General features: G+C 45.4%; 109 protein-coding genes and 1 pseudogene (1 of these 110 running past the window's edge). 34 read left to right on the forward strand and 76 right to left on the reverse strand.

The features are described 5' to 3' along the window. Positions 1-30 precede the first annotated feature (30 nt). From ACKLNH_RS02980 to ACKLNH_RS02990, 3 genes are all read left to right on the forward strand, one after another. The gene (locus tag ACKLNH_RS02980) at positions 31-1,035 is read left to right on the forward strand and encodes a DUF4917 family protein (RefSeq protein ID WP_413110769.1); all 1,005 of its coding nucleotides are present in this window, start codon (positions 31-33) and stop codon (positions 1,033-1,035) included. 205 nt (positions 1,036-1,240) lie between these two features. Further along, positions 1,241-1,597, forward strand: coding sequence for a 4-fold beta flower protein (locus ACKLNH_RS02985; RefSeq protein ID WP_413110770.1), 357 nt, complete (start codon positions 1,241-1,243; stop codon positions 1,595-1,597). Positions 1,598-1,720: 123 nt separating this feature from the next. Next, complete coding sequence (locus ACKLNH_RS02990; protein WP_413110771.1) at positions 1,721-2,386, forward strand: hypothetical protein; 666 nt, start codon at positions 1,721-1,723, stop codon at positions 2,384-2,386. Positions 2,387-2,808: 422 nt separating this feature from the next. Here ACKLNH_RS02990 and ACKLNH_RS02995 read toward each other — a convergent pair whose 3' ends face one another. The 5 genes and pseudogenes from ACKLNH_RS02995 to ACKLNH_RS03015 all read right to left on the reverse strand — a co-directional run. Further along, positions 2,809-3,417, reverse strand: coding sequence for an imm11 family protein (locus tag ACKLNH_RS02995; RefSeq protein WP_413110772.1), 609 nt, complete (start codon positions 3,415-3,417; stop codon positions 2,809-2,811). Further along, positions 3,401-4,015: an AHH domain-containing protein gene (locus ACKLNH_RS03000; protein ID WP_413110773.1), complete on the reverse strand. Its 615-nt coding sequence runs from the start codon at positions 4,013-4,015 to the stop codon at positions 3,401-3,403. The genes ACKLNH_RS02995 and ACKLNH_RS03000 overlap by 17 nt, the downstream gene beginning before the upstream one ends. Before the next feature lie 320 nt (positions 4,016-4,335). After that, positions 4,336-5,133 (reverse strand): carbohydrate deacetylase, encoded by a 798-nt coding sequence (locus ACKLNH_RS03005; protein WP_413110774.1) that lies wholly within the window; start codon positions 5,131-5,133, stop codon positions 4,336-4,338. Positions 5,134-5,320: 187 nt separating this feature from the next. After that, entirely contained in the window at positions 5,321-5,869 is a 549-nt protein-coding gene (locus tag ACKLNH_RS03010; protein ID WP_413110775.1) for a GNAT family N-acetyltransferase, read from the reverse strand. Positions 5,870-6,015: 146 nt separating this feature from the next. Further along, positions 6,016-6,252, reverse strand: a pseudogene (locus ACKLNH_RS03015) (IS110 family transposase); the annotation flags it as partial. A 63-nt stretch (positions 6,253-6,315) separates the two neighbouring features. Between ACKLNH_RS03015 and ACKLNH_RS03020 the strand changes: the two are divergent. Together ACKLNH_RS03020 and ACKLNH_RS03025 are read left to right on the forward strand one after the other, a co-directional pair. Next, complete coding sequence (locus tag ACKLNH_RS03020; protein WP_413110776.1) at positions 6,316-6,744, forward strand: DUF5071 domain-containing protein; 429 nt, start codon at positions 6,316-6,318, stop codon at positions 6,742-6,744. Positions 6,745-7,017: 273 nt separating this feature from the next. Then, positions 7,018-7,563: a lipocalin family protein gene (locus ACKLNH_RS03025; RefSeq protein WP_413110777.1), complete on the forward strand. Its 546-nt coding sequence runs from the start codon at positions 7,018-7,020 to the stop codon at positions 7,561-7,563. A gap of 9 nt (positions 7,564-7,572) precedes the next feature. Here the strand turns inward: ACKLNH_RS03025 and ACKLNH_RS03030 are convergent, their stop codons facing one another. From ACKLNH_RS03030 to ACKLNH_RS03085, 12 genes are all read right to left on the reverse strand, one after another. After that, complete coding sequence (locus ACKLNH_RS03030) at positions 7,573-8,235, reverse strand: helix-turn-helix domain-containing protein (RefSeq protein WP_413110778.1); 663 nt, start codon at positions 8,233-8,235, stop codon at positions 7,573-7,575. Positions 8,236-8,563: 328 nt separating this feature from the next. Continuing rightward, on the reverse strand, positions 8,564-9,910 hold the full coding sequence (locus ACKLNH_RS03035; protein ID WP_413110779.1) for a serine hydrolase domain-containing protein: 1,347 nt from the start codon (positions 9,908-9,910) through the stop codon (positions 8,564-8,566). A 314-nt stretch (positions 9,911-10,224) separates the two neighbouring features. Then, positions 10,225-11,319, reverse strand: a complete 1,095-nt coding sequence (locus ACKLNH_RS03040; protein WP_413110780.1) for a choice-of-anchor Q domain-containing protein — start codon at positions 11,317-11,319, stop codon at positions 10,225-10,227. A gap of 45 nt (positions 11,320-11,364) precedes the next feature. Next, positions 11,365-14,286, reverse strand: coding sequence for a DUF7507 domain-containing protein (locus ACKLNH_RS03045; protein WP_413110781.1), 2,922 nt, complete (start codon positions 14,284-14,286; stop codon positions 11,365-11,367). Positions 14,287-14,671: 385 nt separating this feature from the next. After that, positions 14,672-15,169, reverse strand: coding sequence for a 4Fe-4S binding protein (locus ACKLNH_RS03050; RefSeq protein WP_413110782.1), 498 nt, complete (start codon positions 15,167-15,169; stop codon positions 14,672-14,674). Next, a complete protein-coding gene (locus ACKLNH_RS03055) occupies positions 15,169-15,759 on the reverse strand; it encodes a molecular chaperone TorD family protein (RefSeq protein WP_413110783.1) in 591 nt (196 codons plus the stop codon). The genes ACKLNH_RS03050 and ACKLNH_RS03055 overlap by 1 nt, the downstream gene beginning before the upstream one ends. Before the next feature lie 46 nt (positions 15,760-15,805). Further along, complete coding sequence (locus ACKLNH_RS03060) at positions 15,806-16,573, reverse strand: dimethyl sulfoxide reductase anchor subunit family protein (protein WP_413110784.1); 768 nt, start codon at positions 16,571-16,573, stop codon at positions 15,806-15,808. Beyond that, the gene (locus tag ACKLNH_RS03065) at positions 16,573-17,196 is read right to left on the reverse strand and encodes a DMSO/selenate family reductase complex B subunit (protein ID WP_413110785.1); all 624 of its coding nucleotides are present in this window, start codon (positions 17,194-17,196) and stop codon (positions 16,573-16,575) included. The genes ACKLNH_RS03060 and ACKLNH_RS03065 overlap by 1 nt, the downstream gene beginning before the upstream one ends. Before the next feature lie 4 nt (positions 17,197-17,200). Then, the gene (locus tag ACKLNH_RS03070) at positions 17,201-19,624 is read right to left on the reverse strand and encodes a DMSO/selenate family reductase complex A subunit (protein WP_413110786.1); all 2,424 of its coding nucleotides are present in this window, start codon (positions 19,622-19,624) and stop codon (positions 17,201-17,203) included. Between the two features lie 410 nt (positions 19,625-20,034). Then, positions 20,035-20,802: a dimethyl sulfoxide reductase anchor subunit family protein gene (locus tag ACKLNH_RS03075; protein WP_413110784.1), complete on the reverse strand. Its 768-nt coding sequence runs from the start codon at positions 20,800-20,802 to the stop codon at positions 20,035-20,037. Next, positions 20,802-21,425 (reverse strand): DMSO/selenate family reductase complex B subunit, encoded by a 624-nt coding sequence (locus ACKLNH_RS03080; RefSeq protein WP_413110785.1) that lies wholly within the window; start codon positions 21,423-21,425, stop codon positions 20,802-20,804. The genes ACKLNH_RS03075 and ACKLNH_RS03080 overlap by 1 nt, the downstream gene beginning before the upstream one ends. Positions 21,426-21,429: 4 nt before the next feature. Next, the gene (locus ACKLNH_RS03085) at positions 21,430-23,844 is read right to left on the reverse strand and encodes a DMSO/selenate family reductase complex A subunit (protein WP_413110787.1); all 2,415 of its coding nucleotides are present in this window, start codon (positions 23,842-23,844) and stop codon (positions 21,430-21,432) included. Positions 23,845-24,238: 394 nt separating this feature from the next. Here ACKLNH_RS03085 and ACKLNH_RS03090 point away from each other — a divergent pair, with 394 nt between their 5' ends. Further along, a complete protein-coding gene (locus ACKLNH_RS03090) occupies positions 24,239-24,454 on the forward strand; it encodes a hypothetical protein (protein ID WP_413110788.1) in 216 nt (71 codons plus the stop codon). Between the two features lie 31 nt (positions 24,455-24,485). Here the strand turns inward: ACKLNH_RS03090 and ACKLNH_RS03095 are convergent, their stop codons facing one another. After that, positions 24,486-24,761: a nitrogenase-stabilizing/protective protein NifW gene (locus ACKLNH_RS03095; RefSeq protein ID WP_413110789.1), complete on the reverse strand. Its 276-nt coding sequence runs from the start codon at positions 24,759-24,761 to the stop codon at positions 24,486-24,488. A gap of 196 nt (positions 24,762-24,957) precedes the next feature. On the opposite strand from ACKLNH_RS03095, the gene ACKLNH_RS03100 reads away from it, so the two are divergent. Beyond that, on the forward strand, positions 24,958-26,145 hold the full coding sequence (locus ACKLNH_RS03100) for an MFS transporter (RefSeq protein ID WP_413110790.1): 1,188 nt from the start codon (positions 24,958-24,960) through the stop codon (positions 26,143-26,145). An 88-nt stretch (positions 26,146-26,233) separates the two neighbouring features. Here ACKLNH_RS03100 and gltX read toward each other — a convergent pair whose 3' ends face one another. Beyond that, complete coding sequence (gene gltX, locus ACKLNH_RS03105) at positions 26,234-27,658, reverse strand: glutamate--tRNA ligase (protein ID WP_413110791.1); 1,425 nt, start codon at positions 27,656-27,658, stop codon at positions 26,234-26,236. Between the two features lie 636 nt (positions 27,659-28,294). Between gltX and ACKLNH_RS03110 the strand changes: the two genes are divergently transcribed. Then, on the forward strand, positions 28,295-28,489 hold the full coding sequence (locus ACKLNH_RS03110; RefSeq protein WP_413110792.1) for a hypothetical protein: 195 nt from the start codon (positions 28,295-28,297) through the stop codon (positions 28,487-28,489). 87 nt (positions 28,490-28,576) lie between these two features. Here ACKLNH_RS03110 and ACKLNH_RS03115 read toward each other — a convergent pair whose 3' ends face one another. From ACKLNH_RS03115 to zipA, 4 genes are all read right to left on the reverse strand, one after another. Then, positions 28,577-29,263 (reverse strand): YccT family protein, encoded by a 687-nt coding sequence (locus ACKLNH_RS03115; protein ID WP_413110793.1) that lies wholly within the window; start codon positions 29,261-29,263, stop codon positions 28,577-28,579. A gap of 77 nt (positions 29,264-29,340) precedes the next feature. After that, the gene (locus tag ACKLNH_RS03120) at positions 29,341-30,333 is read right to left on the reverse strand and encodes a porin (protein ID WP_413110794.1); all 993 of its coding nucleotides are present in this window, start codon (positions 30,331-30,333) and stop codon (positions 29,341-29,343) included. Positions 30,334-30,898: 565 nt separating this feature from the next. Next, a complete protein-coding gene (locus tag ACKLNH_RS03125; RefSeq protein ID WP_413110795.1) occupies positions 30,899-32,845 on the reverse strand; it encodes a BRCT domain-containing protein in 1,947 nt (648 codons plus the stop codon). 100 nt (positions 32,846-32,945) lie between these two features. After that, positions 32,946-33,836: a cell division protein ZipA gene (gene zipA, locus ACKLNH_RS03130; protein WP_413110796.1), complete on the reverse strand. Its 891-nt coding sequence runs from the start codon at positions 33,834-33,836 to the stop codon at positions 32,946-32,948. 307 nt (positions 33,837-34,143) lie between these two features. Between zipA and cysZ the strand changes: the two genes are divergently transcribed. From cysZ to crr, 5 genes are all read left to right on the forward strand, one after another. Continuing rightward, positions 34,144-34,875 (forward strand): sulfate transporter CysZ, encoded by a 732-nt coding sequence (gene cysZ, locus ACKLNH_RS03135; RefSeq protein ID WP_413110797.1) that lies wholly within the window; start codon positions 34,144-34,146, stop codon positions 34,873-34,875. Positions 34,876-34,995: 120 nt separating this feature from the next. Beyond that, positions 34,996-35,964, forward strand: a complete 969-nt coding sequence (gene cysK / locus ACKLNH_RS03140; protein WP_413110798.1) for a cysteine synthase A — start codon at positions 34,996-34,998, stop codon at positions 35,962-35,964. A gap of 314 nt (positions 35,965-36,278) precedes the next feature. Next, on the forward strand, positions 36,279-36,536 hold the full coding sequence (locus tag ACKLNH_RS03145) for an HPr family phosphocarrier protein (protein WP_413110799.1): 258 nt from the start codon (positions 36,279-36,281) through the stop codon (positions 36,534-36,536). 111 nt (positions 36,537-36,647) lie between these two features. Further along, positions 36,648-38,369: a phosphoenolpyruvate-protein phosphotransferase PtsI gene (ptsI, locus tag ACKLNH_RS03150; RefSeq protein ID WP_413110800.1), complete on the forward strand. Its 1,722-nt coding sequence runs from the start codon at positions 36,648-36,650 to the stop codon at positions 38,367-38,369. Positions 38,370-38,406: 37 nt separating this feature from the next. Then, positions 38,407-38,916: a PTS glucose transporter subunit IIA gene (crr, locus tag ACKLNH_RS03155; RefSeq protein ID WP_413110801.1), complete on the forward strand. Its 510-nt coding sequence runs from the start codon at positions 38,407-38,409 to the stop codon at positions 38,914-38,916. Between the two features lie 114 nt (positions 38,917-39,030). Here the strand turns inward: crr and ACKLNH_RS03160 are convergent, their stop codons facing one another. From ACKLNH_RS03160 to ACKLNH_RS03170, 3 genes are all read right to left on the reverse strand, one after another. After that, entirely contained in the window at positions 39,031-39,924 is an 894-nt protein-coding gene (locus ACKLNH_RS03160; protein WP_413110802.1) for a Dyp-type peroxidase, read from the reverse strand. A gap of 103 nt (positions 39,925-40,027) precedes the next feature. Then, positions 40,028-40,420: a hypothetical protein gene (locus ACKLNH_RS03165; RefSeq protein WP_413110803.1), complete on the reverse strand. Its 393-nt coding sequence runs from the start codon at positions 40,418-40,420 to the stop codon at positions 40,028-40,030. Between the two features lie 21 nt (positions 40,421-40,441). Then, complete coding sequence (locus tag ACKLNH_RS03170) at positions 40,442-40,891, reverse strand: DUF2919 domain-containing protein (protein ID WP_413110804.1); 450 nt, start codon at positions 40,889-40,891, stop codon at positions 40,442-40,444. A gap of 329 nt (positions 40,892-41,220) precedes the next feature. Here ACKLNH_RS03170 and ACKLNH_RS03175 point away from each other — a divergent pair, with 329 nt between their 5' ends. Beyond that, positions 41,221-41,562, forward strand: a complete 342-nt coding sequence (locus ACKLNH_RS03175; protein ID WP_413110805.1) for a DUF2956 domain-containing protein — start codon at positions 41,221-41,223, stop codon at positions 41,560-41,562. A gap of 22 nt (positions 41,563-41,584) precedes the next feature. After that, the gene (locus ACKLNH_RS03180) at positions 41,585-41,956 is read left to right on the forward strand and encodes an MmcQ/YjbR family DNA-binding protein (protein WP_413110806.1); all 372 of its coding nucleotides are present in this window, start codon (positions 41,585-41,587) and stop codon (positions 41,954-41,956) included. A 39-nt stretch (positions 41,957-41,995) separates the two neighbouring features. On the opposite strand, the gene napC is transcribed toward ACKLNH_RS03180, so the two are convergent. The 8 genes from napC to ACKLNH_RS03220 form a co-directional block, all read right to left on the reverse strand. Further along, positions 41,996-42,595: a cytochrome c-type protein NapC gene (napC, locus tag ACKLNH_RS03185; protein ID WP_413110807.1), complete on the reverse strand. Its 600-nt coding sequence runs from the start codon at positions 42,593-42,595 to the stop codon at positions 41,996-41,998. An 8-nt stretch (positions 42,596-42,603) separates the two neighbouring features. Beyond that, entirely contained in the window at positions 42,604-43,041 is a 438-nt protein-coding gene (locus ACKLNH_RS03190; protein WP_413110808.1) for a nitrate reductase cytochrome c-type subunit, read from the reverse strand. Further along, positions 43,034-43,891 carry a quinol dehydrogenase ferredoxin subunit NapH gene (napH, locus tag ACKLNH_RS03195; protein ID WP_413111249.1) on the reverse strand — a complete coding sequence of 286 codons (858 nt, stop codon included), beginning with the start codon at positions 43,889-43,891 and terminating at the stop codon, positions 43,034-43,036. The genes ACKLNH_RS03190 and napH overlap by 8 nt, the downstream gene beginning before the upstream one ends. 17 nt (positions 43,892-43,908) lie before the next feature. Next, complete coding sequence (gene napG / locus ACKLNH_RS03200) at positions 43,909-44,652, reverse strand: ferredoxin-type protein NapG (protein ID WP_413110809.1); 744 nt, start codon at positions 44,650-44,652, stop codon at positions 43,909-43,911. A 35-nt stretch (positions 44,653-44,687) separates the two neighbouring features. Further along, on the reverse strand, positions 44,688-47,174 hold the full coding sequence (gene napA, locus ACKLNH_RS03205) for a nitrate reductase catalytic subunit NapA (protein WP_413110810.1): 2,487 nt from the start codon (positions 47,172-47,174) through the stop codon (positions 44,688-44,690). After that, complete coding sequence (locus ACKLNH_RS03210; protein WP_413110811.1) at positions 47,171-47,443, reverse strand: chaperone NapD; 273 nt, start codon at positions 47,441-47,443, stop codon at positions 47,171-47,173. Before ACKLNH_RS03210 ends, napA begins: the two co-directional genes overlap by 4 nt. After that, positions 47,440-47,934 (reverse strand): ferredoxin-type protein NapF, encoded by a 495-nt coding sequence (gene napF / locus ACKLNH_RS03215; protein WP_413111250.1) that lies wholly within the window; start codon positions 47,932-47,934, stop codon positions 47,440-47,442. Before napF ends, ACKLNH_RS03210 begins: the two co-directional genes overlap by 4 nt. A gap of 425 nt (positions 47,935-48,359) precedes the next feature. Further along, positions 48,360-48,641, reverse strand: coding sequence for a winged helix-turn-helix domain-containing protein (locus tag ACKLNH_RS03220; RefSeq protein ID WP_413110812.1), 282 nt, complete (start codon positions 48,639-48,641; stop codon positions 48,360-48,362). A 264-nt stretch (positions 48,642-48,905) separates the two neighbouring features. Between ACKLNH_RS03220 and ACKLNH_RS03225 the strand changes: the two genes are divergently transcribed. From ACKLNH_RS03225 to ACKLNH_RS03240, 4 genes are all read left to right on the forward strand, one after another. After that, positions 48,906-49,259: an ArsC family reductase gene (locus ACKLNH_RS03225; protein ID WP_413110813.1), complete on the forward strand. Its 354-nt coding sequence runs from the start codon at positions 48,906-48,908 to the stop codon at positions 49,257-49,259. A gap of 3 nt (positions 49,260-49,262) precedes the next feature. Further along, entirely contained in the window at positions 49,263-50,393 is a 1,131-nt protein-coding gene (dapE, locus tag ACKLNH_RS03230; RefSeq protein ID WP_413110814.1) for a succinyl-diaminopimelate desuccinylase, read from the forward strand. Between the two features lie 20 nt (positions 50,394-50,413). Next, entirely contained in the window at positions 50,414-51,076 is a 663-nt protein-coding gene (locus ACKLNH_RS03235; protein ID WP_413110815.1) for a M15 family metallopeptidase, read from the forward strand. Between the two features lie 200 nt (positions 51,077-51,276). Further along, on the forward strand, positions 51,277-51,450 hold the full coding sequence (locus tag ACKLNH_RS03240) for a DUF2897 family protein (RefSeq protein WP_413110816.1): 174 nt from the start codon (positions 51,277-51,279) through the stop codon (positions 51,448-51,450). A gap of 80 nt (positions 51,451-51,530) precedes the next feature. Here ACKLNH_RS03240 and ACKLNH_RS03245 read toward each other — a convergent pair whose 3' ends face one another. The 6 genes from ACKLNH_RS03245 to ACKLNH_RS03270 all read right to left on the reverse strand — a co-directional run bounded on the left by ACKLNH_RS03245 (position 51,531) and on the right by ACKLNH_RS03270 (position 57,852). After that, complete coding sequence (locus tag ACKLNH_RS03245) at positions 51,531-52,787, reverse strand: glutamate-5-semialdehyde dehydrogenase (protein WP_413110817.1); 1,257 nt, start codon at positions 52,785-52,787, stop codon at positions 51,531-51,533. A 26-nt stretch (positions 52,788-52,813) separates the two neighbouring features. Beyond that, on the reverse strand, positions 52,814-53,920 hold the full coding sequence (gene proB, locus ACKLNH_RS03250; protein ID WP_413110818.1) for a glutamate 5-kinase: 1,107 nt from the start codon (positions 53,918-53,920) through the stop codon (positions 52,814-52,816). 192 nt (positions 53,921-54,112) lie between these two features. Next, a complete protein-coding gene (gene crl, locus ACKLNH_RS03255; protein ID WP_413110819.1) occupies positions 54,113-54,520 on the reverse strand; it encodes a sigma factor-binding protein Crl in 408 nt (135 codons plus the stop codon). Between the two features lie 111 nt (positions 54,521-54,631). Further along, complete coding sequence (gene frsA, locus ACKLNH_RS03260) at positions 54,632-55,888, reverse strand: esterase FrsA (protein ID WP_413110820.1); 1,257 nt, start codon at positions 55,886-55,888, stop codon at positions 54,632-54,634. Positions 55,889-56,017: 129 nt separating this feature from the next. Next, entirely contained in the window at positions 56,018-56,479 is a 462-nt protein-coding gene (gpt, locus tag ACKLNH_RS03265) for a xanthine phosphoribosyltransferase (RefSeq protein ID WP_413110821.1), read from the reverse strand. Positions 56,480-56,562: 83 nt separating this feature from the next. Further along, positions 56,563-57,852, reverse strand: coding sequence for an NCS2 family permease (locus tag ACKLNH_RS03270; RefSeq protein WP_413110822.1), 1,290 nt, complete (start codon positions 57,850-57,852; stop codon positions 56,563-56,565). A gap of 864 nt (positions 57,853-58,716) precedes the next feature. On the opposite strand from ACKLNH_RS03270, the gene ACKLNH_RS03275 reads away from it, so the two are divergent. Next, complete coding sequence (locus ACKLNH_RS03275) at positions 58,717-60,174, forward strand: aminoacyl-histidine dipeptidase (RefSeq protein WP_413110823.1); 1,458 nt, start codon at positions 58,717-58,719, stop codon at positions 60,172-60,174. 100 nt (positions 60,175-60,274) lie between these two features. On the opposite strand, the gene dinB is transcribed toward ACKLNH_RS03275, so the two are convergent. From dinB to bolA, 11 genes are all read right to left on the reverse strand, one after another. Then, positions 60,275-61,330 (reverse strand): DNA polymerase IV, encoded by a 1,056-nt coding sequence (gene dinB / locus ACKLNH_RS03280; protein ID WP_413110824.1) that lies wholly within the window; start codon positions 61,328-61,330, stop codon positions 60,275-60,277. A gap of 128 nt (positions 61,331-61,458) precedes the next feature. Further along, positions 61,459-61,680: a (Na+)-NQR maturation NqrM gene (nqrM, locus tag ACKLNH_RS03285; protein WP_413110825.1), complete on the reverse strand. Its 222-nt coding sequence runs from the start codon at positions 61,678-61,680 to the stop codon at positions 61,459-61,461. 11 nt (positions 61,681-61,691) lie between these two features. Continuing rightward, positions 61,692-62,708 (reverse strand): FAD:protein FMN transferase, encoded by a 1,017-nt coding sequence (locus ACKLNH_RS03290; protein WP_413110826.1) that lies wholly within the window; start codon positions 62,706-62,708, stop codon positions 61,692-61,694. Between the two features lie 76 nt (positions 62,709-62,784). Then, positions 62,785-64,008, reverse strand: a complete 1,224-nt coding sequence (gene nqrF / locus ACKLNH_RS03295; protein ID WP_413110827.1) for an NADH:ubiquinone reductase (Na(+)-transporting) subunit F — start codon at positions 64,006-64,008, stop codon at positions 62,785-62,787. A 21-nt stretch (positions 64,009-64,029) separates the two neighbouring features. Continuing rightward, positions 64,030-64,626, reverse strand: a complete 597-nt coding sequence (gene nqrE, locus ACKLNH_RS03300; protein WP_413110828.1) for an NADH:ubiquinone reductase (Na(+)-transporting) subunit E — start codon at positions 64,624-64,626, stop codon at positions 64,030-64,032. Positions 64,627-64,633: 7 nt separating this feature from the next. Next, positions 64,634-65,266 carry an NADH:ubiquinone reductase (Na(+)-transporting) subunit D gene (locus ACKLNH_RS03305; RefSeq protein ID WP_413110829.1) on the reverse strand — a complete coding sequence of 211 codons (633 nt, stop codon included), beginning with the start codon at positions 65,264-65,266 and terminating at the stop codon, positions 64,634-64,636. Beyond that, the gene (locus ACKLNH_RS03310) at positions 65,259-66,035 is read right to left on the reverse strand and encodes a Na(+)-translocating NADH-quinone reductase subunit C (RefSeq protein WP_413110830.1); all 777 of its coding nucleotides are present in this window, start codon (positions 66,033-66,035) and stop codon (positions 65,259-65,261) included. Before ACKLNH_RS03310 ends, ACKLNH_RS03305 begins: the two co-directional genes overlap by 8 nt. Continuing rightward, positions 66,025-67,266: an NADH:ubiquinone reductase (Na(+)-transporting) subunit B gene (locus ACKLNH_RS03315; RefSeq protein ID WP_413110831.1), complete on the reverse strand. Its 1,242-nt coding sequence runs from the start codon at positions 67,264-67,266 to the stop codon at positions 66,025-66,027. Before ACKLNH_RS03315 ends, ACKLNH_RS03310 begins: the two co-directional genes overlap by 11 nt. A 2-nt stretch (positions 67,267-67,268) precedes the next feature. Beyond that, positions 67,269-68,609, reverse strand: coding sequence for a Na(+)-translocating NADH-quinone reductase subunit A (locus tag ACKLNH_RS03320; protein ID WP_413110832.1), 1,341 nt, complete (start codon positions 68,607-68,609; stop codon positions 67,269-67,271). A gap of 388 nt (positions 68,610-68,997) precedes the next feature. Next, positions 68,998-70,044 carry a TRAP transporter substrate-binding protein gene (locus ACKLNH_RS03325; protein WP_413110833.1) on the reverse strand — a complete coding sequence of 349 codons (1,047 nt, stop codon included), beginning with the start codon at positions 70,042-70,044 and terminating at the stop codon, positions 68,998-69,000. A gap of 197 nt (positions 70,045-70,241) precedes the next feature. Then, positions 70,242-70,559, reverse strand: a complete 318-nt coding sequence (gene bolA, locus ACKLNH_RS03330; protein WP_413110834.1) for a transcriptional regulator BolA — start codon at positions 70,557-70,559, stop codon at positions 70,242-70,244. Positions 70,560-70,694: 135 nt separating this feature from the next. Between bolA and ACKLNH_RS03335 the strand changes: the two genes are divergently transcribed. From ACKLNH_RS03335 to ACKLNH_RS03365, 7 genes are all read left to right on the forward strand, one after another. Then, positions 70,695-71,843, forward strand: a complete 1,149-nt coding sequence (locus ACKLNH_RS03335) for a methyltransferase (protein ID WP_413110835.1) — start codon at positions 70,695-70,697, stop codon at positions 71,841-71,843. Further along, positions 71,836-72,408 (forward strand): YajG family lipoprotein, encoded by a 573-nt coding sequence (locus tag ACKLNH_RS03340; protein ID WP_413110836.1) that lies wholly within the window; start codon positions 71,836-71,838, stop codon positions 72,406-72,408. Before ACKLNH_RS03335 ends, ACKLNH_RS03340 begins: the two co-directional genes overlap by 8 nt. Continuing rightward, the gene (locus ACKLNH_RS03345) at positions 72,405-72,956 is read left to right on the forward strand and encodes a peptidylprolyl isomerase (protein ID WP_413110837.1); all 552 of its coding nucleotides are present in this window, start codon (positions 72,405-72,407) and stop codon (positions 72,954-72,956) included. Before ACKLNH_RS03340 ends, ACKLNH_RS03345 begins: the two co-directional genes overlap by 4 nt. 128 nt (positions 72,957-73,084) lie before the next feature. Further along, positions 73,085-74,446, forward strand: coding sequence for an AmpG family muropeptide MFS transporter (locus tag ACKLNH_RS03350; RefSeq protein WP_413110838.1), 1,362 nt, complete (start codon positions 73,085-73,087; stop codon positions 74,444-74,446). A gap of 331 nt (positions 74,447-74,777) precedes the next feature. After that, complete coding sequence (locus ACKLNH_RS03355; RefSeq protein ID WP_413110839.1) at positions 74,778-75,608, forward strand: nucleoside-specific channel-forming Tsx family protein; 831 nt, start codon at positions 74,778-74,780, stop codon at positions 75,606-75,608. Between the two features lie 89 nt (positions 75,609-75,697). Beyond that, positions 75,698-76,591: a ketopantoate reductase family protein gene (locus tag ACKLNH_RS03360; protein WP_413110840.1), complete on the forward strand. Its 894-nt coding sequence runs from the start codon at positions 75,698-75,700 to the stop codon at positions 76,589-76,591. Next, entirely contained in the window at positions 76,578-77,189 is a 612-nt protein-coding gene (locus ACKLNH_RS03365) for a DJ-1 family glyoxalase III (RefSeq protein WP_413110841.1), read from the forward strand. Before ACKLNH_RS03360 ends, ACKLNH_RS03365 begins: the two co-directional genes overlap by 14 nt. A 67-nt stretch (positions 77,190-77,256) precedes the next feature. On the opposite strand, the gene ACKLNH_RS03370 is transcribed toward ACKLNH_RS03365, so the two are convergent. The 4 genes from ACKLNH_RS03370 to pomA form a co-directional block, all read right to left on the reverse strand. Beyond that, positions 77,257-78,726: a 4Fe-4S binding protein gene (locus ACKLNH_RS03370; protein WP_413110842.1), complete on the reverse strand. Its 1,470-nt coding sequence runs from the start codon at positions 78,724-78,726 to the stop codon at positions 77,257-77,259. A gap of 166 nt (positions 78,727-78,892) precedes the next feature. Continuing rightward, positions 78,893-80,341 (reverse strand): tRNA uracil 4-sulfurtransferase ThiI, encoded by a 1,449-nt coding sequence (gene thiI, locus ACKLNH_RS03375; protein ID WP_413110843.1) that lies wholly within the window; start codon positions 80,339-80,341, stop codon positions 78,893-78,895. A gap of 115 nt (positions 80,342-80,456) precedes the next feature. Continuing rightward, the gene (locus ACKLNH_RS03380; protein ID WP_413110844.1) at positions 80,457-81,386 is read right to left on the reverse strand and encodes a flagellar motor protein MotB; all 930 of its coding nucleotides are present in this window, start codon (positions 81,384-81,386) and stop codon (positions 80,457-80,459) included. Between the two features lie 10 nt (positions 81,387-81,396). Next, the gene (gene pomA / locus ACKLNH_RS03385) at positions 81,397-82,161 is read right to left on the reverse strand and encodes a flagellar motor protein PomA (RefSeq protein WP_413110845.1); all 765 of its coding nucleotides are present in this window, start codon (positions 82,159-82,161) and stop codon (positions 81,397-81,399) included. 216 nt (positions 82,162-82,377) lie between these two features. Between pomA and xseB the strand changes: the two genes are divergently transcribed. The 3 genes from xseB to dxs are packed head-to-tail and all read left to right on the forward strand — an operon-like array spanning position 82,378 to position 85,394. Continuing rightward, complete coding sequence (gene xseB / locus ACKLNH_RS03390; protein ID WP_413110846.1) at positions 82,378-82,614, forward strand: exodeoxyribonuclease VII small subunit; 237 nt, start codon at positions 82,378-82,380, stop codon at positions 82,612-82,614. After that, the gene (gene ispA / locus ACKLNH_RS03395) at positions 82,607-83,503 is read left to right on the forward strand and encodes a (2E,6E)-farnesyl diphosphate synthase (RefSeq protein WP_413110847.1); all 897 of its coding nucleotides are present in this window, start codon (positions 82,607-82,609) and stop codon (positions 83,501-83,503) included. Before xseB ends, ispA begins: the two co-directional genes overlap by 8 nt. Before the next feature lie 25 nt (positions 83,504-83,528). Beyond that, positions 83,529-85,394, forward strand: a complete 1,866-nt coding sequence (gene dxs / locus ACKLNH_RS03400) for a 1-deoxy-D-xylulose-5-phosphate synthase (RefSeq protein WP_413110848.1) — start codon at positions 83,529-83,531, stop codon at positions 85,392-85,394. 107 nt (positions 85,395-85,501) lie between these two features. Here the strand turns inward: dxs and pgpA are convergent, their stop codons facing one another. The 9 genes from pgpA to glyA all read right to left on the reverse strand — a co-directional run bounded on the left by pgpA (position 85,502) and on the right by glyA (position 92,887). Continuing rightward, a complete protein-coding gene (gene pgpA, locus ACKLNH_RS03405) occupies positions 85,502-86,002 on the reverse strand; it encodes a phosphatidylglycerophosphatase A (protein WP_413111251.1) in 501 nt (166 codons plus the stop codon). Beyond that, positions 85,983-86,933: a thiamine-phosphate kinase gene (gene thiL, locus ACKLNH_RS03410; RefSeq protein ID WP_413110849.1), complete on the reverse strand. Its 951-nt coding sequence runs from the start codon at positions 86,931-86,933 to the stop codon at positions 85,983-85,985. Before thiL ends, pgpA begins: the two co-directional genes overlap by 20 nt. A gap of 63 nt (positions 86,934-86,996) precedes the next feature. Then, on the reverse strand, positions 86,997-87,461 hold the full coding sequence (nusB, locus tag ACKLNH_RS03415; RefSeq protein ID WP_413110850.1) for a transcription antitermination factor NusB: 465 nt from the start codon (positions 87,459-87,461) through the stop codon (positions 86,997-86,999). Then, positions 87,462-87,932 carry a 6,7-dimethyl-8-ribityllumazine synthase gene (gene ribH, locus ACKLNH_RS03420; protein ID WP_413110851.1) on the reverse strand — a complete coding sequence of 157 codons (471 nt, stop codon included), beginning with the start codon at positions 87,930-87,932 and terminating at the stop codon, positions 87,462-87,464. Between the two features lie 154 nt (positions 87,933-88,086). Further along, the gene (gene ribBA, locus ACKLNH_RS03425) at positions 88,087-89,199 is read right to left on the reverse strand and encodes a bifunctional 3,4-dihydroxy-2-butanone-4-phosphate synthase/GTP cyclohydrolase II (protein ID WP_413110852.1); all 1,113 of its coding nucleotides are present in this window, start codon (positions 89,197-89,199) and stop codon (positions 88,087-88,089) included. A 28-nt stretch (positions 89,200-89,227) separates the two neighbouring features. Then, positions 89,228-89,884 (reverse strand): riboflavin synthase, encoded by a 657-nt coding sequence (locus ACKLNH_RS03430; RefSeq protein ID WP_413110853.1) that lies wholly within the window; start codon positions 89,882-89,884, stop codon positions 89,228-89,230. A gap of 9 nt (positions 89,885-89,893) precedes the next feature. After that, positions 89,894-91,018 (reverse strand): bifunctional diaminohydroxyphosphoribosylaminopyrimidine deaminase/5-amino-6-(5-phosphoribosylamino)uracil reductase RibD, encoded by a 1,125-nt coding sequence (gene ribD / locus ACKLNH_RS03435; RefSeq protein WP_413110854.1) that lies wholly within the window; start codon positions 91,016-91,018, stop codon positions 89,894-89,896. Positions 91,019-91,020: 2 nt separating this feature from the next. After that, positions 91,021-91,470, reverse strand: coding sequence for a transcriptional regulator NrdR (gene nrdR, locus ACKLNH_RS03440; protein WP_413110855.1), 450 nt, complete (start codon positions 91,468-91,470; stop codon positions 91,021-91,023). A 166-nt stretch (positions 91,471-91,636) separates the two neighbouring features. Next, complete coding sequence (gene glyA / locus ACKLNH_RS03445; protein ID WP_413110856.1) at positions 91,637-92,887, reverse strand: serine hydroxymethyltransferase; 1,251 nt, start codon at positions 92,885-92,887, stop codon at positions 91,637-91,639. 369 nt (positions 92,888-93,256) lie between these two features. On the opposite strand from glyA, the gene ACKLNH_RS03450 reads away from it, so the two are divergent. Both ACKLNH_RS03450 and ACKLNH_RS03455 read left to right on the forward strand, forming a co-directional pair. After that, complete coding sequence (locus ACKLNH_RS03450) at positions 93,257-93,868, forward strand: DUF6198 family protein (RefSeq protein WP_413110857.1); 612 nt, start codon at positions 93,257-93,259, stop codon at positions 93,866-93,868. 369 nt (positions 93,869-94,237) lie between these two features. Then, on the forward strand, positions 94,238-95,146 hold the full coding sequence (locus ACKLNH_RS03455) for a sulfurtransferase (protein WP_413110858.1): 909 nt from the start codon (positions 94,238-94,240) through the stop codon (positions 95,144-95,146). Positions 95,147-95,236: 90 nt separating this feature from the next. Here ACKLNH_RS03455 and glnB read toward each other — a convergent pair whose 3' ends face one another. Both glnB and purL read right to left on the reverse strand, forming a co-directional pair. After that, positions 95,237-95,575, reverse strand: a complete 339-nt coding sequence (gene glnB / locus ACKLNH_RS03460) for a nitrogen regulatory protein P-II (protein WP_413110859.1) — start codon at positions 95,573-95,575, stop codon at positions 95,237-95,239. Positions 95,576-95,763: 188 nt separating this feature from the next. Next, positions 95,764-99,657 (reverse strand): phosphoribosylformylglycinamidine synthase, encoded by a 3,894-nt coding sequence (gene purL, locus ACKLNH_RS03465; protein WP_413110860.1) that lies wholly within the window; start codon positions 99,655-99,657, stop codon positions 95,764-95,766. A gap of 330 nt (positions 99,658-99,987) precedes the next feature. Between purL and mltF the strand changes: the two genes are divergently transcribed. Continuing rightward, a complete protein-coding gene (gene mltF, locus ACKLNH_RS03470; RefSeq protein WP_413111252.1) occupies positions 99,988-101,487 on the forward strand; it encodes a membrane-bound lytic murein transglycosylase MltF in 1,500 nt (499 codons plus the stop codon). 116 nt (positions 101,488-101,603) lie between these two features. Here the strand turns inward: mltF and tadA are convergent, their stop codons facing one another. The 5 genes from tadA to guaB form a co-directional block, all read right to left on the reverse strand. Further along, positions 101,604-102,095 (reverse strand): tRNA adenosine(34) deaminase TadA, encoded by a 492-nt coding sequence (gene tadA / locus ACKLNH_RS03475; RefSeq protein WP_413111253.1) that lies wholly within the window; start codon positions 102,093-102,095, stop codon positions 101,604-101,606. Between the two features lie 140 nt (positions 102,096-102,235). Beyond that, positions 102,236-103,798 (reverse strand): AbgT family transporter, encoded by a 1,563-nt coding sequence (locus ACKLNH_RS03480; RefSeq protein WP_413110861.1) that lies wholly within the window; start codon positions 103,796-103,798, stop codon positions 102,236-102,238. 336 nt (positions 103,799-104,134) lie between these two features. Beyond that, positions 104,135-105,694 carry an AbgT family transporter gene (locus tag ACKLNH_RS03485; protein ID WP_413110862.1) on the reverse strand — a complete coding sequence of 520 codons (1,560 nt, stop codon included), beginning with the start codon at positions 105,692-105,694 and terminating at the stop codon, positions 104,135-104,137. Positions 105,695-106,035: 341 nt separating this feature from the next. Beyond that, on the reverse strand, positions 106,036-107,613 hold the full coding sequence (gene guaA, locus ACKLNH_RS03490) for a glutamine-hydrolyzing GMP synthase (RefSeq protein ID WP_413110863.1): 1,578 nt from the start codon (positions 107,611-107,613) through the stop codon (positions 106,036-106,038). 137 nt (positions 107,614-107,750) lie between these two features. Further along, positions 107,751-109,214: an IMP dehydrogenase gene (gene guaB / locus ACKLNH_RS03495; protein WP_413110864.1), complete on the reverse strand. Its 1,464-nt coding sequence runs from the start codon at positions 109,212-109,214 to the stop codon at positions 107,751-107,753. A 234-nt stretch (positions 109,215-109,448) separates the two neighbouring features. Between guaB and xseA the strand changes: the two genes are divergently transcribed. Continuing rightward, positions 109,449-110,834, forward strand: coding sequence for an exodeoxyribonuclease VII large subunit (gene xseA / locus ACKLNH_RS03500; protein ID WP_413110865.1), 1,386 nt, complete (start codon positions 109,449-109,451; stop codon positions 110,832-110,834). Here xseA and ACKLNH_RS03505 read toward each other — a convergent pair. The 5 genes from ACKLNH_RS03505 to ACKLNH_RS03525 all read right to left on the reverse strand — a co-directional run. Beyond that, entirely contained in the window at positions 110,810-111,040 is a 231-nt protein-coding gene (locus tag ACKLNH_RS03505; RefSeq protein ID WP_413110866.1) for a zinc ribbon domain-containing protein, read from the reverse strand. The two genes, xseA and ACKLNH_RS03505, sit on opposite strands and share 25 nt — an antisense overlap. Positions 111,041-111,344: 304 nt before the next feature. After that, positions 111,345-112,217, reverse strand: a complete 873-nt coding sequence (locus ACKLNH_RS03510; RefSeq protein WP_413110867.1) for an alanyl-tRNA editing protein — start codon at positions 112,215-112,217, stop codon at positions 111,345-111,347. Positions 112,218-112,286: 69 nt separating this feature from the next. Then, entirely contained in the window at positions 112,287-113,783 is a 1,497-nt protein-coding gene (gene der / locus ACKLNH_RS03515) for a ribosome biogenesis GTPase Der (protein WP_413110868.1), read from the reverse strand. Between the two features lie 122 nt (positions 113,784-113,905). Next, positions 113,906-115,063 carry an outer membrane protein assembly factor BamB gene (gene bamB / locus ACKLNH_RS03520; RefSeq protein ID WP_413111254.1) on the reverse strand — a complete coding sequence of 386 codons (1,158 nt, stop codon included), beginning with the start codon at positions 115,061-115,063 and terminating at the stop codon, positions 113,906-113,908. A 13-nt stretch (positions 115,064-115,076) separates the two neighbouring features. Next, on the reverse strand, positions 115,077-115,343 hold the 3' portion of the coding sequence (locus tag ACKLNH_RS03525; RefSeq protein WP_413110869.1) for a YfgM family protein. The gene runs 336 nt beyond the window's last position; only the last 267 of its 603 coding nucleotides appear in the window; its start codon lies beyond the right edge, outside the window; its stop codon occupies positions 115,077-115,079.

A 115,343-nucleotide genomic window follows, 5' to 3' on the forward strand; every position in this document is an offset into this window, starting at 1 on the left:
GCGTTAAGCGGGTAAGGAGAAATAATTAACATGCCATATGTAATTAATAATTGGGATGATATATCAGATTTTTTTTCAGATTCAATATTGTTGGGTAATGGTGCTTCAATAGGTGTGAATAGAAGTTTTTCTTATTCTTCTTTACGAGAGCATGCCATTGAAAATGGGTTGCTTACGGTACATGTTCAACGGTTGTTTGATTATTTTGAAACTGATGATTTTGAACTGATCTTACGATTAGTTTGGCAAGCGAATCGCGTAAATCTAGCTCTAGAAATCCCCGATCCAACAACTAGACATGCTTATGAACATGTTCGGACATGCCTAATCCATGCTGTAAGAAGTATTCATCCTGAATATTATGAGGTTGAAGATCAGTTTACCAACATTGCGGGTTTCTTAAGCTCCTTTAAAACGGTTTTATCGCTTAATTACGATTTGACTCTTTATTGGGTTATTATGCATGCAAATAGAGAATACAATAATCACTCCTTCAAAGATTGTATTTTGCATGGAGAGTTTGATGAAGATTGGCAACGTTTCCGTGAGTCGATTAGTCCATGGGATAGACGCAATACACTAGTGTTTTACCCTCATGGCAGTTTAGTTTTAGCTCGTAATGTACTTGAAGAAGAAGTAAAGCTTGAAGCCGGTGCTGGCCGAGATTTATTGCGCTCGATTTTGCGTCAATGGGAAACAGGTAACTATATTCCATTGTTTGTTAGCGAAGGAACATCAACCCAGAAGGTAAAAGCTATACACAATAGTCATTACTTGAATACTGTCTATCGTGAGGTTTTGCCTAGAGTCGGACAAAGCTTAGTTATTTATGGTTGGGGCTTTGGTGAGCATGATGTTCATATACTAAATCGAATTGCTGAAGCAAATGTGTCAAGAGTAGCAATTTCAGTATTTGGAGGTGACCAAGCGTACTGCACCCGCGTTCATCAAATGATTGTTGATCACTTAGGTCATGGTATCGATGTTGTATTCTTTGACTGCTTAAGCCCGGGATCGTGGAATCAACCCGCTTAACAAGGCCATCAAGGTGATGCATTACACTCGGCAATTTTGGTATGGAGTTCGATGCGCTTTGCTGGCTTAGTGGGGCACACCTTATGGCAGGCGTTAGGCTCACTTTGAGCGTCATCACACAACTAAGATATAGACAATAGATTGCATTGATATATTTACAGTACCCCTCATATCCATAACGGAATAGTAATTTAAAGGAAGTATTATGAAACCAATTTACAATAATAGCGGTACTACAACAGCTTGGGTTGATGGCGAAAACATCTACAACTTAAATGGTGCTCATCTCGCAGTAATAGATGGTGGCGATGTATATAATCATAATGGTGAACATCTAGGCATTTTAGATAATGGCTTGTTTCGTGATCATAATGGTGGAGTTGTCGCATTTTTGGATGGTGCTACAGGGGGACCTATCTTACCTATTACCGCAATAGCTCCAATTCCTCCAATTCCTCCAATTCCATCAATTCCACCTATTCCGGCGATCCCTTCAATTCCTCCGATCCCCGCTATTCCATCCCTAGGTTGGGGTAAGAACTGGGATCAATTTATCAGATAAGTTGTGGGTTAGCCTAACAAAGCGCTCAACAGTGACCCGTAAAGCGTGGCATTTTTGCTTCGCAAAAGCCTATGCCACGGTTTCGGGCACGTTAGCTTGGCGTTATACATCTAAGGAAGCAATGTGGGCTGTTGGAATATAAAAGCACTTAAAGATCACTCAATTGCACTCAATGGTGAAGATAAATCAACCATAGAGAGAATTAACTCTACGAGTAGAGCCATAGACATATTTTGCTACCACCTTGAACAAGCCAAAACTCAAAATGATTTAACCATAGGTTCAACTCCACGAGAACAAATGGAGTTAGTCATGCCACCAGAAGAAAAAATGCTTGAGGTGTGGAAAAGGAAGCTAGCAATACAAGCTAATACTCAGGCTTGCATACACACCGCAAGATCAATACATGATTTATTTGCGCAACTTGTAAATGGTTTACTGTTTCAAAATCCGATAGCTGTCCACGATTGTGATGTATATAAAGTAACTCAAAAACTTGAAGATGGTGAGTTAAAGACAGCCTTGTCAAACTTGTTGGGTTCATTTGAGTTCAAGTATGTAAACGCATTTGTAAATACCATTAAACATCGTAATTTAGTCGATTTTGGGGCTTTAGTTTCATTCGAGGAAAATAGGAGTGGAGTACAGTTCAATGGCTTTAAATTTAAAGGTGAACCATATGATAAATTATGGGCTGAAGATGTATTGAAACTCACATTAACCGTTAAAAATACGGTTATAACAGCAGGTTGTTTATTGAACCAAGAATTCGGTGTAATCGATGAATAACAAGCTGTTAAAGCAGGACAAAATACAGTTGGCTGTTTTCGTTCCTCAACATTTTAGCCAACTAAATTTTGCCTCTTAACAGGGCGTTACTTTGCCATATCAGACCTAATCCAAAACATTCTAAAATTGTATTATAACTGACTCAGTTTTCCCAAAGACGTGCTGTGTTGTAAAAAGCGCTTACTTTTACACAATTCAAGTTAAGGCAACTTCCGCGCCACAATACTTTTCGCCTGATTTATTCTAATCTGAAAAGTTTGCTCATTGGCGGGATATGCGCGGGACGACTAACCCGACAACCTAGTAAGCTACTGTTTTTACTAAAAACCTTCCAAAAGTCGGCATTCCTGTAGGGGACGCCAATTAAAACAAAGCCCTAGCTTGTTTCTTCAGCTAAGGCTCTCCGCAGTTAAAAAGACCGTTTATGCGTTTGAGCTCTCTACCTCATAGAAACTCACTCCGGTGACTTCATGCTTAACCACCAAGTTTAAAAAGCTGTCTGCTGCATTTGAAGTGTAGAGATTTATTGGGGCGTCGTTCAATTTAAACAGTCTTGGTGTTGAAACTTTAGCGCAATCGACAACAAAACGTTTATATGGTCTCGCTCGGTGTCGTCGGCCATTAGGCTTGTAATTAATCTCTGTAAGCTCACTATCTAAAGCATCCAGTTTAGAAATCACATTGAGTACAAACCAAGTCGAACCTTCGACATTCACAGGCAGAAGTTCACAAGACTCCCCTATAGCTTCTTTAAATAAAGAAGCTATATCATTACTAACCACATAGGTGCTACTCCCCCAAGCCGCAATCATGGGTTTTAGGAGGCTCGCTGAATCATCGTGCCTTAACCAGTCAAGAGTAACGGGTTTCCACACTGATGCCTTTGGAGAGCCATCAAACACTAGTAAAGTGTTTCCATGTGTTTCATCTAATTCAGATATACCCGCTAACTCTAGGTACAAGTATTTATCTATATCTGCCTGAATACCATATACCTTGGTGAAAACTTCTTTTTTAGCCTGCAATTTCATTTACCCTTATTTTCCGAGTAATCGGGAACAACCCCATTTTGATATCATCTCCAATATCTCCTAAAACCTCTACAATGTCTTCTCTATCGGCATCCTGAGCTATCGTGTTTTCAAGTAAGTGTTCAACATTTAAGTAATAAAATGAAGTATGAATACCGGAATGAGAGTATGCCTCAAGCATCTTTGGATGTGGCACATGCTTATTCCATCGTGGCAAAAATACGCCATTTTCGGCACTATCGATGTCTATTCTAAACGCAGACAACCTCAATCTGGATTTAGCAGCCCTGATATCTTTCCATGATACGATATGATGAGCAGCTACGTTTTCAGGGCGGCATTGCCCCGTCTTTTTCATGATGTTCTTTGCCAACCGGTAGCTATGGCCTTTATTGTGCTCCCACCTAATATGCTGATTGAGTCTAAGATCGTCTTTAGAGATTAAGCCTCGTTTATACCTTATCGAGTCTATTACTGACCCTGCATAAAATATCTCAAACTGCTTTGCTTGTTTTGCAGAAAATTGCTTGTCACCTGTAACATTAAACAGATCTCTTTCTAGTTCAGAACAGGTAACTGTAACAACATTTGTCCCCATAATTGCCTCTCAAGTAGCCAAAAAAAACCCAAGCAACTCTAATACAGGTAGTAGTGCACAATAAAGAATCGCACATACTTTACTCGATGAATATCAATAGTTTATGCAATTGACTTGTTTGAATGTTAGAAAAGCAACAATCACCAAATTCATATTTCTTAACACATTTGTAGTTAATTACAAAAGAAACACCATATTAAAAACCCAGAGTCTGGTCGTTCATACTCTGGGTTTCTTTTCTTTACGATAATCACATTTGTTCTGATGGCACTGCGTTCGGTACTAATACGTGTTCTAACTGATAAGTGCATTAAAGACGGCTAGCCTAAACGGTGCAACTCAAGCAGATCCGCAATAGAGATAAGCTCGAAGTTATTCGCTTCGAGATAGGCTTTAAAACGTTCAGACGTTAGGATATCTAAATCATTTTGGCGACACTGGCTGCCCCATCGATAGACAGATTCAGTTGGCAAAGCCAGTGCTCGTTGCTCTTCATTATCAAGCGCACAGTGGCTAATTATGTGGTAAATGCCATTATCGTATCCTGAGAGTTTCTCTACAATCTCATTGAACCCCAAGTGAGTCATGGTGAAACTGTCATCAAAGTACTTTAAACGCCCATCTTTCACCGCATAGGTATAGATTAAACCAAACTCCTGAGCCACCTCTTCCACTGCTGCCGCAAGGGGCTGATACACTTCCGCACCATCAAACAATAGCTCTGGCAACATATGCGTTTCGACATGGGTCGGTGTAACACCACTTTTAATCACTCGTTGAATCTGAGCACGGTATTCGTTTTTCGCGTCTTCAATGTCTAATGTTTCAAGTAACTCCGCGTAGCTAGTGTAAAAATACCCGAGATCGTTGCTGAGCGATTGAGCGCCAGTAATTGGCCCACAACTCATGTTTGTCCATTCACAAGTAAGCGTTAAATGCACACCAATCGGTAGTTGATGTTGCTTAGTTAAGCGTATCGCTTCCGGTAACCAAGGTGCGGCAGCCATAAAGTTACTACTTTTCAGCAAACCTTGTTGAAACCCCTGCACTATGCCTTGATTTACACTGTGGCTAATTGCAAAGTCGTCACTGGTAATAAGAAGGTATTTTTTATCCACTACATCGCCTTAACATTAGGAACGGAATTAGTAGGCGCACTATAGCGATAAACATGTGTTCAAAGAAGTTGATAACACTTTATTTTACAGGGAAATTTGTCAAAGTTTCGGTTAAAGCACATTCAGTTTCAAACGCGGTACAGTCAGGTATTTAGGGGGGTTATCAGCCGATAAATATACGTAGCCATTAAGTATGCAATCGCCATTTTTCTTTGGTTATTTTGTATAAACAATGGCGTTCCAATTCATGCCCTTTGGGGAGTTTAGGGTGATCAAAGTCTTGGTGGAGATTCTCCATGCCAATTTTTAGCATCACTCGCTGTGATGGCGCATTAGACAAGGTTGTAAAGGCGTATACAGACTGTTCACCTAAGGTATCAAAAGCATACTCTAAAGCCTTATGGGCCGCTTCTGGCGCAAAACCTTGCCCCCAATGTTTTGAAGATAAGCGCCAACCGATTTCGACAAAAGGGGCGTTGGGAATCCCACTCTCTGCATCTTGACGGTGTAGACCGACAAAGCCAATGAATTCGCCACTCGATTTCAGCTCTACCGCCCAGAATCCCCAACCATTAATATCAATGAGATCACAAATTCGTTTCGCGAGATCAGCACTCTCTGCCTTCGTTAGCGTCGATGGAAAGTACCTCATCACCAAGGGATCTGCGACTATGTTTTCAAATGCGTCTCGATCGGCTTCTCTCCATCGCCTTAAAATGAGCCTCTTTGTTTCCATACTATCCCCTAGCAATATCTTTGAACTAGATTCATTAATACCACGTATGCTATGCATTCAACCACACTAACGAACACAAAATCTATGATGGCAACTAGTTACCATGACGATTAAGTCCTGTCGCAATCTTATTTCGCTTCAGTACATTCAAGAGCCATGATGCGAGTGTCATGACCAAGCTTATTGAATTCTCTTACCCAATAATGTGCGCCACTACAAGCTTCTATCCCTATACGCATGGGTGGCATATTTGCTATTGTTGTTAGTAACTTAGCACGCGAAACGGACTTGTGAAGGAGAACAGTGCCTCGTTCGTTGGTGGCGTGTAAACTGAAGTGGTGTTTAGCAAGGTCAACACCGCAATAACAGATGGAATGTGACATGGTTACCTCCAGCATTCTCACAGCTACCACCTAAGTGTGGCAGATCTTCATGAGGGGGAATCCATGTCATTCGTTATGCATCAAATCGGACGTCAAATGAGTAAAATTGTTCCTAAGCACAAGTCAGATCTAGAAACTTGCGAGCAACTGCAGTTTTTGTCAAACGAAGAAATAACACCTTATGTTTATGAGTTGTTGGAATGGTTGCAGGACTTGAATTGGCCAGTTGCAGACCCTGTATCACAAAGGTTATTGCAGTTAGATTTGGAGCTTGTAGAACCTTTGTTGCTGATTTTAAGTAGTGATGACGACGTGTGGAAATACTGGATAGTTTCGTTCTTCTTACATTACGTAGATATTTCTGTTTACGATAGGCTGATTTTTAAACTAAATAAGATGAAAATTAGTCCAACTAAACAAGAAATCGAAGATGAGGTTTATGAAGCTGTTTGTGAGCTTATAGAAAGTCGAAGCATAACAAACAAGGATTAAACGCTGCGAAGCCAGCGCTAAATCCCGATTGTTGAACAAGCCCGATGTTCCCCACCACCAACGCAGCGACAGCCGACCACCCATTGGCTTGGTATCTGCGTTGGTAGCCATAACTGTGGATGCTGATGGATAGCAATCAATTCTCCATATCCCAAGTATTCGGTAATACTTATAAATAAAGTAAGTCTGCCGTTGCACTAATCTCTCTTGATTGGACGTGAAATATGCAATTGAAAGAGATCTCTTTTATTCATTCCGTACTAGGAGGCCCGTTTGAAGTACTTACTACTTATTATCAGTAGCTTTGCGCTTAGCGGTTGTTTAGGGATGCCTAAAACGGTCACACCTGTCGAAGATTTTAATATCAATAATTACTTGGGTCAGTGGTATGAAATTGCGCGATTAGACCACTCATTCGAACGCGGCCTACGTGATGTGACCGCCGAATACCGTCTTCGCGATGATGGCGGAGTGGCGGTAATCAATCGCGGCTATTCAAGTAGCGAGAATGAGTGGAAGGAGGCTGAAGGTAAGGCGTACTTTGTTAATGACGAGGATGAGGGCTACCTCAAGGTCTCGTTTTTTGGCCCGTTTTATGGCTCATATGTGGTTTTTGAATTAGACCACAAAAACTATGCCTATGCCTTTGTGTCTGGGCCAAACACAGATTACTTATGGCTACTGGCAAGAACCCCTACTGTCGAACCTGAGGTTATTGCCCGATTTGTTAGCATGTCTTCGGAACGTGGCTTTGATACATCGAACTTAATTTATGTCACGCACTCACGGGTAACGTCGGGCATGGCCGCGTATCACTAAAGCCTCTCTTCAGCTATATTGCTTTGAATCCAATATACGTCTGCTTCTTTGTTCTGTGAGTAATGACGCCTCTAAACGCATCACTTTGTAGTCTGTATTTAGCGTTACCTTCGTTGGAATTCCATTTTGTAAAACTTCTACTTTCCATAAACCATTCAGAAACTTAAGCTCACCGATAGCAACAATACGGCCATTTGAATCAAAAACACCAACCTCATCCAACTCACGAATACTACCCACCGGGGTAAAAAATACGACTGTGCCGACTTTATAACGAGTATCTTCCGTGTCAATTTCCACCGAAACATAACCTCGTACAGTGGTTACTCGCGGCACGATAACATACGGCACACTGACTTTTGATTGAGAAAGCGTTTGATGAACTTCTGTTGTGAATATCGTCGCATCTTGGCTATACCACTCTTCCCCCCCCTGCTCCAAGCGATGATGAAAGTAAGCGGGTGGCAAGTTTATCATTTGAGCAAAGCGAGATATAAAGTCGGTATTAAGACCTATCGTTCCTTGTAAATAGCGCGAAAAAGCCGATTGCTTCATGCCCATCTCTTGCGCTGCTTGCGCCTGGGTGATTCTATGTTCTTTTTTATATTGATACCAACTCGCTTTGATTTTACTTAATACCTCATCATCATACGCATTAATTTTCTTTGCCATTGTGTTTCTCGTTTACTTCATCACCACGGAACGATATCTCACATCAACGATTTAAAATCAGCGATGTGAACATAGAATAAAACGATTATAACACCGCGACAATAGTACCTGAAGGCAATGCCATTACAGGCCAGCCTATCTGGTTAAATAACTTGAAAGGCACTATGTATATAATTGATTTAAAAAATTAATGATGTAGAAAAGGGAACAAGGGGAAGAGATCTCTTGGAAAAGTAACGAATACACTGTTTACCCATCGGTATGTCAGTCTAATTTCTTACTCTTATATTAAATGGGGTAAGGCAATAGCACCTTACCCCACCGTTTTTTAACGGAAGTTCTGCTCTACAATTGCACGAGCGTATGGTGCCATTGATAGAGAGTTACGGTAGGTTGCCGAGAACCAAACAACAACGGTGTCTGTTTCCGGAGAGACATAAATCCCTTGGCCACCTAGGCCTGCTTTATACATATCGCCATCTGCAAACACTGAATCCCACTTATAAGAAGAGCCAAGAGGGTTGCTATCTTCACCGAAGTTACCAATCATGCGCTGACCTTGACCGCCCGCTTTAAACACGTCGATGTCACTCGCTTGATAAACACTCGTTAAGTAGTTCTCAGGAACAACTGGCTCTTGAGCAACCGCGTTCCAGCTTGGTGTAAATGCCGTCGCAAAACGCGCAAAATCACGTAATGTTGAAGCGAAGACACCACCGTTCAGTACGTCACCAGCGGCAGAAAGACCGACTACACCATCATTCTCCATGCCGATTTTAGTCCAGATGCGTTCTGATGCGACGTCATTCCAGTTTTTGCCTGTAACTTCTTCAATAATAAGACCTAACACTTGAGTATTAAGTGTTGAGTAGTCGAAGATTAAACCTTGATCTTCACGAAGATATTCTACATCCATTAACACAGAATCAATGGTCTCACCTGAAGTGGTTGCTCCACGGTGAGATACCGCAACAGCCAGACTGCGGCCAAGTGGATGTTGCATGCTCTCAATATTTTCTTGAGTTTCTACAATATCTAAACCAGAACGGTGATGTAGTAGGTTTGCAATCGTGATCTCGCCAACAGGCTTACCTTTGAACTGTGGCAAATAATCAGACGCTGTTTTCTCAAGATCAATCATTCCCTCGTTGCTAAGCATATTGATCAGCAAACCCGTTAACGTTTTTGATGTAGAAGCCCAGCCATGTTTCTGATGGGGTTGCATACCAGGGTACTGTTCAAACACTAGCTCACCCTTGTGCACAACCGCAATACCCTGCATACGACTACGTACATCATCAATTGCTTGCTGCAGTGGTAGCTCACCTAGCTTGGTGGTTGCTACGGTATTACCGATTTGTGGCATCGGTGATTGGTCAAACTCTGCGACCGGACCCTGACGGTATAAAGTAGTAGTGGTGATCACTTCTGGAAGGTTCAAATAAGCAAACGCGCTGATATCGTTACCTGACGCATAGTGAAGCGCACTATAGTCTTGACGAAGTTGCTTCATTTTCTCAGCAGATACCCCTTCAGCCCACACACTAACTGGCGTTAATGTATCTGGAATTGTATAGACTTCTTGCTCGTTCGCTACAGCTGATCCCATAGCAGCAGTCACCAATGCAACGACTAGCTTCATTTGAAAACCAGTACCTTTTGCTTTTAGCTTCATAAAAACCTCTAACTTTATGATTGGATTTAACTCTTCCTCATGAAAATAGGAGTCTGTGACTGAATCAAAGCTGAACAGGGTAATACTATTAGGAATATAACGGAAAAATAAGGATAAATATTCTCATTGGTAATAATAACAGGATGACCACACCAACACAAAAACACCTATCCTGTTGATAATAAAGAGCTTAAACCCAAGACATGTCGCGTACAATGTAATACTGCTACGCATATTTCGCTGACGTTTATAGTGTGAAGTTTGAGTGCTAAATTAAGTAATACCAAATAACAACTCAGCCTTTCCAACTAACCCTAATTGCCACTTTTCAGCTTAATCGCGCCTAACAATGAGCAATCAGCGGGTAACTTCGAACATGTCCGCGTATCACCAAAACCTGCTTTATCAATAATATAATCGAGCTGATATTGCCGCTCAAAAGCGCCGAGATCGGCAAGCCCCCCGACGGCTCTAGGATCGCCATTTCCGCGTTGATCCCAACGAAGAACCTGTCCGTTTTGATCTCTGCTTAACTGATTGTCGGCCATGTTAATGGCAGGGCTATTGCCATTTAACGGTAACGTGAGTGTTGGGCCGTTATAACGGCCAATCTGGCCAAGTTGTGGATCTGCGCTAAGGTATGGTCGGCCACAGTTGAGTGCACGTTCAATCAAATTATTCGCGATATCACTCTTAGGGTTATCGCGCCCCATGCAGGCAAGCCCGGCCTGCTCATCGGCGAGTATCGAGTTGTAGATGCGGGTCGATGCGCTAAAGGCGACACTGGCACCGAACACGTTGAAATTAGACGCACTGGTGATATGCGTTATTGTTGCGCCGGGATTTTCGATAAAAATGGCTGCGCCTGATATGGCCCTATTTTGGTAGAGCGTGGTGTTAATCATTGCGAACGATTGGCCTTGATGAAATACCGCGCCTCCATATAACCACGCTTGATTATCTATCAAGGTCACCGAATTTAAGGTCAGTTGCCCCTGATTGAGTATCCCGCCACCGAGGGTAGCGCGACCATCACGAATATTGAGGTGTGCTAGGGTTAATGAACCGTGTTCGCCAACATGAAAGACCCTGCCAGCCCCTTGCTGTTGAATCGTAACACCATAGGCATGCCACAGGTGGTCATCCAGATACCCATTAATGGTAAGCGTGTCGTGAATGGTGGGTAATGGCTCGATAATCGTTATCCGTTGTGGCTGTTCAAACTGACGACTTTGAGGGTCGAGTCGAATAACATCTGCACCAGCCTGACGCTCGCTTTGCAAAATAGCGTCACGCAGAGAACCTGCGCCATGGTCATTGAGATTACTAACGTAAAAGGTGGCTGCATGAACAGATAACGCAGCCATTGCACTGATGGCAATGGCTGCGGCGGTGAGTCGGCGAGTCATCCTGAGCGCCTTTGAGTTAACGGCTATAACTGGCCATTAAACAGCCTAATTACATGCATTGTCGACAACACTAAAGTCAGCCAAATGTTTGGCACCATTCGGGTCTGCGGGCGCGATAAACGTACCATCGTTATCGATAATCGTAACGTTATCACCAGACTCATTGTAGGCTCCTAATAGCCCTTTAAGACGAATAATCTCACTTCTATCCATATTGCCACCCAGCTCATCAATGAGTGCTGTGGTAATCGGTTTATTCGTCACGCTATCGACGGGTACAGATGAACCATTATCTAAACCAGAGTTAAGCAGTGCCGCCAGAAGTTGCCACGATGCCTGCAGTTTTTCTCGGCATGCTTTCGGACGTTTACTGCTATCTGCCTCTTTGCCAGGATTTGACCAGAACAATCCGAAGACATCTTCACAGTCAGTTAGATTTACCCAGCCTAGGTTTAAACTACCGCCAAGGTGGTCTTCAAACACATGACAGGTATAACCGGATGGCTCACCATACCCATCTTTCCCACCGTGTGTACGCCAGAAGCCAAGCGTTCTGGTTGCTCCCTCTTGTTCCACCTCACATCGTGCTTCTTTGGTCTGTGATAGTTGATTAGGTAGCCCAAAACGTACTGGCAGCGTCGCTAAGGTGTGTACCGTATTAACCACCTCACTTCCCGTTGCAATAATGCCTTGTTCGATACGCCAGCAACCGTTGCTGCCATCACCCCAGTCATTATCGTTACAGGTTGCCGCCCCGCGCTTGCCAAGTAATTGGTCTAGATAACTAATACTTAGTAACGGGTCATCGACATCCACCAACAGACCCACGTCGCCTGTATTAACGATATCAATGCGGAAGTTCGCAGCCGCGCCTGCAGGAACAGGATCGGTGAGGCACGTTTTCGTGACGGTATAACTTGGCGCTAATAGATCAACGATATGTCTACTTTTTGCTCTTGCCGTCGTACCTAATTCGTCAACAAACTGTGCATTTACAACATTGATATAAGGGTCGGAATCTCCTGCTTGGGTTGTTCGAGTTGCTGCGATATCACAAGATTGATTCGGCGCAAGCTCTAGGTTCACACTACAGCTACTGCTGGTCACGTATGTATTTGATGGATCCAGCAGGTTACCCAGTTTGTTATCTAACAACTGTGTCAATTTAAGTGCGATAGCCGATAGATTGGTGACTTTGAAGGTGTAATCAACACTATCGCCGACTTTAGAGAATCTATCGCCCTTTTTAACTACCGACACCTTCGCAGGAACAATATTTACTGTCGCCTGATCTCGTTTATAGACTTTATTTGAGAAACCTTTCGGTGAGCAGCTCACTGAGGCAGTATTAACAAATGTACCCAGTTCACTGAATGTCCTACTCGCATCAATCGTCTCTGTGGCACCATTTGCCAACATGAAGCCAATTGTGTGAGGATTGTTATCGCCATCACTATTGTGTGGATCGATAATAAGCATGGTATCCGTTAAGACACATTGCAGCGTCGGCGTCAGTGCTTCACTCTTATTCATCACCTCCAAACTATAATCAACTTTCGCCCCTTTAAGCGCGGTAACTGGGCCATCGCCACCATTTACGGTTTTGTCAAAGCTGATCTGTGGTTTAAATAAGTCCGTGGTTTTACTATCCGTTTCAGAGAAAGTGTCTTGACCACGTGAATAGATTGCCGTGACATAATTTTTCACGCTTCCTGACGATGATGCCGGGGTGTAGGTGTAGTTAATTGTGCAATGGGTGTTCGGGTCTAGCGTCGCGCCACAATCACCATCGCTGGAGAGGTCACCCGCTAGCGTATCTTTAATGCTGACTTTTGTTAACGGAAGGGCGCCAACATTATGCACCTCAACGGTGTAGTCAATCGCATCGCCGACTTTAGACAGGCTATCGGCTGTCTTCACCACTTTAATGCCACAAAGATCAAAGTCGAGTAGCGCCAAATCTTCTATTTCAGCCGTTTCTGAATTCGACTGACGCGTTTCAACCAACATACTTTGCACACAAGGTAGCTCACTAAAGAAAGCAGAAAGGTTTATCCCGCCTTCAAAATAGACACCTTTCGGTAATTGTGCAGGGTCATTTGGGGCGCCATCACCTTTGAACTCATGGGTCCAAGGGGCCCACTCGGTATCTGAATTGATGATACCGCAGCCAAGATCATTGGCGTTTGCAGTATCGCAATCAGCACTGCTAACTTCAAATTGACGGTGTAAATGCCCTTGCGATGGCTGAACAGGGTCATTGGCGCAGGTTGGACAGATCGTTGGATCAACGGGCTCCCATGTATATAGCGCAGCACGGCCTATCGTGCGGTCTGTACTATTACCAGCAGCAGAATCTAAGTCAACCTGAACCAAAATGTCATTTTTATTGTGACTAGAGGAGAGTGAGCCATCACTGTTTTTGGTTAATTCAGACTGTAAGAACCAAAAACCATATGCGGCATCACCGGCATTGGAATACCCATCGACACCAAAGTAGAGGTAGTAATCGCCGTCCGCTGCTTGATATAGGGCAGCAAAGACGTTTTGAATATCATTCTTGTCGTTTGATGAACCTAGCTTCCAACCCCAATCATTACAAGCACTTGGATCACTAGCGGTACAAATAAAGTTAATGGTATCTTTTGCACCATCTGCGATGTCATCACTGTCGCCCGTTGCCCCCCCGTTTACTGGGTCGGTAGCAAACACCGAGACTATCGCATTCGAAGGATTCACCGGGCTAGGCCCTTCTAGTGGGTTAACACAATCAGGATCTGCCCCATTTTCATCACAATAGATCATTGATGCGTCGTCTATTGCGGGTGCCGATGTGGCATCTTGCACCGTATTGGCGTCAAGTTCAAATAGCCCTACATCATGAGCGGCATACAGCACACCGGACAACAAAGTCGACAACAGCACTACCGCAGATAAACGCTGTTTACCTTTATTTAAAGTAGTCATAAGTTAATCTCATATAATATTCAATTTGTTTGACAAGCAACTTATTTCATTGAAACTAATCTCCTTTAATCTGTTCTTGCCATATATATCAACTCAATTTTAGACGTTAATAATTAATTGCACTTCTCAAAAATAAGAATATTTTTTTACGTTCAAAACGCCCCAAAGAAGCATCAGAAACAAAGCATTATGGCCAAATCAATTAATACTTAATTAGTACATAAATAGCACAGTAGTATAAAAGGATTAACACTGGGTGATTTATAGCATCAAATACGCACTCTTATTTAACCACGTCACAAATAACGATTATAAATAACTGTGCAAATAAGACCTTAGACAGCGTTTCATATAAAAACGCTGTCTAAACAAAATAAAGCGAACCTCAGCACTCGGTGTTATTTACTGCGTTATTCTCCACCAGCGAAATGGCAAAAAAATCACAACTTGAAACGCATTGTCCACAACCATTGCACACGTCGTTGTCGATACAAGGCTGTTGGCGTGGGGTTAACGTAATGGCTGCCTGAGGGCAGGCATCGACACACCCCTGGCAATGAAACGCCACTGCGGGATTACAGCGATAATCAATGGTGGCCTTGAGCTTACCACTCGACAGTGCCCCTAAGCGGCAGGCACGAACACACGGATAACTGCCATGACAGCGGTCGCATTGTTCGCCCACTACCGGATAGTCATGCAAAAAGGCAATGGCGTTATTGGGGCACGCCTTAATGCAGTCGCCACATTGACTGCATTTGCTAAGGAACGTCACCTCGTCCGCCGCATTTGGCGGACGAGCAAACAAGGAGGCCTCGTCTGCCTGACTAAGCTCGGTTATACGCCGAAACAATGCCCTTTTTGATGGGTCAAACGTTGCCATTATTTAAACAAGGGGACGGGATCGACCACCAAGCTCATTTCAGATTGTATTTGCGCAATAAATAACGATGTTAGCTGCGCCAATGTCGCATAAAACGGGCTTTCCTCATTTTGACCAAGAAGTGCCAAGTAACGTTGGCACCAAGGTAGTAGATGAATAGAAAGGTGCTCTACCGTCCCTGCCGTATCGCCCTCTTCCATTAAATGTGCCAAAACAAACAACATAAGCCCAAATTGATCGAGTGGTTGATTATGTATTTGAAAATCAATCCCCATGCGGTCTAAGAAACAATAGTATGCTGCAGTACTGTCCCCCATCACAATATTGTCTTTATTGAGATAGACCGAGCCCCACGGTGGCGCAACCATTTCTCCCTGCCCTTCGAACAACCGTGAATGGGTGTATTTATTCAAACTTGCTAATTGGGCTTCCATCTCTGAAATCAGCACCTCTGCGCGCTCACTCTCTGCCCATTGGTATGACTCCATCAGAAGACGCCATTCAGGCAATAGTGCCTGCACCCGCTCATCATCCGGTGAATAATAAAATAGAGTCCCTAAACTACGAGGTAACAACGCCATATCTCTCATTAACGACACCTTAAAAATGCATGGGGGACAAAGCCCCCATTAATAACTACATGCCCATATTCCAGAGCTCAAAGAATCCCACGCGACCCGCAAATTCAGACGCGAGTACTAACACAGCAGCAAAAGAAGCCGGTACAACACCCCTTGTTTTTACTTGCGATAAGCTCAAAATAGCTAGCCCTGCTAAGCCGACTTTTAGTCCCCAAAACTGCATGCTCTGTTCAAGCAAAGCTGGAGACGATGCCGCCAAGTAAGTGAGATAACCTGGCATCATGGTCATGCCTGCTAGCAAGATAAGCATGGTCACATAACTGACCTTGTGGTTATTGCCAAGCATAACGATCATCACCGACCCGACCGCTAATGCTGTCAATACCATCTGGATGACGGTGTAGGGCGTATTCCATTGAGCGACAGATTCAATGGTATAGATAGATGGGATCACAAACAGCAGCGCGATACCTGCTAGGGACGCCGCCAAGCTCAGTGCTTTGGTTGCACCTTCCGCTTGCTGCCGAAAGGCAAAAACCGTCGTCGCAAATAACAGGCCACCAAACAGGACCGTGGTCATAATCTCATTGCTCATCGGCGAGCGGCCCACACCAGCAAGAACATTAAAGGCCCTTAATGGCTGCCCTAAGTGGAACATCGATGCCCCACCACCAATGATCAGCAACACTAACGCTACCACCAATGCTTTAACATATGTTGAGTTGTCCAACTGACCAACTAGCATCATTAGCGTGGCGAAAAGAACAACACCGACGGCTGATTGTGCCAGTACGGTAAATATCACTAAAGGTAATTCGTGCATCACTTCACCTCCTGAGGGTTCTGTAACGTACCGCTCGATGTCTGGTTAGACACCGCATGACGATGAGTACGCACAATTAAGTTTGGACTGGTTAGCCTTGAGTCTGGCAGCGGCGCCACATCACGCTCGTTACCATATTTTTCTCGTAGTTTGTCGATTTCACCAAACTCAATCGCACGTTGCGGACATGAATCAACACAGACGGGGTTTAACCCTTGCTCTAAGCGGTCTAGGCAACCATCACACTTCGACATCACTTTCTTGTCTGCATCATACTGTGGTGCGCCATAAGGGCAACGCATCGCGCAGTATTTACAACCGATGCACTTATCTTGATCCACTAACACCAAGCCATTGTCGTCGCGTTTGTGCATCGCACCGGTTGGGCAACCGGCAACACAGGTTGGTTCATCGCAGTGGTTACATGCAACAGACAAGTAATAACCAAAGGTTTGATGTGTCCATGCCCCATCCGTATCAGATGTCCACGCGCCACCACCATATTCATACACACGGCGGTATTTACGTCCTACATCGATATTATTCTTATCTTTACAACTCACCTGACAAGTCTTACAACCTGAGCAGCGAGAAGAGTCAATATAAAAACCTAATTGCTTCATTTATCTACGCCTTCTTAATGTCTACTAGGTTGGTGTGTTGAGGGTTCCCTTTTGCTATCGGTGAACAGCTATGACTGGTAAGGCTATTTATACAACCACCAATATCGACACCATTTTTAATCACTGACCATGCCCCTTGCGGCATCGCTGTTACATCTGGCATCACACGGTTGGTAACCTTAGCGGGTATCAATACCTCACCAATATCATTAAACACACTAACTAAATCACCGGATTTAATGCCCCGCTGCTCAGCATTGATAGGGTTAATCCAGATCTCATCAGGCACCGCTTCTTGGTTGACACCCACGCTAGCATACGTTGAATGGGTATGGCCTTTGGTATGAAAACCCGTTAGTTGCAGTGGATATTTAGCAAACCTGTCTTTGTCCATATGAGATCGTGGAACCGCAATAAATTCTGGAATTGGGGTAATGCGATCCCCCTCTGGAAGAGTGGTATTTTCAGCCATATCTTGCAGCTGTGTTGAGTAAATCTCTATCTTGCCTGATGGGGTTTTCAGTGGATTAGCAATCGGATCGGCATAAAAATCTCTAAATGCCACCCGCTTTTCTTTTGGCACAACCTGTGGATCAAGTAGTCCCTTACCTTTGACGTCGTCATAGTTAGCGGGCAAATAGGGCCGCTTCTTGCGCACCATCTGATAATGCTGTTCGACCCACTGCGCTTGAGTTTTTCCTTCGGTAAAAGTGCGGTATACATCTTCACCCAAGTGCTTAGCCACATCAGCAAAAATGTCATACGTACTGCGCGCTTCCCACATCGGCTCTACTGTATTCTCAATCGATACCATGTAGTGATGAATGCCAGAGGCATAAGAGCTATCCACCAAATCATTGGCTTCGAGATAAGTGTTTTCTGGCAATAAAATATCCGCAAACTTCGCCGATGCCGTCATATGATTATCAATCACTACGATAAATTCACATTTAGACTCATCTTTAAGGATTTTAGCGGTGGTATTGAGATCAGAGTGCTGATTAGCTAATGCATTGCCTGCTTGGTTTATCAGCGCTTTAATACCGTATTTAAGGTGGGTCGCGCCCTTTAAGCCATGTGTCTTGTCGGTGAATTTTTCGGGAGCGTTGATCGCCTCAGTCCATAGAAATACAGGAATAGAGGTTTTTACTGGGTTGTCCAACATGTTCATCTTTGGAACACCATAGAACCCACCCAAAGCCCAACTTCCTGAGTTAGTACCAGCACGGCCAAATTGGCCAGAAATAATCGGCAAAATCTGAATTGCACGTGCTGATTGCTCACCATTGTGATGGCGCTGTACACCCCAACCAGGGCAAATAAACGCTGCCTTCGCAGCAGTAATTTCACGCGCTAACTGCGCAATTCGCTTCGCCGGAATACCGGTTATCTTTGCTGCCCACTGCGGTGTTTTTGCAATAGCGTCAGGACCTGTACCCAAGACATAATCTTTATAGCTTGCGTCCTCTGCTGCCCCTTGCGGTAACGATTCGCGATTAAACCCTTGTGCATACCGATTAATCTCGTCCTCATTAATGAGGTTTTCTTCGATCATGGTATGAACGAGACCTGCAATCAACGCTGCATCTGTTGTCGGACGAATCGGCAACCACTCAGCATCACTGACAATGGCAGAGTCTGTTTGTCTTGGGTCAATAATGATGACTTTAGCACCAGACTTTTCCAAGGCTCGACGCATCTCTTCTACCTGTCCGCCGCCAGACATACGGGTTTCTGACAGGTTTAAACCAAACAATACGACCAGATCTGAATCTTCTATTTCACTAAAATACGTGCCTGCCCGCGTTCCATAAGTGAAAGGGGTAACATAGCCCACCTGTGCATCTGAATAGGTATTATGAAAGCGAAGATAGCCGCCAGCAGATGCGAGAAAACGATTAATACACTCCCGCCCCTGAGTGTGATAATACGCCCCTGTGCCCAAGCCGTTGTAAACCGCTTCTGGCCCATAGGTTTCATGTACGCGCTTAAGCTCTGTTGCAATGGTTTGTGTGGCTTCTTCCCAGCTAATACGCTCGAATTTACCTTCACCGCGTTTACCCACGCGCTTCATCGGGTACTTTAAGCGATCTGGATTATAAACACGGAATTTACTTGAGCGGCCGCGCATACAAGGACGGATCTGATGCTGGCCCATTACTGCATCGTCTTGAGCATCCACAGGCTCAATCTGAATGATCCGTCCCTTCTCAACCCTTACTTTCAAAGGGCATCTAGAGCCACAGTTGACCAAACAAGCACTGTACTTAAACTCAACAGGCGATGGTGCCGTCTGAGCTGCAGCCTTTTTACTAAACGGTAACGTAGCTAATGAAGAGGTCGTAGCCGCCAACGCGCCCAGCGTTGCGGTGCCTCCCAGCAGCTTTCTTCGGGTGGTTTCTATATCAAGAAACGGTAGTTTGACCATAATGGTTCCCCATAAATTAAAATCAAAACAACAAATAGGAGTAATTATCATTCCATGCTGTTTTGTCAGATTATTTGGACTTTATGGATAACTTTAACAATAGCGGGGGGTTGCATGTAACCACACAGTAATGAATATGTGAACTAAGCACAAGCAAAGCAAAGTAACCATCCATATTTCGTGACACTTGCTCACACAAATCAAAACAAGGGCGCAGCATCAATACATACACCGTCATTCACTTAACATGTTATCAGCGCATACTACAGAAGAACTAACATAAGGTTGTTGCAAAAAACTCACACCTCGATATTCAGTGAATAATAAAATAGCGTCCCTAAGTTAACTGGTAGCTGGTAGCTGGTAGCAACACCTTAAAAAGATAAGGGGGCAAAGCCCCCCATTAATAACTACATGCCCATATTCCAGAGCTCAAAGAATCCCACGCGACCCGCAAATTCAGACGCGAGTACTAACACAGCAGCAAAAGAAGCCGGTACAACACCCCTTGTTTTTACTTGCGATAAGCTCAAAATAGCTAGCCCTGCTAAGCCGACTTTTAGTCCCCAAAACTGCATGCTCTGTTCAAGCAAAGCTGGAGACGATGCCGCCAAGTAAGTGAGATAACCTGGCATCATGGTCATGCCTGCTAGCAAGATAAGCATGGTCACATAACTGACCTTGTGGTTATTGCCAAGCATAACGATCATCACCGACCCGACCGCTAATGCTGTCAATACCATCTGGATGACGGTGTAGGGCGTATTCCATTGAGCGACAGATTCAATGGTATAGATAGATGGGATCACAAACAGCAGCGCGATACCTGCTAGGGACGCCGCCAAGCTCAGTGCTTTGGTTGCACCTTCCGCTTGCTGCCGAAAGGCAAAAACCGTCGTCGCAAATAACAGGCCACCAAACAGGACCGTGGTCATAATCTCATTGCTCATCGGCGAGCGGCCCACACCAGCAAGAACATTAAAGGCCCTTAATGGCTGCCCTAAGTGGAACATCGATGCCCCACCACCAATGATCAGCAACACTAACGCTACCACCAATGCTTTAACATATGTTGAGTTGTCCAACTGACCAACTAGCATCATTAGCGTGGCGAAAAGAACAACACCGACGGCTGATTGTGCCAGTACGGTAAATATCACTAAAGGTAATTCGTGCATCACTTCACCTCCTGAGGGTTCTGTAACGTACCGCTCGATGTCTGGTTAGACACCGCATGACGATGAGTACGCACAATTAAGTTTGGACTGGTTAGCCTTGAGTCTGGCAGCGGCGCCACATCACGCTCGTTACCATATTTTTCTCGTAGTTTGTCGATTTCACCAAACTCAATCGCACGTTGCGGACATGAGTCAACACAGACGGGGTTTAACCCTTGCTCTAAGCGGTCTAGGCAACCATCACACTTCGACATCACTTTCTTGTCTGCATCATATTGCGGCGCACCATAAGGGCAACGCATCGCGCAGTATTTACAACCGATGCACTTATCTTGATCCACTAACACCAAGCCATTGTCGTCGCGTTTGTGCATCGCACCGGTTGGGCAACCGGCAACACAGGTTGGTTCATCGCAGTGGTTACATGCAACAGACAAGTAATAACCAAAGGTTTGATGTGTCCATGCCCCATCCGTATCAGACGTCCACGCGCCACCACCATATTCATACACACGGCGGTATTTACGTCCTACATCGATATTATTCTTATCTTTACAACTCACCTGACAAGTCTTACAACCTGAGCAGCGAGAAGAGTCAATATAAAAACCTAATTGCTTCATTTATCTACGCCTTCTTAATGTCTACTAGGTTGGTGTGTTGAGGGTTCCCTTTTGTAATCGGAGAAAAATACTGACTGGTTAAACTGTTAATACAGCCGCCAATATCGACACCATTTTTTACCACCGACCATGCCCCTTGCGGCATCGCTGTCACATCCGGTAGTACTCGGTTTGTCACTTTTGCGGGGATCAGTACTTTGCCGTACTGATTAAACACATGCACCATATCGCCATTCTCAATACCACGCGCTTGGGCATCGATGGGGTTAATCCAAATCTCATCAGGTACCGCTTCTGCCAAAATGCCGACACTGGCGTAGCTAGAGTGAGTATGCCCTTTGGTATGGAACCCAGTCATTTGCAACGGGTAATCCTTCTTGGTAGCCAGATCCATGTGAGAGTTGCGTACTGCAATGTACTCTGGGATGGCCGACATTCTATCGCCTTCAGGTAAGGTCCAAGTGTCGACTCTTTCCTGCACCTTGGTAGCAAAAATTTCAAACTTGCCAGATGCGGTCTTCAATGGGTGAGCAATTGGATCGTTGTAGAAATCAGCAAATGCAATACTGTCTTCTTTCTTGGCACGTTGCTGGTCAATTACGCCAATACTTTTTACCTCTTTAAACTCGGGTAAATAAGGGCGCTTCTTGCGGATATCCGCATAATGCTTTTCAATCCATTGTGCTTGCGTTCTTCCTTCCGTGAAGTCTTGTTCGATACCAAGGTGACGAGCAATATCGGCACAAATATCATACGTTGAGCGCACCTCCCACATCGGCTCGATCACGTTCTCCATCGAGATCATAAAATGGTTAGAGCCCGACGCATATGAATTATCGACTAAATCGTTTGCTTCTAAATAAGTCGTTTCGGGTAATAAAATATCGGCATACTTCGCGGTTGGCGTCATGTGGTTATCAATCACCACAATAAATTCACACTTGTTTTCGTCTGCCAATATCTCGCGAGTACGGTTTAGGTCTCCATGCTGATTACCCAGTACATTGCCCGCTTGGTTTATCATAAACTTGATGCCATGTTGCAACGTTTCCGCCCCTTTCAAACCATGGGTTTCAGGGGTGAATACTTCCGGGTTGGCAATCGCATCTGTCCATGAGAACACCGGAATTGCGGTTTTTACTGGGTTCGTACCTTTGGGTATCAATGGCACGCCATATCTGGTTGAATAAGGCCAGTTTCCAGTGTTAGTACCCGCTCGACCGAAGTGACCAGATATTACCGTTAATGACTGAATAGCATGAACCGTATGCTCTCCATTGTGGTGACGCTGCGGCCCCCATCCTTGCGAGATAAAACACGCTTTAGCTCGACCAATCTCTCGGCCTAACTGTAAAATACGTTCTGCCGGTATCCCGGTGATCTTCGCCGCCCATTGTGGTGTTTTTTCGACGCCATCTGGGCCTGTACCCATAACATAGTCTTTATAACTGCCGTTCTGTTTTGCGCTATTGGGTAGCGTATCGCGCGTAAAGCCTATTGCATACTTATCAATCTGCGCTTCATTTAACAGATCTTCTTTTACCATAGTATGGATGAGGCCAGCCACCAGCGCGGCATCTGTCGTCGGTCTAATCGCTAACCACTCAGCGCCTTGTACGATAGAGGAGTCGGTATAGCGTGGGTCTATCACGATAACGCGCGCACCCGATTTTTCTAACGCGCGGCGCATCTCTTCTACCTGACCACCTCCGGACATACGGGTTTCTGACAGGTTTAAGCCAAATAACACCACCAGATCAGAGTCTTCAATTTCAGTAAAGTGCGAGCCGGCATATTTACCCCAAGTAAACGGGGTCATGCCATTAATTTGAGCCGTTGAATAAGAATTAAAGTAATTTAGGTATCCACCGGATTTGCCCAGTAATCGAAGCCAAACTTCACGCCCCTGGGTGTGATAGTAAGCCCCTGTTCCGTACTGGTTATAGACCGATTCTGGACCATAGGTTTCATGTACCCGCTTAAGCTCTGCTGCAATGGTTTTTGTCGCTTCTTCCCAGCTAATACGCTCGAATTTACCTTCACCGCGTTTACCCACGCGTTTCATCGGGTATTTTAAGCGATCAGGATTATAGACACGGAATTTATTCGAGCGTCCACGCAAGCAAGGCCGGATCTGATGCTGACCAAACACAGCATCATTATCGGTATCGGCAGGTTCAACCTGCAAAATTCTATCGTCTTGCACTTTTACCTTTAAAGCACAGCGTGAACCACAGTTAACTAAGCAAGCACTGTACTTAAACTCAACAGGTGATGGTGCAGTCTGAGCGGCGGCCTTTTTACTAAACGGTAACGTAGCTAATGAAGAGGTCGTGGCCGCCAACGCGCCCAGCGTTGCGGTGCCTCCCAGAAGTTTTCTTCGTGTGGTTTCTATATCAAGAAACGGTAGTTTTACCATAATGGTTCCCCATAAATAAAAATCAAAACAGCAAAATGGAAACGATTCTCATTAACATGTTACTGCTTTGTCGGTTTTTTTAGACTTTATGGATAACCTTAACAATAGTAAGGGATTTATTGTAGCGGTAAGGTAATGAATATGTGAAGTAAAGCCAGTATAAAATAGAATAAGTATTCTATCGCGAAATAATAAGCCACAACGTGCATAACTGCCGCTATGGGACTAAAAAGCCACAAACCATGATTGAGAGGCAGGTCTAAATACGCTCCGAAGAGAGCTGGGTGAGTTCACGCTTCAGCACAATGCTGACAACGTAAAGTGAAAATGGCTTAAAATACCCCTTTTATTTTCATACTCGAAAAAAGTTAAGGCTTATAAAAAGGACGCTACTATGTTTTCACTTCTAACAACAACAGAATGGATGGGACTAACTATCGCCATCGTGATAACCAGCCTTTGCTGGACTGGAATTTATATTCGCTACATTAAAAATGGACACGCACACCAACGCTTCATGATGCAACTCTGGTCGGCTATCAAGAATACCTCGCAAGGAGAAAATCTCCGCACGCTGGGCATTGATGGCGACAATATCGGTAAGGATTAAGTGGCAAAGTAGCCGACGTGATGGCTTTAGATCAACGTCGCTGGCATGAAGTGCAGCCACGACAAGCGGAACGAGAGTGAGGGTCTAAACGGCCACGCTGAACTTTGCAATAGGCATTCTTTAACGCTCGTCGAGCAGAAAACCAATCATCGGGCTTGGTGATCAATAGATAACCGTTAAAGCGCTTCATTAATGGTGTGCGATATTCATCAATAAAGCGCTGATCAAAGTCGATATCAAAATACTCTAATGCTTGTTCTATTGACGTAAAACTGGCGATCTTCTGCTGTATCTCTTTTTGGCTCATGTATAACGTACAAAACTCCACACTTTTACGGATGGTATCACCGTAACATACCCCCCTTTTTTAACGAACGACTATTTCGTTACTGCCTAATATTCAGGAGGAGAGTCATTGCAAAGGTAACTGGATTCATTGATTATTCTTGTGCTGTATGTCAAGCTGGCGCCTTTCTTGCTACCTCTAATACAGCACGCCTTCCATGACAAAGAAATCGCTCGGATACTCACTGGCACTGGCCGGTATACTGACACTCGCACTGAATTTACGTGGCCCATTTACCAGTGTTGCACCACTGCTTGAACAAATTATCACCTCACTAAGCCTATCTACGGCATCGGCGGGTATTGTTACAGGCTTACCGCTGTTGGCATTCGCGCTAATATCACCGTTTGGTGCAAACGCCATTAAGCATTTAGGTACTGAACGTAGCTTGGTTCTTGCCTTACTGTTCATTGCGGGGGGGATTGGTTTACGCTCGGCTGGCGCGATTCCTACGCTCTACCTCGGTACTTTATTGTTGGGCGCTGGCATTGCACTGGGCAATGTACTGTTACCTGTTGTGGTCAAAACGCATTTCCCAGCAAAGATAAGCCAGTTAACGGCCTTATATACGTTTACGATGGGCATCGGGTCGACGTTGGGAGCAGGGCTAATGGTGCCGCTGTCTACTATCCAAAGCGATATAATGGACGGGTGGCAAATTGCGCTACTGTTTAATCTGCTGTTTCCTGTTATTGCACTTTCTATCTGGATACCGTTGCTCAAAAAGAGTCGCTCTGCCAGTATTAATCGTCAATCGAGTCATCGTTCAACTCGCTATTTACTAACAAACCCTATCGCGTGGCAAGTCACCTTTGCTCTCGGGTTGAATTCGTTCACCTTCTATTCATTTGCTGGTTGGTTGCCCAAAATACTTAACGATGCGGGCTACAGTGAAGTAGAAGCCGGTATGCTCTATGCCGCGTTACAGTTTGCTACCATGCTACCAGGGTTAGTACTTGTCCCCTTCCTCGCGCGTTGTAATAAACGGATACTCGTAACCGTGATTGCCAGTATGAACGTCGTGGCAATTACAGGGCTGCTCTACTTTCCGTCTCTGGCGATGGTGTGGTGCGTTATGTTTGGTTTTTGTAACTGTGCCACCTTTATTATGGCGCTTAGCTTCGTCGGTTTACGAACGCAAACGACCGCGCAAGCCGCGGCTTTATCCGGTATGGCGCAAAGCTTTGGTTATGCATTTGCTGCCATCGGACCGAGTCTACTCGGGTTACTATATAGCTTAACCAATAGTTGGACTGCGCCGCTGTTAACCGTGGCGACTATCGCTGCTTGCTGTGCGTTCTTCTCCAACTTGAGCGCAAGAGAGCAAACAATCTGCGATCAATAAAGTCACCAACCTAACAAAACCAACCAAGTAACAACAAAAAAGGGAGCCGAGGCTCCCTTTTTGTCAATGATACGTTATAACGTCAGCATTAAGCTTGTGCTTCTCGCGCCGCGATAAAGTCGAGCGCTTTACCAATGCGGGCAACAACACGATCTTTACCCACCAGCTTCATAACCGCATCAACCGAAGGTGATTGACCCAAACCAGTTACCGCCACGCGTAAAGGCATACCAACTTTACCCATACCAAGCTCAAGCTCTTCACAGGTCTCTTTAATGACGTTGTGCAGTGATTCTGTTTCCCAGCTAGCCAGTGCTGAGACTTTCGCTTGCGCTAGCTCTAGAGCGGCTTTAGCCACTGGGCGTAAGTGCTTCTTCGCCGCGCCAGCATCAAATTCATCATACTCTTGATAGAAGTAGCGTGACTGCTCTGCGAGCTCAATCAGGGTGTTACAACGCTCACCCACCAGTGCAATCACCTCTTTAATATCCGGGCCTTGAGTAATATCAATGCCTTTTTGATCAAGGTGCCACTGCAGGTATTGTGCAACATACGCCGGATCTGCTGTCTTAATATAATGGTTGTTCAACCACAACAACTTATCGGTATTAAATGCAGACGCTGATTTGCTAATAGAAGTCAGGCTAAACAGGTTGATCATCTCTTCTGCAGAGAAGACTTCCTGATCACCATGTGACCAGCCAAGACGAACCAAGTAGTTCAACAAGGCTTGTGGCAGGTAGCCTTCGTCGCGATACTGCATAACACTGACCGCGCCATGGCGTTTCGATAGCTTCGCACCATCATCGCCAAGGATCATTGCACAGTGAGCAAATGTTGGTACTGGGGCACCTAACGCTTCATAGATGTTGATCTGACGAGGCGTGTTGTTGATATGATCTTCACCACGTACCACATGGGTGATCCCCATATCCCAATCATCAACCACCACACAGAAATTGTAAGTTGGGCTACCATCTGTACGGCGAATGATCAGGTCATCAAGCTCGCCGTTCGAGATTTCGATACGTCCACGCACCTGATCGTCAAAAACAACAGTGCCTTCTTTCGGGTTACGGAAGCGAATAACGCTTGGGCTATCTTCTGTGGCAGCATCATTTGCCGCTTTAATTTTCGGGTGATTTGCGTCATAGCGCGGCTTCACGCCCGCTGCCATCTGCTCTTCACGAACTTCGTCTAAGATCTCTTTCGGGCAATAGCACTTATAAGCTTTATCCTGCGCCAACAGCCCATCAATCAACTGATTGTAACGATCAAAACGCTTGGTCTGATAGTACGGTCCTTCATCCCAGTTAAGCCCTAGCCATTCCATGCCTTCCAAAATGGCATCAATCGCTTCTTGGGTTGAACGCTCTAAATCCGTATCTTCGATACGCAGAACAAATTCACCACCTTGGTTCTTTGCATATAACCATGAGTACAGCGCAGTACGTGCGCCACCAACGTGTAGGAAGCCAGTAGGGCTTGGTGCAAAACGCGTTTTAACCGTCATTCTTTTCGCCTATAACAAACCGGTTTAAGTCTAGGGCGCTAGTTTAGCATCCTTGATGTTAAGTACAAAGCTGCCAACGACAAATCAACGCCATCACCAAATCCCCATTTTCATCACCAGTAAACAAACTTCTCAGTGCCAAAGACCTCATTACAGCCCTCATTTCATCCGAGCCAATCTTAAACTTGACATATTTTATCTATTTCAATGCACTGCATTGCAACAAAACGCACCTTTTTTTGGCTCTTTTTAATAGCGCTTATTTTACTTACAAAAATAACACGGCAAAACCCGCACTAAGGGAAACTAAACTATCTATCTCAATGAGATTTAAGAAATTAACCTACTATCTTTCTAAAAATAAGTAATCAATTTAACGCGAATAACGAGTATAAATAAAAGAATAGCGATACAAGCCAACAATAAATACCTCGCAATAACAACATCTTGCAAAGTTAAAATATACACTCACCATAGAAAATTAAATTAAAAAAATATGATTTATATGAAATATTTTGATCTATCTTTGTGTCTAGGTGTATACCTGAATATGCAAAGCAAACAATATTGCATCTTGGGATAACACTAACGGATATTGTTGCAATGGATTGTGTGGATAACTATTTAGAGGTTGTTATGAAAAGTCTAATTGCACTATTTGCTACACTGATTATCAGCTTGTCTACCACAGCATTGGCGAGTTCCGACAATAGTAGCGGCGCGCGCGCAGCATCTGAAGCGGGACCATGGGTGAACTGTACCCTGCCTGATGGTCGCGTCGATTACACCCCTTCTATGGTATGTAAACAAAAAAATGGCACCATCAAATAATAATAACGGTCTTGCCGCGCAATGCAGCACCGCTTCAGTAAAAAGCGGTATGCTGCATTGTTAAAGAATGATTAGGCTCAGGCAGAGCTAGTTAACGTTCTGTACAGCCCAAGACAGGAAGGCTTTTCTTTCTTCTGCTGTCATCTGCAAGTACATTGCCTGCATTGGCGCAGTAAAATCAGTTACGGAAGTTGAAGGGTTACTCTTAGGTATATTCGTGAAATCCGGCTGAACACTCTTCGACTGTGCTGTTATAGCAATGGCCGGTTTTATGGCGATAGATGGCTTTGGCTCATTAGCTATAAAGCCTTGTTTTATATTATAATTCTCTAGCTCTTTGGCAATATCTCTAATCATACTGGTTCCTCGAGGAAGAACACCTTGATGAAAGTCCGTATACACTGACTCACCCTCTTTAATCAGTACACTCGGCGCTTTATCGAAATCTTGCAAATGCGCATTACGGGTAATAACTCGAGTCGGCTCGACCTGTAATACCTTATCTGCAGTATCAAAGGTCACAACGACGGGATCTGTACGTAATTTGGTGTACTCACCACCGGAAGAGATCAACTTTGAAACTCTAACAACCAGTTGATTTGTACCATTATCAAGCGATACTGAGCGCTTTGAGACCAACGTTACGCCAACCTCTTCGCCGTTGACCGCTAACAATTCTAAATCCTGATGCAACGTTACATCCACCGCCGCATTTACTGTGAACGCCGATAATACTGCTAGCGCTGCCAGTGTCGTTTTCAGCTTACTTTTCATGTTAAAGTCCTTACGAAAAAACGAGCACCACATAGTGATGCTCGCCATAGAAATTAAAGCAGTGGTTTACTTCTCAATTAGAAGTAGTACTCAGCACCAAGTAGTACGTTAGTACCGTCATCAGACTCGTCACTACCCAACATGTCGTATGAACGAACATCGACAAACAGGTAAGTACTTGGTAACAAGTAACCGAAACGAGCAGTCAATGCTTGAGAGTCATCGCCAGAACCTAGCTTAGAGTCAGAAGTTGCCGCGTAGCCCGCTTTCAATACGTATTTACCATCAATAACGTATTGTGCAGTTGCAGAGTATGCATCTTGATCATTATTCGTTAGATCGTTTTTCATCGGCTTGTATGCAGCGGTTAGCGTCAAATCACCTAGGTATACGCTACCACCGATAATGGCGTAAGAAATGTCACCATCTTTAATGCCGTCAGCATTCGTGTAATCGCTTTGGTTATAGAAACCACCATGGATGCTAAACTTCTCGTGATTATAGTTAGCCGCAACACTTACAATCATTGCATCAGTGTTACTACCCATGCCACTCAACGTTGCTTGAACACCAAAACCACCCCAGTTTGCAGAATCGAAGCGGAATACGTTGTCAGCACGATCTTCATAAGATGCATCAATCGTATTGTGCCAATCAAATACGTTACCTAAACCAGGGTTTGAGTGTGGCCAGTCAACATAATTATATGCCGCAACAAGTTGACGACCATATTTGAATGAACCTACGCCGTCAAAATCAAAACCTAAGAACGTATCACGTGCACCAAGTTGGCCACTTTTATCGCCATTGTTCGCATCACCACCTTCGATTTGCCAGATAAAATCTGGACCAAAATCATCATATTGGTGACGACCACGGAAACCTACACGTGACTCTATGACAGCTTGCGCTGCATTGTCGCCAACTTCTGGACCAGTCAAATGGATGAAGCCTGCAGCTTGACCGTAAAATTGTACGTTTTCACCGGCTAAATCGATTGCCGCATTTGCACTACCCGCTGCAAGTGCGATAGCAGCACCCACAAGTGTACGTTTAAACATTTTTTCCATGGAAATAACTCCTGAACTAACTCGCTGTTTTAAGTGACTTGTTCCCAAAAGGTTGGCCGCCGTGGGCAACAAGTCCTCTCCTTAAAATTTCAGTATTACGATGACTACGCATCAAATTCTAAAATTTTTATTCTTGAGCGGAACTTAACATCCGCTGACAGCTCTAAGACTACGTTTGCAGTAAAAAACATCAACCAGAACTTTATTTGCGTAGTGAAAAATATGAGGCACTGCAAACTTTTGCCGCTTCAGTGATCAAGATCGAATTTTGTTAAAGTATTTCGACCCTTGCAAATAAATTACAATTTAATCAACTAGATACAATTGTAAACAATACGTTATTGTGATCAATATCAAAACAAAGCTTACTAACACGCTTGCCTCGTTAATCAGGCGCCCCTCTCAATATCAATGCGGAAAACACCTTTACAACGAACTTAATATTATCCAAAAAATATCCTTGGCGAATATTTTAAGCAAACAAACGGCTCTGCGTGCCGTTTGTTTGCTTGCGTTCGCTCTTTTTTAATTGGGTCTATGCGGCGGGCGCCTGCTCATCCCTGCCTTAATGAATCAAGTCTAAATACTCTTGCTCTGACAACACTTCAACCCCTTTTTCTTTCGCGCTATTGATTTTTGTTTCTCCCACCTTTGCACCAGCGACGAGATAAGTGGTTTTGCCAGTAACAGATTTGCCGATTTTCGCCCCTAGTGATTTGGCCTGTTTTTCCATATCACCACGGGAGCCTTGAACCATTGTGCCAGTAAACACGATAACAGCACCCGCAATAGGCGAGGAGGAGGCATCACTCCCTGATGCTTGTGCGGTAACACTTAAATTGAAGCCAAGGGCATGAACTTTAAAGAATTCATCTTTTATATTTGCCAGCCCTTCGACAATGGCTTCTGCACTCAGTTGGGCAAAGCCATCGAGTTTAACAATATCATCAACCGAAAGATCAAAGAGCTCGACCAATGCATGGTGTTGTAAGAGCTTTTCACAGTTGCCGCCGCCGAGTCGGCTGACGCCAAATGCTGATAGGAAACGCCAATCTTCAATCTCAACGTCACGGCTCATTTGTAGTTGGTCAAATAAGTTTTTTGATGTTTTGTCACCAAAGCCAAATGTTCGCAAATGGCGCTCTTCTAAAGCATAAATCTCATGGATATGCTTAATGCCAAAGCTGCTCAGCTTCTCAATCACCTTCGGACCAAACCCATCGTTGTTGCCAAGGGTTTTAAAGAAGTGAATCAACGTATTCTCTGTTTGGGCAGGACAATCGCTCTTATTGGGGCAGATCAAATGATCGGATTCCCAAATCAAATGGGATTGGCAACTCGGGCAATTAGTGGGTATTTGAGGCTCTGCCTTTTTGAGCACTTTTTCGATCTTTGGTATAACCAAGCCACTACGGACGATTTGAAGCACTGCACCCTTACCAACACCATTGGCTTTAACCATGTTGTAATGGTGAACTGTCGCCCTGCTGATGGTCGCGCCACTGATTTTAGTTGGGACTAATTCAGCAACCGGTGAAACCCTACCTGTTCGAGAGGTTTGTGGCGTAACGCTAAGAACTTCGACTTCCGCTGCCTCTTCGTTTATTTTGAATGCGATTTGCCAACGGTGAAACTTTCTTGTCGCGCCCATTTGCTCTTTAATGCGGGCGTCCGTTGCTTCCAAGATCACGCCATCGACATCGAACGAGACGGCATTCCAAATTTGGTCGATCACCTGCTCGAAATTCGCCATCAAATCTTGATAGTGGCCTGTCCAGTTTTCAATAAGGCTAAACGGATAGAAGACGCAAGCGCCGTCTTTAATCGCCTGTTGAACGCGCAGATCAACGTTCTTTTCCGCAATAATGGCCGCTTGAATGTTGCGTGAATTTTCAAAATGCTGACTTAGCTTTTCTTCAAAGTAATTCTTATCAATAACAATCTCGCCAGCTCCAAGCCCTCGTTCGCCTCGATTCGCGACTTTAAGTCCGCGTTCAAACGCCCGAGAAACATCCTGCCCTTTAACACCGTCTCCCCTCGTGTACAACTTTTCTCCATCATCAAATGCTGCATATCCATCGAGCTTTGGTGTTACTCGGATATTGATATCCTTGCTGTCGATATGCAAAGATTTCGCTGCTTTAAGGATGCGATCAAGCCATTTTTCAATCTCGTCCTTGGTGTACGCTTTATCTGTCGATAACATTTTTTGAGGCAAGGATACGGTTTTACCCAAGCTCATTACCTCCGATTCAACAGAAGTAACAAACGGGTGATTTGGATTATTCTCTGCAAATTTATTGCTGAACTCATCATATTGCGAATCGCTGATCACTGGAAAACCAGAGCGATAACACGCATTAGCGACAAGCAACAATGCAAGTTGCTCTTCATTACCGAGCTCATAAAACGCATTTTCTCTAATGGCTGTCTCTAGCTGGTTTAAGTCAAGATCAACATCGAGTTCATTTATGGTGGAGAGATGATCATTGCTAAACTTAAATTCTGTCATGATTACTACCAATTCGTCTTTTTAGTTCTGCCCTAGGCACTAAACTCTTGAAATAAATCAGGCTCCAATCGGAGCCTGTTAATTAATGTGGGATGCCCTTTTACTGGGCGACTAGATAGCCTTTTATTTTCTCACGTATACCATCAAGTTTTTGCGGCGTTATCATATTGCGCTGCTCATCCAGCACTAACCCAGACATTTCGTCGGCGATTTGCTGAGCGGTTTGCAACATAATATTAAAATTCTGTTCGGGATTACCATAACACGGTAACGTCATAAAAAATGAAATGCCCGGCGTATCAAAATCACTATCGCGGTGAAATACCCCAGGCTTAACGCTATTCGCTACACTGAAAATAACTTTCGAGCTGGCGGTATCATCAATATGGCGGTGGAATATGTGCATATCGCCAAAGCGCAGACCATATTGCTCCATCACATTAACTAAGCGTTGACCTTTAAACACTTCGCCATCATTGGCATGAACACTCAGAACGATCACTTCTGGCTCAGCCTCTTCAACCACATCAGCAACATCTGCTACTGCAGCAGCTACTGGTTGACTGCTTGGTTCACTGGTCGTCACCGACGCCATCTCGTCGATAATGGTCTCGGTCATTACATCACCATTAGCTTGCTTCGCAGCCACGGCAGCGGAGGCAGGCTCGTCAGCGGCGGCACTAAAGTGCAATTCATCACTGACTTCTACATCTGACGTTGTCGGTACTACGCTATCAAGCAATGGATCACTCTCTAATGGCTGAGAGAAAGAGAGAGCAGGCTCTTTACGCTCTTCCTTTTCTTTAATAACGCGAACAGCCCCGATGCCATTATCATCAAAACCTTCAGTATCACGTTCGGGTACCTTTTGTAGTGGCTTTTCACCGAACTTGGCCGGTTGATCTCTACGACTCGTCCACAATCCATGAATAAGAAGGGCAGCAATCGCCAATACCCCAACCATAATAAGAACCAAACGCAATTCCTGCATGACTTTTATCTCTGCTGTTGTTTTCCCTGATGCGACAATCTTGTCGCTTAATATTGTAGGTGTGAAACTAAAATGCCTCAACGGACAAACACACCTAACAGACTAGCGTCAATCTAGAACGTTTACTGTACCAAAAGTCGGCCCAACAGTAGAACCTCTATCTTACCGCTTCGAACTGAAATCTATTTATACGTTCAATATTTATACGCAACCACCTACGTATTCTGGTTCAGTTTCACTTGCTCTACATTCTCGGCGAACGTAACATGTTACACATCATCACAATTCATCACCACTGGTAACATCCATGAAAGGAATTCATTATTTTATTATGGGCTTTTCACTCGCCATGCGCCCAGGAATAAAGCGCTACGTTCTAATGCCATTGCTGATTAATGCCCTTTTCTTTGGTGGCGCCTGTTACTTACTGTTTTCCTTTATGAGCCAATGGCTGACACAATGGACACAATCACTACCTGACTGGTTGCAGTGGCTATCGTTGCTTCTATTGCCCCTTGCTGCCCTTGCGATTATTGTTATCTTTTCTTACTTCTTTAGTACTATAGCAAATATCATCGCCGCTCCTTTTAATGTACTGCTCGCAGAAAAGCTCGAGTCTCAGCTTACTGGCAACCCTGCACCACATACAACGATTGGCAGTGTATTACGCGATATTCCGCGCACGATTGGCCGAGAATGGCAAAAATTGGTGTACTACATTCCTAAAGCTATCGGGCTGATGATCGTGCTCTTTATTCCAGCAATAGGGCAAACACTTGGCACCGCACTCTGGTTTATGTTCAGTACATGGATGCTAGCCATTCAATATCTTGACTACCCCTTCGATAACAACAAAGTGCCTTTTGCGATAATGCGCAGGCAACTCGCCACCCCTTACTCTGTAAGCTTCGGCTTTGGTGCGGCAACACTGCTCTTTACCATGATACCTCTTTTAAACCTAATCGTTATTCCTGTTGCCGTTTGTGGTGCAACGGCGCTCTGGGTCGACCAATACAAGTCACAAACCGATGTTATGTAGTCGAACTATTCGCCGAGCTATTAATAACAATAACATATAACAATTTGATCCTTTGCTAGCTAAGATTTCAAGGTAAGCTATGACTATTACTTTTTCCCGTGCAACCAAGGAACGAAATTCATGAGCAAAATATACGAAGACAATTCATTAACTATTGGCAATACCCCGTTGGTGCGTCTAAATCGTGTGACCAAAGGAAACGTTCTTGCAAAAGTCGAAGCCCGCAACCCAAGCTTTAGTGTTAAATGCCGTATCGGCGCGAACATGGTTTGGGAAGCCGAAAAGCAAGGGCTATTAAAGCCTGGCATTGAGCTCGTTGAGCCTACCAGTGGTAACACCGGGATCGCGTTGGCATTCGTTGCCGCCGCTCGCGGATACAAACTCACTCTAACGATGCCAGAAAGCATGAGCCTTGAGCGTCGTAAGTTGTTAAAAGCGCTAGGGGCAAACCTGATTCTTACTGAAGCACCAAAAGGCATGAAAGGCGCGATTGCGAAAGCTGAAGAGATTGTTGCGCAAGATCCAAGCAAATATTACATGCCTCAACAATTTAATAACCCAGCTAACCCGCAGATCCATGAAAAAACAACAGGCCCAGAAATTTGGGAAGCAACTGACGGCGAGATCGACGTGTTTGTTTCTGGGGTCGGTACAGGCGGCACCCTTACTGGTGTTAGCCGTTACATCAAACAACAGCAAGGCAAACAAATTGTCACTGTCGCTGTAGAGCCGGCTGAGTCACCAGTGATTAGTCAAGTCTTGGCAGGAGAAGAGATCCAACCAGCCCCGCACAAAATACAAGGGATTGGCGCAGGTTTTATTCCTAATAACTTAGACTTATCTCTTATTGATGAAGTGGCAAAAGTTGACTCGGAAGATGCGATAGAAATGGCTCGCCGCCTGATGGAAGAGGAAGGCATTTTGGCTGGAATATCTTCTGGCGCCGCCGTTGTTGCCGCGGATAGATTATCACAACGCCCTGAATTTGCTGGTAAAAACATCGTTGTCATTTTACCTAGCTCTGGCGAACGCTACCTATCCACCGCACTGTTTGCTGGTATATTTACTGAGCAAGAATTACAGCAATAACGTTCTCTTAAGATATGCACTAGCGCACACTAGCTATATTGATAAATGTGATCTAAGCCCCTTTTTGGGGCTTTTTTATTGCTTTTTTATGACCGAGGTATTATAAAAAGAGAGATTTATTTTCAGGCTCGAAATAAAAAATGTCTCCAGCTTTTTGATGATAGTATGACCTTATATTCACTGCTATCTAGCCTGTAATAGTCACAATCGGGTAAGATTCTAACACATAAATTCGCTGTGGCGTTAAAATCGCGTTAAGCTGAGTCATAGTGGAAAAATAATAACGATTTTCATTAACAATCGGGGTAAAAACAATGTATCAGAAGCAAGTTGAAATCACTGCTGAAAATGGTCTACACACTCGTCCTGCTGCACAGTTTGTTAAAGAAGCTAAAGCATTCGATGCTGACATTACTGTTACTTCAAACGGTAAAAGTGCATCGGCTAAAAGCCTATTCAAGCTGCAAACACTAGGCCTTGTAAAAGGTACTGTTGTTACCATCGCTGCTGAAGGCGCACAAGCTCAAGAAGCGGTAGATCATCTAGTAGCATTGATCCCTGAGCTGCACTAAGCATCTCTTTTTTAATACCCAAATCGTCATGTTGCCTACTTTTTTTATGTAACCTTTCGACGATTTGGGTATCTTTATATTTATCTTGTTTGTTTTTTAAAAGGTACAGTTATGATCTCTGGTATTCTGGCCTCTCCAGGCATCGCGTTTGGTAAGGCATTGTTGCTGAAAGAGGAAGAAATTGTTCTCAATAAATCTCCTATTAGCGATATAGAACAGGAAGTTCAACGCTTCTACGATGCGCGAACTAAGTCTGCGCAGCAACTTGAAGCGGTTAAAGAAAAGGCGTTAGAGACCTTCGGACAGGAAAAAGCCGACATCTTTGAAGGGCATATCATGCTATTAGAAGATGAAGAGCTCGAAGAAGAGATCATTGCCTTTATTAAAGACAACAATGCAAGTGCCGATCTGGCGATTTACTCTATCATCGAAGAGCAAGCAGCGACGCTGGAGTCTCTGGATGACGAATACCTGAAAGAACGCGCTACTGATATCCGCGATATTGGTACCCGCTTTGTTAAAAATGCACTCGGCATCAACATTATTTCTCTGAGTTCAATTAACGAAGAAGTGATTTTGGTTGCCAACGATCTTACGCCATCAGAAACAGCTCAAATCAACCTTGATTATGTGCTTGGTTTTATCACTGATATTGGCGGTCGTACCTCACACACCTCTATTATGGCTCGCTCACTAGAGCTTCCAGCCATCGTTGGTACGAACGACATTACCCAACAAGTAAACAGCGGCGATATGCTCGTGTTGGATGCGATTAATAATCAAATCGTCATCAACCCGACCGACGCAGAATTAGAAAAATTCAAAGCGATTCGTGATCAGCACAATGCTGAAAAAGCGGAACTAGCAAAACTTAAAGACCTACCAGCTATTACTTTAGACGGCCATCAAGTAGAAGTTTGCGGTAACATTGGTACTGTTAAAGATTGCGATGGTATCAACCGTAATGGTGGCGAAGGTGTTGGCCTTTACCGTACTGAATTCCTATTTATGGACCGTGACGCGCTGCCAACAGAAGATGAGCAGTATCAAGCGTACAAAGACGTTGCTGAAGCAATGCACGGTGAAGCGGTTATCATCCGTACCATGGATATCGGTGGTGATAAAGATCTACCTTATATGGATCTACCACAAGAAATGAACCCATTCCTAGGCTGGCGTGCTGTGCGTATCAGCTTAGACCGTCGCGAGATTTTACGCGACCAATTACGAGCAATCCTACGCGCCTCAGCGCATGGTAAGCTACGCATTATGTTCCCAATGATCATTTCAGTTGAAGAGATCCGCGAACTGAAAAAAGCCATTGAAGAGTATAAAGCTGAGCTTCGTGCTGAAGGGCTAAGCTTCGACGAAAGTATCGAAATTGGCGTAATGGTTGAAACACCAGCTGCCGCTGCGATTGCACATCACCTAGCGAAAGAAGTTGCGTTCTTTAGTATTGGAACAAACGACCTTACCCAGTATACTTTGGCAGTTGACCGTGGTAACGAGCTGATTTCTCATCTCTACAACCCATTGTCACCAGCAGTGCTAACCGTGATCAAGCAAGTTATTGACGCTTCTCATAAAGAAGGTAAATGGACTGGCATGTGTGGTGAGCTTGCAGGCGATGATCGTGCAACTCTATTGCTCTTGGGCATGGGATTGGATGAATTCAGTATGTCTGGTATCTCTATTCCACGCGTTAAAAAGATCATCCGTAATGCTAACTTTGCAGATGTGAAACAAATGGCAGAAGAAGCACTAGCAATGCCTACCGCAGCTGAAATTGAAGCTCACGTAGAAAAATTTATCGCAGAGAAAACTATCTGCTAATATAACGCAGGTAAAATAATCGCTTAGGAGCAACAAAATGGGTCTGTTTGACAAACTGAAGAAGCTGGTTTCTGATGATAGTGCAAATGCGAATGCTATCGAAATCATTGCACCACTATCTGGTGAAATCGTAAACATTGAAGATGTGCCAGATGTTGTTTTCGCTGAGAAAATTGTTGGTGATGGCATCGCAATTAAACCAGCCGGTGACAAAATGGTTGCGCCAGTAAATGGAACTATTGGTAAGATCTTTGAAACCAATCACGCTTTCTCAATTGAGTCTGACGATGGTATTGAGCTATTCGTTCACTTTGGTATCGACACTGTTGAGCTAAAAGGTGAAGGCTTTAAGCGTATTGCAGAAGAAGGCCAAACCGTTAAAGCTGGCGACACTGTGATCGAATTTGATCTGGCTCTGCTTGAAGAAAAAGCAAAGTCGACGCTAACGCCTGTTGTTATCTCTAACATGGATGAGATCAAAGAGCTAACCAAGCTATCTGGTGCTGTAACTGTGGGTGAAACCCCAGTACTAAAAGTAACTAAATAAGTCACTTTTTCGCCATGAAAAAACGCCGCTAATCTAGCGGCGTTTTTTATATGTAAGAAAAAAGCTGACTAAAGTCAGCTTTAATACACTAAAAGTGGCAATGCCAAGATTGAATCACGCTAATGCACGTAAAAATTCCAACGAGGGAGCGAAGTAGTACCCTCCTGTCACTGCAGAAGTGAAATCTAACAAGCGATCTGTTTTTCCATCAGTTTCACCATACATACTGGACAACATCTGCTTGAAATTGTGTTGAGTATGACAATAGGCAATAAACAGTAAGCCATGCGAACCGCTAACTGAACCGTAAGGCAAGCTGTGACGAACAATTTTAAGCCCTTGACCGCTCTCTTTTATATCAACGCGGCCCACATGCGAATTAGCAGGCACATCATCTAATTCGATAGAGTCGGGTTTTGTTCGTCCAACAATCGCTTCTTGTTGTGCAATACCCATTTCGTTCCAAGCCGGCAAATTATGCTCAAAACGTTGCAACATCACCATGCTTCCACCTGCCAACGGGCCATCAGCAATAATTGCGACTTCACGACGCTCTTCTTCTACTTTCGGGTTCTCTGTACCGTCAATGAAGTCAGTCATATCTCGACTATCTAGATATCGATAACCGTAAGTTTCATCACTGATAGTCAGGTACTTTGCCACTGGCGATAAAAACTTACGCAGTAGCAAAAAATGCAAATCATGGCGTGACGAATGGACATGCAATAAAATGTCAGCTTCCGTTGCTGGTGCAGATACGATACCTTGTCCAAGTGTTTTGAAGGTGTCGAAGTCTGCTTCATTGCCCCCCAACGCGATCCAAAACTGATGACCAAATGCCAAAGAGGCTTTCAATTCAGTATCATTCACTTGATTAACGTCAGCGAGCAATTGATGAAATTGCGCCAAATGCTGACGAAGCTCTTCATTCAGCTCAGAAACATTAAACGTCACATACAATGCGAACGGTCCTGCATCAGGTAAAATGCCGGGTTGAACTGCTGTCATAGGATATCCTTACTCTATTTCTTCAATTTAACAACAGTTTACACCATTATCTCGCAATAAAAACCATCATCACTAGTGTTATTGCAGACACCACAATATTAAATCACGCCGAGATAGATATCGCCAAATTCAAGATCTGCTGACGATCTGGATCAGAAAAAGCAATACTCGCAGGCATATCGATACCTGCCGAGATCACTGGCGTCGCTATCGTGGCCCATGCACCATCAGGTTGTTGTTGCTTTACGGTTAAGGAAACCGTGACCCTTTCTGCATCTATTTCCAATAATTCAGCACTGCCAACCAACGGTGACTCTCCTTCATTATTTTCCATAAATACTGTCTCTTCCCCCTGCGTCAATACCACCGACGCAGTGCTCGTATATTGTCCTTGCGGCGCTTGCAAGTCCAAATCAACGTTCAACTGCCAATCCGCCATCGCTAGAGGGCTGAGCAACGCGCTGAACAGCACTAAGCCTTTACTCAACTCCTGCATTATTCTTTCTCTTCTATTAATTTAATTATAATCAAAGGTTAAACGAACTCGTCGGCTACGCACCAAATAAGCACAAAACCAACCAGACATCACCAAAATAACACCATCCACCATCGTGACACGCAGCGGTGCAGCCCACCAGTGATAACACTGCTGCGCCACATCGTAAATCAGCACAAGAAGCGTCAGTCCACGCCCATGGCGCCAGAAAGTAAGGGGGAACGCTGGCAATCGATGGCGTACACCCGCCATCCACATCAACAGTAATACTGGCACAGCCACTAAGACCTGCAGGTATAACTCTTGCCGTTGGGGATAGATTATCGCGAGTAAATCTGCCCCGTGCTCCCGGCTTACTCCTGCCATGATCAAAACCATTGGGCCTCGAGCTAACAATCCCCACCCTAACCACAGCCATATTGGTGGGCGGAAACCACCATGCTTATCTAGGTGTGCAAGCCAATGTTTCACACTTATTTCTCAATTTATAACCAAAGCAACGTCAGCATAACGTGTAACTCATCGATGCCAAATGCGAACGCTATTTTCATCCTCTAAAGCATGAAGTCAGCCGCATAATCACGGGGGCAAGTAACATATACAACATTTATCGCCGCTACGAATAGTCCATGATAGAAATGTGCGCTAGCACAGAAGCATGAAGCAAAAAGGACTCGCTGATCACGCTTTCACCGTACAGATCTCACACTGACTTGAATTGATCGCTGAACCGCAACGGATAAAATAGAACACCACTGCCAACTTATATACACTGTCCTCATCAACCAGTGAGAATGAATATGACAAAAAGAAAATTATCCCAAGAAACCGTCAATGAAGCGATGGTCATCGCCAAGGCAACACAGAAACCAGGGCAAACAAAAGAGCAAACCAAGCTTATTGCTCAAGGAATTCAACACGGTATCGAACAATATAAGAAGCAACAAAAAATAAAGGCAAGGGAGCGCAGCAAAGCACAAAAGCAAGTGTCGAAGCAACGACAACAACTCGACAGCACGCCCCCCATGCCTATCGACCTGCCTGCGACGCCGCCTGAAAAAGCCAAGCCAAACCTCTTACCTTGGGTGCTACTGGGCATCTCTTGGCTTGGCTTTATCGCTTATATCATCACAAATTCTTAGATTAAAATGACTGGAGTTAACCATGAACGTTGAGGCGTTGAAAAGCTATTGCGAAACATTGGTTGGTATCCAGCATGATATAAAGTGGCACAATGTGGATGTTTTCAGTATTCAGACCAACAAAATGGTCTGTATCTTTTACGATGGAGACAAGATGGCTTGCAAGGTTGACGACGATCTCTTCCTCTCTCTATCGCAACTTCCACATTGCTGTGCGCAGTCTCACTTAGCGAGAGCTCATTGGGTCGAATTTGGCGACGGCTGCCCGTTACCGCAAGCTGAGTTAGAAAAAATCATTCATCGCTCTTGGACGCTCGTGGTTAAGAAATTAGCCAAGAAACACCAACAGCATTATTTTGCTACCGCCCAAACCGACAAGACGGTCGCTGGCTAATAAGCTAGCGCACCGCCTCCGACAATGCACCTATCTGTACTATTTTTGAGTTAAATCAGGAAACTCTCGCACGGCTTCATGTCCTTTAGGTAGCTTGTGTGCAATGCCCTTATGGCAATCAATACACGTTTGACCACCCTCTTCTGCACGGTCGTGAATTTGTGCCGCAACGTTACGTTGAGCTGTGAAATCCATGTACTCGAAATTGTGGCAATTACGGCATTCCTGAGAATCATTGGCTTTCATGCGTTTCCATTCCCGCTCTGCCATCACTAACCGATGTGCCTCAAACTTTTGTGGCGTATCAACCAAGCCAAGAGCTTTAGCGTAGAGCTCTTTGCTGGCCTGAATCTTACGCACCATCTTTGGTGCCCACTCTTTAGGTACATGACAATCTGGACACGTCGCCCTTACACCAGAGCGGTTACTGTAATGTATTGTTCCCACATACTCTTGATAAACGTTGTCTTCCATCTCGTGGCAACTAATACAAAACTCTTCCGTATTACTCATCTCCATCCCGGTGTTAAACCCACCCCAAAAGATGACGCCAGCAACAAAGCCGATAACAAGTAACGTGCCTACCGCAATGCTAACTGGAGACCGGAACCAGCGCCAAAAGCGCTTAATTAAATCCATAACTCCTCCTACTCTCCAAATTTGCCAGCAGGAACAAAATCATTTCCCACCAACGGCTGTGCATCACTTTGCGGAACGTGACACTGCAAACAAAAATATCGGCGTGGTGCTACTTCTGTCAGCATATTGTCATCCCTATCCATATAGTGAGTGGGACTAATACGTGGAGCGCCGGTTTTTCGATAGGTATCAACATCGTGACACTGCAAGCAACCGTTGTTTGCTTGGTTTATCTGATAGTTGTCAACCGTATGGGGGACTAAAGGCGGCTGATTAACATAGTCCAGTGCATATTTATCATGGTTTTTAGGCACCACTTTAATACTTGGTGCAGTATTGGTTTCATCAATGCCTGAATCACCACGAAGAGATACGACCTCTGCAAAAGTTAAGCACGACACACCGCCCAACACCAAAAGTAATAGGGTTGCTCGCTTATTATTCATCTTTGGCTCCCTTAGAGACTTCAAATCCTAAAACACGCTCAGCGCACACATCGATACAGCGCCCACAACTCATGCAGTCATGACTCGATACTTTGTTAGCTGATTCAATAATAGGTCCACGCAAAACCTGAGGTTCCGGGCAAACGTGAACACAATCCATACACTGAGTGCATGCCGACGCATCAATAACAGTAATCCGCAATGGGCTTTTATGGCTAATTAAGCCATGCATGGCACCCAGTGGGCACAAATGCCCACACCAACCGTGTTCAATTAGCAGTAAATCGATCACCACCACCCAAGCAATCAGTATCCAACCAGCACCAAAGCCAAAAATGATTCCTCGATGCAACGCTGCGACGGGGTCTAACGTGGCCCAAATCACGCTGCCACTGATCGCACTGCCAATAATCACGCCACCTAGAAGATAATATCGAATCGTTTTACTGCAACTTAAGCTCAAGTTGTAGCCTGTCTTTCTTCTTATCCATGCGACCGTATCTGTAATAATGTTCATAGGACAAACCCAGCCACAGAAGCTTCGTGGGGCTAACAATGCGTAGATCACTACCACCACTAAAGCACCAATCCATGCAATAAGCGGTGGCCAGTGACCACTGGCGAGTAATTGCATTAACAGTAACGGTTCGGTAAATGGCACCGTATTTAGCAATTCACTCGAGGAGAGGTTTCCTCGAAACAACCACACGCCAAACCAAGGGCCAGATAAGAAGGCCAACAGGGTCATTAATTGCAAACCACGCCTCAGCAACAAAAAGCGGTGAGCATGCCACCAGCCCAAACGCTTTACCGCGTCTTTTCCTGCCTCTGAGGCCTGATTTTTCTTAATCCGCCGTGATTCTTTCATCACTCATCACCTGGCTGCCATTTCGGCAGTTCCAACTGTCGAGGCACCAACGGCTCACCCGCTTTGGCTTCTTCTTCCCAACCTAACCGATAGTGATGGCCTAGCTCCCCTTTTGCTAATGCCGTTGGCACCACTTTAATCGCAGCCTCTTCCAATACACAGGCATGTTCACACTTGCCACAGCCTGTACAACTATCGCTGTGCACCGTGGGAATAAACTTAGCGTGAACTCCCGTACGCTGGTTGCGTATGGTTTCAAGCGTAATGGCTTTATCGATGAGCGGACAGACCCGATAACAGACATCGCAACGCAGACCTTGCCAGTTAAGGCAAGTTTCATGGTCAATCAACACCGCCGTTCCCATCCGTGCTGCATCTATGTCTGTTAGCCCTTTATCCAACGCACCGCTTGGGCACGCTGCAACGCAAGGGATATCTTCACACATCTCACACGGCACCGCTCGCGCAGTAAAATACGGCGTACCATTCTCAACTGGCGAGAGCAATGTCGCGAGATGTAATGTGTCATACGGGCAATCCTGCACACACAAACCACAGCGCAAGCATGCCGCCTCAAACTCTCCAGTCGGCAATGCACCCGGAGGTCTTACTGGCACACCTTGTCGTGCTTGCGACTGACGGCTTTGCACTCCCAATAGGGTGACAGCACTCCCCACTCCTGCCGCCGTGCGTAGCGCATCTTTCAAAAAGCGTCGCCGTGACGTTTTGCGTACCCGCTTCATCGGCTCACCACCTGTCTATCACTATCAGGTTGCTATTAGGCTTTCCTTACCTTAACCGCACATTTCTTAAAGTCAGTCTCTTTAGATAATGGATCCGTGGCATCCAGTGTTAGTTTATTAACCAGTTGCCCTGCATCAAAAAATGGAATGTAAACCAAGCCTTGAGGAACTCGGTTTCGTCCTCGTGTTTCAAGCGTGGTTTCTACTTCTCCACGTCGAGATGCAATCACCACTTTATCCCCACGGCGCAATTTACGTGCTTTGGCATCTAATGGATGCATATAAAGCACCGCATCAGGAAACGCACGATACAGCTCTGGTACACGGCGCGTCATGCTGCCAGTATGCCAGTGTTCCAATACTCGTCCTGTCGATAACCAAAGGTCATACTCTTTATCGGGTGACTCTGCTGCAGGCTCATAAGGCAGCGCAAATATCACAGCCTTATTATCTGGTTTGCCATAGAATGCAAACTCTTCTCCGCCCTTAACATAAGGGTCATATCCTTCAGCGTAGCGCCACAGCGTCTCTTTTCCATCAACGACAGGCCAACGTAAGCCACGTGCCTCGTGGTAAAGATCAAACGGCCCGAGATCATGCGCATGATCACGGCCAAACCAGGCATACTCTTCAAATAAACCTTTTTGCACATAGAAACCAAAATCACGTGATTCGTCGTTTAGGCGCTCTGCAGGTAGCTCATCTAAACTGTACTGATCCACTTTGCCGTTGGCATATAAAACATCAAATAACGTCTTCCCTTTTAGCTCGGGTTTACTGTTTAGTAGCTCCTCAGGCCAAACTTCATCAACTGTAAAGCGTTTTGAAAACTCCATAATCTGCCATAAGTCAGACTTCGCTTCGCCTGGCGCTTTTACTTGTTGATACCAAAATTGGGTTCTTCGCTCTGCATTACCGTACGCCCCCTCTTTTTCAACCCACATTGCTGTCGGTAAAATGAGGTCTGAAGCCAATGCCGTTACGGTTGGATACGGGTCAGATGTCACAATGAAGTTTTCAGGATCTCGGTACCCTGGCAAACGCTCTTCATTAATATTTGGGCCTGCTTGCATGTTGTTATTACACATCACCCAATAAGCATTGAGTTTGCGATCTTTTAACATTCTGTCTTGCAATACAGCGTGGTAGCCGACCTTTTCAGGGATAGTTCCGGCTGGTACGTTCCAATGTGTCTCACACATTTCACGATGTTTTGGATTGGTCACTACCATATCGGCGGGCAATCGATGAGCAAATGTCCCCACTTCTCGGGCTGTACCACAGGCGGACGGTTGCCCTGTCAAAGAAAATGGACCATTGCCTGGCTGAGAGATTTTCCCTGTCAGCAAATGGATGTTATAAACCAAGTTGTTACACCATACACCGCGGGTGTGCTGGTTAAAGCCCATGGTCCAATAAGAGACAACCTTCACCTTAGGGTCGGCATACAGTTCCGCCAAAGCAACCAATTGGTCTTGAGGTACACCTGAGAGCTCAGACACCGTATCGACATCATAATCAGCAACAAATGCTGCGAACTCCTCAAAGGTAATTGGCGAAGCACTGCCATCATTCGGGTTTTTCGCAGCCTTTTCTAAGGGGTGGGTCGGCCTTAATCCATAGCCGATATCTGTCGCACCTTTCACCACATTACAGTGTTTTTCTACAAAGGATTTATTCACTTTGTCATTGCTAATTATGTAGTGCGCGATGTAGTTAAGAATGGCCAAATCGGTTTGCGGGGTAAATATCATCGCATTATCCGCTAGCTCAAAACTGCGATGCTCAAATGTCGATAGCACTGCTACTTTTACATCTGGCGCAGAGAGGCGACGATCAGTTAAGCGTGACCAAAGCACAGGGTGCATCTCTGCCATATTGGCACCCCACAGAACAAACGCATCCGCTTGCTCAAGATCATCATAACAGCCCATTGGCTCATCCATACCAAAGGTACGAGCAAAACCAACCACGGCAGAAGCCATACAGTGACGCGCATTCGGATCGATATTATTGGAACGAAAACCTGCCTTATAGAGTTTTGCAGCGGCATAACCTTCCCACACGGTCCATTGACCAGAACCAAACATCCCAACCGCTGTTGGCCCTTTTTCTTCTAAAGCTTGCTTAAACTTCTCTGCCATTACATCAAAGGCTTCATCCCAGCTCACTGGTGTAAACTCACCTTCTTTACTGTAAACGCCATCTTTTTTGCGTAGCATTGGCTGAGTCAGGCGATCTTCCCCATACATAATCTTGGGAAGAAAATAACCCTTAATACAATTAAGGCCTTTATTTACTGGAGCATGTGGGTCTCCCTGCGAAGCCACTACTCGCCCATTTTGGGTCCCGACTAAAACACCACAACCGGTACCACAGAAACGACAAGGGGCCTTATCCCAAGTTACTGAGCTATCTTCGCCTGCAGCCTGAGCAATCGCTGATGGTAAAGTCACCCCTGCAACAGACGCAGCAGCAACAGCTGCATTGGCTTTAAGGAAACGACGACGAGAAACTTTCATTGAATGGCTCCTTCTCCTGAATCAGCCAGTGAGTTGTCCTGTTGATGGAACACCAGAGTCGCGGCAAGCACTCCGGGTAACTGACGGATAATTTCGAATTGTTCAACTAAATCCTGGCGACTGTCACCTTCGACCACCACCACAATTTTTCCAACTGCATTGCATCCAGGCACTTCAATACCAGGCATAGATTCTAAGTGCGATATAACACTCTTAATTTGATCGGCAGCAGCATGTACAACCAAGCTACTGATGTGGTATTCACTCATCCTTGACTCACCTCTATGGCTTGTACGGGGCACACTGCGATACATGCACCACAGCCGTTACATTGCTCGGCATCAACGTTGGGCTGCGCTTGCTCGCCCAATCGCAAAGGAAAACGTATCGCTTGAGCTTCACAGCAGTCACTGCACGACCTGCACTCAACTTGTTTAAATGTCAGGCATTTATCATCTCGAATTCGAACCTGATGCGACCAAGCTTTAGAGGAGCAAGGCTCAAACACCCCCGCCTGTCGACACGCTTGTACGCATTGTTGGCAATACGTACACTCACCACGGGAAAAATCAACAACAGGAAAGCCACCTTCACCTTTTATAATCACATCTGTTTCGCAAGCGGGTATACAATCTCCACACCGAGTGCAGTGATCATAAAACTGTTTAGAAGCCCAGGGTAAACTCTGTTGTGTCGTTACTTTACGTTGCCAGAATCGGCGCCGATTAACATGACCCACCACCACCTCACACCCACACATGAGTAACACTTACCCACACTTGATTAAAGTGTAGTTAACAGTAGGTATAACCCAAAGGTGGAATTCGCTCGAAAACATGCGTGACTTCAAAGAACGCCCATAACAGCCTTTTTGTTGTGTACAAAAAGCAGCGCAATACCAACCAATCAAGACATGAATTGACTCTGAATGGTATCGCTATAGTTATTGGTTTATAACGGAATCAGGACTTCGGGGTGGGAGAACTTAACCAAGGACGCAACGATATAGCGACGCTAGAAGGGAAGACGGTGGAAATCTCTCAACAAATGATCTTTTAAACATCTGTCAGCTTTATCGGTAATATTTATCCATGCCTGCAGCAAAGCGATAACATCAAGAGTTCCACCGCAAAGAAGCGATTGAAAATAGAAACAGAGACAAGCCTTAAACTGTCTGCCTATAGCCTAAGAAGAGAGCGAGCTTTCGATCAATAATTCTCGTTCATTTACCCATTCTTGATCGAAAGGCCCCCAATCACACAGCTGGTAATAGCCATCATTGTGGCGCTTTCCATCTTGAATGAATGTTAACTCAATACCAATACCTGGCAGGGCTTTTAACACATCTTGAATTGTGCGTCTTGGCCAACCTGTACATTCAATCAGTTTAGGTACATTTGGCCGTTCAATTTTGTTAACCAATAAGGCTAGATAAAGACGGCGTGCAAAGACGGGATTCAGTTCCATTGATACCTCCATAAATCATCTAAGACACATTATTCAGGTTTCGCTCTACAATATGTTGCGTTTGATCAATGGAGTGACGCTTTCATTGACGGAAAAAGACCGCAAGATTACAACATTTAGCAACACATTTACCAATACTCAGCGCCGAGCAATATGCATTCACATAAAAAATAGACATCCTCAATACAATGACAAATTTGTGATTTAACTCATTTATCGTTATAACTGACTCCAGCATTTATATAACAAAGAGAAAGCAGAACAGTGGAAGTTATTCTTTACGGTATCGCTAATTGCGATACCATACGCAAAGCAAAAAAATGGCTCGACAATGCAGAGATCACATATCAATATCACGATTATCGAAAGCACGGTCTAAGCAAAACGCAACTGGATATATTCGTCAGCGAGCTAGGATGGGAAAACTTAATCAATAAACGAGGTACGACCTTTCGTCAGTTAGATGCGACAACAAAGCAATCTCTCAATGCTGACAGCGCCGTGTCTTTAATGCTTAACGCACCCGCGATGATAAAACGCCCACTTCTCAGTATTGACGGCCACTTTTACTTAGGTTTTAAACCTGAAGATTACCAAACCATTTTTCAGCAAGGATAAGCTATGTCAGCGGTCATTGATCTCGCTAAAGACTTTATTTCTAGACAGTCTGTCACCCCAGAGGATGCTGGATGCCAAACTGTTATGATCGAACGCCTCAAAAAATTGGGGTTTGAGATCGAAATTATGGTATTTGAGGATACCACCAATTTATGGGCGCGTCGTGGAACGTCTAGCCCGTTGTTCGCCTTTGCTGGTCATACTGATGTAGTCCCAGCCGGTGAGCTAATAGATTGGCATACCGCCCCTTTTGAGCCAACGATTATCGATGGATATTTACATGGACGTGGTGCCGCCGACATGAAAGGCTCCCTCGCTTGTATGGTTGTCGCCGTCGAGCGCTTTATTGCCGCCTACCCTGATCATCAAGGCTCTATTGGCTTTCTAATCACATCTGACGAAGAAGGTCCCTTTATTAACGGCACCACGCGTGTTGTCGATACCTTGATGGCACGAAATGAGCTGATTGATATGTGCATTGTCGGTGAGCCTTCAAGCACCCATTTTGTCGGCGATGTGGTTAAAAATGGACGCCGTGGCTCATTAACTGGCGACTTGGTGATAAAAGGGACGCAAGGCCATGTCGCCTATCCGCACCTTGCAAATAATCCCGTTCATCAAGCCTTACCAGCCTTAGCTGAATTAGCTGCAACAACCTGGGATCATGGCAATGCCTACTTCCCACCGACCAGCTTTCAAATTCCTAATCTACAAGCTGGCACAGGCGCATCCAATGTGATTCCCGGCGATTTTAATGTGCAGTTTAATTTTAGATTCAGTACTGAATTGACAGATATTGAAATTAAGCGAAAAGTACACTCTGTACTGGATGCTCATGGACTTAACTACCAGCTTGACTGGACCCTTAGCGGTCAACCTTTTCTTACCGATGCGGGCCCACTTCTTGATGCCATTGTTGCTTCTGTCACTGACGTTAATCACAAAGCTCCTGAGCTTCTTACCACGGGTGGAACCTCTGATGGACGATTCATTGCCAAGATGAAAGGGGAAGTGATTGAGCTGGGGCCGGTTAATGCCACGATCCATAAAGTGAATGAGTGTGTCAGTATTGCTGATTTAGAGAAACTGACCGACATGTATGAAAAAACATTGGTAAAATTACTCGCGCAGTAATTCACCGTCAGGAAATACCCATGACTCCAGAGCAGTTAACCGGTCTCAGTGATAGCCATTTAGACCCGCAGCACCGACTTCATCCCGATGCCAGTGTTGCATTTATATCGATGGCACAGCAGGCCAAACAAGACGGCCTAACGTTAGACATCGCCAGTGGTTATCGCGATTTCAATCGGCAACTGCAAATCTGGAATGGAAAGTTCTCAGGCCGACGCCCCTTACTTGATAGTAACGGGGCGTTACTTGACACCAAGACACTTAGCGACCAACAACGATTACATGCAATTTTACGTTGGTCTGCACTGCCTGGCGCTAGTCGCCATCACTGGGGAACCGATATTGATATTTATTCATCGGCGCTTCTTCCCGCGAAGACACGACTACAACTAGAACCCTGGGAATATAGTTGTGACGGGCATCAGTACCCAATTTATCAATGGCTGCAACAACACGCCGCACAATTTGGTTTTTTCTTTCCTTATCGAGAGGATAAAGGAGGCGTCGCCGTTGAGCCATGGCATCTATCTTTCCGTCCTATCAGCGAAGTCTGTTTAACACAGCTCACCCCCACTCTACTCAAGCAGATATTGAGTAATACTGACATTGAAGGCAAAGCCACAATTTTTAGCCACCTTGAGGCTATCTATCAGCGTTACATCTGCAATATTTCGACTAATTAATGAGTGCAATCATAGCTTTCACTATTAATCACCAACGAATAAAAACCTTCAGCTTACTGATTTATAAGCACTTTATTCGCACGTAGCGATGTAACGAGATCATAAATACGCCACGAATCCAAATACCCATTGGCGCTTATTGCATTCCATTGTTACAGTTAAATGAGTCGTTCATTGTGAACATAAAAGGTCGGCATAGTATGGCACTACTATTAAACCCTTGGGTTATCAGTATCGTGATCATTAGCATCGTGATTGGCAATATTATGGCGCTAAAATACACGGCGAATATGACACTGCTACCTAAAAATAAGCCGCTTGATCAGCTTCTTTCCGCCGACAAACAGCGCCAAGATCACCAAACAAAGCACTAGCAGAATTGAACACTTGCAGAAATAAAAAGGAGCCGATAATGGCTCCTTTTCTGAGTTGATAACAAGCTAGAGTTAAGCACTTAGGTTCGGATAAGGTAATCCGCTTGACCAACCCATTTATAACTCGTTAGCTCTTCTAACCCCATCGGGCCTCGCGCGTGGAGCTTTTGCGTTGACACTGCGACTTCGGCGCCTAAGCCAAATTGAGCACCATCGGTAAATCTAGTTGATGCATTCACATAAACGGCGGCGGATCCTGCAGCATTTACAAAGCGCTCTGCAACGTGAATGTTATCGGTCAGTACCGCATCAGAATGACTTGCATTATGCTGACGTAAGTGAGAAACCGCCTCCTCGACTCCGTCGACTATCTTCACGCCTAAGGTATAACTTAACCATTCAGTATCATAATCACCGTCTTGTGCCTGACGCAGCGCATCCGAACTTCCATCCAACTGCTGATACGCCTCTTCGTCCGCCACCAAAGTCACCGCTTTTTGGTTCATTCGCTGCGCTAATGCAGGCAGAAATGTTTCAGACACTTGGCGATCAACCAGTAAAGTATCCAATGCATTACAAGCGGATGGGCGCTGAGTTTTACTATTATCAATCACATCGAGGGCACGGGTAAGATCTGCACTCTTATCTAAGTAGATATGGCTAATGCCAAAGCCACCAATGATAACCGGAATCGTACTGTTCTCTTTGCACATTTTATGCAATCCAGCGCCACCGCGAGGAATAATCATATCAACGTACTGATCCATTTTGAGTAACGCTGTCACTAGCTCGCGGTCAGGCTGGCTAATATACTGCACTGACGCCATTGGCAATGCCGCTTTCTTCATTGCCGTTTGGATCACCTCGACTAATGCCATATTAGAAAAGAAGGTCTCTTTTCCGCCACGTAAAATACTAGCATTACCCGTTTTTAAACATAGTGCCGCAATATCAATGGTCACGTTGGGGCGAGCTTCATAGATAACTCCAACCACACCTAGCGGAACACGTCGGCGGCTCAGCTTCATGCCGTTTTCCAGTACTCGACCGTCAATCTCATTTCCGACCGGATCAGGCAAAGAAACGACATTTCTTACATCATTGGCGATATCTGCCAAACGCTCAGCATTTAGCATCAAACGATCCATCATTGCAGCGGAAATACCCGCTTCTTTAGCCGCGGTTAAATCACGTTCATTGGCGTCAAGTATCACTTGTTGATTGGCTTCTAACTCATCAGCCATGATCAAAAGTGCTTTATTTTTCTGTGCTGTGGACACAGTCGCCAATTCAAATGCTGCTTGTTGAGCAGCTTGGCCCATTTGCAGTAAATCCACAATGTCTCCTTTCTTTTTAACGATGATCAAATCACGACCATATCATCACGGTGCATCACCGCAGAACCGTACTCATAACCTAATGTAGAAACAATCTCTTGACTATGCTTACCAACAATCTTACTCAGATCCGTTGAGGAGTAGCGACTGATCCCTCTGGCGACCAATTGACCATCGGCACTATTTACACAAACAACAGCACCACGCTCAAAACGTCCATCCACTTCAACCATGCCCTTAGCTAATAAGCTACTCCCACCATTAACCACGGCTGTCACTGCCCCCTGGTCGATGGTGATCGATCCCGCCACGGCAGGACCACTTAGGATCCAACGCTTTCGGCTCTCCAGCGGAGATTCTAGCGGTAAAAAACGTGTACCTACCGAGATACCAGAGCATACATCGGCAATCACTTCTGGGTGGCTGCCAGCCGCAATAATCACTTCAATACCAGCTCGGCGAGCCACATCCGCTGCTTGCAACTTCGTCGCCATACCACCAGTACCTAAATTCGTGCCCGATCCACCAGCCAGTTTATGTAGCGTCTCGTCAATGGTATGAACTTCTCGTATCAGTTCCGCATCCGGGTTCTTACGCGGGTCAGCAGTAAACAGACCTGGCTGATCGGTCAGCAACAACAACTTATCCGCTTCTGCCAAAATCGCAACCAAAGCCGATAAATTATCGTTATCTCCCACTTTTATTTCATTAGTCGCTACTGCATCATTTTCGTTAACCACCGGAATAATGCCATGCTCAAGCAATGTCTGGATCATGTCGCGAGCATTCAAAAAGCGCTCTCGATCATCCAGATCGGCGCGAGTTAATAGCATTTGACCAATATTTAAGCCATAAATAGCGAATAGATGCTGCCATTCTTGAATTAAACACGACTGCCCGACTGAAGCCAACATCTGTTTGTTGGCTATTGTGTTATCTAGTTGAGGGTATTTTAGGTATTCGCGCCCTGCAGCAATTGCTCCAGAAGAGACCACAACGATGCGGTGCCCCTTGCGTTGCAATATGGCACATTGTCGCACCAATTCGACCATGTGAGCGCGGTCAACTTGCTGCGTACCACCAGTCAGTACACTGGTCCCTAATTTTACGACGATGGTATAACTCTGTTTCATTGGAATGATTACTGTAAAAAACCTAACTTTCTTTTATCAACCTAACGATTAAATCACAAGAAAATAACGCATTTAGAGCAATTTTTCTTTTAAATCGATGCTGATAATGAGTGCGGCCTCGTCTGTGAGCTGTTTTATAAAGAATAATGCCTCCATATATGGAGGCATTAAATAGACAAACGATGGGACAGGTTAGCTTTCTGCCAATAACGCATTAGGTTTATGTTCATCATCGGCTATCGCGGCATCATTTAACACAATAGAAAAATTCTCTTTCATTGCTTTCTGTAGCATGCTTTCAAATGCACTGAGGTTTGCTTGCACATCTAAAGAAGCCTGCTCTGGTAGCTCTGCTGCTAACCAAGCGCCATTCTGGTCATAACGGCCGAGTCCATACCGCGCAAAACACTGCTGCTCATCTGTCACGGTTAAATACAGCCACCATCCCCAAAACTCACGACTTTCTGGAGCCTTTTCTGCATCGACACAACTAACAAGAGAATCAAAAAAGTAACATCCTTTCGCACTTTTTTTCTCTCTTAGATAAGGGCCTATTGCCGCTAGTTTCATCATCAACCGACCATGCGTGGGTGCTGTCATTTATACCTTCCTTTGTACAACAATGTTAAGGTTATGATTAGTATATGTTATCCACTCATGGCAGTATGACGTTAAGCAATGTATTGAGCAAGTCTCATTCATGAGATCTTGTTAACAGATCTGCTGTTTTAGCCATGAGATTACCGTTGTCATGCAGCGATGATACCCTGTGTTCAACGGAGAATCAGGCAGTATGACTGACTTTCCATATAAACTGGAGGCGGCTAGCAACTGGTTATCACTCGGTGGGCAAAAGCAATCCCCTTCCAAACTCACTCCTAGCAGAGGTACCCTTGTTGGGCGTCGTCCCAATAACCCTTGTTGCTTAAGCGAAAACGCCGTCAGCTGCCCAAGTAACGACGTTTTTGTCGTCACCTTTTTACCTAATCGAGATGCGAAGACATCGTAATACATTCTCGGTAATGTATCTAAGCGGGTTCCACCAGAGAAAAAGTCATGTAGCGTTCCACCTAGACTAACTCCAGCTTTAATCCTCCCAGCCGCTAAAATTGATAAGCGTATTGCAGCATTAGCCCCAACTCTAGTGCCAAAACTGACAATATTGCTCTGATCTACCCATGGAACCGACTGCAGCTCATCTAATAAAGCCATGTGAAGCACACTGGTGTCCTCATGCAGTGGACAATTATGGCTATGGCCAAGTGACGGCATATCTAGCGTCACCATGGCGATACCAGCGGGGGCAAAATAATCCGTGTAAGTACGCCATAGCTCTGTATGTGGTGTATCCAGACCACCACTGACAATGACAGTCGGAAGGGCTTTATCTGTACGTGGCAGGTGAAGATAGGCCTGAATAGCCTTGCCTTTATAGTTAAACTCTATCGTTTTTATTGTATGGTGTTTTAACTGCAAGGCTTCACGGTATGCTTGCATCGCCAATACATCGGCTTGCATGGCTAATTCATCACCACTGAGATGAGGGTAAGCGGCAATATTGTAGTGAGTGCTCGCCTTTAACCATAAATCAGCGACATGATCTTTCGACATATCTGCCTGCTGCGCGGCTTGCATGGCTGCCTTTTGATACTTCATGCCCAACTGAACCCATTCATAGTTCCAATTGCCACTATGGTAACCCTTCACCGTATCAATTAAGCGATCATCTGAGCGCTCATTTTGACTCGCTGACATGGTAGAGAAGATAGCTTCCATCTCAACAAGGTCTACCCCTTCCCAAGCCCAAAGCGGACGTTTAAGAACACGATAAAAGCCTCGTCCTTCATTATGATCACTCGACTCGTGACAAGGATAATTTGGCGCTCCCTCAACCTTAATAATGGTTGAGGTCTCTTTCGCCGTTGGGGATGGTTTAAACAAAACCTCACACAGATTCTCTGTCGGCATAACCGTTTCCTGATTTAAACGCGTTAAGTGCCACTATAGGGCATACGAGAACGAATGAAAATCAGAATAAAAAAAGCCTTGCGATATCGCAAGGCTTTATATCTGACGAAGAACAAGCTGGTTAGGCTGTTATGAACGCTTGCTTACCGGTTCAATAAAGCTGATGCCCATATCCCACGGTTGCTCAATCCAAGTATCTTGAGCAATATCTACGACATACTCATCAACAAGGTGCTTACCCGCAGGCTTAGCACATACAGTAATGAACTTCGCTTTAGGGTACATTTGACGGATCATTTCCGCCGTTCCACCGGTATCAACTAGGTCGTCGACCACTAGGAAGCCTTCGCCGTCACCTTCCGCTTTTTTCAGCACTTTCATTTCACGCTGATGATCATGGTCATAGCTCGAGATACAAACGGTATCAACATGACGGATACCCAGCTCACGTGCCAATATTGCGGCCGGAACTAAACCACCACGGCTGACTGCGATAATACCTTTCCATTGATCAGCAGGCAGCTGCTTTTCTGCCAGTTGACGGGTATACATCTGCATGTTGTCCCAGGTGATTACGAATTTATTGCTCATATCTACAACCTCAAAGCGATAATATATTGTGACCTATTGGCCAATTGGGGCGAAAACGATTGCCCCTAATAATAAAGAACGAATTATAGGAATGCCAGTTTTGCGGCAAACAGACCGGCAATTATCCACACACTAATGTTGATGTCACGGCCTTTACCACTTAAAGCCTTAATTAATGCATACGAAATAAAGCCCAAACCAATGCCATCTGCAATAGAATATGTCAGCGGCATTAATAAACAAGTGACAACAACCGGCGCAGCCTCAGTTAAATCACGCCAATCAATGCTCACCAAACCTGACATCATCAAAATAGCAACATAAAATAGCGCACCTGCCGTCGCATAAGCAGGTACCATGCCTGCCAATGGTGCAAACAGCAGTGATAGCATAAACATCACACCAACGGTAACAGCGGTCAAACCAGTACGTCCACCAACAGCAACACCTGAGACACTTTCTACGTAAGATGTTGTATTTGAAGTACCTAACAGTGCACCAATAGAGGTCGCGGTACTGTCCGCTAACAACGCACGATTTAGACGAGGAATGTTGCCCTTCTCATCAATCAAATCCGCTTTTTGTGCAACCCCCACCAGCGTACCAGCAGTATCAAACAGATCGACAAACAAAAAAGCAAATACGATAGAGATCAGACCCACTTCCATCGCACCAGAGAAATCAAGCTGCATAAATGTTGGGGCAATACTTGGTGGTGCAGACATAATACCGCTGTATTGAACATCACCAAATAACACGCCAAGTGCCGTAACAGCTAAGATCGCGATCATCACTGCGCCCTTAAAACCACGATTAACCAAAGCGATAGTAATAAAGAAGCCTAAGCCCGCCATCAGTGATGAAAACTGTGTCATATCACCTAGGCCAACCAGTGTCGCTGGGTTAGCAACAACGATACCGGAGTTCTGCAGGGCAATAAACGCTAAAAACAGACCGATACCCGCCGAAATGCCGGTACGCATTGACATCGGGATTGCATTAATTAGCCACTCACGAACCTTTAATACACTAAGAATAATAAAGCAGATGCCCGATAAGAAGACTGCCGCCAAAGCGACCTGCCAAGTATGCCCCATGCCAAGAACAACGCCATAGGTAAAGAAAGCATTTAGTCCCATTCCCGGTGCCTGAGCGACTGGATAGTTAGCCGCTAAACCCATCACAAAACACCCAATCGCTGCGGCCAAACAGGTCGCAACAAACACTGCGCCATGATCCATACCGGCATCGGATAACATTGCTGGATTGACAAAAATAATGTAGGCCATGGTCAGGAATGTAGTTACGCCAGCCATGATTTCAGTACGTACTGTCGTACCATGTTCCTTCAACTGAAAAAGTCTTTCAAACATCTAAATCTCACCCTAATTAAAAGTAGCGTCACCTAAGACCGAAAACGTTTGCGTATCGCGTTAAATTGGGCAGGATTATATTCCTATCAATAATTAATTTCCAGTTTATCGAGCTTTAATCACCAAACAAATAGCAAACGTTTGCTTTTAGCATTAGTGGTTTAAACTTATTATTTTTCAATGCCTTCAGTTTTAATAAAAACACCATAATCAAAGAAAGCAAACGCTTTCCTATGAAAAAAAATAGTTACTTTCAGAATTTTTTTAGAGATGTAATCGAATACATCATCAAGACATAAAAAAACACCAGCCGAGGCTGGTGCTATAAAACGTTATTCGAGACAAAAAATATGAATAACAAAAGGGGGAACTTTTACACTATATCCTGTGTATTAACGCTTAAGCGCTGCATATGACACCGGATAAATAAATCTTGTTGTATACATTGGTTGATGCCATATCTTCTTTAAACTAACTACCAGCATTTTTATCACCTACTCGTCACGGGGTTAATGGGTTTGTTCTTTATCGAATCGTCGATAAATATGCGTTTTAGCCAACTCAATTCCGTGGAGGCGATAACTTCGGGCTTATCCTAAACATGGGCTTACTCAAAACAGTGCATAAAGTATACCTTGAGCGTAATTAAATTACAATAGCTGTATAAAAATGAGACGGACATCTATACACAAAGGTATTTCCTGTCATATTGAGTCAGGGAATGTAATTTTATTACTTTATAAGTATGACATCTCCTTCCTTGCTCTAACTACTCGCTCTTAAGAAGTAATGATAAACTTTAATGATGTGACAAATACCGTTAGCTACAAACGTGCATTCAACCATGACGAAAAGGAAAGCTCCATGTCTCAACTTGATCAACTTGCACCGCTGCCTGTATGGCACTATTTTGATGCTATCTGCGCGATCCCCCACCCTTCTTATCATGAAGAAGCGCTGGCAACATACATTCTTGCCTTTGCAAAAAAGCATAACTTACTCGCCCAGAGAGACAAAACTGGCAACATTTTTATTCAAAAGCCTGCGACCAAAGGAATGGAATCACGCCAAGGCGTCGTGTTACAGGCTCACCTTGATATGGTTCCACAGAAAAATGAAGATACCGTACATGATTTTACCCAAGACCCTATTCAAACTTATATCGATGATGGTTGGGTTAGCGCCAAGGGCACCACATTGGGGGCAGACAACGGCATTGGACTTGCAACGTGTCTCGCCGTTCTCGCTTCCAGTGACTTGCCACATGGTCCCATCGAAGCCCTTTTTACCATTAATGAAGAAGCTGGAATGGATGGTGCCTTCGGCCTTGAGTCAGGTTGGTTGCAAGGTGATATTTTAATTAACACCGACTCAGAGCAAGAAGGAGAAGTGTACGTCGGGTGTGCCGGCGGCATAGATGCAGAGATCAGCATTGCGCTTGACCATGAACCTTGCCCAAGCAATCACAGCGCATTAAAACTAACACTAAAAGGGCTAAAGGGCGGCCACTCAGGCTGTGATATACATACTGGTCGAGCAAATGCCATTAAGTTATTGACGCGTTTCCTATTTGATTACCTTGATGCATTTGAAGGTCGAGTTCACTGTATCAATGGAGGCTCATTACGTAATGCGATACCACGAGAAGCCTCTACTATCATTGTGGTGCCAACACAGCAGATAGATAACATCTCCAACGCCTTCACTCGGTTCCTGCATCTATTACACGAGGAGCTTGGTCAAACAGAAACGAGCATTGCCATCGATGTTACGTCGATTGAGCAGATTAGTTCCGTTTGGACTATCGGTGTACACCAGCGTTTATTGCGAACATTGCACGCGTGCCCAAATGGCGTCATTCGAATGAGTGATGATTTTCCTGGCGTGGTAGAAACATCGTTAAATGTTGGCGTCATCAATACATCTGATGGACATGTGGCCATTTTATGCCTTATCCGCTCTCTGATTGATTCAGGCCGGCTCCAAGTAGAAAGTCGCCTCAAAGCCGTGGCGGCATTAGCAGGCGCAGCTATCACCTTTGGAGGCGCGTACCCTGGTTGGAAACCAGACCCAAATTCGCAAATCATGCAGTTGTTTCGGTCCATTTATGACGATATTTATGGCAAAAAGCCAAATATCATGGTGATTCATGCAGGGTTGGAGTGTGGCCTATTTAAAAAGCCCTATCCGGATATGGATATGATTTCGTTTGGGCCAACCATAAAATACCCCCACTCTCCAGATGAAAAAGTGGAGATAGCCAGTGTTGCCTTATTCTGGCAACAGATGTGTGCGTTGTTAAACGCCATACCAGAGAAATAATGCTGCCATATAAGCAACCATGAATATAGGTGAGCATTAATTAATGACATAACGGCGAATGGATAACGAAATCACACGCCGTTATTCATTCCATGCGCGATTATAAAACAAAGGTTAACTGCTCGGTTTTTGCTTTTGGTTTCAGACCAACATAAATGCCCAGCAAACGAATTTCCCTATCTAGCTGTCGTGTTAACGCTTCTTGAAGCAAATAGCGAAAGGCATCAAGGTGTAAGCAATTATGGTGATGTTCTACGGTGGTCTGCTGAAAATCAGCAAACTTTAGCTTAACGCCTAACTTGGTAATCTCTCGCCCCTCAATTTTAGCCGCTAACCTTTTTTCCAGCTCAGGAAACTGCTTCAATAACATGCTCCAACACTCATCGAAATGGTGGATATTTTGGTTAAACGTTCGCTCAACGCCAACCGACTTAGGGTCGCGTTGGGTGACGACCGGACGATTATCTATGCCGTGCGCTCGTTCCCACAATGATTGACCAAACTTACCAAATTGACTCACTAACCTCGACTGACCGTACTCTTGCACATCTGCACCACACGCCAACCCCAAGCGTTGTAACTTCGCCAGCGTCACTTTCCCCACTCCAGGAATTCGACTCAACGCCAATTTTTCAACAAAACCAGCAACTTCATCAGGGTTAACCACAAACATACCATTCGGCTTATTAAGGTCTGAGGCAACCTTGGCAATAAATTTAACCGGGGCGACCCCTGCAGAGGCCGTTAAGCCTAGCTCATCATATATGCTTTTACAGATCTGCTTTGCCATCAACGTTGCTGAGCCATAGCAGTGAGGAGAGTCGGTGACATCAAGATAGGCTTCATCCAAAGAGAGAGGTTCAATTTTGTCAGTATAACGAGAAAAAATTTCACGTATCTGGGCAGACACTTCTTTATATGCCGTCATACGCCCCGGTATCACGGTTAACTCTGGGCATAGCTTTAATGCTTGCGCCGTCGGCATCGCTGAACGAATACCATACTTACGGGCTAAATAGTTACAGGTGCTAATAACACCCCGTTGGCCTGACGGGCCACCTATCGCCAAGGGAACATCACGCAATGCCGGGTTATCACGCATTTCTACAGCGGCATAAAAACAGTCCATATCTATATGGATAATTTTGCGCGACATTAGGTTCTGTGATTGATGTGACTGACTCATAACTGTATTAATATACAGTTATCTTGGCTTGTCAATAATTTGAGGAAAATTCCCCCGCACTTGATTGCAGCAGCGCAGGGGACAATTACTATACGTACTCAGAGGATGCGGTCCTTTTCCCACTGCGCCTGTTTTGCCGCTTTGGCTTCGCGAGCTTTGCGACGATCACAGGGTTCAGGGCAATCACACTCCTTGTCGATACCAACAGCCCCTAAACCACCACAACTACCACTGATCGTTTTTTTCTGAATAATGTAGCCAATTGCCATCGCTGCAATGACCAGTAAAAAAACTGCAAATGTGGTCAAGAAAATAACCATAAATTACCTCTTTATTGAACAAAAGGCTTAAAGCCTTCCGACATATAAGATTCAAAACCGTCATCTGTCTTTTTAATTAGATAGACTTTAAGGCCGTATTCTTCTGCGATTGCCATCGCGTCTTCTGGTCCTGCCACCATCAAACCTGTTGCTAACGCATCAGCCGTCATACTCGATGGGTCGATAACCGTCACGGAGACCAAACGATGATTAATCGGCTTTCCTGTTTGTGGATCAATAGAATGTGAGTAGCGGATACCATCACGTTCATAATAGTTGCGATAGTCGCCAGATGTCGCAATCGCATTCTCACCAACGGTGATCACTTCTTGAACCGCGCGTCCCTCTTCTACCGGTTTTTCGATAGCAATACGCCAAGGTACACCTTCGCCATTGTTACCTTTAATCCGCAATTCACCACCAATTTCAACTAAGTAATTGTGTACACCGAGGGTTTCCAAATACTCAGCCACAACATCTACGCCATAGCCTTTAGCAATCGATGACAAATCAACATACAACTCAGGAATCGTTTTGGTCAGCATAGTTCCATTCACTGCCAGCTTCTCTATTCCAGTCATTGATCTGCGCTGTGCTAATTCCTCATCAGTTGGGATAAGTTCAGGTTTAGCGTCAGGGCCAAAACCCCATAAATTAACTAAAGGGCCAACAGTGACATCGAGTGCACCACGGGTGACATCACTTACACGAATCGCTTCTTTAACGACCTTAGCTGTCGCTTCCGATACTGCAAACGGTTCAGCCGTTTGGTGTTGATTGAAACGTGAAAGCTCAGAGTGGGGGCGATAGGTCGACATCTGATCATTAACCAACTCAAGTGCGGCATCAATCTCAGCTTGTATCGCCTCACTACTCGGCAAGCCATCCTGAGCGACATACTTTATGACGTAGTAGGTACCCATGGTATTACCGTCAATCTGTACTAATGCAGGACGTTGTTTACCACACGCCACCACGCTTATCGCCAGCATTAAGATCACTAAAGGTTTGATTAGCTTAGAATACATTTATGCTTCCTTTATGACGAAAAAGGCTGATCGTCAACACGATCAGCCAATAGTGATTGGTCTGGTTTAGCAGTGATTAGCCGCCAAAGTCATCCAGAAGGATGTTCTCATCCTCAACACCAAGGTCTTTCAGCATGCCGATAACAGCCGCGTTCATCATTGGTGGACCACACATGTAGTACTCACAATCTTCAGGCGCTTCGTGATCTTTCAAGTAGTTCTCGTAGATCACGTTATGAATAAAGCCGGTGTAACCATCCCAGTTATCTTCTGGTAGTGGATCAGACAGAGCAACATGCCACTCGAAGTTGTCGTTATCTGCTGCAAGCGTATCGAAATCTTCAATGTAGAACATTTCACGCTTAGAGCGAGCACCGTACCAATAAGTCATCTTACGCTTAGATTTCAGGCGTAGAAGCTGGTCGAAGATGTGCGAACGCATAGGTGCCATACCAGCACCACCACCGATAAAGACCATCTCGTTGTCAGTTTCTTTTGCAAAGAACTCACCGAATGGGCCTGAAATCGTACAAGTGTCACCTTCTTTTAGTGACCAAATGTAAGAAGACATCACGCCTGGAGGCGCGTCAGGGTTATTTGGCGGCGGCGTAGCAATACGCACGTTTAGCTTAATAAGCCCTTTCTCTTCTGGGTACGATGCCATTGAGTAAGCGCGGATCGAGTGCTCTTTAACAATCGACTCAAAGCGGAACAAGTCAAACTTATCCCAATCTTCACGGTACTCTTCTGGTACATCAAAATCTGAGTATTTAATGTGATGTGGTTCAGCTTCGATCTGAATGTAGCCACCCGCACGGAATGGAACTTCTTCACCTTCAGGAATTTTAAGCACCAGCTCTTTAATGAAAGTGGCTTCATTATCGTTCGAGATAACTTCACATTCCCACTTCTTAACACCAAAGATCTCTTCTGGTAGCTCAATTTCCATATCAGATTTAACGGCAACCTGACAGGCTAGACGCTCACCTTCACGAGCTTCACCCTTTGTGATGTGATCCAGTTCGGTTGGTAGAATATCACCACCGCCTGATTTCACTTTCACACGGCACTGACCACAAGAGCCACCACCACCACACGCAGATGAAACAAAAATGCCTGCACCCGCCATTGCGCCCAGAAGCTTGTCACCCGGAGAGGTAATAAATGCTTTTTCTGGATCGCCATTTACTGAGATAGTCACATCACCTGATGGAACCAGCTTTGATTTAGCGAACAGAATCACTAAAACCAATGCCAGGATAATCAGAGTGAACATCACTACGCCAAGAATAATATCCATTGACTTTTCCTTTTATCCTGATTACAGCTGCACGCCGGAGAAAGACATAAAGCCTAGCGCCATCAAACCAACTGTGATGAAGGTAATACCAAGACCACGTAGGCCAGGAGGTACATCTGAGTACTTCATCTTCTCACGTAGACCCGCTAACGCAACAATCGCCAACATCCAACCAATACCTGAACCAAAGCCGTAAACGACGGATTCTGTAAAGGTGTAGTCACGTTGAACCATGAACGATACACCACCGAAGATGGCACAGTTTACTGTGATCAACGGTAGGAAAATACCCAGTGCGTTATACAGTGGTGGAAAGAAACGATCCAAGATCATTTCTAGAATCTGTACTAACGCCGCGATAACACCGATAAAGGTGATAAAGCTAAGGAAAGTCAGATCCACACCCTGCATCAAGGCATTTTCACGTAGAACTAGGTTATAAATCAGGTTGTTAACTGGAACCGCAATTGACAGTACCACGGTAACAGCAATACCTAGACCGAAAGAGGTTTTCACCTTCTTTGATACGGCTAGGAAAGTACACATCCCCAAGAAGAAGGAGAGCGCGAGGTTCTCGATAAAAATCGAACGAACCAGTAAGCTAATGTAATGTTCCATTAGTAAATTACTCCTTCGCTTCTACTTGTTCAGGGCGAATAGTACGAATGATCCAAATCATGAAACCAATCAGGAAGAACGCAGATGGTGCAAGAATCATCATACCGTTTGGTTGATACCAGCCACCTTCAGAAACAAGCGGCAGTACCTGTAGACCAAACAACTGGCCAGAACCAAACAATTCGCGGAAGAAACCAACAGTGATCAGAACAAAGCCGTAACCAAGACCATTACCGATACCATCAATAAATGATGGCAGTGGTGCTGATTTCATCGCATACGCTTCTGCACGTCCCATAACGATACAGTTAGTAATAATCAAGCCAACGAAAACAGAAAGCTGTTTAGAGATTTCATAAACAAAGGCTTTCAATACTTGGTCAACAAGAATTACTAAGGATGCAATAATCGCCATCTGACAGATAATACGCACACTGTTAGGAATGTGGTTACGGATCAGAGAAACGAACAAGTTTGATAATGAAGTAACGAAAATTACCGCTAATGTCATTACAAAGGCTGTTTCCAGCTTCGTTGTTACTGCCAATGCCGAACAAACACCCAACATTTGCAAGGCAATTGGGTTGTTATCCATAATCGGTGCAAACAGCACCTTCTTCATTTCTTTAGTATCAGCCATTATTCAGGCCCCCCTCACGCACTTTAGCTAGGAATGGACCAAAGCCTTTATCACTTAGCCAGAAGTCGAAGGTATTTTGAACACCATTTGCTGTCAGGGTTGCACCAGACAGACCATCTACACCGTGCTTATCGCCTTGCGGTGCGCCACCTTTAACGATACGAAGCGCTGGCTTGCCATTTTCATCAAACAGCTCTTTACCAACGAACTGGCCACGCCAACGTGGGTTCTCGATTTCACCACCTAGCCCAGGTGTTTCACCCTGCTCGTAGTAAGTGATACCCGCTAGCGTATTACCATCAGTTTCAATCGCAACGAAAGCGTACATCATTGACCATAGGCCGTTACCGTGCATCGGTAAGATCATCATATCGATATCGTCACCACTCTTAACCAAATAAACTTTGGCTAGATTGGCACGACGACCGATCTGTGCAACATCGTCACCACCCAACGCGATGGATGTATCGCTGCCTTTAGCGGCTAGACGCTGGTCGTAAGTTGCAGCATCGATTGATGTGTCAATTTCACCTGTTGCTAGGTTCACGATGACTTGGTCGATGTTCTGTTCGAACGTCTCTGTAATATTGACACCAGCCTCAAGAAGACCAGCAACAGACAGAATGTTACGCTGAACATCCAATACGGCGTTGCGCTGCTGCATTGGGCGCAGCGCAACCGCTGCAATTGATACCACGATTGAGCACACTAGGCTCAACGCGATAACAACCAACAGCGTTTTCTTCATGCTATCGTTATTACTTGCCATAGCGAGCGAGTCTCCGTTTCACGTTGCCCTGAACAACCAAGTAGTCAAATACAGGAGCAAACAAGTTAGCAAACAGGATGGCCAGCATCATGCCTTCTGGATAAGCCGGGTTAGCAACACGGATCATCACACACATTGCACCAATCAGTGCACCGTATGCCCACTTACCTTTATTAGTAAATGCAGCAGAAACTGGGTCAGTCGCCATGAACATCATACCAAACGCAAAACCACCTAGAACAAGGTGCCAATGCCAAGGCATGCTAAACATTGCATTGGTGTCAGAGCCAATAATATTAAATAGCGTCGCAGATGCCGCCATACCGAGCAATGTGCCAAGGATAATACGCCAAGATGCGATCCCCATGTAGACAATCATCGCTCCGCCCAGAATGATAGCAAGGGTAGAAACTTCACCAATCGAGCCTGGGATTTTACCGATGAACGCATCCATCCAAGTAATTGCATCGCCAGTTACGTTATGAACAACGCCACCTTGACCCGCATTAGCCCACTGACCCAGTGCTGTAGCACCTGAGTAGCCGTCGGCTGCGGTCCAAACCAAATCACCAGAGATTTGTGCTGGGTAAGCAAAGAACAAGAATGCACGACCCGCTAGCGCTGGGTTTAGGAAGTTGCGGCCTGTACCACCAAAGATCTCTTTAGCAACAACAACACCGAACGTAATACCTATCGCCGCCTGCCATAGAGGCATGGTTGGCGGTACGATTAACGCAAACAAAATAGAAGTAACAAAGAAGCCTTCGTTTACCTCATGCTTACGCACCATACAAAATAGGACTTCCCAAAATCCACCCACTGCGAAGACAACAGCATAAATAGGGAGGAAGTAAGTCGCACCTAGGACCATCTTGGTGAACCAGCCACCTTCAGTCAGGCTACCCGCTACCATTTCGGTCAGCCAGTAGTGCCAGTTACCAGCAATAACATTCGCTAGTTGCTCTCCGACATACAGGTGTTCAAGCGCAACAATCGCTTGATGACCACTGTTATACATCCCCCAGAACATCGCAGGGAAAACAGCGAACCATACCATGATCATGATACGTTTCAGGTCAACGCTATCACGCACATGTGATTTCGCCGTCGTCACGGTACCTGGGGTATACATTAGGGTTGCAAATGCTTCATACAATGCAAACCAACGCTCATGTTTACCACCTGGTTCAAAGTGGTGCTCGACACTCTCGAGCAAATTCTTCAGGCTCATGATTACCCTTCCTTATCAATCGTGTCCAAGCACTGACGCAGCATTGGACCAAAATCGTACTTACCAGGGCAAACAAAGGTACATAGCGCCAAATCTTCTTCATCTAGCTCCAACGCACCTAGCTCTTGTGCACTATCGATATCGCCAGCACACAGATCCCGCAGTAATAGCGTCGGTTCGATGTCCAGTGGCATTACCTTCTCATAGTTACCAATTGGCACCATGGCACGATCACTACCGTTCATCGATGTTGTCATATTAAACAACTGACCGCTAAACAGGTGGCTTAAGAAAGAACGTGTTACCGAGAACTTGTTCTTACCTGGAACAATCCAGCCTAACAGCTCTTTCTCGCGTCCTTCACGCAAAACAGACAACTGTTGTGCGTAACGACCAAGATAAGCGTGAGGACCAGTCGCATGTACGCCGCTTAGCACTGAGCCAGCAATAACACGAACTTCACCAGGCATTAGTTCATGATCGGTAATATTCACCACTGATGCGCCACGACAGGTTTTAATCAAACGCGGGTTGTTAACAACTGGGCCAGCCAGTGCTACAACGCGATCAGTGTAAATTTCACCAGATAAGAATAAGTTGCCGTAAGCAATAACGTCTTGATAGCCAATATGCCATGCTTGTGTTGCCACATTAACTGGGTACAAGAAATGCATGTGTGTACCAACAAGACCAGCTGGGTGTGGGCCGTTGAATACATGCTCTTCGACGTTTGGCTGTTCGCAACGCGGTAGGCTAGTACCTGCTTTACAAACATAAACTTTACCGTTTGTCAGGCGAGACAGAATCGTCAAGCCAGCTTTAAACGCTTCAGCATTCTCATTAATGATGATTTCAGGCTTTGCCGCTAACGGATTGGTATCCGTTGCCGTCACAAAAATAGCCTGAGTTTGCGCATCAACTGCTGGCACTTTGCTGAACGGACGAGTACGCATCGCGACCCACTCACCTGATTCAACCAGTTGCTCTACAATCGTGTCACGAGACAAACCAGCTAGGTCTGCTTGTGAATAGGCGTTAAAGGTAATTTGTTCATCACCTTCAACGTCAATCACTACTGATTGCAATACACGCTTTTCACCACGGTTAACTTCAATCACTTTACCGCTAGCAGGTGCTGTGAATTTGACGCCAGGATTCTTTTTGTCAACAAAAAGAACCTGACCCTTTTTCACTATATCACCAACACGCGAGTGCATTGTTGGACGCATGCCAACATACTCCTCGCCTAGCAAAGCGACGCGTTTGATGGTTTCACCATCATTAATCACCTGAGTTGGAGCTCCCGAAATTGGGATGTCCAGACCCTTTTTTATTGTAATCATACGCACTTGCACTACATTTATGGATAAAAGGAATTCGGTGTGTACTTTATTAAGCACAATAAAAGACCACGCCACATAAAATTCCATCGTCGGCTGGTCTTATAAGCCTTCACTGTATTGGGATACTGATGAAGACAAAAATTTAACTTGAATGATAGCATTAATCGACCCAATCTTGCTATCGTTGAACGTGCTATTCGCTGGCAAATTCAGCAAACGCACCCATGAGAAACAGCTCAACCATTAATTCATTGATCATAGTCATGCTAAGCTGCACTTTAAGAGCGAAAAAACGCTTGAATGGCAACTAAAATTGGTATCTAGAGTCTATGTTTCCCTAACATTTGCCGCGCAAATGAGAACAAACATCATAATAACATTCACATCCTCACAACCCACCTGACAAATTCCTCATATTGCGCAACCTAAGTAAATGATTGCTGTACGAGGTATAGATTTGATGAAACTGTGGATCATGACTAGCGAGTGTCAACAATAGATTATCGGTGTGCTGTTTTAGCACCGCTAAAACCACAGGCGGAAAACGTCTCAATACGACATTGTGCTCGTGAAGCATTGCATCTAAGGCTTGCTGATTTTTTATCAAGTATTTGCCTTCCAACTGCTCGTTTACCGTATGCATCGCCATCTCTAAGATACGCTGATAGTGTAATGGTAACGAATCAAATGCCGCTTGATTAACGAGAAATTCCATCTGTGTACTTGGTTCATGCCATGCTGGGTAATAATAATATCGCCCTAGCTGATGCAAACCAAAAGACAGATCATTGTAAGGTCCAACCCACTCCATTGCATCTATGATTCCCCGTTCGAACGCACTGTATAATTCATCCCCAGCTAACTGAATTGGAATCGCACCGATGCTTTTCAATACCGATGCGCCAAAGCCAGGAATTCGAATTTTCAGTCCTACTAAGTCTTCGACGCTTTCAATTGAATGATTAAACCACCCCCCCATCTGGGGGCCACTGTTGCCACCTGGGTAAGGGATGATTCCATATGGCGCATACAGTGAGCGCCATAACTCCAGTCCTCCGCCAAAATAGAGCCACCCGTTCATTTCCGCAGCGCGCATCCCAAATGGAACCGCTGAAAAGAAAGGAGCGGCGGGCATCAAGTCTTGCCAATAATAGGCACTCGAATGACCCATCTCAACCGTCTGCTTAGAAACGGCTCGAAATAACTCAAAGCTCGGCACGACTTCACCAGCACCATATACATCAATAATAAACTGTCCGCTACTGGCTTCCTCAACAAGCTTGGCCAGCTGCAAAGGTGCTTCGCCTAACCCTGGAAATTGCGCGGGCCATGTTGTGGCTAAACGCCAAACAACCGATTGATTATTCTTATTAGATTGCTGCGGCTCACACCCCAACAGCAACAGCAATAAACTCAGTAAAATCAATACTCGCATCTAAACGCCCCAACTACTCGCTCTAACATGAGCGATATCTCAACGTTGTTAAGCATAAACGTTGTTAAGCATAGCCCGCCTGAAAAAAATAGCGCTACTATCTACATTAATTCCGACCTACCTCTCGATTAAAAAGCAAAAAAGCCGTGCTAACGCACGGCTTTTTTATGGCTCACTATAATATCGCATTCGCTAAATCAACTACCAAATCTTACGCCACCTTTACATGATGGTGAATTACGCGCTCCATCATAGAGATTTTTCCACTCATTGCCGGTATAACTGTGAATCGCCAATGCATGTATTCGCTCACTTAACTCATGCGCTAAAACTTCATTAATGGCACGATGCCGTTGCAATAGCTTTTTGCCATGAAAATCATCACTGACAACAATCACTTTAAAGTGACTTTCTGCACCAGCAGGAACGTTATGCATGTAGCTTTCATTAACCACTTCTAAATGACTAGGAGTAAACGCATCGAGTAACTTTTGCTCTATCTTTTCTTTTATCATAACTCCCACCGTTACATCCTCATTATCGTTTCTAGATAAGCGTTCCCGCTTCCTATTGCAGATGTTTTTATTGCAGTTGTGACCCTATCTGCGACAATACCAATGAACTTTAAAAATAGCTTATAGTCACCATTAATGAAACCTATACTTACCATACGCGAACAGCACTTTACTTTAGAGCGCTTCCCCGCACGCGAAAATGACACCCTACAAGCGTGGGACGCTGCTGATGAATACTTGATCAACACATTGGCCGACCAGCCTCTCGATCCTACGCGTCCAGTCTTAATTTTTAATGACAGCTTTGGTGCATTATCACTATGGTTTTCTTCCCACCAGCACGTCTTTAACATCAGTGATTCCTATATTTCTCACCAAGGATGTCGGCACAATGTCCAACTGAATCAGTGTACTGAGCCGAACTACCTTGATAGCTTGAGCGCATTACCTGACAACGCTCAGTTGGTCATCATCAAAGTGCCGAAGAATAACCGCTTACTGTGTTGGCAGCTCGATCAAATCGCGGCTTCTGTACCGAGTGATTGCCAGGTCATTGCGGCTGGAAAAGTGAAAGAAATCCACTCTTCCACATTAAAAATGTTTGAGAAGCACCTTGGTGACACCACAACATCATTGGCCGTAAAAAAATCGCGGCTAATCTACTGCCAACCAGACGGAAGACGTCAAGCTATTACGCCCGCTATGTTGAACTGGACAGTACCAGAATACCAACTATCTCTATCGAACTACGCCAATGTCTTTGCCGGAGAGAAATTAGATATAGGGGCACGTTTTTTCTTAGAGCACCTTCCTCAAGACGCTCAAGCAAAGCACATTATTGATCTTGGCTGCGGCAATGGCGTCATCGGCCTGCACGCCGCCAGACTAAACCCTGAGGCAGACATAACCTGTGTCGATGAAAGCTACATGGCAGTTGCCTCTGCCAATTACAACGCCTCGCGCAATTTGCAACGTCACGAACAGCTGAAAGCTAAGGTGAATAACTGCCTAACCGACATGCCAGCCAGTTCTACCGACTGGGTACTTTGTAACCCTCCCTTCCATCAACAAAATGCCATTACCGACCATATTGCTTGGCAAATGTTCTGTGATGCCAAACACGTTCTCAAACCTGGTGGGAAACTACGCATTATTGGTAATCGCCATTTGGGTTATCATATTAAGCTTAAACGTCTGTTCGGAAACGTGAAGACAATTGCCTCAAACCAAAAATTCGTTATTCTTGAGGCAGAAAAACACCAACAAGGAAGACACCATGATTAAGAAGCTTGTACTGGCGGTTGGCATTTTGGCTCTAACGGCCTGTTCAGCGCCATCTGATCCCCAGCTTGTACTACAGTTAGATCCGCAAATTAGCATCGAGAACAACGGCCAAGGCACTGCCATCAGTGTGCAAACTCAAGATTTACGCAGCGCACAATTTCTTGCTTTGGTTGATACTGGGCGTGAACAAAAAACGCCGCTACATGCCAAGCAAAGCTTGCGAGTTACGTTTGAAGACGCTTTAGTCCAATTGCTGACCGAACAAGACTATCTGGTAAGCAATAGTAGTACAGGAACAATGCGAGTCGACATTTTAGACGCACTGTTAAACGTACAGCACAGTGTCATAAAGCATGAAATGGTCGCCAAAGCGCATGTTCAGGTGGTCGTTGAAAGCAATAAAGGCAAGTTTGTTAAACGCTTTACCGGAAACTCTAGTGCATCAGGCCTAGGCAGTGCATCGGTCGATGACATGAGTGCTATTCTCAGCAACCTAATGAGCAATGTGCTGTCTGAAATAAGCAATGACTCTGAACTTAATACGTATATTGTGGAGAACCTATGAAACACAAATTAGGAATAATGGCCGTTGGACTGTTGAGTTCATTTGCAGTATTGGCAACATCTGTTGAAGTAAAAACAAACCTTGGTGATATTACGATTCAGCTTGATGAGCAAAATGCCCCCATTAGCAGCGCTAACTTCTTGCAGTACGTTAATAACAACAGCTATAGCGACACTATTTTCCATCGTGTTATTCCCGGGTTCATGGTTCAAGGGGGAGGCTTTAATGTCGACCTAAAACAACAGCCGGCTCAGGCGCCCATAAAAAATGAATCAACGAACGGATTAAGTAACCAACGCGGAACCATTGCAATGGCACGTACCCAAGTTGTTGACTCTGCCACGCGCCAGTTTTTTATTAATGTTGTTGATAATACCTTTCTTGACGGCAGTGCTGCCAAACCAGGCTATGCCGTCTTTGGTCGAGTCACGTCTGGTATGGCAGTGATAGATGCGATCGCAGCAAGTCCAACGCAACGCAAGCAAAGAATGAGTGATGTACCGGTTGAACCGATTATTATTCACTCCATTCGAGTCTTGGACGAGTAATTAAAGCGTGATCTGTACACCAAAGAGCCACATTAGTGGCTCTTTTTTCTTATCTTTTACACAAGGGAGACTCAACAATACTTCTAGCTCGGTATACTGATGCTAGTGCAACCAACTAGGTAATTTCCATGCAAACACAAACGACGCCGACAGGATGGCGCGTCTATCTCGAAAAGAAAGTGCTCATTATGCTCTCTTTGGGGTTTTCTTCTGGCCTGCCGATTTTGTTAGTTTTTGGCACGCTCTCTTTTTGGTTGCGAGAAGCGGATGTCAGTCGAACTGAAATTGGATTTTTCAGTTGGGTTGGTCTTGCCTATGGGTTTAAGTGGGTCTGGTCACCATTAATTGACCGTTTCCCATTGCCGTTATTTTCCCGTCTTTTTGGGCGACGTCGTGGCTGGATGTTGCTTTCACAACTGATCATCACACTCTCTCTCATTGGCATGGGGATGAGCGATCCCTCCTACCAACTTCCCCTGCTTGCGCTCTTTGCTCTGATGGTCGCATTTGCATCGGCAACGCAAGATATCGTCATCGATGCTTATCGAATTGAGCTGGCTGAAGAACGATTACAAGCTGCCCTTGCCGCCAGTTACATGACGGGTTACCGTCTTGCTATGATTTTAGCCGGTGCAGGGGCACTGACTATTTCGGCTTGGTTAGGATCCGATAACGAATATGTTATCACTGGTTGGCGTTGGGCCTACTTTGTGATGGCCTCATTTATGCTGGTTGGTATTATCACTACCTTGCTGATAAAAGAGCCAAGCATCAACATGAAGGCGATTGAAGATCAAGAAGCCAGTTTCTTAGAGCGGTTAGAACAAAAAGGTGTGCATGGCAGAAAAGCCCGCTTTCTCTCTTGGCTCTATTCTGCTGTCTACCTCCCCTTTGCTGATTTTTTCCAACGCCATGGCAAAGGCGCGCTATTGATATTGGCCCTGATTGCGACCTATCGCATCTCCGATGTTGTTATGGGCGTCATGGCCTACGCCTTCTATGTTGATGTCGGCTTTAGCAAAACGGAAGTGGCTTCAATATCGAAAATTTACGGCGTAATTATGACACTGCTTGGTGCGGGGTTTGGGGGAATACTGGTCAATCGCTTCGGTACCATAAAAATCCTCACTCTCGGCGCGATTGTTGCAGCGATCACTAATGCGCTGTTTGTCGTGTTATCGTATACGGGCCCGAGTATTGCAATGCTCACCTTGGTCATTTCAGCCGACAATCTCGGGGCTGGTATCGCTACAGCGGCGTTCATTACCTATATTTCTGGCTTGACCAATGTTGCTTTTTCCGCCACTCAATATGCGGTTTTCAGTTCGATTATGTTGCTATTTCCTAAATTCGTTGCCGGTTTCTCCGGTCTTTATGTTGATAGGTTTGGCTATGATGTGTTTTTCTTTACCTCTGCGTTGATTGGTTTCCCTGTCCTATTATTAATCTATCTAGTCAATCGCCTTCCCGTCTCATCCCCCAATCAATAACCGATATGGCAACAGACACGCTGTCTGTTGCTACATAATCCCTGTTCACTCAAACAATCTCACATTAAACCAGCCCCGACTGTCTAGAAACGTTATTTTAACTATACTAACAACAAAATTTTAAACTTAATCCAACTTTAAAAGGAGATCGACATCACGTTTCCATCTAGGATGAAATCCATTACAGGCGATCGAGTTCACATTTAAATAATTTCTGCTTTAACGTTGCATTTATTTTTGTGACTCAAACCAATAAAATGCCGCCATAACATTCATCGCAGTGATACCAGTACGCGATACATACATTACACAACGGACCGAGAATAGCATTATGCGTAAAACACTATTAGCAATGAGCATCTTTGCCGCCACAGCAGCACCTGTAATTGCCGCTGATTATTCTGATGATATTCATAAAAACGATTACAAATGGATGCAATTTAATCTCATGTATGCATTTGATGAACTGCCTGGTGAGTCAAGCCATGACTACATGGAAATGGAGTTTGGTGGTCGCTCAGGGATTTTTGATCTTTATGGCTATGTTGATGTCTTTAACCTGACCAGCGATTCAAGCAGCGATAAAGCCAATGCCGATGCAAAAATGTTTATGAAGTTTGCACCGCGTATGTCTATCGATGCACTTACCAAGAAAGACCTCTCTTTTGGGCCAGTACAAGAGCTATATGTTGCTTCTGAAATTACATGGGACGGGGTCAACGGCCGTAATCTCGGTGAAGATTCCGATGGCAACCAAATTGGTACGTTCGGCGTAAACCAGCAAAAAATTGGTCTAGGCTCGGATGTTATGGTGCCATGGCTTGGCAAGATCGGCTTAAACCTGTACGGTAATTACGATTCAAACGTAAAAGATTGGAACGGTTACCAAATCTCAACTAACTGGTTTAAACCGGTTCACTTTTTCGATAATGGGTCATTCGTCGCTTATCAAGGCTACATTGATTTCCAATTTGGTATGAAAGATGAGTATGCTAGCTCAAGTAATGGTGGCGTGATGTTCAACGGCCTATACTGGCACTCAGATCGTTACTCGGTTGGTTATGGTCTCAAAGCCTATAAAGACGTTTATGGCATTAAAGACACCGATGCATTCAAGAGCACAGGCTTTGCACACTACATAGCAGCAACGTACAAGTTCTAATCTATCGTTGTTGTTGAAAATAACAGGCGCTGCGGCGCCTGTTTTCATATGGTAAAGTAATAGTCAACGTACCAAAAGGAAGCAACGCGTTGAACATTGCTATACTTGGGGCCGGGGCGATAGGTTCGCTATTGGCTGGCTTATTACAGCAGCATGGCCACCAAATTAACTTAATCACCCGTAGCCCTCATCCGTGCCACATCAATATTCGTCATCTAGACGGAACGGCACACGACTACCCCGTAAAAGTTAACCAACCACTGTTACGATGCGAGATGCTAATCGTCTGCGTTAAAGCGTTTCAAGTCGAATCTGCACTGAGTGCCTTAAGCAATACACTGCCAATAACGACTCCCATCGTTCTTTGCCATAATGGCATGGGTACCGCCTCTAATATCACTAAGGGTTTTCCAAACAACCCCATACTGTTTGCCTCGACATCACTGGCGGCGCGCCGATTATCCCTGGGGCATATCAAACACACCGGATGGGGCGAAACCTACATAGGGGCACTAACAGACGCTCACCCATCACCTGATGTCATCACTTCGATATTTTCAAGCGCAATGAAACACTGCTTATGGGATGACAATATCGCGATGAGACGCTGGCAAAAGCTGGCCATTAATTGCGCCATTAACCCACTCACCGCCATAAATGGGATTCGAAATGGCGACCTAGAACAGCCTCAATACCAACGTCAATTACTCGTCATTTGTGAAGAAGTCTCACAAGTTATGGCGGCGGAAGGGTACTCCTGTTCCCCTACAGCGCTGTTTAACAAGGTTAAACAGGTTATATTAGCCACCGCTGACAACTTTTCGTCCATGTATCAAGATATTCATCACCAACGCTGCAGTGAAATCGACTATATTAGCGGGTATGTCATCAAGCGTGCACAAGCACACCACATTTCAGTGCCAGAGAACGAGCAACTCTGGCTTAAAATAAAGCAACGAGAACAAAATTATGACCACAATTAATGTCGCTATCTGTATCGCACCCGGTACAGAGGAGATGGAAGCGATTAATGCCGCTGATATGCTGATCCGCGCCGGATTCAATGTCACTCTCGCCAGTGTTGCCTCAGATGGAGCGCTGATCATGCCAGGCTCTCGTGGCATAAAACTCGTCGCTGATACACGTCTGGTCGATATCGCCGATAATCAATATGATGCAATTGTCTTGCCTGGCGGGAAAGCGGGGGCTGAGTGTTTTCGGGACAACCCGCTTCTTGTGGAGTTTATTACTCAACATAAGTATGACGGTAAATTGCTTGCCGCCATCTGTGCAGCACCTGCCTTGGTATTGGAGCATCACAACCTATATCCAGAGGCACTAATGACATGTCACCCTGATTTCGTGGACCAGATCCCCGCGGATCGCTGGCGCACCAAACGGGTCTTCTTCGATGTGAACCATAACTTGCTCACTAGCCAAGGGCCTGGGACGTCGCAGGAATTTGCGTTAGAAATTATTGTCAAACTGGCGGGCAAAGCTAAAGCCGCTGAGGTGGCGGAGGCGATGATCGTATGGCCCAATATGAATTACACTGTCCTTGGCAAAGACTATCAGGCCTAACTTTCAGTTGGTGTGAGTTTTCCTAAACTCAGCGGTCGAGCGCCTTACCCTATTCTTTGGTGAGGCGCTAAGCACTCTCGGCAAAAATAGCGCCTTCCTGTACCCCTTGCTGTTGCAGCACTGCGCGTGATGCATCTACCATCGGCTTTGGTCCGCACATATAGACTTTACTGTTTTCTAACTTTTCAATGGCAGAAAAGTGCTCAGTGACGAAGCCGCGTCTACCTTGCCACTGTGTGTCATTACTCACGACAGGTAAATAGTTAAAACGAGGATACTGCTCCGCCCAGCGTGCAAATAGCGCAGCATAAATGAGATCTTCTTCTCGATTGGCACCATGCACTAGCGTCACCGCCACCGGCTTATCCAATAACGATTCGACCACGGCTTTAAATGGAGTAATGCCAATCCCTCCTCCCACAAGTACAATATTCTCCGCAGCGGGATCAACATGCAGTTCATGCCCAAGTGGTCCCTCTAATACAACTGGTGAACCTAACGTAAACTGCTCGAACACTCTCTCACTGCCATAACCATTTGGAACATATTTAACTGTCACACTCACTCGTTTATCACGCTGGTTGTAAGACGATATTGAGTAGGCCCTAAATAGCTCGTGCGGCTCAGATTGAATACGAACTAACAAGAAGTCCCCAGCGTGATAATCAAGCTCTTGTTCCGTTTCAAACCAAATTTCACGCACATCTTGTGCAAGCGCATTCATCTCTACAATCGTCGCATTCACACGCTTTCTGCGCTCACCAACCGGTGATACAGGCGTAACATCATCAATAAGCTTTACCGTCTGCTCTGTGGCCAAAGCCAAAATTCCTGCCGGGCAGTTTTCAACACACGTAGAACAACGGATACAATTAGGGTTGTCTAGCTGCTGCTGGTGAGAGAACTCCGTATACGGTGATAATTGCATTGGACAAACTCGCGCACACTTGCCGCATTTGTGACATAAATCCGGTTGAATTAATGAAACTTTCTCATCGGTATAGCGTGTTACGCCACTTTTACGACCCAGCTTATACATCGCTTTTTGCATCGAGCCCATTGGACAAAAATGGCACCACGTCCGTGGGTGAATGGTTAACCCTAACGTAGACCCAATGAGCGTAACAGAGATATACGTCATCACAAAGACCAGCCCCAAGCCATCCCAAAATTGCGAGCTATCTACACTGTAGTTTAAGAAAACACCCCAAATACGACGGCTAAAGTTAAAGAAAAACCACCCCAAAAAAGCGATAGCAAACAGCTTGGAGCGAAGAAAGGCTGGGGCTTGTCGATTGCGGCTAAACGGCAGCAATAAATGATCGTATAAGCTGCCATGACCGCAAACATTCCCACACCAGTAACGTCCCTTAAAAAACGAGAAAAGCAATAACCCCAACATCACAGCCATGACGCTTAGTCCCAAACGCGGGAAATAGAGCCCACCTATCGCTACCAACAAAGAATAGAGATAACCATACTTCCTTACTGACGTAAAAATGCGGTTAGCTTTCACTTGATATACTGCACTCATCATTAACCTTTACTAATTTAGCATTGACTTAATTAAAGAGTACATTAGCTAAAGCTAATAGAGGTTGCAAATTGGGAGTGTAAGAGAGTGTTACGGCAGATGAAAAAAAACCCATCCTGATGGGATGGGCTTATGATGACGATCAACGTAGGTTAAAACGCAGCAATGGCTATGGGCGATAAACCTTTACATTCGCAAAACCGTTTTCTTGCAAGTACAGCGCCTGTAAGCGGCTCATAACGCCACGATCACAATACAAAAGATAAGTCTTTGATTGATCAAGATCGCCGAACTGTGTCGCCAATTTATAGAAAGGCAGATGCTTCACTTCAATGCCATCTAACTCTAATGGATTTTCATCTTCTTCATCAGGGCTACGAATATCAAGTACGACGGCATTCTCTTCAATTTTCTCGACTTGCTCAACCTCAGGAGCCTGTTCTAAGCTCTCCGTATCGATCTTGCGTATGTCCATGACACGGGCGTTCGCCACTACGTCATCCAACAGTGCGAAGTTGAATTTCGCCTCTTCAGCTTCCAACTTCTCTTTAACCGCTTTGACTGTCGGGCTCTTCGAGATCACACCACAGAATTCTGGCATCGTTTTGGCAAAATCTTCAGTACCAATTTTACGCGCCACATCGATAATGTCTTCTTTATCCCAGTTAATCAATGGGCGAAGGATCAGGCTATCAGTCACACCATCAATATGGCGTAAGTTGGTTAACGTCTGGCTCGATACCTGCCCTAACGCTTCACCAGTCACCAGCGCTTGAATGCCAAAACGCTCTGCCACTTTACCTGCGGCACGCATGAACATACGCTTCAATACAACGCCCATCTGGCCATCATCGATCTTTTCAAGAATTTCAGCCACAACCGGCTCGAAATCAATCGAGATAAATTTAACTTTGGCAGACGACCCATACTTATTCCAAAGGAATGATGACACCTGCTTAACGCCGATTTCGTGGGCTGGACCACCTAAATTAAAGAAACAGTAGTGAACCTTACTGCCACGCTTAATGTGCAAGTAGCTCGATACACCGGAGTCAAATCCACCCGAAATCAAGCTCAATACATCCTCTTGTGTCCCTAGAGGGAAACCACCCAAACCTTTGTGACGCGCCAAAACTTGATTCAGTTTTTCGTTCGCGACTTCAATGTTAACGGTGACTTGAGGTTTCTTTAGTTTCACCGAAGCCGTTTCTACCGCTTGGTTCAAACCACCACCCACATAACGCTCTAACTCAATCGAGGTGAAGTCATGCTTTCCGCGTCGTTTGGCGCGCACACAGAATGTTTTACCTTCGATCTGATCACGGACAAGGGCTAGCGTCTGCTCATAAATATCATGCAGATCAGTAAACTCACTTTGCTGAACTTCCAGCGCGTGATGAATCCCCGGCGTTGTCGTTAAAACTTCCAGAATCAATTCGCGCTGCGAAGAGTCCTGGGCAACGACCTCTATATGATCACGACGGTTGTAGACCGCAACAGCGTCCGTTTTACGTTGCAGGATAATACGGATGTTACATTCCAGTATCTTGGTAAAACGCTTACGCACAGATTCGCTTTTTACAAAAATTTCTGGATGCGGTTTAACAATAAATTTCATATCACGCTTCGCTACTTGAGGCTAAACAAAGGCGCGGATTATACCCTATGCACAGGAATTGGTGAACTCATCACCACAATAAAAGCCACGCACTCAGTGTCAATAAAGCCAGTTTCTATCTATCTGCGTCATTTTGAGAAGACACTGGATCACTGTAATGCGGTTTTCCTTGCTGTATCGCAATCTCTACCCGACGATTTATACGCTGTCCCTCTTCCGTTGTGCTATCACTCAACGGTGCGGTATCGGCCATTCCGATCACCCGTAAACGGCGATGATCAAAGCCACGAACGCTCTCCATCTCTTGGGCTACCGAGACCGCTCGCTGTGCAGAGAGATCCCAGTTTGACCGGTAGAGTTCAGAGTCAAATGGACTGCTGTCAGTGTGTCCCATAATTGTCACTTCACCTGGCACATCACTCACCAACAAGGCGATTTGACGCACTAATGGCCGAAACTTAGGTTGTAAAAAGGCGGATCCAGATGCAAACGCCCCTTGCTCTTTAATTCGAATGACCAACTGCTGCCCCAATAACTCCAGTTCAATCGTCCCCTCCGCGATGTCACGTTGCAACGCATTTTCAATCACATCAGCCAGTTGGCGCTGACGCTGCGCTTGCTCGATATCTTGACTGTCATTATCTCTTGGGGCGGCCACTTCCACTTGTCCTCCGGCAAGTTTACCGACATCACGCTGCATTCCTCGCGCTCGCTCCATCTCCCCTTCGTGGAAATCAAGTGACCGCTTTGTCATATCTATGGTTTGTTGCATAATCACTTCAATGGGGGTCGGCTCTGGACGGCCCGGTCGAAACTCTTGAGCAATAACACTGGTGCCTTTGGGTATGTCTTTCACTTCCAGCGCATTTTGCACACCAAAAGCAAACTTCATCGATCCCGCAATTTGTCTAAATTTAAGCACGTCCATCTCTGAAAAAGAGAGTAGCAAGACAAAAAAGCACATTAGCAACGTCGCCAAATCTGCAAATGTTGCCATCCACTGCGGAGCTCCCGGTTTACACTTACACTTTACAGGTGAGTCCATCTCGGTTCTCCTAGTTAATGTCAGCGTCTACGGTGCGTTTTTTCTCATTGAGGTAATTCTTCAAAAAGCTGTCAATCACACGCGGATTTTGTCCATCTTGAATCGCCAATACGCCATCCATAATCAAACGTCGGTTCAACTTCTCTTCTTCTTTACGTAAAGAGAGCTTGTCGGCAATCGGCAGGCACACCATATTGGCAAACATCGAGCCATACAGTGTGGTTAATAATGCCACCGCCATTGCAGGGCCAATTGATTTAGGATCATCCATATTAGAGAGCATCGCAACCAAACCAATTAAGGTACCAGTCATCCCCATGGCTGGAGCAATCTCCCCCAGTTTGGCCCAAATGCTCACGCCTTGCTCATGACGCTCATTCGTCATTGCAATGTCTTTTAATAAGGTGGTTTTTACTACGTCAGCATCATGCCCATCGACTAATAAATCGATACCTTTTTGCATAAAACTGTTAGATATCTCGATCTCTTCTAGGGCTAAAAACCCCCCTTTTCTTGCTGCATCAGCCATCTCAACGATCTGCGCGATCAAATCTTCAGGCCTATCCGTTCTAAAAAAGAACGCCTTACCCATAATTTTAAAACCGCCAAGAAACTGCCCAAGATTAAACTTCATCAACGCTACAAACAGACTGCCACCAAAAACAATTAAAAATGATGGCAAATCAACAAACATGGCAAGGCTTCCACCTAGGATCATTGCCATAATAATGAATCCAAAGGCTCCAATAAGCCCAATCAGCGTTGCTAAGTCCACACTAACTCCCCTTTTACGTACCGCATATACATCGCGGGCTATTCTACCGCTTTATTGTTTTATCGGCAGCTATCGCGGGGAATTTAATCTTTATTCTTTCAACGTAGATTTAATCTATGAAATAGTGGCACTCACCCACATTGGCATGACATAATTTAGCAATATAAATACTGTGCTAACTTTACGACCTACTTTATCACGGGCAGAAACGAGACGATGGCAAACAAAAAACCAGAAAATATGAGCTTTGAGGCAACATTATCTGAGCTTGAGCAAATCGTTACTCAACTGGAATCGGGTGAGCTGGCACTAGATGATGCCTTAAAAAGATTTGAACGTGGCATTGCATTAGCGCGTCAGGGACAACACACCCTGACAGCAGCACAGCAAAAAATTGAAATCTTGATGAAGGCAGACGATAGCGCCCCGCTTGAAGAGTATCAACGTGACTGAATCAATTTCTCTAAATACGATCCTAAGTGATTATCAACAGCGAAATAACCAACAGCTGCTGTATTGGCTAGAGCAACTCCCTGATCAAAATGGGTCACTTGTTCAAGCCATGCGCCACGGTGCACTGCTTGGCGGGAAACGCGCGCGCCCATTTCTGGTATACAGTGTGGGTGAAATGTTCGGCACCGCAAAGGAAGATTTGGATGCCGCTGCTGCCGCTATTGAGTGTGTTCATGCCTACTCTCTGATCCATGACGACTTACCCGCCATGGATAATGATGATTTACGTCGTGGCCAACCAACCTGTCATCGCGCTTTTGATGAAGCAACAGCAATTCTTGCTGGCGACGCTTTACAAACATTGGCCTTTGATATCCTCGCAACGGGACGAATGCGTCAAAATGCCAAGCGTATTGAGATGATTGCTGCACTCGCCAAAGCATCCGGTGCCGCTGGCATGTGCTTAGGGCAGTCATTAGATTTACAAGCTGAAGATCAGCAAGTCGCACTCACACATTTAGAAAGAATACATCGTCACAAAACGGGCGCTCTGATTCGCTGTGCCGTTAAACTGGGGGCGCTTTCCAGCGGTGATGTATCAACACAAACGCTGGAGCAGCTTGATATTTTTGCTGATAAAATCGGACTGGCTTTCCAAGTACAGGACGACATTCTAGACATTATCGGCGATACTGAAACATTAGGTAAACCACAAGGTTCAGACCTTGAGGCGCATAAAAGTACCTACCCAGCTCTCTTGGGGCTAGGCGCGGCTACCGATAAAGCACTACGCCTACACCAACAAGCGCTACACGCGCTAGAGCAAATACCTTATAATACTGAAAAATTAGAAGTTTTCGCCCGATATGTCATCGAGCGCAACAAATAATCAAAAAAATAGCAGCGCTGATATTATGACTCTCGATATAGCAAAATACCCCACTCTCGCTAGAGCTGACACCCCTGAGGATTTGCGTCTTCTTTCTCGTGATGCATTACCGACACTGTGTAATGAACTACGCACCTATCTACTCAACTCTGTCAGTCAATCCAGTGGGCACCTCGCTTCTGGTTTAGGTGTCGTTGAGCTTACAGTTGCACTCCACTACGTATATAACACCCCCTTCGATCGTCTAATTTGGGACGTGGGCCATCAAGCTTACCCACATAAAATCCTCACTGGCCGCCGCGATGCGATGCCGACCATTCGACAAAAGGACGGTCTGCACCCATTTCCATGGCGCGAAGAGAGTGAATACGACGTTTTGTCCGTTGGTCACTCTTCTACATCCATCAGTGCTGGGTTGGGCATGGCGATATCGGCAGAAAAAGAGGGGCTAGGTCGTAAAGTCGTCAGTGTTATTGGTGATGGCGCGATTACGGCTGGAATGGCATTTGAAGCCATGAATCACGCTGGCGACGTGCATTCCGATATGCTTGTTATTCTAAACGACAATGAAATGTCAATTTCAGAAAATGTTGGCGCACTCAACAACCGTTTAGCACAAATCTTATCTGGGAATGTCTACGCCTCAATTCGAGAAGGCGGTAAGAAAGTCCTCTCTGGCGCGCCACCTATCAAAGAGCTGGTTCGCCGAGCTGAAGAACACATAAAGGGCATGGTTGTGCCAGGCACGCTCTTTGAAGAACTGGGCTTTAACTATATAGGCCCCGTTGACGGCCATGATGTCGAAGAGCTTGTAAAAACTTTAAAGAATATGCGCAATTTGAAAGGGCCACAGTTCCTTCACATTATGACCAAAAAAGGCAAGGGTTATGCACCAGCCGAAAAAGATCCGATTGGTTATCACGGTGTGCCTAAATTTGACCCGAACGAAGATTCCTTACCAGCTTCATCTGGCGCTCATCCAACCTATTCTAACGTTTTTGGGGATTGGCTATGTGACATGGCCGCTCGTGATAGTAAATTAATGGCGATCACGCCTGCCATGCGTGAAGGTTCGGGCATGGTACGTTTTTCGAAAGAGTTCCCAGAACAGTATTTTGATGTCGCTATCGCTGAACAACATGCTGTAACGCTTGCTACTGGCATGGCGATTGGTGGCTATCATCCAGTTGTCGCCATCTACTCCACCTTCCTACAACGAGCTTATGATCAGCTTATTCATGATATTGCCATTATGGATTTGCCAGTAATGTTTGCGATTGATCGCGGTGGTCTCGTCGGTGCTGATGGCCAAACACACCAAGGTGCGTTCGACCTCAGCTTTATGCGCTGTATTCCTAACATGGTTATTATGACGCCGAGTGATGAAAACGAGTGTCGGCAAATGCTCTATACTGGCCACCAACATCAAGGGCCAAGTGCAGTGCGCTACCCTCGCGGCGGCGGTAGTGGCGTTAACATTGAAGATGAGATGACAGCGCTGACAATCGGTAAAGGTCGCATTGTGCGAAAAGGCTGCAAGATTGCCATCCTTAACTTTGGCACATTGATGCCCAATGCACTAGAAGCGGCAGAAGCCTTAAACGCAACGGTCGCAGATATGCGCTTTGTTAAACCTCTGGATGAAACGCTCATCAACGAGCTAGCCAGCCAACATGATGTTTTGGTGACGCTAGAAGAAAATGCCATTAATGGAGGCGCGGGAGCGGGTGTTATCGAATACCTAATGGCCCATAAGCAGCCCAAACCGGTTCTCACTCTCGGTCTACCTGACCGCTTCATTGAGCAGGGCACGCAACAAGAGCTACACCGCATGTTAGCGCTGGATGGTGAAGGCATTGAGCGTCGTATCCGCGACTACATTGCCCTATAACCAACGCTCAGTCGCACATAGACCACGAAATGGGAATACAAAAACGCCAGCATATCGCTGGCGTTTTTAATGTTTGCATTCGCTCATCACTCGCGAATACGCCGATATTATAACCAGTAGATATCGACAACCCACAAGCAAGCAATGGTCATCACACCAGCCACAATATCGTCGACCATGATGCCAAACCCACCATGAACATGGCGATCTATCCAGCCAATCGGCCACGGTTTAGCCATATCAAAAATACGGAAAAGAATAAATCCAGCCAATATCCATTGCCAACTCACAACAGGAACAAAGGCCATCGCCAGCCAAAAGCCGACAAATTCGTCCCAAACAATACTGCCGTGATCATGTACGCCCATATCATCAGCGGTACGACCACAAATTTTAATGCCAACCACTGCAGCAATAACAGTGATCAGTAGGTAAAGTGCCAACGGTAGCTGCACCAACAAAAGATAAAATGGAATCGCCGCCACTGTTCCCATCGTACCGGGAATAATTGGTGACAAACCACTACCAAACCCCACCGCTAATAGGTGCCAAGGGTTGGTTAACGACAGTTTTTTCTTCGGATTCACATTAGGCTCCAAAATGATCATACCCATCTAACGACCAATTCAACGCTATGCCTTCCTGCAGCAGCGTTAACTGCCCAGCTTTATCGTTGATTCGGCCTATTTTATATACCTGCGCGGCAGACAAATCAGCCATTGCTGGCGCTGTAAAACAGAGTGCATACTCCTCACCGCTAGACAGCGCTGTTCTACATGCGAGTTCTTGGTTATTTGCACTGTGCCGCAATAGCGGGCCGGTTAATGGTAGCAAGTTAATGTCTAACTCTGCACCTACCGATGAGGCTGTTAAAATATGGCCCAGATCGGCAACTAGCCCATCGGAGATATCAAGGGCACTATTTACTTTGCCACGCAACTGTTCAACTAACTCTGCTCGCGGCCAGCGACAAAAATGTTGCGCGATTAGGTACTCTTTGTCGTCACTACGCCTATCAGGGTCAAGAATATAATCCAATCCTGCCTGACTTTCACCGAGCGGTGCTGAGATATAGATATCATCGCCCACCTGAGCACCACTGCGTAACCACGCTTTTCCATTCGGCACAGTACCGTGTATTGTTACCGTAATGCTTAATGGCCCTTGTGTCGTATCCCCACCAACAAGAGTGAGGTTATACCGCTCTATCAGTGCAAAGAAGCCCTCGCAAAAAAGGGTTAGCCATTGTTCATCGACGCTTGGCAGTGTTAGTGCCAGCGAGACCCAACGCGGAGTGGCTCCCATCGCGACAATATCACTAATATTCGACGCTAACGCTTTATGTCCGACCCAGACAGGATTCGCATCCACTAAAAAATGGGTGCCAGCCACCAATGAGTCAGTGCTGACTACCAGTTGTTCGCCTTGCGGCACACTGAGCAGTGCACCATCGTCACCAACGGCGAGATCAACCCCACTGTCTGCTTTTACTGCACGAGAAAAGTAGTGCGTAATTAACGAAAATTCATTCCGTGACATGGTTCATTTCCAAAATAGCAAAAAGGCCAGCATGGCTGGCCTTCTTTTTTAGCATGTAGAGGGTTACTTACGCAAAGTTACAGCAACCTTATCCAGCACACCATTCACAAATTTGTGACTATCCTCAGCACCAAACGCTTTCGCTAGTTCAATACATTCGTTGATCACGACTTTGTATGGCACGTCTTCACGTTTTAGCAGTTCATACATCGCCAAACGTAATAGCGCTAATTCCATCTGATCCAAGTCTTGCAGAGGACGAGACAGGTAAGGACGCATTTTGCTATCCAGCTCTTGATGGCTCAGCACAACACCAGTGAACAGATCGCGAAAATATTCGACGTCTGTATGAGGTGCTGCTAATACAGGCGCATCAGCTTGATGCTCTTCTTCTTCAAATTTATCGCCAGACAAAAAATGCTGTTCGATATTTGCAATATTCTCTTTGGTAATTTGCCAAGAGTAGATTGCTTGCGCAGCAAAGTGGCGCGCATTACGACGTGCGGCTGGTTTCACACTAACCCCCATTTAGGATTCAATTTGGGACAGGACATTAACCATTTCAAGCGCGCTCAGTGCAGCCTCTGCCCCTTTATTACCAGCCTTGGTTCCAGCGCGCTCGATGGCCTGTTCAATGGTATCAACCGTCAGTACACCGAAAGCGACTGGCGTGTTGAACTCTAGCGCAACCTGCGCCAGACCTTTATTACATTCACCGGCTACGTAATCGAAGTGGGGCGTGCCACCACGGATCACTGAGCCTAGGGCTACAATCGCATCATAGCGATCACTCTTTGCTACCTGCTGAGCAACCAATGGTAGCTCATATGCGCCTGGGCAACGGATCACTGTGATATTATCATCGCTTACCTGACCCTGACGTTTCAGTGCGTCAAACGCACCTTCCAGCAGGCTTTCGTTGATAAAGCTGTTGAAACGAGCAATAACAATTGCAATTTTCGCATTGGGTGCCGCAATGGCGCCTTCAATTACCTTCATGGGCCTTCCTGTGACGTTTCCGGTGAAGAAATTAGACCCGATAGAATTACCTACCGGGAAACCGCGGGAGTCTACCATACTTTAACAGACTCCGGCTATAAACAATTCATCAACGATCAGCGTCATCGTTGATGATACAAAATATTAAACCAACTTACTCGCTGATATATTCCACAATTTCTAGGCCAAAACCTGAAAGGGAGTGGTAACGCTGGTTCGCAGAAGAGAGAAGACGCATCTTCTTCACCCCTAGGTCAGCTAAAATTTGCGAACCGACGCCAACCTGACGACTCGTATCTTTCGGGTTGGTCTTGATTTGTGGCTGCTGTTTATCTTGTGCTGCATACCAAGTGACTTTATTGATAATGCTCTCTTGGCTCTCTTCACGGCCAATAATGACCAATACACCATTATCTTGGGCGATACGCTGCATGCTCTTAGCTAAGTTCCAAGGACTACCATTGCTGCGTTCGGAATGCAGTATGTCTTTAAATACATCTTGTAGATGAACACGCACCAACGTGCCTTCGTCCGGTTTTACCGCCCCATTTTGCAGCGCATAATGAATTTGGTTATCAATCGTATCTCGGTAGGTGATCAAATCAAACTCACCATACTCTGTTGGCAACTTACATTCGCCAATACGTTCAATGGTTGTTTCATTGGCAATGCGGTACTCAATAAGATCCGCAATCGTACCTAGCTTCAAGCCATGCTCTTGGGCAAACACTTCCAAATCAGGGCGACGTGCCATCGTGCCATCTTCATTCAAAATTTCCACAATCACACTGGCTGCTTCAAATCCAGCTAAACGTGCTATGTCGCACCCTGCTTCAGTATGGCCAGCGCGAGTCAATACACCACCTTCTTGCGCTTCAAGCGGGAAAATATGTCCTGGCATCACGATATCAGCTGGGGTTGCATTCTTCGCCACCGCAGCTTGCACCGTTACCGCACGATCGGCTGCAGAGATACCGGTGGTAACCCCTTGTGCTGCTTCAATCGAAACCGTAAAGTTGGTACTGAACTGCTCGGTGTTATCTTGTACCATCAGTGGTAAATTCAACTGCTTGCACCGCGCTTTACTTAGGGTCAGGCAGATCAGGCCGCGACCATAGCGTGCCATAAAGTTGATCGCTTCTGGCGTAACAGCTTCTGCTGCCAAAATAAGATCGCCCTCGTTTTCACGATCTTCATCATCCATCAAGATAACCATCTTACCTTGGCGAATATCTTCAATTATCTCTGCCGCACTGCTTAGTTCCATTTAATTACTACCTCAGAATTATTATTTATTAGCGTAAAAAACCACTTCGGGCGAGCAAATCTATCGACACTGATGACTCACTCTTGCTCTCTTCAGCGCCTAACATAAGGCGCTCTAGATAGCGGGCAATCACATCGACTTCCAAATTGACTTTGGTACCGGGTTTAAACTTTTCGATAGTCGTTTCTTGGGCGGTATGAGGAACAATGGTCAACTTAAAGGTATTATCTTTTACTTCATTGACCGTCAAACTGATCCCATCCACAGCCACAGAACCTTTATGTGCAATGTACTTTGCCAGTGTTGGCGGTACTTGTAACCAAAACTCTATCGCTCGGCCTGTCATTGTTCGCTCGATAACGGTTGCAATGCCATCAACATGACCTGAGACCATGTGTCCACCGAAGCGGGTGGTAGGCAGCATCGCTTTCTCAAGATTGGCCTTTTGGCCGACGTTATAATGGTTAAACGCGGTTAATTTTAATGTTTCATTGGATAAGTCTGCGCTATAGCTGTTTGAAGACAAGCTAACAACGGTCAGACAGACGCCATTGGTGGCGATACTGTCTCCCAACTTAACATCGGACATATCCAACCCTGAGGCATCAACGGTAACCGTGATATCTTCCCCTTTTGGCGTCATCGCGGTAATGGTTCCGACGGCTTCTATAATCCCGGTAAACATGTCTCTCTCTTAATTGTTCTGTGCATAAATGGGTTTGGCAATGATACGAATATCCCCTCCCACCATGCGAACATCTGTCAGTGTTAAATCAATCACGGCTGACATCGCTGTCAACCCCAAAGCGCCCAGCAAACTGCGGCTATCGCCTCCCATCAGTTTAGGTGCTAAATACAATATCAGTTCATCGACGGCTTGCGCCTCAAGCAGTGCGCCAGCAAACGTTGCACCTGCTTCAACAAAAACCTGATTGAGGTTATTTTGAGCGAGCGCATCCATAATCTTTGAGACGTGCCATTCGTCCTGAACCCAATGTTCCACACCTTCAGGCCAAAGGGCCTCGCGGGGTTGCGTTGAAATCAGTCTTACTTCACCATCAATACACCCATAACTCGGTGTAATGCGCTGTTGGCGATCAACAATCACTTTTACTGGCTGACGTAAAGCACTGTCTGGATAGTCCGCTTGTATCGAATGAGGCAGTTGATCATGCCTAACATTCAAACGAGGATTATCAGCTAGCACCGTCGCACTCGTCGAAAGAATCGCGTCTGCTTGGGCACGAAATTGCTGCACATCACTGCGTGCTGGCGCTGAAGTAATCCACTTGGACTCTCCGTTAGCCAAGGCTGTTTTACCATCAAGGCTAGCCGCCAGTTTCAACTGAACATAAGGCTTATTTCGTTCCATCTTTTTGATGAACCCAGGGTTTAATGCTGCCGATTGCTGCGTTAGCAAACCGGTTGTTGTTTCAATGCCTGCATCTGACAACATCTTAAGACCACGACCAGCAACCTGCGGGTTAGGGTCTTGCATCGCGCAAACAACACGGCCAACTTGAGCGTTAATTAACGCTTCTGCGCAAGGCGGTGTGCGCCCATAGTGCGAGCAAGGCTCGAGCGTTACATACGCGGTCGCACCTTTGGCCTGTTCGGCAGCCTCACGCAATGCGTAAACCTCAGCATGCGGTTCACCGGCACGATAATGGAAACCTTCTCCTACCACGTTGTTATCTTTAACGATCACACAACCAACGCGGGGATTTGGTGACGTGGTAAAGCGACCTTTTTGGGCTAATTGCAAGGCGCGTTGCATCATCTGCACATCAAACGGGGAAAACACCGTCGTCGTTGTCATTTCTATTTTTCCAATCGAGCGATTTCTTCACCGAACTCGCGAATATCTTCAAAGCTACGGTACACAGAGGCAAAACGAATATACGCCACTTTATCGAGTTCTTTAAGGGCTTCCATCACAAGGTTACCAATCATCTCCGACTCAACTTCACGCTCACCAGTGGCACGTAACTTGGACTTAATCGCATTAACTGCACGTTCAATATCATCAGTACTAACTGGGCGTTTTTCTAGCGCTCGAGTAATGCCATTGCGCATTTTATCTTCATCGAACGGTTCACGATTATCATTGGATTTTATTACTTTCGGCATCAATAGTTCTGCCGTTTCAAACGTTGTATAACGTTCGCTACACGCCAAACACTGGCGACGACGGCGCACTTGATGACCATCTGCCACCAAACGCGAGTCGATCACTTTAGTATCATTGGCGCCACAAAATGGACAATGCATATGGCCTCCTTTATTTTTGCTCAGTATACCAAACCGCTGATAGCTCTTAATTAAAATTACCACGTTAACGTCTGTTTTCTGTACTCAATTGACAAAAAAATCGCCAAAAACGAAAAAACGGCGCCAATGCGCCGTTTTATTTCTCTTTTAATTTGTTTTCTCGGTGTTATGCATACACTGGCAAGCGTGAACAGATATCTAATACTTTCGCCTTTGTCTGTGCTATCACCGCTTGATCTTCGACATTATCTAAGATGTCACACATCCAACCAGCCAACGCTTTTGCGTCATCCTGACTGAAACCACGACGGGTTATCGATGGACTACCAACTCGAATGCCAGAGGTAACAAATGGACTACGTGGGTCATTTGGTACGCTATTTTTGTTCACCGTAATATTCGCTGCACCTAATGCTGCATCCGCTTCTTTACCTGTGATGTTTTTATCAATTAAGTCGACCAAGAAAAGATGGTTTTCTGTACTGCCCGATACAATCTTGTATCCACGGGCAATAAATGTTTCCACCATGGCTTTAGCATTCTCAACCACACGTGCCTGATACGCTTTAAACTCAGGCTCCATTGCCTCTTTAAATGCCACCGCTTTTGCTGCAATCACATGCATCAACGGGCCGCCTTGACCACCTGGGAAAACTGCAGAATTCAGTTTCTTATACAAATCTTCGCCTGCGTTAGACAAGATAAGGCCACCACGTGGTCCCGCTAGTGTTTTATGGGTTGTCGTTGTTACCACATGGGCATGAGGAACAGGATTTGGATAAACCCCCGCAGCAATAAGACCCGCGACATGCGCCATATCGACAAAGAAGTAAGCACCCACTTTATCTGCGATTTCACGCATTTTAGCCCAATCAACTACCTGTGAATAAGCCGAAAAACCACCAATGATCATTTTCGGTTTATGTTCGAAGGCTAATGCTTCGACTTCTGCATAGTCAATTTGACCACTTTCATCGATACCATAAGGGATCACATTATAAAGCTTGCCCGAAAAGTTAACTGGGGAGCCATGTGTTAGGTGACCACCATGTGCCAGACTCATTCCCAACACAGTGTCGCCCGCATTGAGCAATGCCATATAAACGGCATTATTTGCCTGCGAACCTGAGTGAGGCTGAACGTTGGCATATTCTGCCCCAAACAGGGCACAAGCACGATCAATCGCCAGTTGCTCTGCTTTATCTACAAACTCACAACCACCGTAATAACGCTTTCCTGGATAGCCTTCTGCGTACTTATTAGTCAGCTGAGACCCCTGCGCTTCCATTACACGTGGGCTGGTGTAGTTTTCTGAAGCAATCAGTTCAATATGCTCTTCCTGACGCGCCGTCTCTTCCTGAATTGCAGCAAACAGCTCGGGATCATAATCGGCAATATTCATATCACGCTTTAACATCTGTCTCTCCTGACTCAGACTAAAATAGACAATTCCTGTCAATATCATCCCGAGGCGAAAGCCAGCAACGACCACAACGCAATCGTTTGCCTCGTCAATGATTTTGTTTTCATTCTACATAATTCATTCCAATGCAGGTAGCTTTTAGTTAACTTTTACATAGAAAGATTTTCATTTGCCCGTAGAGGTAACCTCACCATTACATTCTACCGGCGTTTTGCTCCTTCCCCCCTCTAAGCGTAAAGATTTATAGCCATTTAACGTAATAGATGAATGACATCTAGCGGTAAAGAGATATCTGCCAATGACTACTCTTAACTTACTGTTTCAGGGTAATATTCGTGCCTCAGATTTATGGAGCGTTTTACCGTGAAAGACAGAAAACACAGCCTCATCGAAGACTGTATCGCCATTTTAACTGGTACCTTTATCGTTGCGCAGGGCGTGTTTTTCCTGCAACAAGGCGGATTATTAACTGGTGGTACGACCGGGCTAGCGTTACTGGCTAGCAATATCGTCGGTTTATCCTTTGGTACCCTTTACTTCCTTTTTAATTGCCCTTTTTATCTTATCGCATGGTTCCGTATGGGTAAGAGCTTTGCGATTACCAGTCTTATCTCGGGGGCACTGGTATCCGTTATGGCGGATCATATCCCGCTATTCTTTAAAGAAGCAGCTCTTGAACCTCTATATTGCGCAATGATCGGTGGTATTTTGATGGGCGTGGGCATGTTAATGCTATTCCGCCATCAAACCAGTTTGGGGGGATTTAATGTCCTCTGTCTCTACTGCCAAGATAGGTTCGGGATCTCGGCAGGTAAAATGCAAATGGTGATCGACTGTTCGATCTTGATTGCGTCGTTCTTTATGCTAACCCCAATAATGCTGGTGTATTCAATTGTCGGCGCCGTATTGCTCAATATGGTCTTAGCGATGAATCACAAGCCGGGTCGTTATCAAACAGAGCTCGCATTACCTTAGATCTCCCCCCTCCTTTGAGTCGGCAGCCTACCTTTTGGTTGCCGATGCAACTTTACATTAACTACATATAGTTTTATCCCATCAAGCTTCTCACTTTATATTCTTGACCATAAACCACGCGAATACATCTCAGACTAAGAAACAGCAGGCTTCCTTCATAACGGTCGTAGCGCTCAGATCAAAGCTGGCGGAACAATAGTCAATGTAACACCTGTAAATTGCCCTTCAAAACATTGATAAAAATAACATTTACTTCATTAATCACATGACATAGCCTTAATACAATCAATTTTTGACATTTATTAACTTTGTTATTAATTATTCTATGTAGCATACGCTATACCTGTTTACATGAGCTTGAGATACATAATGAACAACAAAAATACCTGTATACTTACTTTATGCTTTAGCGTCATAGCACTGTCTGGTTGCAACGACACCCCGTCAGTAACTGAACTAGACCTAAGCGCTAATGAGAACGGCATACTTGTTAATCCAACTTGGGTCAAAGAGAATCACGAACAACTGGTGCTTATCGATGTACGTGAGGAGCGTGCCTTTAATGGCGGTCATATCGAGGGCGCTATTTCACTATCATGGCAAGACTTATCCAACATGAGTGTTGCTTCAACTGAGCCAGGCTGGGGACAGCTCAATGCAGCTGAGCAAATTCAAGATTTGCTACAGCACAAAGGTGTTCGTCAAGACCAAACGGCTGTTGTCTACACTGAGTCACTTAAATCCTGGGGAGATGAAACCCGTGTTGCTTGGTCACTGCAGTCGGCAGGCATGGAGATCAAGATACTAGATGGCGGTATCACTGCTTGGGAAAATAGTGGCTACGCATTGAGCCAAGAAGCCATAAATTATAGCGTGAGTGACTTTGCCATTGATGCCTTGGATGACAGCATCAATATCACCACTGATGAACTCGTCGCTCGTATCAACGAAGTAACAATACTTGATACTCGAGAAGCCAGTGAGCATGCTGGTAGAAAAAACTACGGTGAAAAATACCGTGGGGTCATCCCAAATTCAATTCATACCTTCTTCAAAGATTTCTATGCTGATAATGGCAAACTGAAGGATGCTGATACCATCACCGCAATGATGACCGAAAAGGGCATTAACAAAGATGATGAGATAGTTGTTTACTGCACTGGCGGTGTGCGTTCCACAGTTGCATTTTACGCGTTGCAGCACGCTGGATTCAGCAACGTTCGCAATTACGATGGTTCATTTTCTGACTGGACAGCCACCGAACAACCACTCGGCTAGCGATAATGTCCTTTTAATGAATACCTATCTGTAACTTAAAAAGGCGCTATCAGCGCCTTTTCTTTGTCAATTAATACATAACAACTGAAACTAAATCGCTTCTTCGTCTTCTTCTCCAGTACGAATACGTACCACGCGCTCTACATCTGTGACAAAGATTTTACCATCGCCAATTTTACCCGTTTGAGCTGTTTCAATAATGGCATCAATACATTGCTCTACCACATCATCAGCCACCACAATCTCTAGCTTAACCTTAGGCAAAAAGTCCACCATGTACTCTGCACCGCGGTAAAGTTCGGTGTGGCCTTTTTGACGCCCAAATCCTTTTACTTCGGATACGGTCATTCCGGTAATGCCAACCTCTGCCAGCGCCTCTCGAACATCATCTAATTTAAATGGCTTTATAATGGCATCTATTTTCTTCATCACTGTCGTCCTTTAGAGTAAAGCTTACTGGCCTGCTATCGTTTTATTATCACAAATATACTGCAGGGTCACAATGCCATTTACTGTGAATAACTCAACCTTGTCATTTTGGGTCAAATAAAAAAACCGCTGCAATCGCAGCGGCTTATTATTGATTAAGAAAAGTGCGATAACATCGCCCAATCCGTTTAACCGATGTTAACGCGGGCATTACGGAACATACGCATCCACGGACTGTTCTCGCTCCAGCTATCCGGGTGCCAAGAGTTCGCCACGGTACGGAAGACGCGCTCTGGGTGAGGCATCATAATCGTAACGCGACCATCCGTTGTGGTTAGGCCAGTAATACCATTAGGCGATCCATTCGGGTTCACTGGGTAGTTTTGCGTTACATTGCCATAGTTATCCACGTAACGTAGTGCCACTGTCCCTGACTGTTCAATGTTGGCTAGATGCTCACCATTGCGCACTTCAACACGTCCTTCACCGTGAGAAACCGCGATTGGCATACGGGATCCTGCCATACCGTTAAAGAACAGAGATGATGACTCTTGTACTTCCACCAAGCTAAAGCGTGCTTCAAAGCGCTCCGACTCATTGCGCACAAAGCGTGGCCACAAATCAGCGCCTGGGATCAAATCGCGTAGGTTAGAAATCATCTGACAACCATTACACACACCCAGCGCAAACGTATCTTCACGATGGAAGAAGCCTTCAAACTGGTCTCGCGCATTGTTATTAAATAGAATCGATTTCGCCCAGCCTTCACCGGCACCTAACACGTCACCGTAAGAGAAGCCGCCACATGCCACTAAACCATTAAAGCCATCTAGTTGCACGCGACCCGATAAAATATCAGACATATGAACATCTTTGGCATCAAAGCCAGCACGGTCAAAGGCTGCAGCCATCTCTACGTGCGAGTTGACGCCCTGCTCACGCAGGATAGCCATTTGAGGTTTCGCTCCCGTCGCAATAAACGGTGCGGCGATATCTTCGTTGATATCAAAGCTCAAACGCGTATTCAGACCCGGATCATTGTTGTCTTTCTTCGCTGCAAACTCTTGGTCTGCACCGACTGGGTTGTCACGCATTGCTTGCATCTTATGCGTCATCTCAGCCCAAATCGTCCGTAGCTCAGTACGATTTTGATTTAACAGTGTTTCTGTTCCGCGGTTAATACGCAGCGCATCTTCATTGGTCACTTGACCAATCACATGGCTACATGCGCTTAGGCCATGGGCTGCAAGAACCGCTTGCACGTTATCCAGCTCCGCATCAGCGACCTGAACCACCGCACCCAACTCTTCGTTAAACAAGATAGCTAGGGCGTCATCGCCAAGCACTGAAATATCGGCGTTAACGCCACAGTGACCGGCAAAGGCCATTTCTGCCAAGGTAGTGTAAAGTCCACCATCAGAACGATCATGATAAGCCATTAGCTTATTGTCGCGAACCAAGGTTTGCACTGCGTTAAAGAAGCCTTTCAATAGCTCAGGGCTATCAACGTCAGCGGCTTTATCACCCAATTGTTTATACACCTGCGCCAGTGCTGTTGCACCTAAACGGTTCTGACCACGGCCTAAATCAATCAGTATTAAGCTTGAGTCACCTTTATCGGTACGTAGCTGTGGGGTCACCGTATTACGTACATCTTCCACACGACCAAAGGCGGTAATGATCAATGATAGCGGCGAGGTGACTTCGCGTTGTTCGCCGTCTTGCTCCCACTTCGTCTTCATTGACATCGAGTCTTTACCGACTGGAATCGTTAAGCCCAACGCTGGGCATAGCTCTTCACCAATCGCTTTCACCGCTTCGTATAAACCAGCATCTTCACCTGGGTGACCCGCTGCTGACATCCAGTTAGCAGACAAATTAATGCGTTTCAAGTCGCCAATATCAGCAGAGGCAATATTGGTTAAAGCTTCACCGACCGCCATACGAGCAGACGCACCAAAGTCTAACAGTGCTGAAGGGGTGCGTTCACCCATCGACATCGCTTCACCATGGTAGGTGTCGTAACTGGCTGCCGTTACCGCACAGTTGGCAACTGGCACCTGCCAAGGTCCTACCATTTGGTCACGTGCAACCAGCCCCGTTACGGTACGGTCGCCAATGGTAATCAAGAAGGTTTTTTCAGCCACAGCTGGAAGACGTAACACACGGTGTGTCGCTTCTTCTAACTCAATATCAGTGCGGTCTAGCTCAACACCCTGTACCTTTTGAGTGGTTACATCGCGGTGCATCTTCGGCGGCTTACCCAACAAGATATCAAGCGGCATATCAATTGGCGTATCGTCGAAGTGTGAATCTTCTAGGGTTAAATGGCGCTCTTCTGTCGCTTCGCCCACAACCGCATACGGTGCACGTTCGCGCTGACAAATGGCATCAAATACGGCCATGTTTTCTGCAGCAACCGCCATCACATAGCGTTCTTGTGATTCGTTACACCAGATCTCTAATGGGCTCATGCCTGGCTCATCATTTGGCACATCACGTAGCTGGAATTTACCGCCACGCTCACCATCATCGACAAGCTCCGGCAGTGCATTAGAGATGCCACCGGCACCCACATCGTGGATGAACGCGATTGGGTTGTCATCACCCAACTGCCAGCAGCGATCGATCACTTCCTGACAGCGGCGTTCCATTTCTGGGTTTTCACGTTGTACTGAAGCAAAATCCAAATCTTCAGCCGATTGACCTGATGCCATTGAAGATGCTGCACCACCGCCCAGACCGATATTCATCGCTGGACCGCCTAATACAATCAGCTTCGCGCCGACCGGGATCTCTTTCTTCTGTACGTGCTCTTCACGAATGTTGCCCATACCACCTGCGATCATAATCGGCTTGTGGTAACCACGGATCTCTTCGCCGTTATGAGAGGTAACTTTCTCTTCATAAGTACGGAAATAGCCTAACAGATTGGGACGACCAAATTCGTTGTTAAATGCCGCACCACCCAGAGGACCTTCCAGCATAATATCCAGTGCGTTTACGATACGTCCCGGCTTACCAAAATCGCTTTCCCACGGCTGTTCAAAGCCTGGGATACGCAAGTTAGAAACAGTAAAGCCCACCAACCCAGCTTTTGGCTTACCACCAATACCTGTCGCGCCTTCATCGCGGATCTCACCACCACTCCCCGTTGACGCGCCCGGCCAAGGTGATATCGCGGTGGGGTGGTTGTGTGTTTCAACCTTCATCAGAATATGGGCGTTTTCCTGATGGTAGTTATATTGACGTGACTCGGCATCAGGGAAGAAACGGCCCACGGCAGATCCTTCCATAACAGCCGCATTATCTTTATACGCAGAGAGCACATAATCACCATGGGTCTCATACGTATTTTTGATCATTTTGAACAAGGATTTCTCTTGCTCAACGCCATCAATGGTCCAATCGGCATTAAAGATCTTATGGCGACAGTGTTCAGAGTTTGCCTGTGCAAACATCATCAATTCTATGTCGTTCGGGTTGCGACCCAGTTTGATAAAGCTCTCAACTAAATAGTCAATTTCATCATCAGCCAACGCCAAGCCTAATGCGATATTCGCCTCTTCCAATGCTTGACGCCCACCAGAAAGCACATCTACGCTACGTTTAGGCGCAGGTTCAGCTTGAGTGAACAAGGTTTGTGCTGCATTTAGTTCGCTAAAGACCACTTCCATCATGCGATCATGGATCAGACCTTTTAACTCAACCAGCTGATCTTCACTTAATTCTGCTGATGTCTCAATGTAATAGGCTGTACCACGCTCTAAACGCAACACTTTCTCTAAACCACAGTTATGGGCAATATCAGTTGATTTTGAAGACCAAGGAGAAATCGTACCTGGGCGCGGAGTCACCAATAAAAGTGTGCCTGTTGGTTCATGCTCCGCAATAGTTGGCCCATACTGTAGTAGGCTCGCTAGCTTACTTAGCTCACTCGGGTCTAGTGGGGATGACAAGTCAGCAAAGTGCATGAATTCGGTGTAAATACCAGTGACAGGCAGGTTAAGCTCGCCACAACGCGTCAGTAGCTTGTTAACGCGGAACTCAGACAGAGCGGGTGAACCTCGCAAAATTTCCATGTGCATACATCTCTCGATTAGCAATTGAAGAAAGGGGTAGTGCGATGATGTCTAAGTTCAGTGACTAATGTATACTAAGCAACAGAATAAACAGCATGGCACTCACCTCTGTTTTCGGCGCTATTATAGGGGAAAAAGTGTAGCGGCGTAACACCCAAAGCAAACGTTTGCGTTATTTTTTTCAATTCATGCCAAAATAAGCGAATGATTGTCAATTTATCGTTTAGTCTTTGAATGTCCTTTGCTCTCATCTATGCGTTTGGTATAAAGACACTCAAAAGTAATAGAAGAGTAAAGCTGTTGAATTATACAGAAAAGCATTCCCAATGGATGAAGCTAATTGGCCTGTTATTTGTGCTGCTTGCTATGCAAGGGTGCGAGTATCAATCCATACAGCACAACCAAATAGAAGAGATACGCCAACGTGGTGTATTGCGTGTTGGCACACTCAACAACCAACTCTCCTACTACATCGGTCAAGACGGCCCAACTGGGCTTGACTATCAGCTAGCAGCAATGCTGGCCGAGCAGCTCGACGTTAAGCTAGAAATGCAACCCGTCTTTGGTTTATCCGGCCTATTTCCCACTTTAGATCGCGGCGATGTCGACATTATTGCCGCAGGCCTGACCATTACACCGGAACGAATGAATGATTACCTCCCCGCGCCAGCATACTATTTCGCGACTCAAGTGTTAGTGTACAAAAATGGTCAATGGCGGCCGCGTGACATCGATAACCTCATCGAGCAAACAGGCAGCCTTATGGTGACGACGAATTCAAGCCATGAAGCAACTCTCTATAAGCTTAAACAGCAGTACCCCGATCTAGAATGGCAAAGTACCGACAATAAAGATGGTGATGAGCTATTGAAAATGGTCGCGGAAGGGACGTTGGACTATACCATTGCTGACTCTGTTGATGTCGCTTTGATGCAGCGCACTTATCCTGATATTACGGTTGCATTAGAGCTCAGTGACAATCAACCAATCGCTTGGTATGTAGAACACCGCAATGAAAACAGTTTGCATGCGCTATTGGTGGAGTTTTTTGGCGATTTAAAACAGAGCGGTGAACTGGCTAAATTGGAAGAGCGCTATCTGGGTTACGTTGACACCTTTGACTATGTCGATACCCGTGCCTTTATTCGTGCTGTGGAAAGTAAACTGCCAGACTGGCAGCCTCTTTTTGAAAAATATGCGGGCGAATTCGACTGGCGACTATTGGCAGCGCTCTCTTATCAGGAGTCGCACTGGAATCCTCGTGCGGTATCACCAACTGGGGTTAGGGGCATGATGATGTTGACCCTGCCGACAGCAAAATCGATGGGCGTACAGAACCGCCTTGACCCGGAGCAGAGTATACGTGGTGGTTCAGACTACCTCAGCAAACTCATAAAACGAATTCCTGATAGTATCGATGAACATGAGAAAATCTGGTTTGCACTTGCTTCATACAATGTAGGCTATGGCCACGTTATGGATGCCCGCCGCCTAACACGCGCACAAGGTGGCAACCCTGATGCGTGGAGTGACGTAAAGCTTCGCTTACCACAACTACGTCAACGACAGTACTACAGCCAAACACGCTATGGCTATGCACGCGGTGACGAAGCCCAACTCTATGTAGAGAACATTCGTCGCTATTACCAAAGCTTGATTGGCTACTTTAACGCCCAGCAACCGATCGTCGAAGAAGTGAATAACGAGGATTTAGCCGAAATAGAGACGGTTACTCCGGAAGTAACTGAGCCAGATGCGTTATCGGCAGCAACAGCGACTCAAAACAGTGATACGCCAATATCAGATAATGAAGCGAGCGCGCAAGAATAAAACGCTACGACTCGGTGACTAGGTAGCCTAAAGCAGGCTGAGCACATTTAGTGATAGGTCGTCTTATCAAGCATTAAGCCCACTATGCTAACGCATCGTGGGCTTTTTTTAGTGTGTCACTCTACCGACGGCTGACCACCCTCGTTCTGTTTAGCAGCTTGTTTTAGTGCTTTTTTTTCGGCTCGGCGGCGACGGAAAAATGCTTGCAGTTGAGATTTACACGCATCGTGCAACACCCCACCCTCTGCACTTACCTTGTGATTCGCTTCAGGATAGTCCAGCAGGTTCATCACTGATCCCGCCGCGCCAGTTTTATTGTCGCTAGCCCCATAATAGACTTTCGCCACACGCGCATGCACCATCGCTGCCGCGCACATAGGGCAGGGTTCTAACGTGACATACAGCTCTGCATCCAACAATCGATAGTTCTCAACAACTCGACCAGCCTGACGCAATGCCATCATCTCAGCATGGGCTGTCGCATCATGCTGACCAATCGAACGGTTCCACCCTTCGCCGATCACTTGATCGTTTAATACGACCACCGCACCAACGGGGACTTCACCTTCTTGCTCGGCTTTTTCTGCTAATGATAGCGCATAGCGCATATACTTCTCGTTCACGCCTTCACCCTTATTGATCTATTGCGCGGCGATTATAGCAAACATTTTTGATTGGTTACTGCCCAATAGATACAACAAAGGCTGGCACTGGCCAGCCTTTTCTATCCTATTACTACACTTAACGTTTAGAAACCAAGTGGCAAACCAAACGTAAAGAAGACGATCAGTAGACCGGTCCAAGCCGTCATAAAGGCGATAGAGTATGGCACCATCATCGCAATCACATCACCAAACGTAAGCTCTGGTTTGTACTTACGCATGAAGGCAAGAATGACCCCCGCATATGTCATCATCGGCGTAATAATGTTGGTCGATGAATCAGCAACGCGGTACGCAGCTGCCACCATATCTGGCGTCATATCTGGGTTTACTTGATACAGCATTGGAACGAAAATTGGCCCAAGTAGCATCCACTTCGATGTTAATCCACCAACGAAAAGGTTGATCACTGCGGTAGTAAGAATAAAACCAATGATCAGCAGGATTGGAAACTCTTGTAAGCCCAACGCACCAAGGAAGGTCGCACCTAAATAGGTAATATAGGTACCAAGTCCGGAGTAGCTCATCAAACCTAAGAAGTTATAGCAGAAGAACGTCAGCACTAAAACATAGCCCATGGTATTCATCTGTTTGACCATCGATGAAACAACGTCCTGAACGTTCTTAAACTTGCCAACCGCTACGCCATAGAAGATACCAACAATCGTGAAGGTCATCGCAATCAGCAAGATCACGTTATCTAAATAAGGAGATACTTCACGGCCCGCCTCATTGACATAGGTTGCCAACGGTCCCGTTGCAAGCATAACAATTAACGCTAGTGAGATAGCAAGCCCAAATGCCGCCGCTTTCAAACCTTTATTTTCTGCTGCTGAGACAGCAAAATCATTTAGGTTCATGTCTTCAGGGATCTGATACTCCATCTTTTCTAAGCGTGGTGCGACATACTTCGCTGTCACCCAAGCCCCTAAGCCCGCCAATAAGAAAGTCGAGACAAAGATAAAGTAGTAGTGCATCGTCGCTGGATTAAGCGTTCGTCCATCTGCGGCTTCAAAAGGAATACCCTGCGCTTCCGCGAAAATACGTGCATTGGCACCAATAATCACATCGATCGGCGTCGCTGGGATCAAGTTGGCACTGAAGCCTGCCGATACACCAGCAAAAGCGGCAGCCATACCAATTAATGGGTTTTTACCTAAGCCAGCATAGAGCATACCCGCAAGTGGGATAAGAACAAGGTAACCCGCATCGGTCGCTATCGAGCTCATAATACCGAGGAAAACCACCAGCATCGGCAAGTATTTATCATTAATTTTCAAGCCCACTTTCTTAATAACAGCAGAAAGAAAACCCGAATTTTCTGCAATGCCTACCCCAAGCATCACAATCAAAATAATACCAAGAACACCACCGCCAAATGCTAGCCAGTTTGCCAAAATAGCATTGTTAAACATCCAACGGACATTCTCTGCGGCAAGCATATTTTTAATGGTGTATTGAATCGTCCCACCATCAGCAGCGAGTGATTCAAACTGTAATCCACCAATCATTCCCGTTACCAATAGGCAGGCGGTAAACAAAAACATAAAAATAATCACAGGATCGGGAATTCGTTTCCCGGCGCGTTCAATAAAGCCAATAATACCTGAACTACCAGCATCAGACGGCTTTACAGAGATATCACTCATTGCTCTCTCCATATAGTAAATAATATCACACAACAAAGAGAAACTAGCAGATAACACCTTAGCATTACAATTTCACAAAATAGCTACTTTGCAAACAAAAATAGCAGTAGCACGCCATAATAACAGCAATCGATAAAGCACAGCTCTAGATTGACAAGCCTTTATCACTACCAAAGAGCCATTTTACAGCACATAACGTTAAGTGAATTAATTTATACTTTTACCATCAGACAACAGAATACAACAAGAGATTAACCAGACACAGACAAAGCATCAACACAGCGCATAAAAAAAGGCCAGCGACAATGCCGCTGGCCTTTATTCACCGAATCCCAATTACATGGTATAGGTGTATGGTGCTTGGATACCTAGTGGAATACCAACGAACCAGTACAGTAGTAGGAACGCTGTCCAACCGATTAGCATTGCAATCGAGTAAGGCATCATCATTGAAGCTAGTGAACCAATACCTGAGTTCTTCACATAGCGCTGCATGTAAACAACAACTAGAGGGAAGAATACCATCATTGGAGAGATGATGTTCGACACGGAGTCACCAACACGGTATGCAGCCTGAGTTAGCTCTGGCGAAATACCTACAGCCATTAGCATTGGAACCATAATCGGACCAATCAATGCCCACTTAGCTGATGCAGAACCAACCAGTAGGTTAACAAATGCTGTCAGCAAAATCATACCAACGATAGTAACTTGACCTGGCAATTCCAATGCTTGTAGCAACTGCGCACCAGATAGTGCTAATAGCGTACCAAGGTTAGAATCAGAGAAAGCCACCAAGAACTGAGCAATGAAGAATGCCATCACCATGAAGCCGCCCATACCAGCCATTGTCTTAGACATTGACTTGATAACGTCATCAGATGCTTTGAAGGTACCAGCAACACGGCCGTAAACCACACCAGGGATAACGAATAGGATAAAGATCAATGGAACAATTGACTGCATTACTGGTGCAGCAAATGAGGTAATTTGACCATCTGGTGCACGTAGTGGTGAAGTTTCAGGAAGAAGTGCAACAACAAGTGCAACGATACCAGCAATCATCGCCCAACCTGCACGGCTAAATGCCTTGCTTTCAGTATCAGTGAATGAACCCATGTCTGGCGCTTCTTCAGCATCATCATCGATCGGCGTATTTGCTAAGCGAGGCTCAATAATTTTCTCAGTCACATACCAACCAATAGCAACAATAACCATTGAAGATAGACCAGTAAAGTAGATATTCGCTAGTGGGTTAACAATGTATTCAGGATCTAGAATAGCAGCCGCTTCTTGCGTGAAACCAGCCAAAAGTGGGTCAATACCTGAAGGAACGAAGTTCGCCGCAAAGCCACCAGATACACCAGCAAATGCTGCTGCAATACCTGCAAGAGGGTGACGACCCGCCGCGTGGAAAATAATACCACCCAGAGGGATAACCAGAACATAACCAGCATCAGCCGCGGTGTGCGATACAATCGCAACCAAAATCAGCATTGGGGTGATAAAACGCGCAGGGGTTACCATTAGCATCTTTTTCAAGCCCGTATTGATAAAGCCTGACGCTTCAGCAACACCAACACCCAGCATCGCCACCAATACGATACCTAGTGGAGCAAAACCTGTGAAGTTGCCAACCATTGTTGACAAGAAGTGTGCAAAGCCTTCACCTGTCAGTAGGTTATTGACCTGGATTGCTGAGCCTGTTACTGGGTGAATTAGGTCGAACTCTACGCGAGAGAGTAGTGCAGAAAGAACCCAAACCGTAATCAAACCCCAAAAGAAAAGAAGCGCGGGATCAGGAATTTTATTACCTGCTTTTTCAATAAAGTTCAGGAACCGATTCATCGCACCGTTTGATGCTGCGGCTGGCGCCTGAGTTTCTTGTTTGCTCATAGGAGCTCCGTTTCATTATTTATGGACATTAGTTGCGCTTATCACCAATTATCATTGGTGGCAAACCACAACCTAATTTTCAAGCCCATTATAATGCAAGCTGAACCAAATAAAGAATATGCAACTGCCATTTTTAAAAAACCCGTCACAGTATTACTGTCAGAGCCCCATACAGCGACATATATAACCACAATATCATTTTCATGCCAGCAACGAGATATTCACAATGCATCACCTAAATGTAGCACGTTAAACACCACAGCAACCTCATCTCTTCTGAAATTTGCCGAAAAAAAAGCGCCTAAACGGCGCTTTTCTAAACCACTAAACCCAGCTCAGGATTATTCCCACTCGATCGTCGCTGGTGGCTTACCTGATACATCGTAAACCACACGCGAAATACCATCGACTTCATTAATTATGCGGTTAGATACCTTACCTAAAAAGTCATATGGAAGGTGTGCCCAGTGTGCGGTCATAAAGTCGATCGTCTCGACGGCTCGCAACGAAACAACCCAATCGTATTTACGTCCATCCCCCATCACACCGACAGAGCGTACAGGCAGGAATACGGTAAACGCTTGCGAAACCTTATTGTAAAGATCGGCATTATGCAGCTCTTCAATAAAGATCGCATCAGCACGGCGCAGTAAGTCACAATACTCTTTCTTCACTTCACCAAGAACACGGACACCTAGACCTGGCCCAGGGAATGGGTGGCGGTAAAGCATGTTGTACGGTAGGCCTAGCTCCAGACCAATTTTACGAACTTCATCTTTAAACAGCTCTTTCAATGGCTCAACGAGCCCCATTTCCATATCGTCAGGAAGGCCACCAACGTTATGGTGAGATTTGATAACGTGTGCTTTGCCCGTTTTAGACGCTGCTGATTCGATAACATCCGGATAGATAGTACCTTGTGCCAGCCATTTCGCATTTTTGAGCTTTTGCGACTCTTCATCGAAAACATCAATAAATACATGACCAATAATCTTACGTTTAGCTTCAGGCTCCGCTTCACCTTTAAGTGCATCAAGGAAGCGCTGCTCAGCTTTAACATGGACAATGTTAAGGCCAAAATGCTCGCCAAACATATCCATCACTTGCTCGCCTTCATTCAAGCGTAGCAAGCCGTTATCAACAAACACACAAGTTAACTTATCACCAATTGCGCGGTGAATAAGCATAGCAACAACCGATGAATCCACGCCGCCAGAAAGACCAAGAATCACCTCATCATCACCAACTTGCTCTTTAATACGAGCAATTGCATCGTCGATAATATTGGCTGAAGTCCAAAGCTTTTCACAACCACAGATATTAAGAATAAAGTTCTCGATAATACGCATACCTTGACGGGTATGGGTAACCTCTGGGTGGAACTGAACGCCATAGAAGCGCTGCTCTTCATTGGCCATTGCCGCATATGGGCAAGTATCAGTTACCGCGATTTTTTTGAAGTCTTCTGGAATCTCAACAACTTTATCGCCGTGGCTCATCCAAACATCTAATAGTGAATGACCATCTTCAGCAATGGCGTCTTCGATGTTTTTAAATAACTCAGTTTGCTCAAGCACTTTTACTTGCGCATAACCAAATTCACGCTCATTAGAACCAGCGACCTTACCACCTAGCTGCTCGGCCATTGTCTGCATGCCGTAGCATACACCCAATACCGGAACGCCCGCGTCAAAAACGTACTGTGGCGCACGTGGTGACCCTTCTTCCGTTACACTTTCCGGACCACCAGATAGAATAATTCCATTTGGATTAAAATCACGAATGTCCTGCTCATCTACATCCCAGCTCCAAAGCTCACAGTAAACACCAATTTCGCGAATACGGCGGGCAATTAGTTGCGTGTATTGTGAGCCAAAGTCGAGGATCAGAATTCGTTGATCATGGATATTTGTGGTCATTATCTAACAGTCTCAAATTAAAGTTACAAAAAGGGGGCTGGTTTCAGCCCCGCAATTATAGAGATTAGCAAACGTTTACGCTACGTAAATTGTCGGCTATGTTCACACTCTCATGCACAACAATGGTGCAATGTCGATTAACCCATACGGTAGTTGGGTGCCTCTTTCGTAATCGTTACATCATGTACGTGCGATTCGTTCATACCCGCACCGCTGATACGCACGAATTCCGCTTTAGTGCGCAAATCTTCAATGGTGGCTGAACCCGTTAGTCCCATGCAAGAACGTAGTCCACCCATTTGCTGGTGAATGATCTCTTTTAGGTGACCTTTATAGGCAACGCGACCTTCAATACCTTCTGGCACCAATTTGTCGGCAGCATTATCGCTCTGGAAGTAGCGATCTGATGAGCCTTTTGACATCGCCCCCAGAGAACCCATACCACGGTATGACTTATACGCACGTCCTTGGTACAACTCAACTTCGCCCGGCGCTTCATCGGTGCCAGCGAACATCGAGCCAACCATCACACATGATGCACCCGCTGCAATCGCTTTACTGACATCGCCAGAGAAACGAATGCCGCCATCGGCAATCACAGGAATATCGTACTGATCTGCAACAGCCACAGCTTCAGCGACAGCGGTTACCTGTGGAACACCCACACCAGTAACGATACGCGTCGTACAGATAGAGCCTGGGCCAATCCCCACTTTCACGGCACTAACACCTGCTTCAATTAGTGCGCGAGCACCTTCTGCTGTTGCAACATTACCGCCAACAATTTGCAAATCTGGATACACTTCACGGGTTTCACGAATACGTTCCAGTACCCCTTCAGAGTGCCCATGTGATGAATCGATTAGCAGAACATCCACACCAGCTTCAACCAATGCCTTCACGCGCTCTTCATTACCAGGGCCTGCGCCAATTGCAGCACCAACCCGTAAACGGCCTCGTGCATCTTTACATGCATTTGGCTTGCGCTCTGCTTTTTGGAAGTCTTTCGCCGTAATCATGCCTTTAAGTTGGAAATCATCATTCACAACCAATACTTTTTCAACGCGGTGTGCTTGCATCACGGCTTCGACTTCTTCACGTGACGCCCCTTCGTTAACGCGAGCAAGGCGCTCTTTTGGCGTCATCACCTCAGAGACAGACTTCGATAAATCCGTCACAAAGCGTACATCACGGCCGGTAATAATACCAACAAGCTCATGGTTATCATCAACGACAGGGTAGCCAGCAAAGCCATTCTGATATGTCAGCCGCTTCACGTCTTCAATGGTGTTTTCTGGTTTGACGGTAACAGGATCAGAGACAACGCCAGCTTCAAACTTCTTCACCATGCGAACTTGGTCAGCTTGTGCTTCGATTGACATGTTTTTATGAATAAAGCCGATACCACCTTCCTGCGCAAGAGCTATTGCTAAACGTCCTTCGGTAACAGTATCCATTGATGCTGATACCATTGGAATATTTAACGATATAGTCTTCGTAAGGCGGGTGCGCAGATCGGCAGTGTTAGGGAGAACTGTTGAGTGGGCTGGAACCAACAGAACATCATCAAATGTTAAAGCTTCTGGTCTAATTCGTAACATTGCAATATCTCACACCAAGTTAAAATGTCGGGTTAATTAATATTGCGAACGAATTATACGGGCGAGTTAAACGTTTGGCTATACATTTTTTTTATTTTTTTATTGACAAATAGAAGTTGCTAACTATAATCCTCCGGTTAATTATCCGGTGTTACGGTCTTTCCTCCGGCCATTGCCTTTTTCTGTGCAATCACTTATCTTCGATAACATGCTGATTACTTCGGACACCTTTTAGTGACATATTCTTCATCTCAAGAAAAATCCCGAATTTTTACCGTTTCTGCACTGAATGCTGAAGTTCGCCTGTTGCTTGAAAGTGAAATGGGCATCGTCTGGCTGATTGGTGAGCTCTCCAATTTCTCTATGCCTGTGTCAGGCCATTGGTACTTAACGCTAAAAGACAGCCGAGCTCAAGTTAAATGTGCGATGTTTAAGGGGAATAACCGTCGGGTCACATTTAAACCTGCAAATGGCCAGCAAGTGTTAGTCAAAGCACGCCTTTCCTTGTATGAACCACGCGGCGACTATCAACTCATCATTGAAAGCATGCAACCGGAAGGCGACGGGCGTTTACAGCTCCAATTCGACCAGCTAAAACAGCGCCTCGAACAAGAAGGGCTATTTTCTCAACACGCTAAACTCGCCCTTCCGACGACGCCTCAACGTGTCGGTATTATTACCTCATCATCAGGCGCAGCGCTGCAAGATATCCTCAATGTTCTCCAACGTCGCGACCCAAGCCTTCCTATTGTTATCTATCCAACCATGGTACAAGGTGACGGCGCAGCCGTTAGTATTGCGCAAGCGATTGGTAGAGCAAATAGCCGCCAAGAGTGTGATGTATTGATTGTTGGCCGAGGTGGCGGCTCCCTTGAAGATCTGTGGGCGTTTAATGAAGAAATTGTCGCTCGAACTATTGCTGCCAGCCAGATCCCCATTATTAGTGCCGTCGGCCATGAAGTTGACCTGACTATCGCTGATTTGGTTGCGGATCTCAGGGCGCCTACCCCTTCTGCCGCGGCTGAACTGGTTAGCCGAGACAGCGCAGAACAACGAGAACGCCTAGCAACGGTGGTACGCCGCCTCTATCAAGCTGGACGCTACCAAGTCCAGCAAGCTCACCATCAATTACAATACCATACTAGTCAACTGCAACTGCAACACCCACAGCGACAGTTAGAGCAAAGAAGTCAACAACTGGACGATGCACAGCTTCGCCTCTGCCAGCAAGTCTGCAGTGACGTACAAGAGCGTCAACTGGCACTAACGCGCTTAGTGCATCGTTTACAGCTAGCCACACCTGACAAGGCCATTACGCGCCATCAACACCAGCATCAACAGCTTTCGCAACGGCTTAGCGACGCAATGGTCGCACACCTTACTCATAACAGTCATCGATTTGCTTTGCTCGCTCAGCAGCTCGACAGTGTTAGTCCACTTCAAACACTACTACGCGGCTATAGCATGACGCAAACAGTAACGGGCCACGTGATTACGGATGCTGCGCAAGTTTCTGTTGGCGACAAATTGCTAACCACATTCGCCAACGGCCAAATCTACTCGACTGTGGATAGCGTAGAAGCACAATCTCATATTCAGGCTGTTAACTCGACCAAATAACGGCGAACCCGAGATTTTGATTTTAGGGCATTGCAGTGATGACAAAAATAGCTCTCACTGCCGCACGCCTGTAGTTTTTCTAGTTGATGGTCACAATCAGGACAGTCAGCTTGACGCACATAGTGTTTTTTACACGACAAGCACACATAATGCTCACCATTCCACTCAACTGACTGTTGGCAGCTCAGACACATATCCATTTCCATCGTCCTCTTAGAGTTAATTGACTGTTGTTATATTTTATCCTGATCTTATCATGCTTCCGATAACCTTTAGCAGCCTCTCATGGCTCAACAGTGATCATATCGGAGGTGATCGTTCAGTTAAGCCCCAATGATCAGCGATCACCCGCCAAAAGAACATTTATCAATACGCATCCCGAAAGCATAAGTTACATGTTCTGCATTTGGATTTTTAAAAGGATTTAATTCCATTTATTTCACAGGGAGCAACGAGATCTAGAGTTAAATAAATCTGACATTCGCGATCTATGCAGAATGATTGCCTGTTTTATTCATATCCGTATGTACGAGTCGTCATGACGATACTCTGCACATCGGACACAGATAATTCAACACTGATCTTATCGAAACAAGCCAATGTCTGCACATGTGTTCCCCCACAAGGCATCACTGCTAAACCATCTTCTGCGGGCAGGTGACAACGCCAATATCTTGAATCTGTCAATAATGGCCCATCATGCTGTATATCTACATCAGCTTTCGACGACACCCACGCTGTTAGCTGGACATTAACGGCTTCAGCAATGGATTCTAAATCAGCCAACACATCTGCGGCATTAAGCCCGCGCTTGCGCAAGGTTTTACCTAAACGATAAATATCTACACACTGATCCGGCGTAACCTGGCTCGATTGTTGGGCATAACTATTAAAATCGGGATGGCCTAATGGATCACGGCGATCGGCCTCTTTACGCCAATATGCCGCTGCTAGCACTTTATTTAATGCCATCGAGGCCAGATGACCCGCAGTATGCCCCCGACTTAAGCTTGCTTGATAGTCTTCGTCTACCTGCCATATCAGCTTGTCGCCAACGCGAACATCAATAGCATCTTGTAGCAAATGAACAACAACAAAAATCCAGCCTTCTTCGCCTCGACGCGCGGTAATCGCACTATCAATTTGTAGTTCACCGCTCTCCTGATGATATGCCGCCGTTAAACAATCAACCACCAACGTACGTTGACCTTGTCGCTCGACGTAACCTCGATCGGCAGGGTGATCTGCCCATAAATGACTAACAGGATGAAATGGCGTCTGATCGGTGACTAACCACTGCTTTCCCTGATACTCTCCAAGGAGCAAAATCTCTGCGTCAGCTTCAAAGATATTTTGTGTAAACAAGACAACGGTTGGTTGCATAACTCTTCCTTCTAGATACAAAAAAGCCCGGCAATAACCGGGCTTATAACAATCAGCAGTGATAATGCCTTAATTTTGGCGATTTTTCACCATTGTCATTAAACGCTTACGCTGACGTTCTTGCGAAATTGTGAGCTTGCTAGTTTTAACTTCAAATGGGTTTTCACTACTCTGGAACTGAATACGGATAGGTGTACCCATCATTTGTAATGACTTACGGTAGTAGTTCATTAAGTAGCGTTTATATGAAGCTGGCAGTGAGTTGACCAAGTTACCGTGAATAACGATGATTGGTGGGTTATAACCGCCTGCGTGTGCATATTTCAACTTCACACGACGACCACGTATGAGCGGTGGCTGGTGATCATCTTGCGCCATCTGCATGATACGTGTCAGCATCGATGTACCAATACGTTTGGTTGCCGATTGATAAGCTTCCTGCACAGACTCAAACAAGTGACCAACACCAGTACCATGTAGAGCCGAAATAAAGTGCAAACGAGCAAAGTCAACAAAACCTAAACGGCGATCAAGTTCAGATTTCACGCGATCCTTAACTTCCGTCGTTAAGCCATCCCACTTATTCACAGCAATAACAATCGAACGCCCAGCGTTAAGCGCATAGCCCAACAAGGATAAGTCTTGATCAGAAATATTGTCGCGCGCGTCAATCACCAACAGTACAACGTTAGCATCTTCAATCGCTTTTAGCGTTTGAATAACAGAGAACTTCTCAACAGTTTGGTTAATTCTTCCGCGACGACGCACCCCTGCAGTATCGATCAAGACATATTCACGTCCATCACGCTCCATGGGGATGTAGATAGAGTCACGCGTTGTGCCTGGCATATCGTAAACAACAACCCGATCTTCACCTAAAATACGGTTAGTCAGGGTCGATTTACCCACATTCGGGCGACCAATTAAGGCCATTTTTATTGGCTTATCTTGCAATGCTTTGTAAGCCGCTTCTGCATCTTCTTCGGTCAGCTCTTTTGCTGCTGCTTCAATATCTTCGATACTGGTTAGATCTTCCAGTGACTGCTCGTTACCGTCTAGATCTTTATTTAGACTCTCAGCAAAAGGAGTCAGTGCACGATTGACTAATGCCGATACACCACGGTTTTGTGCCGCTGCGATCTGATACATCGAATCAACACCCAGTTGCCAGAACTCAGCACACGCACTATCACCGTCAATACCATCTACCTTATTAACGACGAGATAAGTTGGCTTTTCACGAGCACGTAAATGTTTAGCGATAGCTTCATCTGACGAAGTCAGCCCAGCGCGGCCATCAACCAAAAACAAAACGACATCAGCTTCTTCGATAGCAGCCAGTGACTGCTCTGCCATTTTTGTTTCAACACCTTCCTCAGTACCATCGATACCACCAGTGTCGATAACAATAAACTCATGCTCGTCGAACGTCGCTTTGCCGTACTTACGATCCCGTGTCAAACCCGGGAAATCAGCCACTAACGCATCGCGGGTGCGTGTTAGGCGGTTGAAAAGTGTCGATTTTCCGACATTAGGACGACCGACCAGGGCGACTACAGGAATCATATAAACCTCTTAAAAATATGTTTCAATACTAACAACTTCGGCTCCAATCCATTATAGGATCGGAGCCGAATTTTTGATGATAGCATTAATTGTGATTATGATCACCTCATCGGTGATAACTCTCAGGGAATTTGCAGACGCTGTACCTCACCCTCACGCGTCATTAGCACATAGCTCTGACCCACCGCAATTGGTGGGACGGCAATGCCAGAATCATTCACCGCTTGCTGTGCAACAAATTCACCATCACTTAACGATAACCAATGCAAATAGCCTTCGCCATCAGCGACAACGGCTTTGCCATCTATAATCGCCGGTGCAGTCAATAATCGGTACTCTAAATCACGATTGCGCCACAGCTCGGTTCCACTACGGATATCGACAGCGACAACGTGATCTTCATCGGTCACCAAAACAAGGCGCTGACCATCAACCACAAAATCTTTTGAAGTTGAATAAGGACGCTTCCATGCCGCTTGACCGGTTTGTAACGAAATAGAAACCAGCTCACCATTAAAACCAGCGATAAATAAGCGCTCACCAAGAATTAGCGGCGATGCATCAACATCCACTAAACGGTCAATTTCCGTCGCCCCTTTCGGGGTTGCGATTGATTGCTGCCATAGCATCTGTCCATCATCAACTAAAGCTGCACCGAGTCGACCATTTGCCATACCCCAGAATACTGCACCACCAACGGCTGCAGGTGAACTATCACCTCGTAAGGTCAGCGTAGGTACCTCAGTACTGATCTGCCAACGACGTTCTCCGTCTAAGGCTGAAAAGGCTTCCAAGACACCACGGCTAGTATTAACCATCACCAAGGTGGAATCAGCCAATGGACGAGATAGCACTTCACCTTGAGTATCAACCCGCCATAGCAATTCACCGCTGGCATGATCAAAGGCTAACAGCTCAGCGTTTTCACTGCCGATAAAGATACGATTATAAGCAGCAGTAATACCGCCAGAAAGGCGAGCTGGCTTATTCTCTGCAACATCGGCTTGCCAAAGAACGTCACCACTCTCTGGATCCAGTGCTTTTACCTGACCATCTCGATCAGCAACAAACAATTTGCCGTAGCGATAGGCTGGGGTTAACTGAGAGTAGTAGTTACCAACGCCTTCCCCCACCTGATGTTTCCACGCTAGCTGCGGTTGAAATTGGTCTTCAACTTCTGGAAGCGGAGCCATCTGCACCGCATCTTCTTCGCTAGCACACCCCATCAATAAGCCTGTCATTGCTAAGGCTATGAGCAGCGTTTTATTCATCCCTTTCATATGGCGTTCCTGCTTACTGAGCCAAATCATCCAGTTTCATTTTAATCACGGGATCATTTTCCAGTGCAATTGATTCTGTATAAGCGGTACGCGCAGCATCGTGATCACCACGTTGTAGGGCTATATCACCTTGCAGGGCTAACACTTTACTCTGCCAGCTCGCTGCTGAAATAGTCGCTAAACTTTTTTCTGCCGCGTCTAACTGCTCTGTGGCGATCAATAAACGAGCCAAACGAACATTCGCCAAGGTAACCAGAACGTCATCTTTGCTGTTGTCAGC

It is taken from the genome of Thaumasiovibrio clandestinus, from assembly GCF_047250365.1.
Lineage (GTDB): Bacteria > Pseudomonadota > Gammaproteobacteria > Enterobacterales > Vibrionaceae > Thaumasiovibrio.

Excerpts from the sequence above, each read along its gene's own strand:
- ACKLNH_RS02980 (WP_413110769.1), top strand. The coding sequence starts at position 31 with ATGCCATATGTAATTAATAATTGGGATGATATATCAGATTTTTTTTCA.
- ACKLNH_RS02985 (WP_413110770.1), top strand. The coding sequence starts at position 1,241 with ATGAAACCAATTTACAATAATAGCGGTACTACAACAGCTTGGGTTGAT.
- ACKLNH_RS02995 (WP_413110772.1), bottom strand. The coding sequence starts at position 3,417 with ATGAAATTGCAGGCTAAAAAAGAAGTTTTCACCAAGGTATATGGTATT.
- ACKLNH_RS03000 (WP_413110773.1), bottom strand. The coding sequence starts at position 4,015 with ATGGGGACAAATGTTGTTACAGTTACCTGTTCTGAACTAGAAAGAGAT.
- ACKLNH_RS03010 (WP_413110775.1), bottom strand. The coding sequence starts at position 5,869 with ATGGAAACAAAGAGGCTCATTTTAAGGCGATGGAGAGAAGCCGATCGA.
- ACKLNH_RS03020 (WP_413110776.1), top strand. The coding sequence starts at position 6,316 with ATGTCATTCGTTATGCATCAAATCGGACGTCAAATGAGTAAAATTGTT.
- ACKLNH_RS03030 (WP_413110778.1), bottom strand. The coding sequence starts at position 8,235 with ATGGCAAAGAAAATTAATGCGTATGATGATGAGGTATTAAGTAAAATC.
- ACKLNH_RS03035 (WP_413110779.1), bottom strand. The coding sequence starts at position 9,910 with ATGAAGCTAAAAGCAAAAGGTACTGGTTTTCAAATGAAGCTAGTCGTT.
- ACKLNH_RS03040 (WP_413110780.1), bottom strand. The coding sequence starts at position 11,319 with ATGACTCGCCGACTCACCGCCGCAGCCATTGCCATCAGTGCAATGGCT.
- ACKLNH_RS03045 (WP_413110781.1), bottom strand. The coding sequence starts at position 14,286 with ATGACTACTTTAAATAAAGGTAAACAGCGTTTATCTGCGGTAGTGCTG.
- ACKLNH_RS03050 (WP_413110782.1), bottom strand. The coding sequence starts at position 15,169 with ATGGCAACGTTTGACCCATCAAAAAGGGCATTGTTTCGGCGTATAACC.
- ACKLNH_RS03055 (WP_413110783.1), bottom strand. The coding sequence starts at position 15,759 with ATGAGAGATATGGCGTTGTTACCTCGTAGTTTAGGGACTCTATTTTAT.
- ACKLNH_RS03060 (WP_413110784.1), bottom strand. The coding sequence starts at position 16,573 with ATGCACGAATTACCTTTAGTGATATTTACCGTACTGGCACAATCAGCC.
- ACKLNH_RS03065 (WP_413110785.1), bottom strand. The coding sequence starts at position 17,196 with ATGAAGCAATTAGGTTTTTATATTGACTCTTCTCGCTGCTCAGGTTGT.
- ACKLNH_RS03070 (WP_413110786.1), bottom strand. The coding sequence starts at position 19,624 with ATGGTCAAACTACCGTTTCTTGATATAGAAACCACCCGAAGAAAGCTG.
- ACKLNH_RS03075 (WP_413110784.1), bottom strand. The coding sequence starts at position 20,802 with ATGCACGAATTACCTTTAGTGATATTTACCGTACTGGCACAATCAGCC.
- ACKLNH_RS03080 (WP_413110785.1), bottom strand. The coding sequence starts at position 21,425 with ATGAAGCAATTAGGTTTTTATATTGACTCTTCTCGCTGCTCAGGTTGT.
- ACKLNH_RS03085 (WP_413110787.1), bottom strand. The coding sequence starts at position 23,844 with ATGGTAAAACTACCGTTTCTTGATATAGAAACCACACGAAGAAAACTT.
- ACKLNH_RS03090 (WP_413110788.1), top strand. The coding sequence starts at position 24,239 with ATGTTTTCACTTCTAACAACAACAGAATGGATGGGACTAACTATCGCC.
- ACKLNH_RS03095 (WP_413110789.1), bottom strand. The coding sequence starts at position 24,761 with ATGAGCCAAAAAGAGATACAGCAGAAGATCGCCAGTTTTACGTCAATA.
- ACKLNH_RS03100 (WP_413110790.1), top strand. The coding sequence starts at position 24,958 with ATGACAAAGAAATCGCTCGGATACTCACTGGCACTGGCCGGTATACTG.
- gltX (WP_413110791.1), bottom strand. The coding sequence starts at position 27,658 with ATGACGGTTAAAACGCGTTTTGCACCAAGCCCTACTGGCTTCCTACAC.
- ACKLNH_RS03110 (WP_413110792.1), top strand. The coding sequence starts at position 28,295 with ATGAAAAGTCTAATTGCACTATTTGCTACACTGATTATCAGCTTGTCT.
- ACKLNH_RS03115 (WP_413110793.1), bottom strand. The coding sequence starts at position 29,263 with ATGAAAAGTAAGCTGAAAACGACACTGGCAGCGCTAGCAGTATTATCG.
- ACKLNH_RS03120 (WP_413110794.1), bottom strand. The coding sequence starts at position 30,333 with ATGGAAAAAATGTTTAAACGTACACTTGTGGGTGCTGCTATCGCACTT.
- ACKLNH_RS03125 (WP_413110795.1), bottom strand. The coding sequence starts at position 32,845 with ATGACAGAATTTAAGTTTAGCAATGATCATCTCTCCACCATAAATGAA.
- zipA (WP_413110796.1), bottom strand. The coding sequence starts at position 33,836 with ATGCAGGAATTGCGTTTGGTTCTTATTATGGTTGGGGTATTGGCGATT.
- cysZ (WP_413110797.1), top strand. The coding sequence starts at position 34,144 with ATGAAAGGAATTCATTATTTTATTATGGGCTTTTCACTCGCCATGCGC.
- cysK (WP_413110798.1), top strand. The coding sequence starts at position 34,996 with ATGAGCAAAATATACGAAGACAATTCATTAACTATTGGCAATACCCCG.
- ACKLNH_RS03145 (WP_413110799.1), top strand. The coding sequence starts at position 36,279 with ATGTATCAGAAGCAAGTTGAAATCACTGCTGAAAATGGTCTACACACT.
- ptsI (WP_413110800.1), top strand. The coding sequence starts at position 36,648 with ATGATCTCTGGTATTCTGGCCTCTCCAGGCATCGCGTTTGGTAAGGCA.
- crr (WP_413110801.1), top strand. The coding sequence starts at position 38,407 with ATGGGTCTGTTTGACAAACTGAAGAAGCTGGTTTCTGATGATAGTGCA.
- ACKLNH_RS03160 (WP_413110802.1), bottom strand. The coding sequence starts at position 39,924 with ATGACAGCAGTTCAACCCGGCATTTTACCTGATGCAGGACCGTTCGCA.
- ACKLNH_RS03165 (WP_413110803.1), bottom strand. The coding sequence starts at position 40,420 with ATGCAGGAGTTGAGTAAAGGCTTAGTGCTGTTCAGCGCGTTGCTCAGC.
- ACKLNH_RS03175 (WP_413110805.1), top strand. The coding sequence starts at position 41,221 with ATGACAAAAAGAAAATTATCCCAAGAAACCGTCAATGAAGCGATGGTC.
- ACKLNH_RS03180 (WP_413110806.1), top strand. The coding sequence starts at position 41,585 with ATGAACGTTGAGGCGTTGAAAAGCTATTGCGAAACATTGGTTGGTATC.
- napC (WP_413110807.1), bottom strand. The coding sequence starts at position 42,595 with ATGGATTTAATTAAGCGCTTTTGGCGCTGGTTCCGGTCTCCAGTTAGC.
- ACKLNH_RS03190 (WP_413110808.1), bottom strand. The coding sequence starts at position 43,041 with ATGAATAATAAGCGAGCAACCCTATTACTTTTGGTGTTGGGCGGTGTG.
- napG (WP_413110809.1), bottom strand. The coding sequence starts at position 44,652 with ATGAAGCGGGTACGCAAAACGTCACGGCGACGCTTTTTGAAAGATGCG.
- napA (WP_413110810.1), bottom strand. The coding sequence starts at position 47,174 with ATGAAAGTTTCTCGTCGTCGTTTCCTTAAAGCCAATGCAGCTGTTGCT.
- ACKLNH_RS03210 (WP_413110811.1), bottom strand. The coding sequence starts at position 47,443 with ATGAGTGAATACCACATCAGTAGCTTGGTTGTACATGCTGCTGCCGAT.
- napF (WP_413111250.1), bottom strand. The coding sequence starts at position 47,934 with ATGTGTGGGTGTGAGGTGGTGGTGGGTCATGTTAATCGGCGCCGATTC.
- ACKLNH_RS03220 (WP_413110812.1), bottom strand. The coding sequence starts at position 48,641 with ATGGAACTGAATCCCGTCTTTGCACGCCGTCTTTATCTAGCCTTATTG.
- dapE (WP_413110814.1), top strand. The coding sequence starts at position 49,263 with ATGTCAGCGGTCATTGATCTCGCTAAAGACTTTATTTCTAGACAGTCT.
- ACKLNH_RS03235 (WP_413110815.1), top strand. The coding sequence starts at position 50,414 with ATGACTCCAGAGCAGTTAACCGGTCTCAGTGATAGCCATTTAGACCCG.
- ACKLNH_RS03240 (WP_413110816.1), top strand. The coding sequence starts at position 51,277 with ATGGCACTACTATTAAACCCTTGGGTTATCAGTATCGTGATCATTAGC.
- proB (WP_413110818.1), bottom strand. The coding sequence starts at position 53,920 with ATGAAACAGAGTTATACCATCGTCGTAAAATTAGGGACCAGTGTACTG.
- crl (WP_413110819.1), bottom strand. The coding sequence starts at position 54,520 with ATGACAGCACCCACGCATGGTCGGTTGATGATGAAACTAGCGGCAATA.
- frsA (WP_413110820.1), bottom strand. The coding sequence starts at position 55,888 with ATGCCGACAGAGAATCTGTGTGAGGTTTTGTTTAAACCATCCCCAACG.
- gpt (WP_413110821.1), bottom strand. The coding sequence starts at position 56,479 with ATGAGCAATAAATTCGTAATCACCTGGGACAACATGCAGATGTATACC.
- ACKLNH_RS03270 (WP_413110822.1), bottom strand. The coding sequence starts at position 57,852 with ATGTTTGAAAGACTTTTTCAGTTGAAGGAACATGGTACGACAGTACGT.
- ACKLNH_RS03275 (WP_413110823.1), top strand. The coding sequence starts at position 58,717 with ATGTCTCAACTTGATCAACTTGCACCGCTGCCTGTATGGCACTATTTT.
- dinB (WP_413110824.1), bottom strand. The coding sequence starts at position 61,330 with ATGTCGCGCAAAATTATCCATATAGATATGGACTGTTTTTATGCCGCT.
- nqrM (WP_413110825.1), bottom strand. The coding sequence starts at position 61,680 with ATGGTTATTTTCTTGACCACATTTGCAGTTTTTTTACTGGTCATTGCA.
- ACKLNH_RS03290 (WP_413110826.1), bottom strand. The coding sequence starts at position 62,708 with ATGTATTCTAAGCTAATCAAACCTTTAGTGATCTTAATGCTGGCGATA.
- nqrF (WP_413110827.1), bottom strand. The coding sequence starts at position 64,008 with ATGGATATTATTCTTGGCGTAGTGATGTTCACTCTGATTATCCTGGCA.
- nqrE (WP_413110828.1), bottom strand. The coding sequence starts at position 64,626 with ATGGAACATTACATTAGCTTACTGGTTCGTTCGATTTTTATCGAGAAC.
- ACKLNH_RS03305 (WP_413110829.1), bottom strand. The coding sequence starts at position 65,266 with ATGGCTGATACTAAAGAAATGAAGAAGGTGCTGTTTGCACCGATTATG.
- ACKLNH_RS03310 (WP_413110830.1), bottom strand. The coding sequence starts at position 66,035 with ATGGCAAGTAATAACGATAGCATGAAGAAAACGCTGTTGGTTGTTATC.
- ACKLNH_RS03315 (WP_413110831.1), bottom strand. The coding sequence starts at position 67,266 with ATGAGCCTGAAGAATTTGCTCGAGAGTGTCGAGCACCACTTTGAACCA.
- ACKLNH_RS03320 (WP_413110832.1), bottom strand. The coding sequence starts at position 68,609 with ATGATTACAATAAAAAAGGGTCTGGACATCCCAATTTCGGGAGCTCCA.
- ACKLNH_RS03325 (WP_413110833.1), bottom strand. The coding sequence starts at position 70,044 with ATGCGAGTATTGATTTTACTGAGTTTATTGCTGTTGCTGTTGGGGTGT.
- bolA (WP_413110834.1), bottom strand. The coding sequence starts at position 70,559 with ATGATAAAAGAAAAGATAGAGCAAAAGTTACTCGATGCGTTTACTCCT.
- ACKLNH_RS03335 (WP_413110835.1), top strand. The coding sequence starts at position 70,695 with ATGAAACCTATACTTACCATACGCGAACAGCACTTTACTTTAGAGCGC.
- ACKLNH_RS03340 (WP_413110836.1), top strand. The coding sequence starts at position 71,836 with ATGATTAAGAAGCTTGTACTGGCGGTTGGCATTTTGGCTCTAACGGCC.
- ACKLNH_RS03345 (WP_413110837.1), top strand. The coding sequence starts at position 72,405 with ATGAAACACAAATTAGGAATAATGGCCGTTGGACTGTTGAGTTCATTT.
- ACKLNH_RS03350 (WP_413110838.1), top strand. The coding sequence starts at position 73,085 with ATGCAAACACAAACGACGCCGACAGGATGGCGCGTCTATCTCGAAAAG.
- ACKLNH_RS03355 (WP_413110839.1), top strand. The coding sequence starts at position 74,778 with ATGCGTAAAACACTATTAGCAATGAGCATCTTTGCCGCCACAGCAGCA.
- ACKLNH_RS03365 (WP_413110841.1), top strand. The coding sequence starts at position 76,578 with ATGACCACAATTAATGTCGCTATCTGTATCGCACCCGGTACAGAGGAG.
- ACKLNH_RS03370 (WP_413110842.1), bottom strand. The coding sequence starts at position 78,726 with ATGATGAGTGCAGTATATCAAGTGAAAGCTAACCGCATTTTTACGTCA.
- thiI (WP_413110843.1), bottom strand. The coding sequence starts at position 80,341 with ATGAAATTTATTGTTAAACCGCATCCAGAAATTTTTGTAAAAAGCGAA.
- ACKLNH_RS03380 (WP_413110844.1), bottom strand. The coding sequence starts at position 81,386 with ATGGACTCACCTGTAAAGTGTAAGTGTAAACCGGGAGCTCCGCAGTGG.
- xseB (WP_413110846.1), top strand. The coding sequence starts at position 82,378 with ATGGCAAACAAAAAACCAGAAAATATGAGCTTTGAGGCAACATTATCT.
- dxs (WP_413110848.1), top strand. The coding sequence starts at position 83,529 with ATGACTCTCGATATAGCAAAATACCCCACTCTCGCTAGAGCTGACACC.
- pgpA (WP_413111251.1), bottom strand. The coding sequence starts at position 86,002 with ATGATCATTTTGGAGCCTAATGTGAATCCGAAGAAAAAACTGTCGTTA.
- thiL (WP_413110849.1), bottom strand. The coding sequence starts at position 86,933 with ATGTCACGGAATGAATTTTCGTTAATTACGCACTACTTTTCTCGTGCA.
- nusB (WP_413110850.1), bottom strand. The coding sequence starts at position 87,461 with ATGGGGGTTAGTGTGAAACCAGCCGCACGTCGTAATGCGCGCCACTTT.
- ribH (WP_413110851.1), bottom strand. The coding sequence starts at position 87,932 with ATGAAGGTAATTGAAGGCGCCATTGCGGCACCCAATGCGAAAATTGCA.
- ribBA (WP_413110852.1), bottom strand. The coding sequence starts at position 89,199 with ATGGAACTAAGCAGTGCGGCAGAGATAATTGAAGATATTCGCCAAGGT.
- ACKLNH_RS03430 (WP_413110853.1), bottom strand. The coding sequence starts at position 89,884 with ATGTTTACCGGGATTATAGAAGCCGTCGGAACCATTACCGCGATGACG.
- ribD (WP_413110854.1), bottom strand. The coding sequence starts at position 91,018 with ATGACAACGACGACGGTGTTTTCCCCGTTTGATGTGCAGATGATGCAA.
- nrdR (WP_413110855.1), bottom strand. The coding sequence starts at position 91,470 with ATGCATTGTCCATTTTGTGGCGCCAATGATACTAAAGTGATCGACTCG.
- glyA (WP_413110856.1), bottom strand. The coding sequence starts at position 92,887 with ATGTTAAAGCGTGATATGAATATTGCCGATTATGATCCCGAGCTGTTT.
- ACKLNH_RS03455 (WP_413110858.1), top strand. The coding sequence starts at position 94,238 with ATGAACAACAAAAATACCTGTATACTTACTTTATGCTTTAGCGTCATA.
- glnB (WP_413110859.1), bottom strand. The coding sequence starts at position 95,575 with ATGAAGAAAATAGATGCCATTATAAAGCCATTTAAATTAGATGATGTT.
- purL (WP_413110860.1), bottom strand. The coding sequence starts at position 99,657 with ATGGAAATTTTGCGAGGTTCACCCGCTCTGTCTGAGTTCCGCGTTAAC.
- mltF (WP_413111252.1), top strand. The coding sequence starts at position 99,988 with ATGAAGCTAATTGGCCTGTTATTTGTGCTGCTTGCTATGCAAGGGTGC.
- tadA (WP_413111253.1), bottom strand. The coding sequence starts at position 102,095 with ATGCGCTATGCGCTATCATTAGCAGAAAAAGCCGAGCAAGAAGGTGAA.
- ACKLNH_RS03480 (WP_413110861.1), bottom strand. The coding sequence starts at position 103,798 with ATGAGTGATATCTCTGTAAAGCCGTCTGATGCTGGTAGTTCAGGTATT.
- ACKLNH_RS03485 (WP_413110862.1), bottom strand. The coding sequence starts at position 105,694 with ATGAGCAAACAAGAAACTCAGGCGCCAGCCGCAGCATCAAACGGTGCG.
- guaA (WP_413110863.1), bottom strand. The coding sequence starts at position 107,613 with ATGACCACAAATATCCATGATCAACGAATTCTGATCCTCGACTTTGGC.
- guaB (WP_413110864.1), bottom strand. The coding sequence starts at position 109,214 with ATGTTACGAATTAGACCAGAAGCTTTAACATTTGATGATGTTCTGTTG.
- ACKLNH_RS03505 (WP_413110866.1), bottom strand. The coding sequence starts at position 111,040 with ATGGAAATGGATATGTGTCTGAGCTGCCAACAGTCAGTTGAGTGGAAT.
- ACKLNH_RS03510 (WP_413110867.1), bottom strand. The coding sequence starts at position 112,217 with ATGCAACCAACCGTTGTCTTGTTTACACAAAATATCTTTGAAGCTGAC.
- der (WP_413110868.1), bottom strand. The coding sequence starts at position 113,783 with ATGATTCCTGTAGTCGCCCTGGTCGGTCGTCCTAATGTCGGAAAATCG.
- bamB (WP_413111254.1), bottom strand. The coding sequence starts at position 115,063 with ATGAAAGGGATGAATAAAACGCTGCTCATAGCCTTAGCAATGACAGGC.